Origin of the sequence: Neoroseomonas soli (assembly GCF_018129065.1) — a bacterium.
GTDB classification, from domain to species: domain Bacteria; phylum Pseudomonadota; class Alphaproteobacteria; order Acetobacterales; family Acetobacteraceae; genus Neoroseomonas; species Neoroseomonas soli.
In genome coordinates this window covers 1-88480 of record NZ_JAAEDM010000012.1, presented here as the reverse complement: position 1 = coordinate 88480, position 88480 = coordinate 1, and the positions used below count along the sequence as shown (strand labels likewise).

Genomic DNA, 88480 nt, shown 5'->3' with positions numbered 1-88480 from the left:
CCCGGGGGGCCGGCGCCCCGCTGTGCCCCCCCCCCCCGCGGGGCCTTGGCCGCCTTCAGCCGCGCGCGGCGAGGGGGTTGGCGAGACCGGCCAGTTTCAGGCGGATCGCCGCCGGCCCATCCGCCGGGCCGATGCCGTGGCGCGGCCAGGCGTGGCATTCGGCGGCGTGCCTCCGGCCCAGGGTGCCCGGCACGGTGGTCACCGCACTGCGGAAGCCGAGTTCCGCTGCCAGCGCCGCTTCCCTCGCCCCCGTCGTCCCCGGCGTGCCGTAGGGATAGGCGAGATGGCGCACCGGGCGGCCCGTCTCGCGCTCCAGCCGCGCTCGGCTCTGCGCCATCTCGGCGGCCGCGGCCGCGGGCGGGAGCACCGCGAGCGGCGGATGGGTCAGGGTATGCGCGCCGATCTCGACGAAGGGCGAGGCGGCGAGCGCGCGCACCATGTCCCAGGTCATCATGTGGCGCGCCGCCAGCGCCGCCGGGTCCGCGCCATGGCGCTCGACGAGCGCCGCGTTGAGCCGCGCCGCCTGCTCCGGCGTGGCGCGCAGCATGAAGCCGGCGGCCAGGGCGAAGGCGCGTTCCTTGGCGGCGCGGTCGCCGCAGGGGATCTCGGTTTCCTCCGGCATGGGCAGGCGGAGCCGCGCGGTCCGCGCGATCGCCTGGTCGAGCGCGTACCACCAGAGCGGCGCGGTGCCGTCGATCAGCCCCGGCGCGACATACACCGTGGCCGGCACGCGCCGCGCCGCGAGGATCGGCAGCAGCGTGTCGTGGTTGTCGCGGTAGCCGTCGTCGAAGGTGAGGCAGGCGAAGCGTCCGGCATGCGGCGCCGCGAGACGCGCCAGCGCCTCATCGAGGCCGACGACCTCGATCCGCTCCGCGGCGAGGATGTCGAGCAGGCCGGTCAGTTGTTCGGGCGGGATGCTGTTGCGCTGGTTCACCTCGAACATCAGGTCCGGGTCGGGCGCGCGCACCCGGTGCAGCACCAGGATCGTGCCCCGCCCGCCGAGCAGGGCCCGCAGCAGCGCCGGCGCGCCGAGGCGGACCAGGGCTTCCTTCAGCATGCGCACGCGCGCCGCCGCATGGTGCCGCCCGGCTTCATGGCCCGCAGGCCGCCTCGGCCATGACGATGTCCGAGGCGAGGCCGCTCGTCCGGTTGCCGAAGTACCAGAGGCGGATCCGGCCGCTCTCCACCACCGCGGTCGGGCCGCCGAGGGTCCAGGCGTCCACCTGGTTCGCACGCGGCGCGAGGATCGGGTTGGCCGGGTTGCGCTCCCAGGTGATGCCGTCGGCGCTGTAGGCGTGGCCGATGGAGCCGCGCTGCATCTCGATGCCGTCGCGATAATCCCCCGGCGCGCTGCCGAAATAGAACATGTGGTAGCCGCCGCCAGGGTCGGCGACGACGTTGACGTGGCTCGTCCACATCTCGTCCCAGCTGCCGCGCGGCCCGAGCGCCAGGACGGGCGAGGCCCGCCGCGTCCAGGTGACGCCGTCCGGGGAGGTGGCGTGGCCGATGCGGAAGCTGCGGAAACTGTCCGACGGCTCGCCGAGGCCGACATACCACATCCGGTAGAGCCCGGCCGCCGCGTCGTGGAGCACGCTCGGCTCCAGCACGCCGCCCATGCGGCAGGAGGATGGGTCGCCCGGCTGCGCGCAGATCGGGCGCTCCCAGTCGTTCGCCGCCTCGAGCACCGGGGCGTTCCGCCGCGCCCAGCGGATGCCGTCGGGCGAGGTGGCGAGGCCGATCGCGAAGGTCACGCTGCCCTGCGGCGCCCGGTTTCCCGTGTAGTACATGCGGTAGAGCCCATCCGGTCCGACCAGCACGTTCGCCGTCTCCAGCCCCGGCGCGTCCCAGCCACCAGCCGGCGCGGCGAGCACCAAGTCCATCACCGGGTCGGGGTTGGTGGGGCTGCGCCAGACCGTCCAGATGCGCCCGTCGGTGCTCTCGGCGCGGGCGATGCCGGTGCGCTGGCGGCTATCGGCATTGGTGAACCACATCTCGTAGCGGGCGCCCCGGCGCAGGACCGAAGGATCCGCGGCGATGCGCAAGGGGCTGAGCGGCGTGCCGGCGGCGGTGCGCGCCGGCGGCTCGATCCGCGTCCAGGGGGCGGGGAAGCGGCATTGCGGCGCCGCCTCCGCGCCCGGCGGCAGGGTCAGGAGGGCCGCGGCAAAGGCGGGGAACAGGCGGAGCGGGCGGGTCATTGGGGGGTCTCCCTTCCGTGCCGCGGCCATCCTGCCACGGCGCCGGCCCCGCGGGCACGCCCGGCCTGCGGGAAAGCCCCCCTGCCCCGTCGCTCACGCCTCCGGGTCCGGCCGCCGCCCGGCCGTCCGCGCGAAATAGCGCAGCGCACCCGCGACGTGCCAGCGCCAGGCGCGGCTGAAGGGCCGCTTCGCGCTGGCGCGCTGGTGCGCGTGCAGGAAGCGCAGCCCCGGATGGACCCAGGTCGCGAGCCCCAGCCGCCGCAGCCGCCAGGCCAGGTCGATGTCCTCGTAGTAGAGGCGGTAGCCCTCATCCATGCCGCCGACGCGCTCGAAGTCGGCGCGCCGCATCAACAGGAATGCCCCGAAGATCCAGTCGACAGGAAAGGGCTCCTCCCCGGCCTGCCCGACCATCATGGCGCGCCGGTACCAGGCGGGGCGCCACGGCCAGCGATCGGCGCCGAGGCCGCGCGCGATCGGCACCGCCGGCGACGGGAAGCGGCGGAAGCTCTGCTGCGGCGAGCCGTCCTCCTCCAGCAGGGTGCAGCCGAGCAGGCCGATCCGGGGCCGCGCCGCCAGGAAGTCGAGCGCCTCCGCGATGCGACCCGCCCGGTGCTCCGTATCGGGGTTGAGGAAGAGCAGGTGGCGCCCGGTCGTCGCCGCCGCGCCCCGGTTGACGTTGGCTGCGAAGCCGAGGGGGACGGCGTTGCCAACGACCCGCGCAGGCAGGCCCGCGAGCGCCGCCGCAGCGCCACCCGAGGGCAGGTTGTCGATGACCAGCATCTCGGCGCTGAGCCCGTCCAGCGCCGGGGCCAGCGAGCCGAGGCAGCGCGGCAGCATCGCCTCGTGCCCGTGGCTGACGACGACGACGGAGAGGTCGGGCGCGGCGCCGCTCATGCGAATGGTCCGGCCGAGGCGTCGTCGAAGAGGGCGCGCGCCTCGCGCGCATGGGCGTCGCGGCGGTCCGGACCTCGCGCCCCAATCGGACGCACAAGCGTGATGGCTGAGACGTCGGTCCTGCCATTCGGAGGCAGGCAGACGACAGGGTTCCGCTCACCGGCCACGCCGCGCCTCCTCCTCGGCCAGCATGGCGCAGAAGCCCTCGAGCTGGCGCAACATCGCGGCGGGGGAGAAGCGCTCGGCCAGCGTCCGGTGGCCGGCCGCGCCCAGCGCCGCGCGGAGTTCGGGCGCGCGCGCCAGTCGCTCCACCGCGGCGCCGAGCGAGGCGGTGGAGCCGACATCGACGAGCAGCCCGTCGCGCCCGTCCTCGATCGCGAGCGCGAGGTCGCCGGCGATGTTCGCGATCATGACGGTGAGCAGCGCGAGCTGGATGTAGCGGAACAGGCCCTCACGCGATTCCGCCGGGTCCGGCGAGACGAAGCCGCTGGCCCAGACCGCGAGGAGGAAGCCGGCCAGGGCGATCACCTGCGGCGACCAGGTGGCCGGGATACGCCGGACGACGCTGCGGAGAAGCCAGATCGAGACCGTCGCCCCGCCGGCAATCTTGCCGAGGCTGAGCGGCAGGCCGGTGATGTGCTCGCTGCCGAGAATCTGCAGCGCCGTGCCCGAGAGCACCATGAGGCAGAGCCCGACGACCGGCCAGCCGTAGATCGCCGCGGCCAGGGCGACGGCCAGCACGCCGCCCGCCGCGATCGCCGGCCCGGCCACCGCCGCGGCCGAGAACAGGCCGAAGCCGACGCCGAACGGGATCACCGCCCCGTGCTTGCCCATGGCCCCTCCCCCGTCGGCAGCGGAACCGCCCGCGGCGGGCGGGCCATCCGATGCGCCATGACGAGCAGCGCGAGGGCGACGCCGACGCGCATGGCGCAGACGGCCTGCGCCATGCCGACCGGCCCGAACGGCGGCAGGAGCGCGACCGCGCCGGTGACGATGATCGCCGTCTGCCCGATCGTGACCAGCGCGATGCGCGCGGGGGCATGGACGGCGACGAGCGACATCGGCAGCGGCGTCACGGCCAGCCAGAACAGCGTGCCCGCCAGCAGCCAGAGGAAGGCCGGCACGCCGGGCGCATAGCCCGCGCCGAGCACGAGGGGGATGACGGTCGGCCCGGCCAGCAGCGCGACGAGGAAGCAGAGCACGGCCCCGGGCAGCGCGACGGTCAGGAAGCGCCTGAGGGTCTCGCCGTAGCTGCCCTCGGCGAGCATGCGCGCGATGCGCGGCTGCACGATCGCGGCGAGGCAGCCCGCCACCAGGTCCGGCACCACGGCGAGCGTCAGCATCGCGCCGTAGCGGCCGGCCGCGTCGGCGCCCTTGAACGCATAGACCAGCAGGATGTCGAGCCGCTCGTTGAAGGCGGCGAGCACCATCGCCGGCACCATCCACTTGAGAAAGCCGACGAGGTCGCGCACATCCGCCCGGTCGATCCCGGCGGAGGCGAAGAGCGCGCGCGGCAACAGCAGCGCCGCGCCGGCCAGGCCGGCGAGGAAGCCGGCGCCGGCATAGGCGACGAGCACGCGCTCGACCGTCATCGCCCCCGCCGCCAGGAGCAGCAGGATCGCGAGCAGGCGCGAGACCTGCAGCGCACCTTCAAGCAGGACCAGCGCGGGGAAGCGCTCCGCCGCCTGCAGCACCACCAGCACCGAGCGGAACAGCATGTCGGCGAGGATCGCCGCGACGATCAGGCCCATCAGCGGCGCGACCGCCCCGCCGCCACCGACGAGGCGCCGGCCGAACCCCGCCGCGAAGGCAAGCAGCGCCGCGGCCACCACGAGCGTGGCCACGAGCCGGAGGAGGAAGGCCGCGCGCAGGAGCCGGTGGGCCGCCTCGGCGTCGCTCCTCAGGAGGGTGGGCGCGCGGCGCATCAGCGCGACATCGCCCGGATCGACGATGCACCCCGAGGCGATCTTCACGCAGGCGATGGCGACCGCGAAGCGGCCGGCCTCGGCGAGCCCCGCCTCGTCGGCGCCGAGGCCGCGATAGACCAGCAGCACCGCGACGAACCAGAGGCCAACGAACCCGATCCGGCCGCCGATCACGAGCAGAGCGTCGCGGGCCACGCGCCGAGGCATCAGGCGTCCTGCCGCGCGACCGCCCGGCGCGCGCGCAGCCGCGCCAGCGCCTCGATCGCCGGACGCGGCAGCAGCCCGAAGCCGATGCGCGCCCAGGTCGCCGGCCGCAGCAGCACCGCGGGCACTTCGCGCAGGATCTCGGCCATGCTCGCGAAGTAGCGGCCGTAGCCTTCGCCCCGGCTCGTGTGCAGCACCTCGAAGGCGGTGCGCGCGCACTGGAGTTCCGCCTCGCGCAGATGGTGCGCGGCCCCGATCGCCGCCGTCCCGGGCCAGGCGAAGCACTCCCGCGCCGCCGCCAGCTGGCGGCGGAACATCAGGTTGCTCCGGCCCATCACCTGGGACATCGCCTGCGGGTGGATGCGGTACTCGACCAGGATGCGGTCGAGATGCCCGATGTCGCCGGCGAGGCACATCCGGCAGAACAGCCAGAGGTCGATGACCTCGCGCCAGCGCTCGTCGAAGGGGCCGGTGGCGCGGATCGCCGCCGTGCGCATCACCATGGTGGTGAAGCAGAAGCCGTCGCGGAAGGCGCCAAGCATCGCCTCCGCCCCCGGGGTGATGCGGGCCCAGCCCGGGTCGGAGCGGCCGAAGCGCCGGCCCTCGGCGTCGATCCAGGCCGCGGCGCCGTGCACCATGGAACATCCCGGCTCGGCGTCGAGGAAGGCAACCATCTCGTCGAGGAAGTCGGGCAGCAGGATGTCGTCGGTGCCGAGGAAGATGACGTAGTCGCCCCGCGCGCGCTCGCAGCCGACGCGGATATTGCCGGCGAAGCCGAGGTTGCGCTCGTTGACGTGGCAGACGATGCGCGGGTCGTCGTAGCGCGCGACGACGGCGAGGCTGTCATCGGTCGAGGCATTGTCGAGCACCAGCAACTCGAAATCCGCGAAACGCTGCGCCAGCACGCTGTCGATGGCGCCCGGCAGCCAATGCGCCGTGTTGTAGTTCGGGACGGCGACCGTGATGCGCGGCCGCGTGGTCATGGCCGGACGCACCGCGAGGCCGGGGCGGCGCCGCGCCTCATGCCGCCTCCCCCCGCACCGTCTGCGCCCCGCCGCCATCCGGCGGGCCCATGGCCGCACGGTATTCGCGGAACAGGATGAGGCCGAGCGCCATCATCAGCCCGGCGGCGAAGCCGAGCATCCCGATCTTCCTGATCGAGGGCGAGGAGGGGATGATCTCGGCCGTCGGCGGCATCACGACGCGCAGGCCGGAAAGCCGCACCGCGGACATCGTCTCGGCGATGCGGGCGTTCTCGTAGCCGTTCTGGTAGAGCTCGATTGCGCGGGTGAGCCGCGCGACGGTCTGCTCCAGCACGGCGATCTCGACCGCGGCGGCCTCCATCTCCCCCATCTGGCCGCGCAGCCGGGCGATCTCCGCCTCGAGCTGCCGGGCGCGGCCGCGCTGGCCTTCGAGCAGGATGCGCTTCCCGACCAGGTCGCGGTCCAGCGACTGATGGAGCTGGTTGATGCCCGTCGTGATCTGGTCGATGCGGTAGGGCTCCTCGGACCCGAGCAGCGCCACCAACGCCTCGGTCTGGCGGCGGATGTCGTTGATCTCGGGGCTGTTCTCCCCGTAGCGCGCCTCCTGCGCGACGCGGTCGAGGCGAAGCTGCACGAGACGGCCGCGCAGCGCATCGGTCTCCGCATTGCGGGAGCGGACGCGGCCGAGCTCGATCTCGTCCGGCAGGCCCGCGAGGGCGGCCTCGGCCCTGCCGATCTCGGCCTCGGTCGCCGCGATCGCCGTGTGCTCCTGGCGCAATTGCTGCTGCAACTCGGCCTCGGAGCGGATCAGCACCGGGCGCTGCTCGGCTGCCGACCAGACGGGATTTTCTCGCCTCGTGCGCAGCGCGAGCAGGCGGTCCTCGGCGGCGCGCAGCTCGGCGCGGCGTTCGGCGAGCGCATCGCGCAGGAACTCGGTGACGCCGGGCAGGCGGTAGGCCCGGACATGCCCCGCCAGGGCGAGGTCGATGAAGCGGCCGAGGATCAGCTCCCCCGCCCGCGGATCGGGAAAGGCGAGCGTGACATCGATGATGTCGGTCCGCCGCACCGGCTCGACGCGCAGCGCCGCGCCGATCGCGAGCGTCATGCGCTCGGTCTCGGTGATGCGCGGGCGCAGGCCGAGTGCGATCGTGGCTTCCCTCAGCGCACCCTGGACCGCGCGGATCGCCTGCCTCCCGGCGTGCTTGACGCGCTGCAGCAGGGTCCCGGGTGGCTCATCGGCGAAGAAGTCGGGGCCCAGGCTCTCGACGGTTTCCCGGATCAGGCGGGGGTTGTTGAAGATCTCGACCCCGGTGGTGGAATCCTCCGGCCGCAGCATGGCGGGAGCCGCGGGCGTGCCCTGCAGGGTCGCGAGCAGGGGCGAGCCCACCATCTCGGGCCCCAGGTTCACCATGATCTTGGCGCTGACGACATAGCTCGGCCCGCCGATCAGCACGGCGGCGGCCAGAAGTGCAACCGCGCCGGCGAAGCCGCAGCCGAGCGCGAGCACCCAGTATCGCCGCGCCAGCGCGAGGATGCCGAGCAGGTCGGAGGGAAGCCACGTCGTCTTGGGGGGCCTTCCGATAACGGTGGTTCCGCCGCCTTCCATATGTACGCCTCGCCGGGTCGCAGACGTCGCACTAGGGGCCCCGGGCACGCCGGCCGTCATACGACCAGGATCACCGCCCGCGCCGGGCCCCGCGAGCGATCGTGCCGGCCCCGTTGCATTCTTGGAGGATGACGACGCGGCGCACAACAGAACTTCGCAGGTGCGGAGGGCGGGCATCGGCGGGATGCGCCTTCGAGTTGCCCGATCGTTGCGGTCCGCGCACCATCCGCCCATCGCGACCTGTGGCGGTCCCGCGGGCGGCCACGGCGGAAGCGGGAAAGGCGGCGCGCAAGCGATGCAGACCGACGGGCAGGGCCTGGCGCTCGAGGGCGCCGACATCGTCATCCTCGGCCCCGCCGAATGGGGCGTGATCCAGAGCGTGACCGCCTATACGGCGCGCGGCTTCGCCCGGGCGAACCGGGTGCTCTACGTCGAGCCCTTCGGGTCCTGGATCACGCTGCGGCGCACCGCGCGCTGGCAGGAGCGCCGCCTCGAGGCGCGGCCGAGCATCGAGGAAGTGGCGGACAACCTCTGGACCTACCGCCCCCCGGCGGTCGGGGTGCCGGGCCTCACGCGCTGGCGCCTCGCCTCGGAGGCGAACGGCGTCATCCTCGCGTGGCTGCTGCGCGGCGCCGCGCGGCGGCTCGGCTTCCGCGACCCGATCCTGTGGTCGCCGCTCTACAATTCGGCGGCGCTGTTCCGGCACTTCCCGGCGCGCCTTCGCATCTTCGAATCGGTCGACTTCGATGCCGCGATGGCGCGCGATGCGGCGCACCGCGCGCTCGTCCTGGCGCTCGAGGAGGAAAGCTGCCGCGCCGCCGACATCGTACTGGCCGTGACCGAGGAACTCGCCGCGCCGCTGCGGGCCTTCAACCCGGCGACGCATGTGGTCCCCTGCGCCGCGGCGCCCGAGATCTTCGGCCGTGCCCTGCTGGCCGAGACCGCGGTGCCCGAGGCGATCGCCCGGCTGCCTGGCCCGGTGATCGGCTATCTCGGCGGCATCGATCCCTGGAAGATCGACATCGGCCTGCTGCGCCAGGTGGCGCAAAGCCGCCCGGACTGGAGCATCGCCCTCGTCGGCTATGTCTGGTTCGGCTTCGACCGGTCGGTCTTCGCCGACTGCCCCAACATCCACCTCCTCGGGCCGCAGCGCTACGAGGACTTCCCCGGCTTCCTCAAGGGCATGGACGCCTGCGTCATGCCCTTCCCGCTGAACGAGGTCACGCTCAGGGGCGATGCGCTGAAATGCTACGAGTACCTGGCCGGCGGGCGCCCGGTGGTGAGCACCCCGGTGCCGGCCGCGCGCCGCCTCGCGGAGGTGGTCCGCATCGCCGAGACGCCGGCCGCCTTCATCGCCGCGATCGAGGCGGCGCTCGCCGATCCGCCGGAAGCGCTCATCCGGCGCCTCGCCGCCGTGGCGCCGCATTCCTGGGACGCGCGCATCCGGCAGAAGGCCGAGATCATCCGAGCCGCGCTCGACGCCCGCGTGCCGGCGCGCCAGGGCCGCGCCCGATCGGATGCGATCGCCTGACCGCGCGCGACGGCGCGTGCCCGCGGGGATCCCGGAGCGTGGATCAGCCGCCGCGGCGCAGGGAGACGACCCCGAAATAGCTGGCCCGCCCCATCCCCGGCACCATGCCGAGGCCGCGATCCGCCGCGCGCAGCACGCCGGAGGCGAAGCGCCCGCGCAGGAAGGGCAGGTAGCAGAGCATCCGGGCGCAGACGACGGCGGGCCATTCCACGGCGATGCTGCCCTGGAAGACCTCCCCGAAGCGTCGCATCGCGGCGGGTGAGAGCGGCGCCTCGTCGTCGGTCGACGCCTTCTCGATCCCGAAGCGCCCGGGCAGCAGCCTGCGCGCGGCCGAGAGCACCGGGTTGTAGGCCATGGTCTCGACGAAGGCGGCGGGCGCGCCGGGCCGGAGCACGCGCGAGAGTTCCGCCGCCGCGGCATCGAGCCGCGTGTGGTGCAGGACGAAGAGGCCGCAGGCCGCATCGCAGGAGACGTCGGGCAGCCCCGTCTCCTCCGCGCTGGCCTGCCGGAAGGTGACGCGGTCGCCGACGCCGCTGCGTTCCGCCCGCTGGCGCGCGAAGTCCAGCGCGGCGCCGGACACATCGACGCCGACGACTTCCGCCCCGCGCAGCGCGAGCGCCGTGGCGAGGAAGCCGTTCCCCGTGCCGAGATCGAGGATGCGGCGGCCGCGCATGTCGCCCAGCCGGTCGAAAACCCGGGTGGTCAGCGCGGGCAGGTCGAGGAAGGGCAGCCAGGGCTTGGCGCGGTCGTGGAGGTCCTCGGGCCGGACCGGGAGCGCCTCGCCGTGTTCGGCGAGTTCGGCGGCCGCGATCGCGTCCCAGTGGGCGCTCTCACGGTCGATGCGGTCGGCGGCGGTGGGGATCCTGTCGGCCTGCGTCACCTGGTGCTCCGGGCCCGGGGCGGAGGGTGGCGCGCCCGTACCGGTATGGTAACGGAATTGGGCCTGGTCGGGGAAGCGCCGCGTCTTCCAGCGTGCGCGGGTGTGGCGCGCGGCCCTGGCGGGCGCAGGGCCGCGCGGACCGCTCTCCATCGCGACGTGACGCGCAGGGGCTGGGGCTTCGTCGCCGCTGCCGTCGTGGGCGACACCTGGCGTCACCGATGGCCAAGGCAGCCCCGGGACAGACCTCCACCGCCGCGCCAGCGCATCCGGGCGCAACCGTCATTTCTCCAAGGCGCCGTCCAGCGCCGCATCCTTGGAACCAGCGGTTTGATTCCCCTCTGCGGCGATCCTCGCCCTGCCGCCATCCGGCCACTTCCGTCGCAGCCCAGGCGCTGCCGGAGGTCCTGCTGCGAGTGAGCGCAGCAATAGGCTGCACGCTGTCTTCGGCATGACCGCCAGGCCCCGAGGCCGCGCTCAGCCCCCCGAGGCGTCGCCGCCGATCATCTCCGCAACGAGCGCCGCGAATGTCCGGTTCGCATCGCGGCACTCCTCGAGCGCGTCGGGATATGTTGCCGCGAGCGGCAGCAGGTCGTTCCAGTCCTCAGGACTGCACAGGGGTACCTTGTGCCGCAGGCCGTAGAACTTGGACGAGGACGGGAACGCGATCACCTTCCGCCCCAGCAGGGTCGCCCAGTAGGCACCATGGAAACTGTCAGTCAGCACGATCTCGGAACCGCCGAGGAAGGCGATTGCCTCCTCGAACCCGGCCTCGTTGCTAAGCGTCTCGATATCGTGGGGCAGCCGCTGGCGAAAGGCCTCGTTCTTGAGTGTGCCGGCATGGACATAGAGGCCGACGCCACGGGCTGCGGCGTATTGCCTGTCGAAGGCACCACTCATGCAGGAAACGCAGGGAACCCAGCGCAGGGAATAACCTTGGTCGCGCACACCGACGAGGTCGAAAAGGTCCGGCGAGAAGGTGAAAGCCTGCTTCAGCTTGCGCCAATCCCCGATGGTCCAGGCATTGTGCCCAGCGCCCCAGGCAATGAGCTTCTGACCTGGGCGGCGATGCTCGGCGATGAATGCGAAGGCGGGAGCGAAGAAGTCGATCTCGAACAGCCCGCCGCCGCCGACAATGATGGCGCCAGCAGCCGCGAAGGCCTCCTTGAAGGCGCGGCGGCGCGCCGGATCGGGCTCGTCGGCGGAACGGAAGCCCAGGATGTCGAGCGCATCGGTGCCGAGGAGCTGCGGAAAGTAGAGGTATGGCGCACAGCGTAGGTCGCCGACGTTGGACGTGCTGCGACGATGGAGGTTCAGGACGGCGCCCATCTTCAGCTCGCCTGCGACAGATCGGGCATGCGGATGCAGACATCGAAATGCCCTGTGCCCGACAACGCGATCCCCTCCATGGCGATACCGTTCTCGACGAGGAACTCATTGACTGCCGTCACGACGCCGTAGGAGACGACCTCCGTGATCGACCAGCGCGTGTAGTCGTTGAACATCACCCAGCCGCCCGGCTTCACGACCCGCCTGAGCACGGCGATCTCCCGCCGGACGGAGCCATAGGCATGATCCGCGTCGACATAGGCAAAGTCGACGGATCGGCTGGGCATTGCATCCAACAATTTTGCCGAATCGCCCTTGAGACAACGCACGCGCTCGTTCCCGGCGATGTCGGGTTCGAGGCGCGAGAAATCGATATCGATGAGGTGCAACTCGGAAGGATCGAGCGCTTCAAGAATGCAGCGCGCGAAGGCGCCGGTGGAGGTGCCGATTTCGACGCAGGTGGCGCCCCTGGGGAAGGGCATGGCGCGCAGCATGCTCTCGCGACTGGCGAAAACGCGGGTGCCAGTCAGCAGCCCATCCTGGAGGTGAACGACGGGATGGTCGACGAAGAAAGCGGGAAATTCCTGCGACTTGTTGCCATGGAATGCCCTGATGTTCCGCACGGCTCGACGCAGCGACTTAAGTGCATGATCGAGTTGCAGATGTAGATCTTGAGCCGTCAGCATTTCTCGGTCAGTCCTTGTTCGTGGCTCGCCCAAATGCATTGGCCAGGGCTTCATCGGACAGGCGGCGCTGGCCGGGCGAGCCGATGAGGCCGTGGTCAGTGAGGCCTGAACCTCTCCATCGCGGCGAGGCGCGCTTCCAGCGCGACGGCGGGCGCGACGTCCATCACGCACTCTCCGACGCAATACGCAGATGAAGATCGAATCCCGCGACGGGCCGTTCCGCGGCGTGCGCGCCTAGCGCGGCCGTCGCCGCATCGGCGGCCGCGCGCGCCGCGGCCTCGGCCTGCATCAGGGCAGCCATGGCGGCATCGAGCGCCGCATCCGTCTCGCGCAGCCGCCGCGCATCGGGACCGCGCGGCCGGGGAGATGCGGCGCCGCCGCGCGTGCCGGCGGCCGCGCGGATCGCCGCCGCGATGTCGGGCGGCAGGCTCGAACGCCGCAGCAGCAGATGCGCGAGCAGTTCCGTCCAGGATCCGGTCAGCGCCGCAACACGCTCAGCTTCCCGGGCCGTCGGCGTCGCTTCGAAAAGCGCGAGGGCCGCGCGCGCGGAAGCAGGCTCCAGCGCCAGGGTCATGCCGCCAACCGCGCGGCGCGCTGCGACACGGCGCGCCGGTAGGCGGCCTCCACGGCATCCAGCATGTGGTCCATCCTGTATTTCGTCACGAAGCTGAGGCGGGCGCCGGCGGCGAGGCGCTCGCAGGCGTCGCGATCGCGGCCGAGTTCCCTCAGCACGACGGCGATCTCGGCGGCCGCTTCCGGGCCGTCACCGATCAGGCGGCCGTCGATCCCGTCCGTGACGACCTCACCGAGGCCACCGGCGGCAAGTGCCACCACGGGCCGGCCGGCGGCCATCGCCTCGATCGCGACCAGGCCGAAGGATTCGTAGCGGCTCGGCACCAGCACCACATCCGCTTCGCGATACGCCTGCTCGAGTTCGGCGCGTGGCAGCAGGCCGAGGAAGCGCACGCGTGGATCGTGTTCCAGCGCATCGGTGCCAGTGGCGTCCATGACCATGCGCGCCGCCTCGTCCAACTCACCGCCGGCGAAGTGGATCTCGGCCTCGGGCAGTGCGCGCAGCACCTCGGCACTGGCGGAAAGGGCAAGGTCGAAGCCCTTGCGCGGCTCGAAGCGGCCCACGAACAGGATACGGAAGCCTTCGCGGCGCGGGGCGGGGGCCGCATCCTGCAACAGGTCCGCCGTGCCGTGCGGGGCCAGCGCCACGCGATCCGGCGCGATGCGGATCCCGTAGGCCTGCTCGACATCCGACAGGATCGCCTGCGAATTGGCCAGCAGCAGCGGCACCGAGAGCAGCGCGCGGCGCTCGGCCGCGATCATGCGCTGGACCATGAAGTGGTCGTAGAGCGGGCGCGCCAGCCATTCCGGCTTGTGCGGGCGGGCGAGCGCATAGGTCGTGTGCAGCGACATGACCAGCGCGATCTCCCGATCGTCGAGGCAGGCCAGCGCCTCGAGGTCCCAGACCGGGAAGGAGACGACGTCGAGGCCGAAGCCCTTGATCGCCTGCACTTCCCGCCAGACGCGGCGGTTCCAGGCGGCGATATTGGGCGGCAGGTCATGGGCGAGCATGGGCGCCGCCGCGCCGTCGGCCTCCGGCAGCAGCGCGTGGATCCAGATCCCACCGGCGAAGCGAAGCGATTCGCGATCCTCCGCGCGGGTGATGACGTGCACGGCGTGACCGCGCGCGGCGAGGCCGGTCGCGACGGCCTCCGTCCAGCGGGCGATGCCGGCTTCTGCGGCGGGCGGCCAGCCCTGGCTGACCATGCAGATGCCGAGACCTCCCTCGACGCGGGGCAGCGGACAGAAGGGTTCCGGTGCGGCTTCGGGCTCCAGGTGGCCGCCCGGAGCGGCGCCGCGGCTGCGGGCCAGGGTCTCCCCGTCCGCGATGCCGGCCTCGAGATCCTGGTCGAGCGAGGCGCGATGCGCGGGACGGATCAGCCCTTCCTTTTCGTGCCAATGGTTCGAATCCAGCAGTTCGCGACGGTATTCGGCGAGCGCTTCCGCCGCCCCGTCGATGCTGTTCGGCGCGCCGTGGCGCATCACGAAATAGGCCTTGCTGACCGCGGAGGGATAAAGGGTGCGCGCGATGCGCCGCGTGTCGCGGATATGGCTCGGCGCGAACTGGTGGAAGACCAGCGCCGTGGGTTCATAGACCACGCGGTGCCCCGCATCGACGAGGCGCAGGCACACATCCGTCTCGTCCAGCAGGTAGGCGAAGGCGTGGTCGAAGCCGCCGATGGCCGCCAGCGCATCGCGCCGAAAGGTGGAGTTGGTGCCGAGCAGGCTCGGGTAGAGCGGTGTGCCAGGGCGGTTCAGCGGGCGCTCGTCGAAGAAGTCCGAGACGTGATGCGCGCGCCCATACCTGTCGCAGACCGTCTTGCGCGCCTGGTAGCGCAAGCCGGTGTTGTCGACCGTGAAGCCGCCGACGGCAGCGACGGCGGGGTCGCGGTAATGGGGCAGGATGCGCGCGAGCCAGTTGGGATGCGGCACGGCGTCGTCATCGAGGAAGGCGACGATATCCCCCGAGGCGGCGGCGATCCCGATATTGCGCGAGACGGAGAGGTTCCGCTCGGCGCAGTCGCGCCGCTTGATCCGGCCGCGCCAGCGATCGAGCACGGCTTCCGTACTGTCGGTGGACGGGCCGTTGACGACCACGACCTCGAGCGGTGCGTGCCGCAGGCCGCTGATGCCGAGCAGCGCATCCTGCAGCAGGTTGCCGCGGTCGCAGGTGTTGACGATGACGGAGACCGAGGGGACAGCCATGGCGGTTCACCGCGCCTCGGCAAGAAGGACCATGAGGTCCGTGTTGGCCCGGGCGAACTCCTCTCGCCCGATCAGGACGAGGGCGACGTCCCGCCGCCGCGGGCAGGCGCGCAGGAGTTCGAGGGTTTCCTCATTCGAGGCAGGGCCGCGATGCAGCAGCAGGGCAAGGAGAAGGATCACATCCTCGCGCGTCGGTGGCAGGTCGAGGGGGTCGGCAACCGGAGCGTCCGTTGCGAGCAGGGCCGGTGCGGCACCGCGGGCGCCGGCTACGGCCACGATGTGCTGGTGCAGATCCTCGGCCGCGCCGCCGAGGGCGAGGGCGGAACGGTAGATCGCCTCCGCTTGCGCGGTCTTGCCCTGTTCCTTCAGGCAGTGCCCGTATTGGGTGACGTAGCCGTAATGCAGCGGGTAGAGTTGGAGGCAGCGCCAGTAGAGCAATTCCCCGCGCGCGAAGTCCCGCGCGTCGCGGGCCGCGTCGGCGTCGGCGACAAGGGCGCGGAACTCCGGGTCCCGCCCGGCCGCGGCAAGAGTGGCGGCGACGGCGGCGGGACGGGAGCCGAGATTGCGCGGCAGGTCGCGCAGCGCGGCCATCGCGGCCTCGGCCTGGCCGGCGCCGAACAATGCGTCGGCGTGGGCGAGGTCGTCAGTCCAGGCCGGCTGGTCCGCAGCCGGGGAACCCGCGCTCGTCGCACCGGAAGGAGGAAAGGGGACGATGGTCATATTCACGGAAGACCCTCCCTGCCCTGCATGACGGCGCAAGCTTTTACATGCAAAAGCATGTATTTCCTCGTCGATGGTGAATGCCGCATAACCCAGCCATCATGACTTTTGGTTTAGATAGCATTCTGCTGATACAACGTTGGGTGTCAATCTGCCCAATGAACTCGCGTGGATGGAAAATTCCGCCCGACGCCAGGATGAAGGTGGGATTAAATATTTCGCGTTCGCGCGGATCGAACCGCATGAAATTCGCGACAGATTAACGATAATTGGACGAACGGCTCGGGGCGGTTTCCACATGGGTGCAAGCCGCCCCGGCCATGGTTGTCGCGCGCATCTTCACGCATACGGCTGATGCCCGCCGGATGCGATCGGCTCGAGGCGCCGAGTGGCAACGGCCTCGCGACACCGGCAGCGCTTTCCGGCGCTGCCAGCACCCACATACTCGCCGCCCCCGCGAGGCGGCTGGCGCTTCCACAACAGCGCATCACCATTCTCGCAGAGAGGCCGATGCCGGTGGAAAAGGGTTGGATTAAGTCGCGAGGGTCGCTTCTGCGGGCCGACGGGAAGGCACTGACTGTCGGCCGTGCCGCCGTCCGACTTCTATCCAATCCCGCGGCCCTCGAGGCGCTCGCCGGCGATGGCTTGGCCGTCTGGCTGGCAGGAACTCGAATGGAGACCACCACGGTGGCGTGCCGCCGCTGCGGCGCATCCGGCTAGCCATGGACGGCGAAGGCGACTGGACCCAGGCGGTCAATGTGTTCAAGCGCGGACGGCGGACGAGCCGCCGACAGGGCGGCCCCATTCGCCCTGACCCAGTGAGCCGCGATCGTCCCCGACCCGAGCAACAGCCTCAGCGAACTCCTGAGGCCACGAAGAAACCCGATCTCGGTGCCCCGCACGTCCCACACAATCCCGGGATGGCCGTTGGGGAAATATTAGGGAAGCCGGCCGAGCCGTGGAGCCAACCCATTGAAAAGGTTGGCGTCCCCTAGGGGATTCGAACCCCTGTTACCGCCGTGAGAGGGCGGTGTCCTAGGCCTCTAGACGAAGGGGACCCGGGCCGGAGGCGCGCTTCTACCCGCGTCCCCGCCGGTGATCAAGCACCCTTCTCGCAGAAATCTTCACGCGCCTTCGCCGCGGGGCACCAGCGTCGGCGGCGCGCTTCCGCGCAACGCGCCTTTCCCCCGGAACCGGCACACAATATCCACGTCAAGCGAAGCCCCCGCCGCCGCCAGCGCGGCCTTTACCTCGACAGACAGGACCCCGCCCGGCGGCCACCCACGCGCCTCAGTCGCGCAGGCGGATCTCGCCGGTGCGACGGCCGCTCGCCGGATCCACCAGGATCACCCTCTCGCCTTCCGGCCGCGCGACCCATATGGCCAATGCGCGGTCCGTCGCGGCGATGCCGGCGATTCGCGCCCCCTCCGCCTCGCCGAGCGAGACCGACATGACAGCCCCCCCCGCCGGCGGCCCGCCAAGCCGCTGGACGAGCAGCACCGCCAACGCCACGGTGCCGCCCACGATCAGCACCCCCATCCCGATCACCAGAGCCTTGAGCCCAGCCACCCCATCCCCCTCATCCGCCGCCGGCGAACGTATCGAAGCCATCGTGCCGCCCGAGGCCGCCGGCGCCCGCGCCGACCGCTTCCTGGCCGACGCCATAGGTTCGCTCTCGCGCTCCCGGGTCAAGGCGCTGATCGAAGCCGGCCACGCCACCCGCGACGGCGCGCCCATGACCGATCCGTCCGAATCGGTCCGCGCCGGCGCGCGCTACGTCGTCACCATCCCGCCCGCGGTGCCGGCGACGCCGCAGGCGCAGGACATCCCGCTGACCATCCTCTTCGAGGACGCCGACCTGATCGTGCTGGACAAGCCCGCGGGGCTCGTCGTCCACCCCGCCCCCGGCAACCCCGACGGCACGCTTGTGAACGCGCTGCTCGCCCATGCGGGGGACGACCTGCCGGGCATCGGCGGGGAGAAGCGGCCCGGCATCGTCCACCGGCTGGACAAGGACACCTCCGGCGTCATGGTGGCGGCCAAGACCGAACGCGCACACCGCGCCCTGTCGGAGGCCTTCGCCGCCCGCGACCTGGACCGCGCATACCTGGCCCTGGTCTGGGGCCTGCCGAAGGAAGCGCAGGGCGAGGTCTCGGCCCCCATCGGCCGCCACCCTGGCGATCGCAAGCGCATGGCGGTGGCCGAACGCGGCAAGCCCGCCACCACCCGCTATGCCCTGCAGCGCGCCTGGGGCGCGGCCGTGGCGCTCGTGGAATGCCGGCTGCTGACCGGCCGGACCCACCAGATCCGCGTCCACATGGCCCATATCGGCCATCCCTTGGTGGGGGACCCGGTCTATCTCCGCCGCACCCCCGCCGCCGCCCGGCTGCTGCCCGGCGCGACGCGGGATGCGCTGCTCGCCTTCCCCCGCCAGGCCCTGCATGCCGCGACGCTGGGCTTCCGCCACCCGGTGACCGGCCAGGCGCTCTCCTTCTCGAGCCCCCTGCCCGCGGACCTGGCCGAATTGATTGCGTTACTGGATGGTAACGGCCAGTAACCCGACTATTGCAGTCGGTTTTTCTTGCGCCTCGGCGAGGCCCGGGCTACAAACCGACGTCGGATTCCGAAGGGCGCCAATAAGTGCCCCGTCCGGCCAGCCTCGACGTGACCGGGGCAGGCGGCCCTGGTTCGGGCCCTTAGGAAGGCGACGCAACGAGACTTAGGACCGCTTGCGGGCACCGCCGTCACGGGGTGGCCCGCCTGGTCAAGGAGGCAGATGACCCATGGCTTCCAGCATGGCCATCCCGATGGCGACCGAAGGAAACCTCTCCCGCTACCTGCAGGAGATCCGCAAATTCCCGATGCTGTCGCCCGAGGAGGAACTTTCCCTCGCGCGGCGTTGGAAGGATGAGGGCGACGAACGCGCCGCCCACAAGCTTGTCACCTCGCACCTGCGCCTCGTGGCGAAGATCGCCATGGGCTATCGCGGCTATGGCCTGCCGGTCGGCGAACTGATCTCCGAAGGCAATGTCGGCATGATGCAGGCGGTGAAGCGCTTCGACCCGGAGCGTGGCTTCCGCCTAGCCACCTACGCCATGTGGTGGATCCGCGCGGCCATTCAAGAATACATCCTGCACTCCTGGTCGCTCGTGAAGATGGGCACCACCGCGGCGCAGAAGAAGCTGTTCTTCAACCTGCGCCGGCTCAAGGCGCAGATGTCCGCGCTCGAGGAAGGCGACCTCAAGGACGAGCAGGTGGCGAGGATCGCCCATGTCCTCCAGGTGCCCGAGCAGGACGTGATCAACATGAACCGGCGCCTCGCGAGCGCGGACCACAGCCTGAACGCCCCCGTCCGCGCCGACAGCGAGGGCGAGTGGCAGGACTGGCTGGTCGATGACAGCGAGAGCCAGGAGGACGAGCTCGCCGAGCGGCAGGACATGACCAACCGCCGCGACCTGCTCAACGGCGCACTCAAGACGCTGAACGATCGCGAGCGCCACATCCTGGTCGAGCGCCGCCTCAAGGAGGATCCGACGACGCTGGAGGAACTCTCCCAGCAATACGGCATCTCCCGCGAGCGCGTCCGCCAGATCGAGGTGCGTGCCTTCGAGAAGCTGCAGAAGTCCATGAAGCAGCAGGTCGTGGAGCGGCGCCTGTCGATCGGCTGACCGGCCGCGCAAGTGCGAAGCATTTCAGGCGGCGGGGCGACCCGCCGCCTTTTCGTTGCAGTTTCCGCTCGCGGGCGGCGGCGCGGTGCCTAGACTGCGCGCGGGCCGCCTCGATCCGGGGCGTGGCGGCCTGCCCTCGCACCAAGGATGACCGCGATGCCGCACCTGTCCCGCCGCCTGATGCTGGCGGCGCCCCTGTTCGCCGCCGTGGCGCGCCCCGCCGCGGCCCAGTCGCCTTCCGTCATGCTCTTCCGCGTCGTGTCGCCGCGGGATGAGATCTTCATCGGCCTCACCCCTGCCGAACTCGACGCGATGGGCACCGGGCCGGAGGTCGAGCGCATCGCCCGCAAGCTCGTCGCCGACGGCCAGGTCGGTGCCTGGCGCTACGCCGTCGGCCGCGCGCCGGACGGCTCCACGCGCTTCGCTGCCATCGGCCGCATCGCGATCCTGCGGCAGGAGACCTACCGCATCGAGCCCTACATGCCTGCCCTACCGGTCGCGCCACCGCCCGCGTCCTGACGTTCCGCTTGCGTCACGCGGGGACTGCACCAAGATCCTGGTTGGCCATGCCACCGGGAGGATCGCCATGTTCCGTCGTGACGTCTTCGCCCTCGCCGCCGCCGCGGCGGCGACACCGCTGCTGGGCCGGGAGGCCCGCGCCAGCACCCCGCCCGGCTACCGCGTCACCTGGTACAACGCGCGCACCGAGGGCTCCGGCCGCGTCGGCTCGCGCGACGTCACCGCCGCCGGCGACGGCACGTTCTGGTTCTGCGGCCAGCGCAACGGCACGCTGAACCGCCTGGACCCGCGCAGCGGTGCGATCCGCGTCGTCAACCTCGGCCAGGGGGCGGCGCCGCACGGCGTCATCCGCGGGCCGGACCGCGCCGCCTGGGTGACGGAAGGCGGGCAGAATGCCATCGCCCGCGTCGATCCCTCCGACCACCGCGTCAAGCTCTGGCGCCTGCCGGAACGCTTCGCCAACGCCAACCTTAACACCGGCGTCTTCGATGACCGCGGGACCTACTGGTTCACCGGCCAGAACGGCGTCGTCGGGCGCCTCGTCCCCGCGACCGAGCGGATGGACGTGTGGGAGGCACCGCGCGGCCGCGGCCCCTATGGCATCACGAAGACGCCGCAGGGGACGGTCTGGTACGTCTCCCTCGCCGGCAATCACCTGGCGCAGATCGACACCGAGGCCACGACGGCCGAGGCGCTGCGCGTGCGTATCGTCGATCCGCCCACGCCGAACCAGGGCGCCCGCCGCGTCTGGACCGACAGCCGGGGCCGGCTCTGGATCAGCGAGTGGAACAGCGGGAACGTCTCGGTCCACGACCCGATGTCGGGGCGCTGGGGCGTGTGGAAACTGCCGGGCGACCGGCCGCGCTGCTACTCCGTCTGGGTCGATCCCTCGGACAAGGTGTGGCTCACCGACTTCACGGCCAATGCGATCGTGCGCTTCGACCCGATGACGGAAAACTTCCTGTCCTTCCCGTCGGACCGGGCGGGGGCGAATGTGCGCCAGATGGACGGCGTCGCGGGCGAGGCATGGGGCGGGGAAAGCGGGACCGACCGGATCGTCAGGATCGAGTACGGGCTGTGACGGAGAACAAGGCCGGGGGAGGAGAACCTCCCCCGAACCCCCTCCCTTCTTTGTCCGTCGGCAAGGCGTGCCCGGCGCGCCGGGTGCGCCCATCCAGGTGAAGAAAGAAGGAGGGGGGATTCGGGGGGAGTTCACTCCCCCCGACCTCCTGGCGGCAGCCCTCGCGATCGCATGGCTCGCAAGCCCGGCGCTCGCCCAGGACGGCCGCGCCGCCTTCGAGACCCGCTGCGCGTCCTGCCATGCCGCCGAGACCTCCGCCCCGCCCGGCCCCGGCCCGAATCTCGCGGGCCTCTCCGGCCGCCGCATCGCCGGCGATGCGCGCTTCGACTACTCGCCCACCCTGCGAGGCGCGAGCGGCACCTGGACCGCGGAACGGCTCTCGGAATTCCTGGACGATCCGGAGGAAATGTTCCCCGGCCTCTGGATGGGCGGGAACGGCGTGCACGATGCGGCCACGCGCCGCGCGATCGTCGATTACCTGATGCGGTAGGGCAGATCCCGATCAGGTGGAATCACCTGATCGGGTGAAGATGCTCGCGAAGACAAAGGCCTGGAGCGGCTGCCGTGAGCCTCCGCGCCCGGAAGCCGATCCAGGGGCGCGTTGCCGCGCCCCCGCCCGTCACCTCAGCGAATGGGCGGCGCGTAGTGCAGGCCGCCATTGTTCCAAAGGTTGTTCACCCCGCGCGGGATGCCGATCGGCGTGATGTTGCGCTCGTACATCTCGCCGTAGTTGCCGACCTGGCGGATGATCCGCACCGCCCAGTCGTTCTCCAGGCCCATGGACCGGCCGAGGTCGCCGGTGCGGCCCACGAAACGCTGGATGTCCGGGTTGGTCGTGGTGCGGGCGACCTCCTCGATGTTGCCGCTGTTCAGGCCCAGTTCCTCGGCGGCGATCTGCGCGAAGAGCGTCCAGCGCACGATGTCGAAGAAGCGCCAGTCGCCCTTGCGCACCGCCGGGCCAAGCGGCTCCTTGGAGATGATCTCGGGCAGCAGCACGAACTCGTTCGCGTCCGTCGTGCGCGTCGCGCGGAAGGAGGCGAGCGAGGAGGCGTCATTGGTGTAGGCGTCGCAGCGGCCCGCGACGAAGGCAGCGCGGATTTCCTCCGCCTGCTCGATCACCACCGGGGTGAAGCGCATGCGGTTGGTGCGGAAGTAGTCGGTCAGGTTCAGCTCGGTCGTGGTGCCGGGCTGCACGCAGACCGTCGCGCCGTCGAGCTGCCGGGCCGAGGTGATGTTGGAGGACCGGCGCACCATGAAGCCCTGGCCGTCGTAGAAGTTGATGCCGGCGAAGACGAGGCCGAGCTGTGTCTCGCGCGCCATCGACCAGGTGGTGTTGCGCACCAGGATGTCGATCTCGCCCGATTGCAGCATCGGGAAGCGCTGCACCGTGGTGTTCGGCACGAAGCGGACCTTGGTCCCGTCGCCGAGGATGGCGGCGGCGACGGCGCGGCAGGTGTCGACGTCCAGGCCGCGGAATTCGCCGCGGCTGTCCGGCACGGCGAAGCCCGGCGCATTCACCGAGACGCCGCAGATCAATTGCCCGCGGGCGCGGATGGCGGCGACGGTGTCGGCCGGCGCGGTCTGCGCCTGCGCGTGCCCGGCCCAGGCGATCACCGCCGCGGCCGCAACACCCGCGATCCGGGTGCCGAGTTTCATCATGCTTGGGTCTCCCATGGTCGTTCCCGGCCGCCCCTGTCGCGGCCGGTCCGAGAGGCAGCATGCCCGTGCCCGCGGCACCCCGCCAAGTGTCTGTCTGCGCGGCGTGTCAGGCCGGCTCCGAAAGGATGGCGTCGGCCATCTTCTCGGCCGTCATCAGCGTCGGGAAGTTGGTGTTGGCCGAAGGCACCACGGGGAAGACCGAGGCATCCACCACGCGCAGCCCCGCCACGCCGCGCACCCGGCCGGCGGTGTCCACCACCGCCATCGGGTCGGTGTCCGCCCCCATGCGGCAGGAACAGGAGGCGTGCCAGACGCCGATCGTCGCCTTGCGGATGAAGGCTTCCAGCGCTTCCTCGTCCTCCATCACCTCCCGGAAGCGGAAGCCCTCGATGACGAAGCGGTCGATGAAGGCGCTGCGCAGCGCCGCCGGCCCGTCGAGGAACTTCGCGATGATCGAGGTGAGGATGCGGTTCTTCGTGTTCACCACGCCGATCCGCCGCACCCGGTCGGAATAGGCCGCGGGGAATGGATCAGCGGTCACGGCCGCGAGCGGCGGGCTGAGGTTCAGCGCCGCGGCGAGCCGGAAGCCGATCATCAGCCGCTCGAGGTCGCGCCGGTCCGAGAGCAGGTTGAACTCGACATCCGGATGCGCCCGCCAGTCGGTCGAGACCAGCCGCACCTGGCCGCGCTGGGAATAGGTCTTGTTCACCCAGGTCAGCATGGAGCCGACCTGTTCGCCCACCGCATGCCATGCCGACTTGGAAGCCACGGACATGAACATGTCGCCGGCGGGAGCACCCTCGATGCCCGAGGAGAAGCGCAGCCCCACCAGCATGTGGCGCCGGAGCTGCGTCTGGTTCAGCCGCGCCTCGGGGCGGATGAAGCAGGAGAGCGAGATGGCCGGATGGTCCATCAGCCCCTGCCCCACGCCGGGCAGGTCGGCGCGCACCTCGATGCCGTGCTCCTTCAGGTGCGCCGCCGGCCCGATGCCCGCGCGCATGAGGTGCGCCGGCGAATGGATGGCGCCGGTGCAGAGGATGACCTCGCGGCCGCGGAATTCCTGTTCCTGCCCCTTCACCAGGGCGCGGATGCCGGCGCAGCGCGTGCCTTCGAAGATCAGGCCCATCACCTGGGTCTCGGTGGACAGCGTCAGGTTCGGGCGCTTGCGCGTCTCGGCATCGAGGTAGCCGATCGCGGCCGAGACGCGCGTCTCCGTCACGTTCACGGTCAGCGGGAAATAGCCGTCCTCGAAGGCGCCGTTCTGGTCGGGCAGGGGCTTGAAGCCGGCCTGGCGGAAGGCTTCGGCCGCCGCCTTCGAGTGCGCCGGCCATTGGGCTTCCGGCACGCGGCGGACCGGGATGCGGCCTTCGCGGCCGTGCCATTCATTGTCGAAGTCGAGGTCGCGCTCGACCTTGCGGAAGTAGGGCAGCACGGCATCCCAGTTCCACCCGGCGGCGCCGCGCGCCTCCCATTCGTCGTAGTCGTGCGGCGCGCCGCGGTTGGCCATCTGCCCGTTGATCGAAGACCCGCCGCCGAGCACGCGCGCCTGTTCGTACTTGCGCAGCGGCGGCCGGTCGGCGTTCGGGTTGTTGTGGGAGACGACCTGCGTGCGGACCTTCAGTTCGGTCCAGTGGAAGCGCGGGTCGAAATAGGCCTGGCCCGGATAGGTATCGAGGATCGTCGCCGGTTCCTGGCCCGGCGGCGTGTCGGGGCCGGCTTCGCAGAGCAGCACCTTGTTGGCGCCGGGCGTGGAGAGCCGATGCGCCAGCACCGAGCCGGCGGAGCCGCCGCCGACGATGATGTAGTCGTACAATGTCGTCTTCCCCGAGTGGTCCCGCGGCAGGAGACCATCGACCGGGGCGGGGAGAAAGCCCCCCAGGGGCGCTACGAGAGGGGCGCCGCCCCTCTCGGGCTCTCCCCGCCAAAGGCCGAAAGGCCTTTGGAAACCATTTTCCGCGGGTCCAGGGGACCGTCGTCCCCTGGTGGGGGAGCTTGAGGGGGCAAAGCCCCCTCAACACGCCCGCCGCGCAAGGACGGGAGCCGCGAACGGCGAGCGCGCGCCTTGGTCAGCTCACCGGGCGCAGCCCGCACCAATCGGCGATGAAGGTCGCGATCGTCCGGGTGCAGGTGCGGAGATCCTCGATCGACGTACGTTCGTCGAAACCGTGCGCCACTTCGCCCTTCGGGCCGTAGCAGAGGCCCGGGATATCGAAATAGAGCCCGTAATACCGCGCGTCGTTCACCGCCGTGGTGCGGCGTTCCGGCATCTCCCCGCCATGCACGGAGGCATGCGCGGCGGCGAGCACCGCTTCCGCCTCGCTGCCCGGCTCGAGCACGTAGGGATCGGTCTGGAAGCCGGTCCAGACGATCTCGGGCGGGTTGTTGGCCATGAAGCCGTCGCCCTTGGCGGCCTGCTTCACGCAGGCCTCGATGCCGGCCATCGCCTGCTCCGGCGTGGTGCCGGGCACCAGGCCGATGCGGCAATCCACCTCGCACCAGGCGGGCGTGGAGGACGCCCAGTCGCCGCCGCGGATGATGCCGGGGTTGAACTTGATCGGGTCCTTGATGTCCGCATACCAGGGGTTGGACTTCGCGGCCTCGTTCAGCGTCCTGGTATGCGCATAGAGCGCGTTGATCAGCGCATAGGCCGACATGATGGCGTTGGTGCCGTCCTGCGCCACCGCGACATGCACCGGCACGCCGCGCACGCGCAGGCGGAACCAGATGGTGCCGGTCTGGGTGCGGGTGATGGTGTGGCCGGTGGGCTCGGGCACCAGCGCGGCCTCGGCGCGGTAGCCGCGCAGCAGCGCCGCGAGCGCGCCGTTGCCGGTGCTCTCCTCCTCCGTCACCGTCTGGACGTAGACGTCGGCGGCCGGCTCGAAGCCCGCGGCGCGGATGGCATCCATGGCGAAGACCATGCAGGCGACGCCGGCCTTCATGTCATGCGCGCCGCGGCCGTACATCCAGCCGTCGCGGATCACGGCGGCATAGGGCGGATGCGTCCACATCTCGTGCGGGCCTTCGGGCACCACGTCGATGTGGCCCTGGAGGATCAGGCTGCGGCCGGTCGGGTTCCTCGGCCGGTGCGCGGCGACGACCTGCACGCTGCCGGCGGGATCGACGCCGACCATCGGCGCCATCTTCGGATGGTCCGGCACATCGGCGAGGGTGAAGCGGTCCACCGCATAGCCCCGCTGCGCCATCTGCCGCGCGAACCAGTCCTGCAGCGGCGCCTCCCGCCCGCGCAGGGAAGGGAAACGGACCAGTTCCTGGAGGAACTCCACCTGCCGGTCGAATGCGGCATCGATGGCGGCGGAGATGCGGGAACCGGCTTCAGTATCAGGCATGTCGGCGGGGCTTCCTCGTGGATCGGCGTCGGTGACGAAACCCCCATGCTAGACCGCGCGCCGAACCGCGCCAGCCCTGCGCCGCCGCCTCGTCACGCGGAGGTGACCCCGGCATGCTTGCACAACACTAAACTGTTCGGTTAATCTTTCCGTGTCCCGGAAGGAAATGCCATGACGACCGACACCGTGATGCCATGTCTCTGGTTCAACGACGCCGCCGAGCAGGCGGTACGGCACTACTGCGCCGTGGTCCCCGGCTCCGCGATCCGCAACGTGGTGCGCCACGCGGACGGCTCCGCCTTCATCGTGGAATTCGACCTCGGCGGCCGACCCTGCATGGCGTTCAACGCGGCGCGGGACGCAGCCTTTACGCAAGCGATTTCCCTGGTCGTCACCTGCGCCGACCAGGCGGAACTCGACCGAGTGTGGGATGGGCTGCTCGAAGGCGGCGCGCCGCAGCGCTGCGGCTGGCTGACCGACCGCCACGGCGTCTCCTGGCAGGTGGTGCCCGCCAGCCTCGGGGAGATGATGCGCCAGGGCGACGCGGCGCAGCGCGGGCGCCTGATGGCCGCGCTGATGCCCATGGTGAAGCTCGACATCGCAACACTGAAGGCCGCCTGGGCGGCCGAGGAAGGAGCAATCGCATGACCTATGTGGACGGCTTCGTTCTGGCCGTGCCGAACGCGAAGCGCGAGGCCTATCTCCGCCACGCTGAGCAGGTCGCCCCGCGCCTCCGCGAGCACGGCGCGCTCGCCTTCGTCGAGTGCTGGGGCGACGACGTGCCGGAAGGCAAGCTCACCTCCTTCCCCATGGCGGTGAAATGCGAGCCGGAGGAGACGGTCGTCTTCTCCTGGGTCACCTGGCCGTCGAAGGAGGTGCGCGACAAGGCCTGGGCCGCGATCATGGCCGACCCCTCGATGCGGATGGATCCCGCGAACATGCCCTTCGACGGCAAGCGCATGATCTATGGCGGCTTCCGCGCCATCCTGGAGCACTGAGCACGATGCACGACCCGAACCTCGACCTGGTGCTGGAGCGCGAGATCGCCCTCCCCGTCGCCCCGCTCTGGGCCTGCTGGACGCGGCCGGACTTGCTGAAGCAGTGGTTCTGCCCCCTGCCCTGGCGCGTCACGGAAGCGGAGATGGAACTCCGCCCCGGCGGCATCTTCTCCACCGTGATGCGCGGACCGAACGGCGAGGAGCACCCGAATATCGGCTGCTTCCTCGAAGTGGTGCCGGAACGCCGCCTGGTCTTCACCGACGCGATGCTGCCGGGCTTCCGCCCCGCGGCCGAATCCTTCATGACCGGCGTCGTCGTCTTCGAGCCGAACGGCAAGGGCACGCGCTACCGCGCCTCCGCCCTGCACGCGACGGCCGAGGCGCGCGAGAAGCACGAGGCGATGGGCTTCCACGAGGGCTGGGGCAAGGCGACGGACCAGCTCGTGGCGCTGGCGCGCAGCCTCTGATGCGCGGCGCGTGCGCCGGGTCACGCGCCGCGCGCCGATCGCGATGGACAGGGCGGGGATGGCGGGACTTCACTCGGCCCCGGGACCGGAAGGGCCACCGCCATGCGCCTGCTCCACTTCGCGACCAACCGCCTCTGGGACCGCATGGACGGCACCTTCGGCTTCGTGCCCGAGGATCCGCCGGACCGGCTCTGGCTCGGTACGGTGAAGGTCGGCGTCTCCGCGGATCCGCTGATCGACGGCAAGTGCAGCCCACCGGATGTCTCGGGCTTCGACGATTTCGCGGGGCCGGCGGGGCGCGACGGCGCGGCGATGGATGTGCTGGCGGGCTGGTTCGCGGTGGCGCGCGCGCGGGATGCGTTGCCACTGCTCTACGTGCACGGCTTCGACTACGATTTCGGCGAGGCCTGCGCGCGTGCCGGCAACCTCTGCGACTGGCTCGAGGCGAGCGGCGAGTTGCGGCTCGAACCGCTGGCCTTCACCTGGCCGAGCAACGGCATCACCGGCAGTTCCGCCTACAAGGACGACCAGAAGGACTGCGCGGCGTCGGGCCCCGCGCTGGCACGGCTGATCCATGCGATCGGCAAGGCCGCGGCGGGTCATGCCGGACGCAAGCCGGCCTACCTCGCGCATTCGATGGGCGCGCGTGCGACCCGCTTCGCGATGGAGGCGCTGGCGATCGGCGCGGAGGCGCTGCCCGAGCGCCTGTTCGGCCAGGCCATCGTCATCGCGGGGGACGACGACACGGATGTGCTGACGCCGCCGCGCGCGCCGCTGCGGCCGATCGCGGAGATCGCCGACTGGGTGACGCTCGGCGTCTATCCGGGCGATGCGACGCTCGCCGTCATCAGCGAGAAGGTGGAGAACAGGAAGCCGCGCCTCGGCGCCGACGGGCCCGGCACGGTGCCGCATCCGGACGACCGCATCTACGTGGTGGACTACGCCTATGCGGTCTCGGCCAAGCCGGAGGCGATCGGCACGACGGAATGGAACTACGTCGCGCACCAGTACTATCGGAACGATCCGCGCGTGCGGAAGGACCTGGTGCAGGCGCTGTCCGGCGTGGCACCCGAACTGGTGGCGGGCCGCCACTGGGGCAAGCCCGACCCCGCCGTCGGCCTCAGCGAGAAGGCGGGGCGGCTTTACGTCGTCTGATCCCGGCGGCCCATATCATCGACCACCGGGATCGATCGACCTGCCCTCGGGCGCCGGGCGCCGGGCGACGCGCATCCGCGCGGCCTGGCTGCGCCGACCGCAGGTCAGGACATGGGGTGGCCGGCATGAGCCCCGAGCGCCTGCGCGTAGCGCGCGGGGTCGAAGCCGACCAGGATCTCCTTGCCGATCACCAGCACCGGCCGCTTGATCATGCCCGGCTGGGCGAGCATCAGCGCGATCGCCTTCGCCTCCGTGAGATCCTGCTTCCCGGCCTCGGGCAGCTTGCGGAAGGTGGTGCCGGCGCGGTTGAGCAGCTTCTCCCACCCGGCCTTCCTCGCCCAGGCTTCCAGCGTGGCGCGGTCGATGCCGGCCACCTTGTAGTCATGGAAGGCGTGCGCGACGCCGTGGCCCTCGAGCCAGGCGCGCGCCTTCTTCATCGTGTCGCAGTTCCTGATGCCGTGGATGGTGACGGGCTCGGTCAAGGTCGGGCTCCTGGCAGTCCGGTGGGTCGCGCGATCCTACGCCGATACTCGCCGCCTCGGCACTTGGGGCCGGCGCCGCCGGCCCGGCGCTGACACTTCGGGAGGAGACGCCGCTATGGCCCTGCTGGTCCTGTCCAGTTTCACAAGCCTCGACGGCTACATCGAGAAGCCGGGCGGGCAGTTCGCGCCCCCGCCCTGGTCGGACGAGGTCGAGCGCGAATGGTCGCTGCGGGCGATGGCGCGCGCGGGACACCTGCTCTACGGGCGGGTGAACTTCCTGTTCAACAAGGGATTCTGGAGCGTGGCCGAAACCGATCCGGCCAGCGTCGCCGCCGGCATCTCCTATGCCGGCACGATGAACCGGCTGCCGAAGACCGTGGTCTCGCGCACGCTCACCGGCGATCCGGGCTGGAACGGGCGCGTCGCCGGGCCGGATCTTGCCGCCGAGGTCGCGCGGCTGAAGCGGGAAGCGCCAGGCGACGTCTTCGCCTTCGGCGGCGCTGGGCTCGCGAACAGCCTGCTCGCGCATGACGTGGTGGACGAGTTGTGGCTGATGATCACGCCGCTCCTGTTCGGCAGCGGCAAGCGCCTGTTTGCCGACGGGCGGCCGGAGGCGGCCTTCACGCTGACCGAGACGAAGGCGTTGGGCACGGGTTCCGTCATTCTCCGCTACCGCCGCGCGCGGGAGGGCTGAACCCATGGCACTGACACTCTTCGCGCATCCCTTCTCGGCCTACTGCCAGAAGGCGCTCGTCGCGCTCTACGAGAACGCGACGCCCTTCGAGTTCCGCTTCGTGAACCTCGGGGAGGAGGCCGATGCGGCCGCGCTCGCCGCGCTGTGGCCGTTCCGCAAGTTCCCCGTGCTGGTGGACGGCGCGGCCATGGTGCCGGAGGCGTCGATCATCATCGAGCACCTCGACCGCCACCACCCCGGCCCCGTGCGTTTCCTGCCGGAGGACTCCGATGCGGCGATCGAGGCGCGGCTGATCGACCGCGTGGTGGACAACTACCTGATGACGCCGATGCAGAAGGTGGTGCTGGACGCCATCCGCCCGCCCGAGGCGCGCGACGGCTTCGGCGTGGACCAGGCGCGGGCGGTGATCGGGACGGCCTATGCCTGGCTCGATGCGCGGCTGGCCGGGCGCAGCTGGGCTGCGGGCGAAGCCTTCAGCCTGGCCGATTGCGGCGCCGCGCCCGGGCTTCTCTACGCCGATTGGGTGGCGCCCATCCCCGAACGCTTCGCGGCGCTCCGCGCCTACCGCGCACGGCTGCTCGCGCGCCCATCCTACGCGCGCGCATTGGATGAGGCGCGGCCATACCGGCACCTGTTCCCGCTGGGGGATCCGGGGCGGGATTGAGGCGCCGCGGGGCTGTCACGCCCCTCGGTTCATTCCCACTCGATCGTCCCGGGTGGCTTCGAGGTGACGTCGTAGGTCACCCGGTTGATCCCCCGCACCTCGTTGACGATGCGGTTCGACACCCGCGACAGGAACGCCATGTCGAAGGGATAGACATCCGCCGTCATGCCGTCGGTGCTCGTCACCGCGCGCAGCGCGCAGGCCTGGTCGTAGGTGCGGCCATCGCCCATCACGCCCACGGTGCGCACCGGCAGCAGCACCGCGAAGGCCTGCCAGATCGCGTCGTAGAGGCCGGCGTTGCGGATCTCCTCGAGGAAGACGGTGTCCACCTTGCGCAGCAGGTCGGCCTTGTCGCGCGTGACCTCGCCGGGGATGCGGATGGCGAGGCCAGGCCCCGGGAAGGGATGGCGCCCGACGATCTCCTCCGGGATGTCCAGTTCGCGGCCGAGCGCGCGCACCTCGTCCTTGAACAGTTCGCGCAGCGGCTCGACCAGCTTCATGCGCATGGTCTCGGGCAGGCCGCCGACATTGTGGTGCGACTTGATCGTCACGCTCGGCCCGCCGGTGGCGGAAACGCTCTCGATCACGTCCGGATAGAGCGTGCCCTGCGCGAGGAAATCCGCGCCGCCGAGCTTGTTCTGCTCCTCCTCGAACACCTCGATGAACAGGCGCCCGATGGTCTTGCGCTTCACCTCCGGGTCGGTGACGCCGGAAAGCTGGCCGAGGAACAGGTCGCTCGCGTCCCGGTGCACCAGGTGGATGTTGAAGCGGTCGCGGAAGGTGGCGACGACCTGCGCGCTCTCGTTCGCCCGCATCAGCCCGTGGTCCACGTAGATGCAGGTGAGCTGGTCGCCGATCGCCTCATGGATCAGCACCGCGGCGACGGAGGAATCGACGCCCCCCGACAGCCCGCAGACCACCCTGCCCTTGCCGACCTGCGCGCGGATCTTCGCGACCATCTCGGCGCGGAAGGCCCCCATGGTCCAGTCGCCGGTGCAGCCGCAGATGCCGTGGGTGAAGTTCCGCAGCAGCGCCGCGCCGTGCGGGGTGTGCACCACCTCCGGGTGGAACTGCACGCCGTAGAAGTGGCGCGCATCGTCGGCGATGACGGCGAAGGGCGCGCCGTCGCTGACCGCCACGGGGCGGAAGCCCTCGGGCAGGCGCGTCACGCGGTCGCCGTGGGACATCCACACCTGTTCGCGCGCGCCGGGCGCCCAGACGCCCTTGGTCAGCGCGCTCTCGTCCATCACCTCGACGAAGGCGCGGCCGAATTCGCGGTGGTCATGCGGTTCGACAGTGCCGCCGAGCTGCGCTGCCATCGCCTGCTGCCCGTAGCAGATGCCGAGGACCGGCACGCCGAGCCGGAAGACGGCATCCGGCACGCGGGGGCTTTCGCCCTCCGTCACGCTGGCCGGCCCGCCGGACAGGATGATGCCCCGCGGCGCGAAGGCGCGGATGCGGTCCTCGGGGGCGTGGCTGTAGGGCCAGATCTCGCAATAGACCCCGGATTCCCGCAGGCGGCGCGCGATGAGCTGCGTCACCTGGCTACCGAAGTCGAGGATCAGCACATGTTCGTGCCGGGGGACGGAATCAGGAATCGGGTCGGCCATGGCGGCTTCCAGCACAATGCCGGGCCGTCGGCAAGGACCCTCGCGCTACCTCTCGCCCGCCGGGGCGGTCGCCGCGAGCAGCGACTCGATCGGATCCCAGACGAAGGCCGCCTGCTCGACCGGCTGGCCGGCGACGCGGATCACCTCCCGCGCCGCCTCCTTGCCGCCGAGGCGGCGGTAGAACCAGCGCGTCGGATTCTCCGCCAGCACCCAGAGCATGGCGGAATGGCACCCGACGGCCCGCAGATGCGCCCCCATGGCGCGCATGAGGCGGCGCCCCGCCCCCCTCTCCCGCCAATCCTCGAGGAGGTAGAGCGTCTCCACCTCCCCCTCCGCCAGCCCGGCACGGCGCGCCCGCCCGCCGGAGGCGAAGCCCACCACCGTGGTGCCCATGCCCTGCGCATCCGCCCCGCCGGCCACGGCGACGAAGACCGCATGGCCCTCGCGCCGGTCCAAAATGGCCCGCTGGTAGAAGCCCGCCAGCCGGAGCGCCGACAGGCCGGCCAGATATTCCGCAGGCAGGATGCCCGCATAGGTCGAGCGCCAGACCGCCGCGTGGATCTCCCCGATCGCCTGCGCATCGGCAGGGCGGGCGCGGCGGATGCTGATCACGTGGGGCGTTCCAGCACGGCGCAGAAGAAGCCGTCCGTGCCCTGGGCGCCGGGCGAGAGGGTCAGCCACGGCCCGGCGCAGGGCGGCGCCATGCCCGGCACCAGCGCGGTCCACAGCCTCTCCAGGGGCACCGGCGCGAAACCGGTGCTGCGCGCCAGGAAGCGCTCCATCTGCTCCTCGTTCTCCTGCGGCAGCAGGGAACAGGTAGCGTAGATCAACCTGCCGCCCGGACGCACCAGTTCTGCGGCTTTCCCCAGAATCTCATGCTGCAACGCGACAAGTTCCGCGAGGTCCTCCGGCCGCGTGCGCAGCCGCGCATCGGGGTTGCGCCGCCAGGTGCCGGTGCCGGTGCAGGGCGCGTCCACCAGCACGCGGTCGAAGCTGCCGGCGCGGCGCTTGGCCCAGCGGTCGCCGGAGGCGAGCAGGTGCCGCTCGGCATTGTCCACCCCGGCGCGGCGCAGGCGCCGGGCGGCGCCCTCGAGCCGCGGGGCGGAGGTGTCGCATGCGGTGATGCGGCCGCGATTGCCCATGGTCGCCGCCATGGCGAGCGTCTTGCCCGCCGCCCCCGCGCAGTAGTCGGCAACCCGCATCCCCGGCCGCGCATCCGCCAGCAGGGCGATGAGCTGGCTGCCCTCGTCCTGCACCTCGATGAGCCCGCCCTTGTAGGCGGCGCTGCCCGTCACCGGGCGCCGCGCGGGCAGGCGCAGCCCCCATGGGGAGAACGGCGTGGGCGTGGAGGCGATGCCTTCCGCCGCCAGCGCGGCGGCGGCGGCGGCCCGGTCGGTGCGCAGCAGGTTGGCGCGCAGGTCGAGCGGCGCCTCCGATTCCAGGGCCGCGGCCTCCCGCGCCAGGGTCTTCCCGAAGCGGGCGGCGAGCGCCGGCAGGACCCAGTCCGGCAGGTTCAGCCGCGCGGAGTCCGACATGGCAGGATCGACCAGCGCGCGCCCGGCCAGCGCGGCCGCGGCGCGGCGCTCGGCCGCATCCAGCGCCGGCGGGCCGTAGTGGGACCCGTCGAACACCGCCTCCGCGGCCTGCCTCGCGACGCCGTCCACCAGCAGCATCTGCGCCAGCAGCAGCAGGCGCGGCGTCGGCGCCATGCCGATCCGCGCGAGATGCCAGTCGAGCCGCAGCCGCTGCCGCACCACGCCCCAGGCGAATTCGGACACGGCGCGGCGGTCCCCGCCGCCGATGAAGCGGCGGGCGCGGAAGAAATCGCTCGCGACGGCATCGGCCGGGCGGCGCCTCGCCTCGGGCGCGAAGCATTGTTCCTCGAGCACCGCGAGCAGAGCGATCGCGGCGGCAGCACGGGCAGAAGGGGTCACGCCAGCAGGTCGGGCAGGCCGGAGAGGTCGGGCAGCACCGCCACCTCGGCGGCGGCCAGGCCGTACTCGTCGGGCGAGCCGGTCCGGTCCACGCGCACCACATCCATGTTGCAGGCATGCGCCGCCTGGGCGTCCCAGGCATTGGCGGACACGAAGACCAGCCGGTCCGGCGGGCAGCCGAACTGCCGTGTCGCCAGCCGATAGACGCGCGGGTCGGGCTTGAAGACGCCGACCTCCTCCACGCTCAGCACCTCGTCGATCAAGGGCGCGAGGCCGGAGGCCCTCAGCGCGGCCTCGAGCATCCCCGGCGTGCCGTTGGACAGGATCGCGGTGGCGATCCCTTGCTCCCGCACGGCTTCGAGCATGGCGGGCACTTCAGGATAGGCGGGCAAGGTGCGGTAAGCCTCCATCAGATCCTTCGCCAGGCCGCGATCGTCGATGCGGTTCCGGGCGAGGACGAAATCCAGTGCGTCACGGGTGCAGAGCCAGAAATCCTCGTGGTGCGCCGCGCCGGTCAGGCTGCGCACCCAGGTGTATTCGAGCTGCTTCGACCGCCATTCGGCCGAAAGTGATTCCCACCGCGCGCCGAGCCGCTCCGCGTGCCCGGCCATCGCGGCATTGACGTCGAGCAGCGTTCCGTAGGCATCGAAGACGACCGCTTCCGGCGCAGGCATGTCGGCCTTCCCTGACTGGGCCGCCAAGGATGGCCGAGAAAAGGGCGCCTCGCCAACCATTCCGCTGCCGTCCGCGCCGCTCGCGCCGCCGTCCGGACGCTCACGAATTCGCGAGCGTCCCGGCGGCCGGGGGTCAGCCCTCCACGCGGTAGTTCGGCGCCTCCCGTGTCACCGCCACGTCGTGGACGTGGCTTTCCCGCAGCCCCGCGCCGGTGATGCGGCGGAAGCGGGCATTGCTCTGCAGGTCGGGAATGGTGGCGCAGCCGGTGTAGCCCATGGCCGCGCGCAGGCCGCCCACCATCTGGTGCAGCACCGCGCCGACCGGGCCCTTGTAGCCGACGCGGCCTTCCACGCCTTCGGGCACCAGCTTCAGCGCGTCCTGCACCTCGGCCTGGAAGTAGCGGTCGGCGCTGCCGCGCGCCATGGCGCCGAGCGAGCCCATGCCGCGATACGACTTGTAGGAGCGGCCCTGGTAGAGGAAGACCTCGCCCGGCGCCTCGTCGGTGCCGGCGAAGACGCTGCCCATCATGGCGCAGTCCGCCCCGGCGGCGATCGCCTTCGCGAGGTCGCCGCTGCTGCGGATGCCGCCATCGGCGATCGAGGGCACGCCCTTCTCCCGCGCCGCCGCAGCACTTTCCATCACCGCGGTGAGCTGCGGCACGCCGACGCCGGCGACGATTCGCGTGGTGCAGATGGAACCGGGGCCGATCCCGATCTTCACCGCATCCGCGCCGGCCTCGATCAGCGCCAGCGCGCCTTCCGGCGTGGCGACATTGCCCGCCACCACCTGCACGGAGTTGGACAGGCGCTTGACGCGCTCGATCGCCGCCAGGACGCCGGCGGAATGGCCATGGGCGGTGTCCACCACCACCACGTCCACATCGGCGGCGACCAGCAGCTCGGCGCGGCGGAACCCGTCCTCGCCCACGCCGGTTGCGGCGGCGACGCGCAGGCGGCCCATCGCGTCCTTCACCGCGTTCGGGTTGGCCTGGGCCTTGTCCATGTCCTTGACGGTGATCAGCCCGACGCAGCGATAGGCGTCGTCCACCACCAGCAGCTTCTCGATGCGGTGCTTGTGCAGCAGCGCCCGCGCCTGGTCCGGCGTCACCTCCGGCGAGGTGGTGATCAGGTTCTCCCGCGTCATCAGCTCATAGACCCGGAGGTTCGGGTCGGTGGCGAAGCGGACGTCGCGGTTGGTGACGATGCCGACCAGGCGGCCCGTGCCGCGCTCGGTCACCGGGATGCCGCTGATGTGGTACCGGTCCTGCAGGGCGCGGACCTCGGCCAGCGTCTGGTCCGGGTGGACCGTCACCGGGTTCACCACCATGCCGGATTCGAACTTCTTCACCTGGCGGACCTGCGCGGCCTGCTCCTCGGGCGAGAGGTTCTTGTGGATCACGCCGATGCCGCCGGACTGCGCCATGGCGATGGCCATGTTCGCTTCCGTCACCGTGTCCATGGCGGCGGAAATCAGCGGGATGTTGAGCGTGATCTCCCGCGTCATGCGCGTGCGCGTGTCGGTCTGCGCCGGCAGGACGGTGGAAAAGGAGGGCACCAGCAGAACGTCGTCGAAGGCGTAGGCCTCCTCGATCATGCGGAGGCCAGGACGGGGGGATTCAGGGGTGCTGTCGGGAGCCATGGGGGACCTTTCGCGATCCGTACCTTGGCGGCCCTCCTTAGTCGGCCGGGGCGCGGCAGGCAAGCGCGCGACGCGGGAAGGAGTGCGGCAAGGGCCACGGGGCAGGCCCGCGGGTGCCGAGGATCTCCTTCGGAACGCAGGCGGATCGTGACATCATGCCCTTGCAAGCAAATTCACCGAAGGCCAGGCCATGACCGAGACGGTATCGCGCCACTACGCCGGGAACCTCGACCTGGCGGGCGTCATCGCCGAAAGCCTGCGCAAGGCCGGCAAGGACACCGACAGGCTCGGCACGACGGATCTCGCGACGGTGGACGAGTTCCACATCCGCGGCCGCAAGGCGACGCTGGAACTGGCGGGATCCCTGGGGCTGACGGCTTCCTCCCACCTGCTCGACATCGGCAGCGGCCTGGGCGGGCCGGCCAGGACGGTCGCGGAGGCGCTCGGCTGCCGCGTCACCGGCATCGACCTGACACCGGCCTTCTGTGACGCCGCGACGGCGTTGAGCGGATGGGTCGGGCTGGGGGACCGCGTCGACTTCCGGCAGGGCGACGCCACGAGCCTGCCCTTCGCCGACGGATCCTTCGACGCCGCGATGACGATCCACGTGGCCATGAACATCGCCGCAAAGGACAGGATGTATGCGGAGGCCAGGCGCGTCCTGAAGCCCGGCTCTCTTTTCGGCATCTACGACGTGCTGCAGGGCGAGGGCGGGGAGGTCCTTTTCCCCGTTCCCTGGGCCCGGGAGCCTTCGATCAGCCACCTCGCCACGCCGGAGGAGATGGTCGCACTGCTGCAAGGCGCCGGCTTCGAAATCCTGTCCTCCAGGGATTCCACCGAGGAAAGCCAAGCCTGGTTCGAGGGCGTCGCGCGGCACATGACGCGGGAAACGCCGGCGGTGACGTTCCAGCTCTTTCTCGGGAACGACTTTCCGGCGATGGCGCGCAACCAGGTGGCGAACCTCGAGAAACGCCGCATCCGGACAGTGAGCTATGTCTGCCGCGCCTGATGCCGCCTGGGCACGACCATGAATTCATCGGCAGGGCCGGGCGGCCTGGCGCGTGGGGGCTGGTGGGGCGGCCGCGCGCGAGACCACGGCCCCGATGTCGGCCGGCTGCAAGGCTGGGCGGCGCCGGGTGGCGCCGGGGACCGCAGCGGAAAGGCCGGATCGCGCAGGTCGGGGCGAGGCGGGTGGCCGAAGGACGGGGGGGGAAGGATGGGCTGGATTTTTCGCGATGGCCGTTCTAGGAATATAGTCTCCTGCCATCATCCCCGATGGCATCGCTCCTTGAACCTTCCTATCCGACTCGCGACATTGGCCGGTGATCCTGGCGTCGTCCTGCCAGATTCGGCATCCGAGCCGGGACGTTTAAAGGCCTAAAATCACTAAAGCGGCAAAAATTCCTTTATCCCAGCCCACGGAACCCCGTCGCCACGACGTAGAGTTCCGCACTGTCCTTCCGGCTGGCCGGCGGCTTCATGTGGCGCACCACGGCAAAGTCGCGCTTCAGCGTCGCCAGCATCTCCTTCTCGGTCCCGCCCTGGAGCACCTTGGCGACGAAGGCCCCGCCCGGCGCCAGCACCTTCCGCGCGAATTCGAGCGCGATCTCGGCCATGCCCATGATCCGCAGGTGGTCCGTCGCCTGGTGGCCGGTGGTGTTCGGCGCCATGTCGGACAGCACGACATCCGCCTTGCCGCCCATCGCGTCGATGGTGCGGTCCTCGGCTTCCTGCTCGGTGAAGTCGCCCTGCAGCACGGTCGCGCCCGGCACCGGGTCCATGGGCAGGATGTCGATTCCCACCACCTGCCCGCGCGGCCCGACCGCCTGCACCGACACCTGCGTCCAGCCCCCCGGCGCGGCGCCGAGGTCCACCACCCGCATCCCCGGCTTCAGCAGGTGCAGCTTCTCGTCCATCTCCAGCAGCTTGAAGGCGGCGCGGGAACGCAGGCCGCGTTCCTTGGCCGCCTTCACATAGGGGTCGTTCAACTGGCGGGTCAGCCAGCGCTGGCTCGCGGTGCTGCGGCCGGTCGCCGTGCGCAGGCGCGTCGCCATGCCGCGGCCGGAGCCGGGCGGTTGCTTCGCCATCGATGTCTCCTTCAGCGCGCGGGGCCGGAACGGCGGCGCGCGGGCGCGCGATCGGCGCGCATCATGCGGGTGAGCATGCCTTCCCTCAGCCCGCGATCGGCCACCGTCAAGCGCGGCGTCGGCCAGACGCGACGGATGGCGGCATAGACCGCGCAGCCGGGCAGCACGAACTCCACCCTTTCCGGTCCGACGCAGGGATGCTGCGCCAGGCCTTCGCGCCCGAGGGCGAAGAGATCCCCCAGCGCCAGGTCCGCCGCGGTGCAGTCGAGCGTCGTCCCATCCACCAGCGGTCGCCGGTAGCGCGGCAGGGCCATCGCCACGCCGGCGAGCGTCGTGACCGTGCCCGAGGTACCCATCAGCCGCACCCCGCCGGCCCGGATTTCCTGCGCGATGCAGTGGACCCGGTCGAATTCCGCGAGGTGGGTGGCGACCTCGTCCACCACCTCGAAGAAGCCGTGTTCGGTGAAGCAGGACTGGCCGGCGCGCTCGGCCAGGGTGACGACGCCGAGCGGCAGCGAGAGGTAGCCGATGAGTTCAGGCGGCGTTCCGGGGCAGGCGCCGGGCGGGACGCGGATCCAGGCGATCTCGGTGCTGCCGCCGCCGATGTCGAAGAGCAGCGCGCGCCGGTCACCGGGTTCGAGGAGCGGGGCGCAGGATTCCATCGCCAGTTCCGCTTCCTCCCGCGCCGAGATGATGCGCAAGCGCAAGCCGCTCTCCGCCGTGATGCGGGCGAGGAAGGCGGAACCGTTGGCCGCGCGCCGGCAGGCCTCGGTGGCCACGGCCTCAAGCCGCCTGATGGGGCGGCGGCCGAGCTTGTCGGCGCAGGCCGAGAGCGCGGCGGCGGCGCGATCCATGGCGCTGTCGGCCAGGCGGCCGGTATGTGCCAGCCCTTCCCCGAGCCGGACGATGCGGCTGAAGGAATCGACCACGCGGAAGCCCGTGGTGGTGGGGGCGGCGACCAGCAGCCGGCAGTTGTTGGTGCCGAGGTCCAGGGCGGCAAAGGCCGCCGGGCCGTGGTCCGGACGCACGAAGACAGTCGCCGCCGGTTCCGGCGGGGCTTCGGGTGAGTAACGGGTGGCGGCGTCGGTCATCCTGGGGTCCGGACCGGCGGCACGAGCCGACGGTCGCAAATCAATGATCCCGGAGATGTGGGGCGGGGAGCAAGCGGTTTCCACGGCATGCGAGGCGATCGGCGGGTCGGCCAGGACGCCCTGCTGCGATGCCTGCCCTGTCCGCCATCCCGCAGCTGGGGTGTTGCCCGATCCGGACGACGGCGCTATATGCGCGGCCCGGCCGATGCCGGACCCGCTTGGGGGATAGTTTAGCGGTAGAACTCCCGGCTCTGACCCGGGCAGCCTTGGTTCGAATCCAGGTCCCCCAGCCATTTCGCGCCGAACTCATTGAGAATATTGACGTCCGGCGCCCCGGTACCGCGGCCACGGATGTTTCATCGCGCATCCCCCGCACAGTCTCCCGCCTGCCGTCGTCGTCGCGCATGGCGGCTCAAGCCGCCGCCGCCGTCGGCACGCGCTTGCTTGTGGCCGCAGCCGCGGCTCATCGCCGGCGCTGTGTGGGGGGCTCCTTCGTGCCGGAGGCAAGCCCCCGGTCGCCACGGCCCTGCCGTTGGGTCGATGGTATGCGGCGGTTCATGACGCGCCCTCGCGCGGGGGCTGGTTACACTCGCAGCGACTGAGGGCTCCCGCCCATGACCGATGGCCTCGCGCCAAACGGCGGCCGCGCCCTCAGGACGTCCGGGAAGGCGCCGTTCTCGGCCTCGCGCACCGCCGCGGGGGCACGGCCGCTAACGCCCGCCGTGGCGAAGGCCCCTCCCCCATCCGGATCAGCAAGATCGGCATCGCCGCCGACCGGCTGCGGCCAAGCCCAGGACCGCCGGATCGGCCCGTCTCCGCCGGCGCGACGTGGCGAGGCGTCAGCCCGCGCTCAGGCCGAGGCGCTGGATCAGGCTGGTTTCCTGCTGCACCATCTCCCGCAGCAGGGCGGCGTAGTCGGCGCTGTTGCGGTATTCGGGCAGCATCTCGTAGCGGTCGCGCACCTCGATGAAGCCCGGATCGTCCATGCCGGCCTTGAAGGCGTCGTGCAGGGTCCGCGTGACCTCCGGCGGCAGGCCGGCGGGCGCCATGATGCCGAAGGGCGTCGTCACCGTCATGTCGTAGCCGAGGTCCTTCAGCGTCGGCGCGTCCGGGAAGCGACGCAGGCGCTGCGGCGTCCAGACGCAGAGAAAGACCGCCTGGCCGCCCTCGACCAGCCCCGCCATGCTGGTCGAGCCTGCCATCAGGTCGATGTGCCCGCCGATCATCGCCTGCGAGCCGTCGGAATCGCCGCGGAACGGCACATGCGTCAGGTCGAGGCCTTCCCGGCGCAGCAGTTCGGCCAGGTAGACGTGCGGCGTGCCGTTGGCGCCGGTGCTGCCATAGGTCAGCTTGCCGGGATTGGCGCGGGCCTCCTCGACGAAGCCGCGCCAGCCGTTGGGGAAGCGCCCGGCCTTCGCGGCCACGATGAAGGGGTAGCCGACGACGCAGATGACCGGCGTGAAGTCGCGCAGCGTGTCGTATTGCAGACGTTGCAGCAGCTGCACGCGAATGGCCGAGGCCGGGAACTGGGTCAGCGTGTAGCCGTCCGGCCGGGCCCGGGCGACCTGCGCCGCGCCGAGGGTGTTCGCCGCGCCGGGCTTGTTCTCGACGATGATGGGCTGCCGCAGGATCTTCGCGGTCGCCTCGGCCAGGGCGCGCATGGAGATGTCGGTGGTGCCGCCTGGCGGGAAGGGCACGATCAGGCTGATCGGGCGGGTCGGGAAGGCCGGGGCCTGGGCCCGCGCAATGCCGGGCGCAGCCAGCGTGCCGAGCACCAGTGCGCGGCGACCCACAGGATGCGTGATGGACATGGGTATGTTTCCTTCCGGCGATGCGGCCGGAAGCTAGTCATGCCCTGGTGGTGCAACAAGCCTCACCGGCGCGGTACGGCCACGCGCCGGCGGCATCGGTGGGATCGGATCGCCATGGATCGGGACGTGACGGCAGGCGTAGGTCCAGTGCATGCCCCGGCCGCGGATTTCGCGGACGCGCGTGAGATCGAAGGTGTTGAAGCCTCGCCGCAGGCACTCGTCGCGGGCAGGGCGATGGAGTTGGTCGGTCGTCGTGTCGTTCGGGTCGAACTCCACGGCAAACTCACTGCCCGCCCCGGTGGCGACCGGGCCGTCCCCGGCCGGTTGGACACATGCTGCGCAGAGGAGCAGAGCAACGGCGGCCAGGCGCTGCCCTGCGCGTGTCACGCCGGCCGGAAGGTGATCGGCTTCGCTCCGTCCCACAGCACGGAGCGGCCGACGACGGCCAAGCGATCCAGCCCTTCCCGGATGGTCAGGACGTGATTGCCGGCGAGCTGGCCCGCCTTGCTGGCGAAGCAGGTCGGCCCGTAGGCGATCAGGATCTCGGTCTCGCTGACGCCGCCAGGGAAGACGATGACCTGGCCCGGAGCGGGGTAGGACGTGGCGTTCTCGAAGCCGATGCCGAGGTCGAAGTCACCCATCGGGATCCAGCAGGCCTCGCCCGACCAGCGGACGTGGATGATGCGGTTGCCGTAGGGGACGAAGTCGCGGAAGCGGGCGACGGTCTTCGGCGCGTCGCGGTCCTCGTAGAACGCTTCGAAGATCTCACCGCCGATGTCGATGATCACGTCCGCCACTTGTGGTGCTCCCTGTTACTTTCGTGGTTCGGATGTAGCGGCTGGGTGGCGTTCGGCAAGATGGTTTCCGGCGGCATTGCCGCCGATGCGAACCCCATGCGCTTGGCATCGGCGATCGACATCCTCGCGGGGTGGGCGGAGGGGCGGCGCCCCTCCGCCAGATGCCCTACGAGTTCGGCCCGCGCTCCAAGGCGTAGGGCTGCCAGCGGCGCAGGCTGCTGGTGGCGAGCACCGTCGGATTGACGCAGGAGAGCGGCCACTTGCCGGACAGCGTCAGCGCCAGTTCCTGCCCCACGCGCCGCTTGCGCGCCGGATCGAAACGCGCGGAAGCCGACGCGTTGTGCGGCGAGAGGATGACATTGTTCATCCTGTGCAGCGGATTGTCCGGCTTCGTGGGCTCGGTTTCGAAAACGTCCAGGCCGGCGCCCGCGATCCAGCCTTCCTGCAATGCCTTGATGAGTGCGGCCTCGTTCACCGTCGGCCCGCGGCCGGTGTTGATGAAGAGCGCGTTCTTCTTCATCTGCCGGAAGTGGTGCTCCTTCATGAAGCCGCGCGATTCCGGCGTGTCCGGCAGGTGCATCGAGACGAAGTCGGAGGTCGAGAGCACCTCCTCGAGGCTCGCCGGTTCGACACCAAGGGCCGACATGCCCAGTTCCTCGATGAAGGGGTCGAAGGCCTTCATGTGCAGGCCGAAGGCCTTCGCACGGCGGGCGGTGGCGCGCGCGACGCGACCGAAGGCGATGAAGCCGAGCGTCTGGCCCATCAGGCGCGGGATCTGCAGCAGCTGCGGGCGGCCTTCGGACCAGCGGCCTTCGCGCACCATGCGGTCCTGCTCGATGCAGCGGCGGTGCGTCGCCAGCAGCAGCATCATCGCGTGGTCGGCGACTTCCTCGATGAAAGTGTCCGGGCAGTTGGTGACGGGGATGCCCTTCGCCGTCGCCGCCGCGACATCGACATAGTCCACGCCGACCGTGCCAAGCGCGATGTGCCGGCACTTCGTCAGCGCGTCGATCATCTTCGCGCTGAACTTCATGCCCTTCGCATAGACCGCATCCGCGTTGGGAGCGGCGGCGATGAAGCCTTCCTCGGTGGCGGGACATTCGACGATCTCGGCGCCCATGCCCTGGAGCGCCTCCATCTCGTAGTCGTAGCCGCCGCCGGATGTGGTGAAGGATGCGCCGGCCGGCGTCAGGATAGTGAACTTCGCCAAGGTTGGTTCTCCTGTGCGTTGCGCAGCCTCACTCCTTCACCGCGCCGGTGAGGGAGGAGACGTAGTAGTCCACGAAGAAGGAATAGAAGATCGCGACCGGCAGCGAGCCGAGCAGCGCGCCGGCCATCAGCGCGCCCCATTGATAGACGTCGCCGGTGATGAGCTCGGTCAGGATGGCGACCGAGACCGTCTTGTTCTCGCTGCTCTGGATGAAGGCGAGCGCGTAGATGAACTCGTTCCAGGACAGCGTGAAGGAGAAGATGCCCGCGCTGATCAGGCCGGGCACCGCCAGCGGCAAGGTGATCTGGCGCAGGATCTGCAGCCGCGTCGCGCCGTCGATCAGCGCGCATTCCTCGAGCTCATAGGGGATCGACTTGAAGTAGCCGATCAGCAGCCAGGTGCAGAACGGCACAAGGAAGGTCGGATAGACGAGGATCAGCGCGAGCGGGCTGTCGAACAGGCCCAGTTGCACGATGATCGTCGCGAGCGGGATGAACAGGATCGACGGCGGCACCAGGTAGGCGAGGTAGATCGCCAGCCCCACATATTGGCTGCCGGTGAAGCGCAACCGCTGGATCGCATAGGCGGCGAGCGTGCTCGCGAGCAGCGAGAGGAAGGTGGACCCGACCGCGACGCCCATCGTCGTGAGCAGCCATGACGGATAGGACGTCTCGAACAGCAGCTTGTAGATGTGCGCGAGCGTGGGCGAGGTGATCCAGAACGGGTTGTGCGTGCTGAAGTCGTAGAGCTCGGCATCCGGTTTGAAGGCCGTGATCGTCATCCAGTAGAACGGAAAGAGCAGGATGATGACGAAGCAGAACAGCGGCAGCCACAGCACGACGAACCGCCGCATCCCGCTGTCCCAGGACAGCCGCTCCGGCGGCGCGGTGCGGGAGGTCGGGACCTGTTCCTCCGCGATGGCGTCAGTCATTGGACTCTCCCTGCTGCCACTTCCGGCGCGCGAGCGCGAAGTAGGAGAACAGCGTCGCGAAGACGAGGAAGGGGATCATCGCGACGGCGATTGCCGCGCCCTCCCCCAGCTGCCCGCCCGGGATGCCGCGCTGGAAGGCGAGCGTGGCGAGAAGATGGGTCGAATTCACCGGACCGCCGCGCGTGATCGCATAGACCAGCTGGAAATCGGTGAAGGTGAAGATGATGCTGAAGGTCATCACGATCGCGAGGATCGGCAGCAGCATCGGGAAGGTGACGAAGCGGAAGCGCTGCCACGCGGTCGCGCCGTCCAGCATCGCCGCCTCGTAAAGCGAGGGCGAGATGGTCTGCAGCCCCGCGAGCAATGAGATCGCCACGAACGGAATGCCGCGCCAGATATTCGCCGCGATCAGCGACCAGCGCGCTGGCCAGGCGGTGTTGATGAAGTCGATGTTCGTCTCGCGCAGGCCGAGCTCGATGAACACCCAGGAGATGATCGAGAATTGCGGGTCGTAGATCCACCAGAAGGCGATGGCCGAGAGCACCGTCGGCACGATCCAGGGCAGCAGGATGATCGCGCGCAGGAAGGACTTGAACGGCAGGTGGTTGTTCAGCAGCAGCGCCAGCCACAACCCCAGGCCGAACTTCCCGACCGTCGCGACGCCCGTGTAGAACACGCTGAAGAAGATCGCGTTCCAGAAGATCGGGTCACCGAACAGGAACTCGAAATTCTCCAGGCCGACATAGATGCCGCGCTGGCCGATGGTGGTGTCGGTGAAGGCGAGCCAGACGCCCAGGCCGAGCGGATAGGTGAGGAAGACCATCAGCAGCCCGATCGCCGGCGCCAGGCACATGACGATCAGGAAGGCCTTGTTGTCGAAAAGACGCGAGAGCCAGCCCTGCTGGGTCGCTCGCGGTCTCCAGGTCTCGGCGGCGGTGACGGACATCGTGGTTCCTTCGCGCACTGCCGGCGGCCCCGGGAAGGGCCGCCGGCGGGCCTGGCGTGTCAGCGGCGGCGGAAGAAGCGCGCGGCGCGGCGTTCGGCCTCGCGCGCCGCGGCTTCGGGCGTCGCTTGCCCGGATGCGACCTGGGCACACATCTGGACCATGATGTAGTCGGCATTCGCCGCGGCGGACGCCTGGCTGATCGGTCCCTTGTACCCGATGTAGAAATTGGTCCGCATCACATCCTTGAAGATGCGCACCTTCGGGTCGCTGTCCCACACGGCACTGGTGGAATAGGCATCCAACGGCTGCGACCAGTAGCCGAGGTTCGCCTGCAGCCACGGATCGTACTGCTCCTTCTCGAGCAGGAAGGCGAGCAGCGCCTTCGACGCATTCGGGAAGCGGCTGTGCTTGAACACCATGGCATTGAGCGTGAGCCCCGCCATCGGCGAGGCGTCGAGCCGCCCCTTCGGCAGCAGCGTGTGCTCGGTGTCCTCCGCGATCGGCCTCGTCGCGGGATCGTTCTTCAGCGCGAAGTAGAGCGAGACGCCGTTCGCCGTCAGCCACACCTCGTTGGCCGCATAGGCGCGGTTGTTGCTGATGTCGCCCCAGGCGATCGTGCCCGGCACGAAGGTCGGGTACAGGTCCTTGAGGTAGTTCAGCGCCGCGATCGTGTTGGGGCTGTTGATGGCGACGTTGTTGTCCTCGTCCACCAGGTAGCCGCCATGCGACCAGATCAGCCAGTTGGCGAAGCCGTTGCCGTCGCCCACCGCGTTGCCGAGCGCAAAGCCCGCCGGCTTGTTGGCTGCCTTGAGCTTCCGGCACAGGTCGAGGAAGCCGGCATGGTCGTCCGGCGGCGCCTGGAAGCCGGCCGCGTTCAGCGCGGACTTGCGCCACACCAACGGTCCGCCCGACGCGCCGAAGGGCAGGCCGATCCAGTTGTTGGTGCCGTGCCGCTTGCCGTAGCGCTGCGCGAGGTTGAGCCAGCCGCCATACTTCTTGCCGATGTATTCCGCCACATCCGACAGCTCGACGAGCTTGTCGGCATAGATGTGCGGCGCCTCGTTGAAGCCGATGATGAGGTCGGGGCCCGCGCCGGTGTTCGCGGTGACGGCGGTCTGCTGGGTGATGTCCTCCCAGCCCACGAAGTCGACGCGCACCTGCACGCCGGTCTGCTGCGTGAAGCGGGCGCAGTTGGCGCGGAACACCTCCTCGTCCGGCTGGACGAACCGGACCGGGCGCAGCATCCGCAGTGTCGCGCCACTCTCGATCGGCAGGTTCGGCGGGGCGGCCGCGGCGGTCTGGATGTTGGACTGCGCGAAGGCGCCTCCGCCGGCGGCGAGGGCCGTGGCCCCTACCCCGGCGCCGAGAATGCTCCGGCGCGTGATGATGTTCGACATGTTCCTCTCCCTCCTGGCTTTTCGTTGCGGTTACGGAATTCGCTGGCCTGTCTTCTTGTCGAACAGGTGGACCAGCGAAATGTCGGGACTGACGGGCAGCGCCGAACCGGGGGCGCCGGATATGCGCTCGCGGAAGGCGCCAAGCAGCGAGGCATCGCCGATCCGCAGCAGGACCTGGGTTTCCGACCCCGTAGGCTCGATCACCTGGATCGAGGCCGGGAGTCCACCGGGATCAAGGTGCAGGTGCTCAGGCCTGATGCCGTAGATCACCTCGCCGCTGGTGGGTGCGCCCGGCGGCAGGGGCCAGCGCACCCCGCCCGCGGCGTGGAACGCGCCGTCCGCGATGTGCCCTTCCAGCATGTTCATCGCGGGCGAGCCGATGAAGCCCGCGACAAAGAGGTTCGCCGGTCGGTCGTAGAGTTCGAGCGGCGCGCCCGCCTGCTCGATGCGGCCGTGGTTCATCACCACGATCAGGTCGGCCATGGTCATGGCCTCGATCTGGTCGTGGGTGACGTAGACGGTGGTGACTTTCAGCCGCTGGTGCAGCTCCTTGATCTCGGATCGCATCTGCACGCGCAGCTTGGCGTCGAGGTTCGACAGCGGCTCGTCGAAGAGGAAGACCTGCGGATTGCGCACGATGGCACGCCCCATCGCCACGCGCTGCCGCTGTCCGCCCGAAAGCTGCCGGGGAAAGCGATGCAGCAACTGCTCGAGGCCGAGGATCCTCGCGGCCTTCTGCACCTCCCGCTCCATCACATCCTTCGGGGCGCCGGCCAGCTTCATGGAGAAGGCCATGTTCTGGAACACGGTCATGTGCGGGTAGAGCGCGTAGTTCTGGAACACCATGGCGATGTCGCGGTCCTTGGGCGGGACGTTGTTCACCACCCGCTCGCCGATCGCGATCTCTCCGCCCGTGATGTTCTCGAGCCCCGCCAGCATGCGGAGCAACGTGGACTTGCCGCAGCCCGACGGCCCGACGAGGACGACGAACTGACCGTCCTCTATCGCCACGCTGACCCCGTGCAGGATCTGCGTGCTGCCGAACGCCTTCCGCACCTCGCGGATATCGACCGTCGCCATTCAACCTCCCTGGATGCCCGGGCGGGTTGCCCCCGCTTCTTGGCCGTGACCCCGCGCTACAGGCGGGATACGGCTGTCTCCTTCGATGTGATGAACTCCAGCAGCGCCGGGGTTCCGTTCTTCGTCTGCTCGATGCCGCGCCGGATGGCGGGCACGATGTCCGCGATCCTGGTCACGCGCTCCCCATAGCCGCCGAAGGCGCGCGCCATGGCGGCATAGTCGCCCGAGATGTCGGTGGAGCGATATTTCTCCGTGCTGACCGGCATCACCTTCAGCTCGATCGCCATGGAGAAGTTGTTGAGCAGGATGGACAGGATGGGGATGCGCTCGCGCACCGCCGTCTCGAAATCCATGCCGGTGAAGCCGATCGCCGCATCGCCCCAGACATTGATGCAGAGCTTGTCCGGCGCCGCGAGCTTCGCGCCCATGGCGAGGCCCAGCCCGTAGCCCAACTGCGTCGTCTTGCCCCAGCCGAGGTAGGACAGCGGCGTGCGGCTCACCCAGAACGGCGAGAGCTGGTCGCGCGGCGAACCTGCATCATGCGTGATGATGGTGTTGTCCACATCCACCGTGCGCCACAGGTCGCGCAGCACGCGGTAGGGGTTCAGCGGCTCCGCATCGCTGTCGGTCTTGGCCGCCCAGGCGGCGAGCCATTCGGCCCGGTGCTGCTGGATCTCCCGCGCCACCGGCCCGTGGTCGCGCCTTTCCTTCACCCGCCCGGCAAGTTCCGCGATCAGCGCGTCGAGCGTCAGCGCCGCATCGCCCACCAGGCCGATGTCGCAGGCGATGTCCTTGTTCAGGTGGTCAGGGTCGAGCGTGGCGTGGATGATCTTCTTCCCCGCCGGCATCTTCACGCCGAAATTCGTCTCGGTGAAGGAACACCCGATGCCGAGGATGAGATCGGCATTGTCCAGGAAGTGCCGCACCGGCTTCGGGATCGCCAACCCGCCCGAACCGAGCGCCAACGGATGATCCTCGGGGAAGGAGGACTTGCCGCCGAGGCTCGTCGTCACCGGCGCCGCCAGCAGTTCCGCCAGCGCCTTGAGTTGCGGCCAGGCGCGCGCCCAGTGCACGCCGGTGCCGGCGTAGATCACCGGCCGCTTCGCCGCCGCCAGCGCATCCGCCGCCCGCGCCACATCCGCCGGGTCCGGCCCGTAGCGCGTCGCGATGACCGGCGTGTAGTTCAGCGGCTCCGGCACCTCCTCGTTCCACATGTCGGTCGGGATCTCGACCAGCACGGGGCCGCCGCGGCCGTTCCTTAGCCGGGTGAAGGCGCGCCGCAGGATGTTCGGCACCTCGGCCGCCGACATGATCGGCTCGGCGGACTTGGTGATGCCGCGCATCTGCACGGAGGAATTGAAGTTCGGATCGATATGCGCGAGGCGGCGCGGATAGCCCATCGGCAGCACCAGCACCGGGATGCTCTCGCCATAGCACTGCGCCACGCCGCCATAGGCGTTCTCGGACCCCGGCCCGTGCTGCATGCAGAAGGCGCCCAGCGTGCGGCCCGAGGTCACGCGGCTGATGGCATCGGCCATGTGCAGCCCGATGCGCTCCTGGCGCACCATGACGGGACGGATATCGATCGCCGCCGCGTGCTCGATCAGGTGGTTCACCGGATAGCCCGTGAGGATCTGGATCCCCTCACGCTTCATGATCTCGGCGATTGCTGCGCCAAGTTTCATCGTGCCGTTTCCCCTTTGCCGGCACTCTTGTGGCCCGGCCTGCTATTGCAGCCTAGACACCGCATTGCGTTGCCCGCAACCCCCCCGCTTGTGCCATGCCTTACGTGCAGGCAGGCTGCTTAACATGGCAGCGCGCGATCTTGACCTGATGTCCCTCGAACGCCGGGTGGAGGCGCTGCTCGCGCCCTTCGCCGCGAAGGGCTCGCCGGGATGCACCATCGGCATCGTCCGCGACGGCGCGCTCGTGCTGCATCGCAGCGCGGGACTCGCGAGCATCGAGCACGAGGTGCCCGTCGGCCCTTCCACCACCTTCCGCATCGCCTCGGTGACCAAGCAGTTCACCTGCGCGGCCGCCCTGCTGCTGGCCGAGGATGGGGTGCTCTCCCCCGAGGACGACCTCGCCGCCTTCATCCCCGAACTGCCGGACCTCGGCGCACGCGTCACCGTCGACCACGTGATGCGCAACACCTCCGGCATCCGCGACATGCTGGAACTGATGCGGCTCGGCGGTCTCGACCTCTCCGATGCCTGCACGGGCGCGGACCTGCTCGCCGCCATCTGCCGCCAGCGCGGGCTGAACTTCGCGCCCGGGAGCCGCTTCCTCTACAGCAATTCGGGCTTCTTCCTGCTCGGCCTGGCGGTGGAGCGCGCCGCCGGAATGCCGCTCGGCGCCTTCCTCGAGCAGCGCATCTTCACCCCGCTCGGCATGACGCGCACGCGGCTGACGCCGACGACGAGCGAACTCGTCCCCGGCCTCGCCACCGGCTACCTGCCGGCGACCGGCAATTTCACCCGTGCCGCGCACGGCTTCGCGCTCGGCGGCGAGGGCGGGCTTGTCTCCTGCGTCGAGGACCTCGCGCTCTGGGCGCGCAACTACGAAACCGGCCGCGTCGGCGGCCCGGCATTGGTGGAGGCGCTGCAGCAGCGCGCGCGCTTCACCAACGGAGCGCTGAACCTCTACGCCCGCGGCCTGGAGGCCGGGGAGCACCGCGGCGTGCCGACCATCGGCCATGGCGGCCTCTGGCCCGGCTACAAGACTGCCTTCCTGCGCGCGCCGGCCGAGCGCCTCGCCGTCATCGTCATCACCAACCATGGCGGCGCCGACCCGGGTGCGATCGCGGCGCAGGTGCTGGAGGCGGCGCTGGCCGGCACGGCGGGGCTCACGCCTGTCCCGCCCTTGCCGGCGCACGCGGCGCTGGAGGCGATGACCGGCCGCTGGGTCAATGCCGGGGAAGGCGCTTCCTTCGATGTCTTCCTCGACCCGGCGGGGCAGCCCATGGCGCGCAGCCATGGCGTGCCCTTTGCCCTGGCGCCCCTTCCGGACGGTGCGCTGACGGCCCGCCGCGGCGTCTTCTGCTTCACGCTCCGCCCCGCCGGCGCCGCCCTGGAAGTGGAAGCGGATGCCGGCCAGCGATCCGTCTTCCAGCGCGCGCCTGCCGAGGCGGCGATGCCGGAGAACCTGCCCGGCCGCTACGCCTGCGCCGAACTCGGCACCGAATGGACCATCGGCGACGACCGTCGCGTCAGCGCCCGCGGCCCACATGCCGTGGGCGGGCCCTGGCGGCTGGAACCCGTCGCGCCGGGCCTCCTGCGGATGCATGTGCCGGGCTCGCTCTTCGACACCTGGTACGACATCCGCCTTCTGCCCGGCGGCGCGCTGGAGGCGAACGGCGCCCGCGCCCGCCGCCTGGTCTTCGAACGCATCTCCTGAGGAACCGAGTCCATGCCCATTCCCGCAGCCCTCAAGGGCCGGCTTGCCCTGCCCGCCATTGCGGCGCCGATGTTCCTCGTCTCGGGGACCGACCTGGTGGTGGAGACCTGCCGCGCCGGCGTGCTCGGGACCTTTCCGGCGCTCAACCAGCGCAGCACCGAAGGCTACGGCGAATGGCTCGCCGAGATCCGCGAGCGCTGCGGCGACCACGCCGCGCCCTTCGGCGTGAACCTCATCGTCCACCGGTCCAATGCGCGCCTGCAGCAGGACCTCGCGGAGACGGTGAAGCAGCGCGTGCCGGTCATCATCACCTCCCTCGGCGCGGTGCAGGAGGTGGTGGACGCCATCCATTCCTACGGCGGGCTGGTGTTCCACGACGTCATCAACATGCGCCACGCGCGCAAGGCCGCGGAAGCCGGGGTGGACGGGCTGATCGCGGTGACCGCCGGCGCGGGCGGGCATGCCGGCACCTACAATCCCTTCGCCTTCCTGCACGAGATCCGGCAGTTCTTCTCCGGCACGCTGATCCTGTCGGGTGGCATGTCCACCGGCGCGCATATCGCAGGTGCACGGGCGGCGGGGGCGGACCTCGCCTATCTCGGCACGCGCTTCATCGCCACCACGGAAAGCCGCGCGCCCGAGACCTACAAGCAGATGGTCATTGCCGCGGAGGCAAAGGACATCGTCTACACGCCCGCGATCAGCGGCGTCAGCGCGAATTTCCTGCGCGCCTCGCTCGAGAATGCCGGGCTCGACCCCGACAACCTGCCCGACTACGGGAAGGACGTCGCCCCCGGCAACCACGACCGCCGCGCCTGGAAGGACATCTGGTCCGCCGGCCACGGCGTCGGCGCCATCCGGGACGTGCCCAGCACCGCGGAACTCTGCGCGCGGCTGAAGCAGGAATACCGCGAGGCGATCCAGGCGCTCGCCGCCGATCTCGCGGCCTAGCCACCGCGCCGCGGCATCGTCTAGCCTTTCCCCCGCGGCAACGACCGCATGGGGGAACGACAAGGGATGCATCTCTCGGACCGGGTGACGGGCGGCTTCCTGGTGCTGCTCGGCGTCCTCGCCTTCTGGGGCGGCTCGCGCCTGCCCGCCGTGCCGGGGCAGGATGTGGGGCCGGCCGTCTTCCCGATGGTGGTGGGCGCCGGGCTGGCGCTCTGCGGCGCGCTGATCGCCTTCGGCGTCGGCCACAGCTTCGAGGACGAAGAAGTCGAGCCGATCGAGGCACATGCGGGCCTCGCGCGCTGGCTCGGGGACCGGCGCATCCTCGCCGCCTTCGTGCCCCCGGCGCTGCTGCTGTTCTACATGCTGGTGTCGGAGACGCTCGGCTTCCTGCCGACCGCCTTCGTGCTGGTGCTGGTGGCGGCACTGGCGCTCGGCGCCTCGTTGCGGCTCTCTGTGGGAATGGCGGTCTGCGCGCCGCCTTTCGTGCATCTCGTCTTCTACAAGCTGCTCCGCGTGCCGCTGCCCGCGGGCATCCTGCCGGCGCCGTGGTGATGCCATGACCGAGATGCTGGAAGCCTTCCGCCTCGTCGCAGCGCCTGACGTGCTGATCGCGATCATGGCCTCGGCCGTCTATGGCCTGGTGGTGGGCTCGCTGCCGGGCCTGTCGGCCACCATGGCGACGGCGCTGCTGGTGCCGGTGACCTTCTACCTCTCGCCCATCGCGGCGGTGGCGACGATCATCACCGCCTCGGCCATGGCGATTTTCTCGGGGGACATCCCCGGGGCGCTGATGCGCATTCCCGGCACGCCGGCCTCCGCCGCCTATACCGACGAGTCCTATGCCATGACGCGCAAGGGCCAGGCGGAACTGGCGCTGGGTGCCGGCCTCTGGTTCAGCGCCATCGGCGGGATCGTCGGCACGCTCTCCCTCGTGCTGATGGCGCCCCTGCTCGCGGAGATGGCGCTGTCCTTCTCCACCTTCGAATATTTCTGGCTCGCCTTCCTCGGGCTGATGTGCGCGACGCTGGTCGCGCGATCCTCGCCCATCAAGGCGATCGCCTCGATGCTGCTCGGCCTGCTGTTCGCCTGCGTCGGCATGGAGAACCCGGGCGGCGTGCCGCGCTTCACCTTCGGCATCGCTGACCTGCTCGGCGGCATCGAGGTGATCCCCGCCCTGGTCGGCGTCTTCGCCGTATCGGAGGTGATGCGCGCCATGACGACGCCCGAGCCTCCGCCCCTGCCGCGGCGGCGCTTCGGGTCGATCCTGGCGGGCCAGTGGGGCCTGACGAAGAAGTACCAGTGGCCGATGTGGCGCGGGAACATCATCGGCATCATCATCGGCGTGCTGCCGGGCGCGGGCGCCGACATGGCGGCCTGGGTGTCCTATGCCATGTCCAAGCGCTTCTCCAAGGAACCGGAGAAGTTCGGCACCGGCCATCCCGAAGGGCTGGTGGAGGCCGGCGCGTCGAACAACGCCTCGCTCGCCTCGGGCTGGGTGCCGGCGTTGCTCTTCGGCATTCCGGGCGACACCATCACGGCGATCGCCATCGGCGTTCTCTACATGAAGGGGCTGAATCCCGGGCCGACGCTGTTCACCGAGCGCGCATCGTCGATGTACGCGCTCTACATCATCTTCGTGCTGGCCAACATCATCATGATCCCGCTCGGCATCATCATGATCCGGGTGGCGAGCCTGGTGCTGCGCGCGCCGCGCGCGGCGGTGATGCCGGTGATCGTGCTGCTCTGCGCGGTCGGCGCCTTCGCCACGGGCAACAACCTGTTCTCCGTGCTGCTGGTCGGGATGTTCGGCATCGTCGGCTTCGTCATGGAGCGCAACGGCTACCCGGTGGCGGCGATGGTCCTCGGCATCGTCATGGGGACGATGGTGGAGCAGAGCTTCGTCACCTCGCTCATCAAGTCGGACGGCGACGTGCTGCCCTTCTTCGAGCGGCCGGTCTCCTCGGTCCTGGCAGCCATGGCCATCGCGGCGCTGCTCTGGCCGGCAGGGGTCTGGGTCGCTCGCCGCTTGCGGCCCGCCGAAGCCGCGCGATAGCGTCATTCCGCTGCCAGGAGGAAACCAAGAAATGAACCAGTTCACCCGCCGCGGCGCGCTCGCCGCCGGCGCCCTTGCCGGGATCGCACCCCTTGCCCGCCCTGCCCTCGGCCAGGGCCGCTACCCCGCACGCCCTGTCCAGGTCATCGTGCCCTGGGGCGCGGGCGGCGGCACCGACGCCACGGCGCGCATCGTCGCCGCCCTGCTCGAGAAGGAGATGGGCCAGCCCTTCAACGTCGTGAACCGCACCGGCGGTTCCGGCGTGGTGGGCCATGCCGCCATCGCCCAGGCTGCGCCCGACGGCTACACGATCGGCATGCTCACGGTCGAGATCTGCATGATGCACTGGCAGGGTCTCACCGAACTCAAGCGCACCGCCTACACGCCGCTCGCGCTGATGAACGAGGACCCGCCGGGCGTGCAGGTGAATGCGAGCTCGCCGCACCGCGACATCAAGTCGCTCGCGGATGCGATCAAGGCCAGCCGGCCAGGCCAGTTCAAGGCCTCCGGCACCGGCCAGGGCGGCATCTGGCATCTGGCGCTCGCCGGCTGGCTGGGTGCGATGGGGCTGCGGGCCGACCATGTGCGCTGGGTTCCGTCGAACGGCGCGGCGCCGGCGATGCAGGACCTCGCCGCTGGCGGGCTCGACATCGTGACCTGCTCGGTGCCCGAGGCGCGCGCCATCATCGAGGCCGGGCGCGCGCGCTCGCTCGCGATCATGGCGCCGCAGCGCAACCCGCAATTCGCCAGCGTGCCGACGCTGAACGAGACGCTCGGCATCAGCTACAGCACCGGCGCCTGGCGCGGCATGGCGGGCCCGCTGAACATGCCGCGCGAGATCGCGCAGGCGCTGACCGCCGCGATGCAGAAGGTCTGGAACAGCCAGGAGTTCAAGGACTTCATGAACGCCCGCGGCTTCGGCATGGTCTGGGGCGACGCGGCGGGCCTGTCGGCGCACATGGAACGCACCGACGCGACGCTCGGCGCGGCGATGCGCGAGGCAGGTCTCGCACGCGGATGACGCGTGGGGCGGCGCCGGGGCGACCGGCGCCGCACCGTGTCAGCGACCGCGGAAGACCGGCTTGCGCTTCTGCGCGAAGGCGGCGAGCCCTTCCTTGGTGTCCTCGGTCTTCGCCAGCGCCGCGGTCTGCGTCTGCTCGAAGCGGTAGCCCTCGTGCAGCGGCATGTACTCGCACATGGTGAAGGCACGCTTCATCGCCGCCACCGCGAGCGGCGCCTTGCCGGCGATTTCCCGCGCCATGGCCTGCGCCGCCGGCAGCAGTTCCGCCTGCGCGAAGCATCCGGACGCGACGCGCATCCGGTGCAGTTCCGGCCCGTGCAGGCGCCGCGCCGTGTAGAGGAACATGCGCGCATCCGACTGCCCGAAGTGCCGCAACACGTGCTGCACGCCGCCGGCAAGGCCGACATCCACCTCCGTCATGGACATGAAGGCGTCCTCGGCGACGAGGACGATGTCGCAGACCAGCGCCAGCACGCAGCCTGCCCCGATCGCCGGCCCGTTCACCGCCGCGATGACCGGCTTGCCGCATTCCATCACGCAGTCGAAGCCGGCGCGGACATTGCGGCTGTGACGCGGGAAGGCCCCGCGCATTGCCGCATCCGGCCGGTCACGCAGGTCCGCGCCGGCGGAGAAGGTCTTGCCGGCCCCGGTCAGGACGATCGCGCGCACTTCGTCGGATTCGTGGAGCGCGTCGAAGATGCGCGTGATCTCGTCGCGGAAGACGCCGTTCTGCGCGTTGACCGGCGGGCGGTCGATGGTGACCGTCGCCACGCCCTCGGCGACCTCCACGCGGAAGACGGTCAGGTCTTCAAGGCCAGGCAGGGCGCTCACGGGGTGAAGGCCTTGCCCTTCTCGGGCACCACCACCTTCGCCTTGGCGCCTTCCATCTCCTTCACGAAGCCGGAGGCATCCGGCAGCAGCAGGCCGAAGGTCGCATAGTGGCAGGGGATGGCGGTCTTCACGCTCGGCAGGAACCGCTTCACCGCCATCGCCGCACTGCGCGGACCCATGGTGAAGCGGTCGCCGCAGGGCACCATGGCGACGGTGGGGCGATACAGCTCGTCGATCAGCGCCATGTCGGAGAACAGGTCGGTGTCGCCCATGTGGTAGACGACCGGCTCCGCCTTGTCCTTCGGCGTCACGACGATGCCGTTCGGCAGGCCGAGGCTCTGCGACACGCCGTTGGCATCGAGTTCCGACGACGAATGGAAGGCGATGGTCAGCGAGACGCTGAACTCGCCCTGGTCCGTGGTGCCGCCCGTGTTCATCGGGTCGAGCTTCTCGACGCCCTGCCGTGCCAGGTACATCGCCAGGTCGTAGTTGGTGACGAGCTTCGCGCCGGTGCGCTTGCAGATCGAGACCGTGTCGCCGATGTGGTCGCCATGGCCGTGCGTCAGCAGCACATGCGTGGCGCCGGCGCCGGCCTTCTCGGGATCTCCCACGAAGGCCGGGTTGCCGGTGAAGAACGGGTCGATCAGCACGACCGAGGAGCCGAATTCCAGCCGGAAGGCGGAATGGCCGAACCAGGTGATCTTCATCGCGTGCTCTCCTTCGCTCAGGGGAAGGTCATGCGGATGGTGTCGGCGATCAGGGCAGGCTTGTCCTTGCCCTCGATCTCCACGGTCTGGCGCACGGTGATGCGATGCGCGCCGTTCGCGCCATCCTCCACCGCCGCCAGTGCCTGACGCAGCCGGATCCGGTCGCCGGCCTGCACCGGGTTGACGATGCGCACCTTGTCGGAGCCGTAGTTCAGCGTGCGCGACGGCCAGGACACCTTGTAGACCCCGGCGCCGAGCTTCGGCAGCAGCGAGAGCAGAAGGTAGCCGTGCGCGATGGTCTTGCCGCCCGGCATCTCCTTCTTCGCGCGCTCCACGTCCACGTGGATCCACTGGTGGTCGCCGGTGACCTCGGCGAAGCGGTCGATCATCTCCTGCGTCACCTCGAGCCAGTCGCCGACGCCGAGTTCCTGGCCGATCAGCGCCTTCAGGGCTTCCGGCGTTTCCACCACGCGCATGCGTTCCTCCGGGAATCAAATGGGGGCGCATCCTCGTGCGGGGCGCCACCGGGATCAACCCCGACGGCTTCCGGACCGGGCGCGGCCAGAATAGCCTGCGGCCATGGCCCTCATCCCCGGCACGCCACGATTCACCGCCGCCATGGTGGCCGCCCAGGTGCTGACGCAGATCGGCGCCTTCACCCTCCCTGCCCTGCTGCCAGGCTACATGGAGCGCTGGTCGCTCTCGGGCATCGAGGCAGGCTGGCTGATCGGCATCTTCTTCGCCGCCTACGTCCCCGCCGTGCCGGTGCTGCTCGCGCTGACCGACCGCGTGCCGGCGCGGCGCATCTACCTGGTGGGGACGGGAGCGACGGCGCTCGCGCATCTCGGCTTCGCTCTGCTGGCGGAGGGGTTCTGGTCGGGCCTCGCCTGCCGGGCGCTGGTGGGCATCGGCTGGGCGGGGGCCTACATGCCGGGGCTGAAGGCGATCGCGGACCCGCTGACGGGCAGCGCGCAGTCGCGCGCCGTCTCCTGGCATGCGGCGGGCGTCGGGATCGCGGGGGCGATGTCCTTCGCGCTCGCCGGCGCCTGCGCGGCGCTGGCGGGGCCGGAGGCAGCCTTCCTCGTCGGCGGCATCCTCGCGGCGGGCGCCTTCGCCATCGCACTGACCATCCTCCCGGACACGCCGCCGCCACCGCGGGCCAACGGCGGAAAGTTGCTCGACTTCCGGCCCGTCCTGCGCAACCGCCGGGCCATGGCCTGGATCGCCGGCTACTGCGTGCACACACTGGAAATGGCGGTATTGCGGGCCTGGGCGGTGGCGTTCCTCGCCGCGTCCTTCGCGGTGAACGCCCCGCCGGCATGGCTGCCCGGGCCGACGGTGCTGTTCACGATCGCCGGGCTGGTCGGCATCGCCGTATCACTGACGGGCAATGAAGTCTCGGAACGCTTCGGCCGGGCCCGCGTCGTCACGCTCGCGATGCTAGGGGGTGCTGCAATGTCGGTGGTGACAGGCTTCGCCGCCGGGGCGGCGCCGCTGCTCGCGGTGGCCTTCGTGCTCGCCTGGAACGCGGCGATCTACCTCGACAGTTCCGCGCTGACCGCGGGAACGGTGCAGGCGGCTGAGCCCGCATTGCGCGGCGCCACCATGGGGCTGCATTCCATGGCGGGCTATGCGGGCGGCTTCGTCGGGCCGCTGCTCTGCGGCGCGGTGCTGGACATGGCCGGCGGGGACGGGCCCCTCGCCTGGGGCCTCGCCTTCGGCCATGTCGCGCTGATCACGCTGGCGGGCTTCGCCGTGCTGCGGTGGCTCGGCCGCGCGGCCTGACGGGTCAGCCCGCCAGCGACACGCCGAGGAACAGCACGCCCAGGGCCACGCCCGCGAAGCCCGCGACGCGGCGCATCGCCACGCCGTGGCCGGCTGCCGCGATCCGCCCGGCCGCCCACATCGCGGCAATGCCGATCGCGCCCTGCATCACCGCCAGCGCCGCCAGATAGGCGACCAGCGGCCCCTGTTCGGCGCCGATGATCGCCTCGGCGAAGGCGTGGCCGTGCACCAGGCCCGCCAGCGCGAAGCCCGCCGGCAGCAGCGCCCCCGGCGTGCCGCGCAGCAGCGCCGCCCCCGCCACCAGCACCGAGAGCGCCACCAGCGCCTCCACCGGCCCGAAGCCGATCCCGGCCACATGCGCGAGGCTCCCCAGGAAGCCGCCGGCGACGAAGGCGAGGATCGCCAGCACCCCGCGCGCTCCCGGCAGCGCCGAGGCCAGCACCCCCGCGGCCAGCAGGAAGGCCAGGTGGTCCACCCCGATCACCGGGTGGCCGATGCCGGAGGCGAAGCCTTCCCACAGCGTGGACGGCACCGCGCCGCCCATCGGGTGATGCGCCAGCGCGGGCAGCGGCGCGAGAGCAAGCAGGGCAGCGAGGCGCTTCATGGTCATCTCCTTGTTGCCGGCATGGTCGCAACCACGCGCCATCCCTGCAAGAGTGCGCGCCGCACGCTACATCTCGGGACAATGCTGGCCCAGGAACCCGTCATCCGCCTTTCCGTCTTCGCCGCCGTGCTGGTGGCAATGGCGCTGCTGGAGCACGCCTTCCCGCGGCGGCCGCAGCGGCTGTCCTGGCGGCGGTGGCCGTCGAACTTCGGGCTGGTGGCGATCTCCTCGGTGCTGCTTCGGCTGGTCGCGCCGGCGGGCGCGGTAGGCGTGGCGGCCTGGGCGGAGGCCCGCGGGCTCGGTCTGTTCCCTGCGCTCGGCGTACCCGCCTGGGTGGCGGCGCCGGTCGCGGTCGTGCTGCTCGACATGCTGATCTACTTCCAGCACCGCGTCTTCCACGCCGTGCCGCTGTTGTGGCGGCTGCACCGCGTGCACCACGCGGACCCGGAACTCGATGCCTCCTCCGGCCTGCGCTTCCACCCGGTCGAGATCCTTCTCTCGTTCGCGATCAAGGCCGCGGCGGTGGTGGCGCTCGGCGCGCCGGCGGAAGGGGTGCTGGTCTTCGAGGTGCTGCTGAACGCGACCTCACTGTTCAACCACGCCAACCTCGCCCTGCCTGCCTGGCTGGACCGCCCGCTGCGGCTGCTTCTGGTGACGCCGGACATGCATCGCGTCCACCATTCGGAAATCCGCGTGGAAACGGACAGCGACTTCGGCTTCTGCCTGCCATGGTGGGACCGGATCTTCGGCACCTACCGCGCGGAACCGGCGAAGGGGCAGCTCGGCATGGTGATCGGGGTGGAGTGCTTCCGTGCGGATGACGAACAGCGCATTGACCGGCTGCTGCTGCAGCCACTGACGCCCGAGCCCTAATTCGCACGGAAAGGCTGGCGAAGCAGGATTTCACCGACGCGCCGGAATGCAATGCAACACTGATCCCCGGGGACAGAGATCGGCGTTGATCCGCCGACTGCTCACCGACGCGGCGCGGGCGTCCTTCGGGGCTTTCGCCGAGCCTGCGAGGCCAGTCGGCGGTACGCGAGAGCACGACCGGCCCCGGATGCGTTCCTTGGGTTCGCGGTATCGCACGCAAGGCGCGCGCATCATGTCGAATTCAATCGATGCGCCTACCGAGACTACGGGCCCTTAACGGGTGCGGCCCATACTCCGCCTGGCCTTTGTGACGTGTCACAACGGATTTCGATCTCCATCGACACAGGACATCCTGATGATCAAGAAGTACGCTCTCGCTTCGGCCGTCGTGGCTTCGGCTTTTTCCTTCGTGCCGAGCGCGCAGGCCCAGCGTGAAGCCATGGGCATGTTCTACCAGATGCAGATGGCGCCCAGGGTTTGCGGCTGGCAGAACGCGCCGAGCACGGCGAAGCTGGACGCGGCCATCACCGCCCAGGAGCAGGGCCTGCGCGTCACCGCAGCCGATCGGGAGGCGATGCGCCGGGCTGCCGAGGTCGCGCTCCGTGCCGACCCCACCAACTGCGCCGCGGACGGCATGCTGCGCATGATGTTCGATGAGGCCGTGAAGTAGCCACTTCCGCGCTCGCCGTCTTCAGACAGCGAGCCGCCGATGGGATTTGATCCGTCAGGACGCGACTTGAGGGCGGGTGGGCAAGCCGACAGAGAGAGGATTCCCTGACGCTGGGGGGGGGCGCAATTCCACGCTCCTCCCTGGTGCGGCGAGCAGCGTCCGAACCCTCCTGAATTCCGCCATCCGCCAGCTTGCCCACGTGACCGAGGTCGCGTGGGCAAGCTGGCGGAGAGGGCTTGTCCCTAGATCGGGCAGACCCCCGCCTCGCATTGCAGCCGCGCGAGGTCCACGGCCTCGGCCACGCCGGGATCGCGGATCCTGCCGACGATGGCGCGGAAACGGTCCTCCGGCACTTCCTCCTCCGGCAGGTATTCGTAGCCGAGGTCGCGGTCCGACCGGCTCGGCAGCACGGCGCAGCAGCGCAGATGCGGCTGGTGGGCGCGCAGCAAGGCGCGGAATTCGTCGAGCCCCACGCGATCGGTCGCGATCTTCAGCGTGTAGGATACTTGGTTGCCGCGCTCGGCACCGATCCAGTGGCGTTCGAGCAGGCCGAGCCAGCGGTATTGCTCCTCCGGCGTCGCCTCCGGCGCCGTCACTAGGCGGTCCCCGATGCCCAGGCGCTGGATCAGCGGCAGGGTCGGGAAGCCGACGACCGTGACGCCGGGGAAGGTCTCGAGCGCCCGCACCGGGTAGCCGCGCGCGGCATAATCCGCGATCAGCGGATCGCCACCCGGCAGCCAGCCGCCCTTGCCGTCCGGCCCGCCGCGGAACTGCACCCAGCGCAGGTATTGCCGGCGCGCGGGTAGATGCGCGCCCTCGGTCAGTCCGAACAATTTGCTGGTGGTGCCCGCGGGCTTGATGGTCGTCACCGTCGCGGGCGACGCCATGCCGAGGATGGCGGCATAGGACGTCGCCTCCTGCTTCGCCGCCGCGGAGAGTTGCGCGAGCATGTCCCAGAAGGGCTTCGCGCGTGCCTCGTCCAGCAGGTCGCGGAAGGCCAGGCCGAAGCGCGCCCAGGCCCATTCGTGCAGCCCTGTCGGCCCGATGCCGATGCGGTTGGTGCGCGCCACCTCCGCCGCATAGAGCGCATCCATCCGGTTCACCCGGACCAGGAAGCGCACGCCGAGGCGCACCGCATCCTCGACCCGCGCATCCCAGGCGCGCGCGACATCCTCCGGCACCGCGCCGGGGACCAGCGCCTCCAGCGGCACCGGACAGGCGAGCAGCGGCGCGAAATCCGAGATCACGCAATAGCCGCCGGTCACGTGCAGCACGACCTCCCCGCAGGGATTGGTCGTGACAGGGAAATGCGCGGTCGCGGCGCGACGCGCGACCTCCCCCAGCAGCGCCGCGCCCTCATCGACGCGGTAGCGGGAGGATCCGGCCTCGGCGGTGGCGGGCTTCTGCCGCGCGAAGCCGGTGCGCGCGTCCTCCAGCCGGTCGCCGTTGATGAAGCCGGGCTCCCCGTTGAGGTAGGCGCAGGCCGTCGCCGCGGCGAAGAGCGCGCGCGCATGCTTCGTCAGCAGATCATCCGGGTCCGCACCCGGCTCGAGCCGCGCCCAGAATTCCGCGTCCACCATCAGCGAGTGGTTGGCGGTCCAGAGGCCGCCCTCCGCCTTCAGCCGTACGAAGCGCAGCGCGCCGGGGTCGCGCCAGGATTTCGTCGCCATGCGGGCGGCGCGGCGGGCGCCGCCGACCTGCACTTCGGTCGAGAGGATATGGTCCGCGCGCAGCGCCTGTTCCCAGGGGCGCATCGCCTCGCCGTCCGGGTCGCGGTCGCGCGCGGTCTCGATCACCTCCCGCCGCAGGTTGATGAAGGCGCGCAGCAGCGAGAGCGGCCCCGAGGCGGGCCGCCCCTGCATGCCATGGATCGGCGCTCCGAGCGGCCGGATCTCCGACAGGTCCAGCAGCAGCACGCGGCCGCGCTCGCGCCGGAAGGCCATGCCTTCCAGGATCTCGACCGCCTTGGCCCAGCCTTCGCGGCTGTCGGCGAGGCGGTGGTGGATGGCGCCCTCCGGCACGCGCGCGAGGTCGTGGACCAGTTCGCGTGCGAGGAAGCCGCGGACATCGGCTTCCTCCGCCTCGCCGAAGGATGCGGGGCCCATGCCCCAGCGCAGCAGGCCGAACTCGACGCCGAAGCGGTGCAACCCGGCGCGGTCCTTGGGCCAGTCGGGATGCGAGGGGGCGAGGTAGAGCAGCAACTCCGGCGCCTCCGCCCAATCGACCGGGCAGAGCGCGTCGTCATAGGCACGCCCGACCCCGGCGCCGTTCAGCAGCAGGTAGAACTTGGTGAAGGAGGCGCCGGCGGTGGCGCAATTGGTGAAGACCTCCATGTTCCGCCGCGGCTGGTTGGCATCGCCGTGCTGGAGGTGCCGGCCGGAGGTGATCAGCGCGCCGGTGGCGATGGCGTTGCGCAACCGTGCCTGCTCCAGCCGGTCGGATGCGGCCGGCGGGCGCCCGAGCAGGCCCAGGCTGCCCACGGCGACGCGGTCGGCGACGCGGCCAAAATCCTCCCCGTCCTCGGCGCGCAGCACGGTGCGGCGGGCGACGGCCAAGCCCATGCCGGGGTCGAAGGGGCGCGCGGGCAGCGGCGCTTCTCCGAAGGCGGCGCCAGGCGGGGACGCATCGGTCGGCGGGGCCGGCGCGGGTGCCGGGGCGGTGGCGTGAAGGTCCATCCTTTCCTCGGCCGCCGCGGGCGGATCCGCAGGCGACACCCTGCATATAGCGTCGTTGGGTGGGGATTCACACCACATCTCGCCACTCCGATCCCATGGACAGGCCGCGCCCGGCCGCGCAGGCTAGTGGCCACACCCGCACGGAGGCCGCCATGGACAGCATCCCGCCGACCAATTCCCCCATCGTCGCCGCCTTCATCGCCCATACGCCGGGCAGCGCGGCCGCCTATGCCGAGGCATGCGAGCACTTCCCCGGCGGCGTCACCCACGACACGCGCTACGTCCGCCCGCATCCGCTCGCCATCGCGCGCGCCGCGGGGCCGCGGAAGTGGGACGTGGACGGCAACGAGTACGTGGACTACGCGGGCGGCCACGGGGCGTTGATCCTCGGCCACGCCCATCCGGCGGTGACGGCGGCGGTGGCGGAGCAGCTCGCCAAGGGCACGCATTACGGCGCCAACCACGCGCTGGAGAACCGCTGGGCCGCGCTCATCAAGTCCATGGTGCCGAGCGCGGAGATGATCCGCTTCACCAATTCCGGCACCGAGGCGACGCTGATGGCGCTGCGCGTGGCGCGCGCCGCGACGGGGCGGAAGAAGCTGCTGCGCCTGCGCGGCCACTTCCACGGCTGGCACGACCATGTGGCCTTCGGCGTGACCAACCACTTCGACGGCACGCCGACGCCGGGCATCCTCGAAGGTCTTTCGGACAACGTGCTGCTGGCGGACCCGAACGACGAGGCCGGCCTCTCCGCGCTGATGGCCGCGCATGGCAGCGAAATCGCCGCCGCGATCCTTGAGCCCACCGGCTCCACCTACGGCCAAGTGCCGCTGCGGGAATCCTTCGTCCACCTCCTGCGGGCCGAGACGGCGAAGCACGGCGCCGTGCTGGTGTTCGACGAGGTCGTGACGGGCTTCCGCGTCTCGAAGGGCGGCGCGCAGGAAGTGCTCGGCATCAGGCCGGACCTGACGACGCTCGCGAAGATCCTCGCTGGCGGCCTGCCGGGCGGCGCGGTGGTCGGGCGGCGGGACCTGCTGGAATTGCTGGACCTGGAACGCGCCGCGGCGCGCGGCGTGGAGAAGATCCCGCACCAGGGCACCTACAACGCCAATCCGCTGTCGGCCGCGGCCGGCATCGCGACGCTCGAGATCCTGCGCGACACCGACGCCATCGCCCGCGCCCACGCGACCGCCGCCACGCTGCGCGGCGCGATGAACGCGGTGCTGGACGAGATGTCGGTGCCCTGGGCCGTCTATGGCAGCCACACCGGCGTGCACATCTTCACCAACTGGAAGCGTCTGCCGATCACGCCGGCCAGCTTCGACCCCCTGGCGATGGGCTATGCCGACCTCAAGGTGCCGCGCGGGCTGCAGACGGTGACGCGCCTGCTGCTGGCCATGCGAACCCATGGCGTCGATTTCTCGCCCTGGCCGGGCGGGCCGGTTTCCGCCGTGCACGGGCCGGCCGAGGTGGATGCGACCATCACCGCCTTCCGTGCGGCCTTGCGCGACCTGCGCGCGGAAGGGGAGATCGCCTGACCATGCCGAATGCGCCGCGCCTTTCCGCGCGCGCGGTGCTGCTGGGCGAGCGCCTGGAGCATCGCGGCCTGGCGCGCGAAGGCGTGCCGGCGGCGGACCCCGTGCCGCTCGCCACGCCGGACGACTTCGCGGCCTTCGCCTTCCGCTGGGGCGCGGTGGTCTTCATCGGCGCCAGCACGGAGCAGGAGGCGGCGATCCTCGCCATGCTGAAGCCGCGGGTGACCAACCCGCTGCCGGTACCGGTGGAGGAGGTCGCCCAGATCGAGACCGGCGCCGAGCAGGACGGCATCGACGCGCAATCCGTCATCCGACTGCGCGACATGGACCCTTCGCGGCTCGCCGTGGTGGCCGACGCATTGGCCAAGAGCGCGGCGCTGGCGCAGCAGGAGGCGACGCTGACCCAGGCGATGGACCGCATGGAGCCTTCCGTCGCCGCGCTGCGCCATGAAGGCCGGCTGGTCTTCGGCGCGCGCGCGCTGCACCGGCAGATCGGCGCCGCGCTGCACGCCCGCAGCCGCACCGCGGCGCGCGTCGAGGCCGAGGACAAGCCCGAGGTGCTGTGGGACAACCCGCAGCTCGAACGGCTCTATGCGCGCCTCGCCGACGAGTACGAGTTGAAGGAGCGCAGCGCCGCGCTCGACCGCAAGCTGTCGCTGATCGGCGACATGACGGAGACGCTGCTCTCCCTGATCCAGTCGCGCCGCTCGATGGGGCTGGAGATCGCGATCGTCGCCCTGGTCGGCATCGAGGTGGTCTTCACCTTCTGGGACTACCTAGTGAAGCCGATGCTGATGCGCTGACCGTCAGGGCACCAGCACCAGCGCGCCCTCCACCCTGCCCGCCCGCAGCCGCGCGAGCGCGGCCGGCGCTTCCTCCAGCGGCAATGCCTCCGCCGCCGTGCGCACCGGGATGCGCGGAGCGAGCGCGAGGAATTCCTCGCCGTCCCGTCGCGTCAGGTTGGCGACGGAGCGCAGCACCCGCTCCTCCCACAGGATCGCGTAGGGGAAGGAGGGGATGTCGCTCATGTGGATGCCGGCGCAGACCACGGTGCCGCCCTTGTCCACCGCGCGCAGCGCGGCCGGCACCAGCGCCCCCACCGGGGCGAAGATGATCGCGGCATCCAACGGTTCCGGCGCGGGCGCATCCGACGGCCCGGCCCAGGCGCAGCCGAGCGAGCGCGCGAAGTGCTGCGCGGCCGCATCGTCGCGCCGGGTGAAGGCGAAGACCTCCCGCCCCTCCCAGGCCGCGACCTGCGCGACGATGTGCGCGGCCGCACCGAAGCCGTAGAGCCCGAGCCGCTTCGCATCCCCCGCCATGCGCAGGGCACGGTGGCCGATCAGGCCGGCGCAGAGCAGCGGCGCGGCCTCGACGTCCGGATAGGCGTCGGGGATGGCGAAGCAGAAGCGTTCGTCCGCGACGGTGAACTCGGCGTAGCCGCCGTCGATCTGGTAGCCGGTGTAGCGCGCGGCGTCGCAAAGGTTCTCCTGCCCCCGCACGCAGTAGCGGCACTGCCCGCAGGCGAAGCCGAGCCACGGCACGCCGACCCGCGCGCCGATGGCGAAGCGCCCCGCGCCGGCGCCGCGCGCCGCGACGCGGCCGATGATCTCGTGCCCTGGGATGACGCCCGGCTTGGGCGATGGCAAGTCGCCGTCCACCACATGCAGGTCCGTGCGGCAGACGGCGCAGGCGGCGACGCGGATCAGCACCTGGCCCGGGCCCGGCAGCGGTTCCGCGCGGCATTCCAGCCGCACGGAGCGCGATGCCGCGTCCAGGACCATGGCGCGCATCGCGCCGCGCCCTACGCCGCCATGGCGGGCCGGCGCGTCCGCCAGGTGGTCGCCTTCTCATAGGCATGGCCGGCGCGGAGCACGGTGGCGTCCTCGAAGGGCCGGCCGATCAGTTGCGCGCCGACCGGCAGGCTGTTCGCCCCGAAGCCGGCGCAGACGGTCAGCGCCGGCTGGCCGGTCAGGTTGAAGGGGATGGTGAAGTTGGGCACCTCGAAGGAGGACCACTTGCCCATCTCCTCGATGCGCCGCGCCTCGCCGGGCTGCGCCGCCGTCAGCAGCAGGTCGCAATCCTGCATGGCCTTCGCCACGGCGTCGCAGAGTTCCCGCCGCCGCCGCTGCGCCTGCAGGTAGTCGGCGGCGGAGATGATGCCGGCCAGCGCCAGGCGCTCGCGCAGGATCTCGCCATAGGCGCGGTACTTCGTGCGCAGCCAGGGCTCGTGCACCGCGAAGGCATCGGCGGCGAGGATGAGCCAGCCCGCCGCGTTGAAATCCGCCAGCGGCGGCAGCGTCACCTCCGCCACCGTGGCGCCCAGGCCTTCCAGCGTCTCCGCCACATGCGTGATGCCGGCCGTCATGCCGGGACTGACCGGGCAGTCCTTCTCGTGGAAGTGGCGGACCACGCCGATGCGCAGCCCCCGCACGCCGCCGTTCAGCCCCGAGAGCAGGTCCGGCTTCGGCCGGTTCGCGGAAGACGGGTCTGCCGGGTCATGCCCCGTCAGCGCATCGAGCAGCAGCGCGCAGTCCTCGACCGTCCAGGCGAGCGGCCCGACCGTGTCCAGGCTGTGCGAGAGCGGCAGCACGCCGACGCGCGAGCACAGCCCATAGGTCGGCTTGATCCCAGCCGTGCCGCAGAGCGAGGCCGGCCCGCGGATCGACCCCCCGGTGTCCGAGCCTGTCCCGCCCAGGATCACGCCCGCCGCCACGGCAGCGCCCGTGCCGGAGGACGACCCGCCGGTGAAATGCGCCGTGTTCCAGGGGTTGCGGGCCGGCGGCCAGGGCAGGTCGAAGGACGGCCCGCCCCAGGCGAATTCGTGCGTGGCGAGCTTGCCGAGCATCACCGCGCCGGCCTCGGCCCAGGCGCCCACCGCGGCGGAATCCGCCTTCGGCACATGGTTCTCCAGCACGCGGGAATGGCCGGTCGTCGTCACGCCGGCGGTCTCGTAGATGTCCTTGTGCGCGATCGGGATGCCGTCGAGCGGCCCCTTCAGCGTGCCGGCCATCTGGCGCGCCTCGGCCGCCTGCGCCTGCTTCAGCGCGATCTCCGGGGTGAAGCGGATGAAGGCGTGGATCTCGGGGTTCAGCGCCTCGGCCCTGGCGAGGCGGTCCTTCGTGAGTTCGACCGGAGAGAGCTTCTTGTCCGCGATCAGCTTCGCGGCCTCGGCGATGGTCGGGATCATCGGGCCACCCCCTTCGGCGCGAAGGTCACGGCCATCTCGGCGCCGACCTCGCGCGGGGTGCGGACGCGCTCGGCGAAGCCGAGGATGTGGCCGGAGACGGCGCGGATGCCTTCCTTCTCGGCTTCGGTCAGCGGCAGGCCGTGGCGCGCCATCAGTGCGTCGAACTGGGGCTTGTCCATCGGGTCGGGCATGGCGTGATCTCCTCGCGGCAGGCGGCCAGTATGGACGCCCGTGCGCTTTGGGGAAGCCCGTGCCCGCTCCGCTCAGGTGCCGAAGGCGTAATCCGCGAGCGCCGTCGCCGCCGTGCCCTGCATCGTCAGCAGCATCGTCAGCTCGGCGGCCGACACGGTCGCGTTCGCATCCGCCGCCGTGAACAGGTAGAGCGCGCTCGAGACGCCATTGTCGATGGCGAAGAGCCGCGTCGCCCCGACCGCATAGGCTGCGCTCGCCGCGCCGATCTGCGCCGCTGCCGATGCCGCGTCCAGCCCGGCCGCATCGGCGGTGAACACCACGAGCTCGGCGCCCGTGCCGAAGCCGCCCGGCGCGGCGCGCACCACCGCGCCCTCGATCAGCAGGTCGCCATCGCCGATGGGAAGCGCGGCCTTGCTGACCAGGACCTTGTCGGTGCCCGAGACGAAATCGGTGACGATGTCGCTGCCGATCTTGCTGTTGAGCAGGATGGTGTCGGGGCCGAGGCCGCCGACCAGCCGGTCATTGCCGGCGCCGCCATTCAGCGTGTCGGCGCCGGCGCCACCGTTCAGCGTGTCATTGCCGCCCCCGCCGATGAGCAGGTTGGCCCCGGCATTGCCCGTGATCAGGTTGGCCTGGGTATTGCCCGTGCCGTTCACGTTCGCCGTGCCGGTCAGAACCAGGTTCTCCACGCTGGCCGCCAGGGCGTGTGTGACCGAGCTGCGGACGACATCGATGCCGTTGGTGACGAGGCCCGTCTCGAAGATCTCGACCGCATAGCCGGTGCCGATGATGTAGGTGTCATTGCCCGCCCCGCCGGCCGCCATGTCGAGGAAGCCGCCATTCGCGCCGGCATCGATCGTGTCGTTGCCGAGACCGCCGTTCAGCACATCGTCCCCCGCGCCACCCAGCAGCGAATCGTTGCCGTCTCCGCCGTTCAGGCTGTCCACGCCGTCGCCGCCCTTCAGCGTGTCGTTGCCCGCACCGCCGTCGAGCGTGTCATTGCCGAGCCCGCCATCGAGCACGTCGTTGCCGAGGAGCCCATACAGCCTATTGGCGCCGGCATTGCCGGTGATGGCGTTGTTCAGCACATTGCCCCAGCCGTTGAGGTTCGCCGCGCCGGTCAGCTGCAGGTTCTCGAGGTTGGCGCCGAGCGCATAGGCGATCGAGCTCTGCACCAGGTCGATGCCGGCGCCCGGCTGTTCGATGATGACATCGTTGCGCGCGACGACGTAGGTGTCGTTGCCGGTGCCGCCCTGCAGCGTGTCGAGCAGCAGCGGGTTGGAGACCCGGAACACGTCCGGCAGCCCGCCATTGCCGTCGGTGGTGGCGAGGTTGCTCGCGCTGGACGAGAAGACGATCCAGTCGCCGCCGAGCGAGATCTGCGGTGCCGCATCGGCCTGCTGGTTGCCCTCCGCGCCCGGCAGGCGGGAGACGAGGGCGATTGCGCCCGTGAAGAGGTCCTTCACGAAGATGTCGGCGTAGCCATTGGTGTCGCCGGTCACGAGGTTGGGCGAGAAGGAGCGGAACGCGACGAAGCGCCCGTCGCCGGAAACCGAGCCTTCCTGCGCCCCGATCGCCGAAACCGTGCCGTTCGCGGTGGCGGAGACGAGGCTGAAGGTGCCGGCGGCGATGTCGTAGGCATAGACGTCGATGGCGTTGTTCGTGTCGGCGGCCACCAGCGCCTTGTTGGTGTCGAACACCACCACGCCGCCATAGCCGTTGTCGAAGGCGACGTCGGGCCGAAGGCTGTCGAAGTCGCCGGGCGTGCCGAGGGTGATGTTGGCCAGCCCGCCGGTCGTGCGGTCCCAGACGAAGATGTCGATCCGGCCGTTGCCGTCCCCACTCGTCAGGTTGCTCGCCGCGCTCTGGAAGACGACGTAGCGGCCATCGGCGGAGATCTTCGCGTAGCGGCTCTCTCCATCGCCGTCGCCGCCGGTCAGGCTGGTGGAGATGCGCGCCAGCGCGCCGGTGATGCGGTCCTTGAGGTAGATGTCCTCGAAGGTCACGTTGCCGCCGGAGGCGAGGTTGCTCGACCGGCTCTCGAAGACGACGTAGCGGCCATCGGCCGAGAGGTCGGGATTGGCGCCACCCTCATTCCCGAACACCCCGCCCGCGGTGCGCGAGACCGCCTCGATCGCCGCGGAATTCGTGCTGGCGACAAAGACGGTGTTGCTCGGCGTGGTGGTGGGCGAGAGCAGCTGCGAGGAGCTGACGAAGGCGAGCGAGCGCCCGTCCGCCGAAATCACCGCGTCGCCGGAGCCCGAAAGGCCCAGCGCGCCGGTCGTGGAGCGATGCTCGTCGGAGACCGCGCCCGTCACCATGTCCTTCACCAGCACGTCGGTCGCGCTGTTGCTCGAACTGCCGAAGCCGGTCCAACCGCCCTCGAAGGCGACGTAGCGACCATCGGCGGACACGGTCGCGCCGCTGCTGCCGGTGGGCGAGCCGGTCGGGCCGACACGCGAAACATGGGTCAGCACCGTCAGCGCCTCATTGCCGACGAGCACATCGTTCCCGGCGCCGGTGGCAATCAGATCCGCGCCCCCAAGCCCCCAGACCTGGAGGTCCCCGCTCACCGCGCCCGCCAGCCCGCTGTAGTCGGCGCCGTAGTAATCGGCGAAGGGGTCGCTGCTGCCGTCCCCCACCAGCAGCGCGCCGCCGCCGGCGAAGGCGAGATTGTCGGCATCGAGCTGGTTCAGCGCCACGCCGTCGAGGAAGACCGTCTTGCCCCCGAAGGTGAAGGCCAGGTTGGCCCCGGAACGCAGGAGGCGCACCGTCCCCGCCGTCGCGGTTGGAAGGTCGACATTCAGTACGTCGCTGCCCAGGCTGAAGGCCAAGTGCTGGTTGTTGGCGAGCGTGCTGAAGGTGAAGACCGTCATGGGCGCCGTCCCTCCTGACTCGGAGCCGCCCGGTTCCTGGGCGGTGCGTCCAAGGATTCACGCCGTGGATCCCAGTGTCACGAAAAAGTTACGATCGGGGATTGTCCGGCAGCGCCGCGCGGACGTCTCAGCGCGCCGACAGCACCTCCGCCAGGCGGGTGCAGGCGATGCGCAGCCGGTCCTCGCTCTGCGCGAAGCAGAGGCGCAGATGCCCTTCCCCGCCCGCGCCGAAGGCCGCGCCCGGCGCCAGGCCGACACCGGCCGAGGCGAGCAGCGACTTCGCCAGGGCCAGGCTGTCGTCGCAACCCTCGACGCGCAGGAAGAGGTACATCGCCCCCTCCGGCCGCGGCGCCGTCACGCCCGGCACCGCGCCCAGGATGTCCAATGCGAGGTCCCTGCAAGCCCGGTAGCGCGCCTGGGTCTCGGCGATGAAGGCATCGCCCTGGTCCAGCGCCACCACCCCCGCATGCTGCACGAAGGTGGGTGCGGAGGACATGTTGAACTCGTTGAGCTTGGCGATGCTGTCCATCAGCGCCGGTGGTGCTGCGATCCAGCCGAGCCGCCAGCCCGTCATCGACCACGATTTGCTGAAGGAGTTCACCGAGACGACGCGGTCCTCCGCCGTCGCGATCGAGAGGAAGGACGGCGCCGCGTTCCCGGCGAAATAGAGCCGTTCATAGACGTCGTCGGCCAGGATCCAGGTGCCCGTCTTCCGGCAGTGGTCGAGGATGATCCGCTGCTCCTCCGCCGTCAGCGTCCAGCCGGTCGGATTGCCGGGGCTGTTGAGGAACAGCAGCCGCGTCCGCGGCGTCACCACCGCGAGCAACTCGTCCATGTCCACCCGCCAGACGCCATTGGCGATGCGGATCGGCAGCGGCGTCACCTCGGCGCCCATCACGCGCGCGATGCCGTCCATGTTCGGCCAGGCCGGCATCGGGATGACCACCTGGTCGCCCGGATCGAGCAGCGCCTGGGCCACCAGCATCAGCGCGTTGACGCCCGAGGCCGTGACCGAGACCCGCTCCGGCCCGACCGGCCGGCCGTTGCGGCCGAGGTAGCGCGCGATCGCCTCCCGCAGCGGGGCGATGCCCGGGTTGGGGGCGTAGAAGGTCTCGCCGGCATCGAGCGCGGCCTTCGCCGCGTCCCGGATGAAGCCGGGCGTCACCGTGTCGGGCTCGCCGAAGAACAGGCGGATCAGGCCGGGAATGCCGCGCCCGGCCTCTGCGACCTCCCGGATCAGGGAGCCGGGGATGTCGTCGAGGGCGGCGCGCGGGCCGGGCGGGAAGGTCGTCATGGGGCGCGTCCTAGCGAAGCGCGGCACGCCTGGACAGGGCCGCGTGGGGCGGGCTTAACCTGCCGCCATGGCCACGCCCGTCACCTTCGCCGCCCCGAATGCCTTCCTCGGCGCCCGCCCGGACGACCGCTCCGCGGCCTTCTGCGTCGCCGGCCTGCCGCTCGACATCGGCACGACGAACCGCGCCGGCGCGCGGGACGGGCCGCGCGCCATCCGCGCCGCCGCCCGCATGCTCACCGACGGCCGCCACCCCGTGACGGGCGCCGACCCGACGGCGCTCGACCTCTCCGACCTCGGGGAGTTCGAGATCGCCCTCGGCGACATCCCGGGGAGCCTGGCGCGGATCGAGGAGCAGGCGGCCGGGCTGAACCACCTCCTCGCCTTCGGCGGCGAGCATGGGGTGACATTGCCGCTGCTGCGCGCGCTGACCAAGCGGATCGGCGGCCCGGTCGGACTGGTGCATTTCGACGCGCATCTCGATACGTCCGAGGATAATTTCGGCCAGCGCTTCGCCCATGGATCGGTGTTCTGGCACGCCATCACGGAAGGGCTGGTCGAGCCGCGCCGGATGATCCAGGTCGGCATCCGTGCCCCCGCCTGGCCCGAGATGTTCGAATGGACGCGCGGCCAGGGCGTGACGATCCTCCCGGCCCAGGACGTGCACGAGAGCACCCCCGCCGCCATCGCCGCGCGCGTGCGGGAAGCGGTGGGCAGCGGGCCGGCCTACTTCTCCTTCGACATCGACTGCCTCGACCCGGCCTTCGCACCGGGCACCGGGACACCGGAGATCGGCGGCCTCGCCTCCTGGCAGGCACAGGGGATCATCCGGCGGCTGGGCGGGATCGATTTCCGCGGGGCGGACGTGGTGGAGGTGGCGCCGGCCTACGACGTGGCCGAGGTCACGGCACTCGCGGCGGCGACGCTCGCCTGGGAGTATCTCTGCCTGCACGCCGGAAGCCGCTGACCGAGCGGGCTTTGCCCCCTCGCCCCCCCCACCAGGGGACGACGGTCCCCTGGACCCGCGGATCCTTTCGCCGGGGGTGGCGCCGCCTTCGCGCCGGAGACTTTCCGGCAGCCCCCGGCGGCCTTCCGACTGATATGCGCGCGCATCATGGCGCCCCCGCGCGATTCCCCTTGAACTCGGGGAATGGACTGCATATTTTCCGGCCTGCGCCCAACACGGGGCGCTGACGCCATCGCACGTGCCGCGAGGCCCGCCTTACCGGGCCACAAGCAACGACGGGACGCGTCCTTTGTTCGATCCGGCCATGAGCGTGGGCCGGAAGGTTCGAGGGAGCCGCCTGTGTCGCCTGTCCGCCGCCTTGCGATGGAACCTCATCGCATCAGACGCCGCGCCTGATCCGCAGCGCCGCGCCGCCGTCCCGTCCCTAAGCGCCTCGTGCGCCCCGGGGGTTGCGGGCCGTCGTCCGTGGCGGACCGCCGGCAGGCTCCCTCATTCCCCGCCGCCGCGCCGGGCCAGTCTGGCCCGAGGCGCGGCGGCGGGCGTCCGTCCTTGCCCCGAAAGCCCGATGCGATGAACCAGATCCGTCCCCGCGGCGCCGTCGCGCCGCTTCGCCGCCCCGCTGCTTCCTTCCGCCGCCCCAACGTGGATGCGGTGGTCGCCGCGCTGCGCCCGGAGGAGCCGGTGCACTGCCTGCGCCCGGCCGCCGTCACCGCCGCCGCGCGCGCCTTCGTGGCCGCCTTCCCGGGTGATGTCCTCTACGCGGTGAAGTGCAACGCCGAGCCGACCATGCTGCGCGCGATCGCCGCCGGCGGCGTGACGCATTTCGACTGCGCCTCGGAGGCCGAGGTGCGGCTGGCGCGCAGCCTTTTCCCCGATGCGGCGATCCATTTCATGCATCCGGTGAAGTCCCGCGGCGCCATCCGTGCCGCCTGGACGCAGCACGGGGTGCGCGACTTCGTGCTCGATACGGATGGGGAACTCACCAAGATCCTCGAGGAGACGGGCGGCGGCGCGGGCGATCTCGGCCTGGTGGTGCGGCTGGCGCTGCCGAAGGGTTCGGCGGCCTACGACCTGTCCGGCAAGTTCGGCGCCGCGCCCGCGGAAGCCGCCGCGCTGCTGTGCGCCGCGCGGCCGCACGCGGCGCGGCTCGGCCTGTCCTTCCATGTCGGCTCGCAGTGCCTCGATCCCGCGGCCTGGACGCGCGCGCTCGCGCTGGCGGCGGAGGTGATCGCCGCAGCAGGCGTGGCGATCGAGGTCGTCGATGTCGGCGGCGGCTTCCCGGTCGCCTATCCGGGCAGCGAGCCGCCGGCGCTGGCCGCCTTCATGGAGGCGATCCGCGAGGGCGCCGCGCTGCTGCCGCCAGGCGTGCGCCTCTGGGCGGAGCCCGGCCGCGCGCTGGTGGCGGGCGGTGCTTCCGTGGTGGTGCAGGTGCAGCAGCGGCGGGGCGATGCGCTCTACGTGAATGACGGCGTCTATGGCGCGCTGTCGGACGCCGGGGCGCCGGGCTTCCGCTTCCCGCACCGCCTGATCCGCGAAGGCGGCGAAGCCGCGGCGACGGTGACGCGGGACTTCGTCCTGTTCGGCCCGACCTGCGATTCCGCCGACGTGATGCGCGGCCCCTGGACCCTGCCCGCCGATGTGCGGGAAGGCGACTGGATCGAGATCGGCCAGCTCGGCGCCTACGGCACGGCGTTGCGTACCGCCTTCAACGGCTTCGACCGGGCGCATGTCACGGAAGTTTCCGATGCGCCCATGATGACCACTTCGGGATATGGCGCGGGCGCTGCCGCCCGCGCCGCCTGACCTGCAAGGACACGACCACGATGAAGCACGCCGCCTTCGACGGCCGCTTGGTGATGCTCGGCTTCGGCTCGATCGGCCAGGGCGTCCTGCCCCTGGTCCTGCGCCACATCGACATGCCGAAGGACCGGATCGAGATCGTCACCGCCGATGACCGCGGCGTGGCGATCGCGGCCGAGTACGGCATCCCGCACACCATCCTGCCGCTGACGCGGGAGAACTACGAGACCGTCCTGCGCGGCCGGCTGTCGAAGGGCGACTTCCTGCTGAACCTGTCGGTGGACGTGTCTTCCGTCGCGCTCATCAACCTGTGCCGCGAGATCGGGGCGCTCTACCTCGACACCTGCGTCGAGCCCTGGGCAGGCGGCTACACCGACCCGTCGCTGACGCCCTCCCAGCGGACCAACTACGCGCTGCGCGAGAGCATGGTCGCGCTCAAGAACCGGCCTGGCCCGACCGCGGTGACGACGCATGGCGCGAATCCGGGCCTGGTCTCCCATTTCGTGAAGCAGGCGATGCTCGATGTCGCGCGCGACACCGGCCATGCCGTCGCCGTACCCACGACGCGGGAAGGCTGGGCTGCGCTCGCGCACGACCTCGGCGTGAAGGTCATCCACATCGCCGAGCGCGACACGCAGGTCGCCACCGGCCGTCCCAAGAAGCGTGGTGAGTTCGTCAACACCTGGTCGATCGACGGCTTCACCGGGGAAGGCTGCCAGCCCGCCGAACTCGGCTGGGGCACGCATGAGAAGACGATGCCGGCCGACGGCAAGCGCCACGATTTCGGCTGCGACGCCGGGATCTACCTGATGCGGCCGGGCGCCTCGACGCTCGTGCGGTCCTGGACGCCGCTGGAAGGGCCGATGCATTCCTTCCTGATCACGCACAACGAGAGCATCTCGCTCGCCGACTACTTCACGCTGCGCGACGCGAAGGGCCACGTGGTCTATCGCCCGACCGCGCACTACGCCTACCACCCCTGCGACGACGCCGTGCTGTCGATGCACGAGTTCGCCGGGAAGAACTGGGAACTGCAGTCCGAGAAGCGCCTGATGATGGAGGAGATCACCTCCGGCACGGACGAACTCGGCGTGCTGCTGATGGGGCATGCGAAGGGCGCCTACTGGTACGGCTCCCGCTTGACGATCGAGCAGGCGCGCGCGCTGGCGCCGCACAACAATGCGACCTCGCTGCAGGTCTGCGTCGCCGTGCTCGCCGGCATGGTCCATGCCATCGAGAACCCGGATGCCGGCGTGACGGAATCCGACGAACTCGACCACGCGCGGGCGCTCGAGATCTGCTTCCCCTACCTGGGCGAGATGGCGGGGGTCTATTCCGACTGGACCCCGTTGCAGGACCGCGGGGCGCTGTTCCCGGAGGAGATCGATACCTCCTGCCCGTGGCAGTTCGCGAACTTCCGCGTCGTGTGACGTGCCGCGGAGAGGGGCGCCGCCCCTCTCCGCACCTCACCCCGCAAAGGACCGAAAGGCCCTTTGAACCCGTGGTTTCCAAAGGCCTTTCGGCCTTTGGCGGGTGGGGTGTAGGGAGGGCAGAGCCCTCCCCAAGACCGTGGCGCCGGGCGTATCCTGCCCCAAACAGGAGACGCCGATGACCATCATCCGCCCCAACCGCCCCGCCCCCGTGGGTGCCGAGGCCGTCCCCGACAGCCACGGGCTGAACCTGTACCGCGCGGACCCGGCGCTCGCGGCGCTGCTGCCGCTCTACCTGCCACGCGACCTGCTGGATCACCTGGCGCCGCATCTCGACCGGCTGGGGGGCCTCGCGGGCGGCCGGCTGGCGGACCTCGCCACGACCGCGGACGTGAACCCGCCCGTGTTGCAGATGCGCACGCGACGCGGGGAGGACAGCCAGTCCATCGACTACCACCCCGCCTACCGGGAGATGGAGCGCGTCGCCTTCGGCGAGTACGGCCTTGCGGCCCTGTCGCACCGCGGCGGCGTGCTGGACTGGCCGAAGCCCATGCCGGCGGCGGCGAAATACGCCATCACCTATCTTTTCGTGCAGGCGGAATTCGGCCTGTGCTGCCCGGTCTCGATGACCGACAGCCTGACGCGCACGCTGCGCAAGTTCGGCGCGCCGGACCTCATCGACCGCTATCTTCCCGCGCTGACTTCGCAGGACCTCGACGACCTGTACCAGGGCGCGATGTTCATGACCGAACAGGGCGCGGGCTCGGACATCTCCAACACCGCCGTCACGGCCGCGCCGAACGCGGACGGCTCCTGGGCGCTGACCGGCGACAAGTGGTTCTGCTCCAACGCCGATGCCGAACTCGCGATGGTGCTGGCGCGGCCGGAAGGAGCGCCGGCGGGGATCAAGGGCGTCTCGCTCTTCCTGCTGCCGCGCACGCTGCCGGACGGCACGGCCAACCGCTACCGCATCGTGCGGCTGAAGGAAAAGCTCGGCACGCGGTCGATGGCCTCGGGCGAAATCAGGCTGGAAGGCGCCACCGCCTGGATGATCGGCGAGCCCGGCGCGGGCATGCGGCAGATGGCCGACATGGTGAACAATTCCCGCCTGTCGAACGGCGTGCGCGCGGCCGGGATGATGCGGAAGGCGGTGACCGAGGCGCTCTACATCGCCCATCGCCGCATCGCCTTCGGCACGCCGATCGTGGCCCTGCCGCTGATGCGGCGGCAACTCGCGAAGATGCTGGTGCGAGCCGAGCAGGCGCGCAGCATGGTGTTCCAGACCGCCGAGGCGCTGCGCCGTTCCGATGCCGGCGAGCCCGGCGCCTATGCCCTGCTGCGCATCCTGACGCCGCTGCTGAAGTTCCGCGCCTGCCGCGATGCGCGCGTCGTAACCGGCGATGCAATGGAAGTGCGCGGCGGCTGCGGCTACATCGAGGACTTCCCGGATGCCCGGCTGGTGCGGGACGCGCATCTCGGCTCGATCTGGGAAGGCACGAGCAACATCGTCGCGCTCGACGTGCTGCGCGCCGCCCAGCGCGAGGGCTCGCTCGAGGCGCTGGAAGCGCATCTCGCCGAGTTGCGCGCCGCGACGCCGGATCCGCTGCCGCATCTCGAAGACGCCAGCGCGCGCGCCTTCGCCCTCGCGCGCCATGCGGGCGGCGAAGGCGGGCCGGTTCTCGCGCGGCAGGCGGGGACGGCGCTCTACAACGTCGCGTCCGCGACCGCGATGGCGTGGGAAGCGGCGATCGCGGGGCAGCCGGAGCGGCGCCACCTCGCCGCGATGGTGCTGGCGCACCGCGTGCTGCCGCGCGATCCGCTCGCCGCCTCGGAGCAGGACATCCCGGATGCGCTGCTGCCGGACCCCGGCCCCGCCTGAGCAGCGGTTCCCAAAGGCCCTTTGGCGGGCGCGGTCCGGGGAGGGCGGCGCCCTTCCCGGACCGTGCCGTCACCTGCAGACCACCCGCACCTGTTCCGGGCCGCTGACGAAGCGCCCGTGCCGCATGCCGCGGCTGTTCTCGCGGAAGGACGTCACCTCGCATTGCTTCGCGGCCGGCGGCACCGCAGCCATGATTCCGGATTCCAGCCCTTCATATCGGCAGACCAGGCGATACGGCTGCTGGTTGCCGCCGAGGTCCCACCATTCCCGCCTGGTGCGCGGGTCTGCGTCGGGCCGGAGTTGCACGCGGTCGGCGGGGTCGCCCTCGAAGAGGTCCGCGCCCCGCAGCCAGTGGCGCTGGCGTTCCGGGCGCACTTCCCAGCCCATGGGGACGCGGATGCGGTCGCCGGATTCCACCTCGATGGAGGGCGGGCAGGCGATGAGCGGGACGGCGGCTGGCGGGGCGGGACGTGCAGGGCGGCGCTGCGGCTCCTGGGCGGCAGCGCCGGCAGCGGACACGCCGAGCAGGGCGATAGCGAGGGCAAGGCGCATGGCGTCGGATCCTCCGGTGCCCGCCCCGTGCGGTTGGCGTCCCGCCACGGCCGGGCCTGCAGCATCTTCGGCCGAGGGGCGCCGCCGTGCCAGCCCGGTACTTCGTCCTCAGCCCGCGAGCATCCGTTCGGCCACCTCGAAGGCGACGCGGCCGGTCTCGTCGAGCGGTTCGCGGGCGAAGGGCGTCGGCGCGTCGTCGAGCGGGCGGGCCTGGCGGGCGGCGTAGATGCTCTCGTGCAGGCGGTGGTGGCGTTCGCCGAGGCCGCCGGGGTCGGCGATGAAGACCGGCGCGCGGGTCGCCAGCGCCTCGGAGATCATGGAGACGGAATCGCCCGTGACCACCACCGCATCCGCCCAGGCGAGCATGCCGGCGTAGGGATTGCGGCCGCCCTCGACCCATCGGTGCAGGTGATGCGGCAGTGGGGCGAGCGCCTCGGCCACCGCCGATTCCGCCGGCCGGCCCGTGCGGCGGGAGCCGGTGGCGAGCACGCTGCCGGCAAAGCCCGCCACATGGCGGGCGATGGAGGCGGCGGTCTCGGGGGCCATACCCTGCGCACGGGGCGGGCCGCCGAGGAGCAGCGCGACCCGCGGGCCGGGGAATGCGCCGAACATGCCCCATTCCTCCCGCGCCGCGGCGAGCCGCGCGGGCGACATGCGATGGGCGGCGCCCAGAATGGGCAGGATGTTGGGGGCCTCGGGCGGCGAATCGTGGCGCCCCACGACCAGCAGGCCGAAGCGGTCCTGCCCGAAGCGCGGGCGCATGCAATGGACGGTGCGGACCCCGCGCCGCGCCAGCCAGAGGGCCACCGAAGCGCTGCGGCGCCCGGCGGAGATGGCGATGTCGGGCCAGGGTTCGGCGAATTCCCGCCTGGCGGACTGGGTCAGCCCGGCCAGGGTGGCCCAGCGCAGGGGCAGCCTGGCCATCGGCCCCCATTCCAGGGGAACGATCCGGAAGGGCCGGCCCAGACGCTCGGCGATGCCCAGCGCCTGCGCGGCGGTCCCCGCCCGGGGGTCGGCCAGCACCCAGATGCGGCCGGCGGCCGCCTCCGTCATGGACGCCGCCCCTTCCGCCGACTACCAGAGGGGGGAACGGGACCACCACCAGGACGAACCGACATGACCGCGCTGCACGCCTCCGACTGGGACCGCGACGCCGCCCTGACCACCGCGCGCATCCTGCTCGAGATCAAGGCCGTCAACTTCCGCCCCGAGGAGCCCTACACCTTCACGAGCGGCTGGAAGAGCCCCGTCTACATCGATTGCCGCAAGATCATCTCCTTCCCCCGCGCGCGCAACCGCATCATGGAACTGGGGGTCGAGAAGATCGGCCGGCACGTCGGCTACGAATCGATCGACATCGTGGTGGGCGGCGAGACCGCCGGCATCCCCTTCGGCGCCTGGATCGCCGACCGGATGATGGCGCCCATGGCGTACGTCCGGAAGAAGCCGAAGGGATTCGGCCGCAATGCCCTGATCGAGGGCGAGGTCCCGATCGGCCAGCGCACCCTGCTGGTCGAGGACCTGACGACCGATGGCGGGTCCAAGATCCGCTTCGCCAATGCGCTGCGCGAGGCAGGGGCGATCTGCGACCACACCTTCGTGGTGTTCTACTACGGCGTCTTCCCGGGCTCCTTCGAGAAACTGAAGGACATGGGGCTGAACCTGCACCACCTCTGCACCTGGTGGGACGTGCTCGAGGTCTGCCGCGAGCGGCCGTATTTCAGCGAGGCGGCGCTCAAGGAAGTGCGGAAGTTCCTGGAGGATCCGGTGAGCTGGTCCAAGGCGCATGGCGGCATCGGCAGCGCGGAGGAGGCGAAGCCGAAGGACGCCGTCGAATGATGCTGCGCGCCGCCGCGCTGTTCCTGGCGCTGGCGGCGCCCGCCGCCGCGCAGCCGCGCGACACGCTCACCATCGGCATCACGCAGTATCCTTCGACCTTCCACCCCAATATCGAGAACATGGCCGCGAAGTCCTACGTGCTGGGCTTCGCGCGCCGTCCGCTCACCGCCTATGGCGCCGACTGGCGCCTTGCCTGCCTGTCCTGCGAAACCCTGCCGAGCCTCGAGAACGGCGGCGCGGTGCGGGAGACGACGCCCGAGGGCAAGCCCGGCATCCGCGTCACCTACCGTCTGCGCGAAGGGCTGCGCTGGGGCGACGGCACGCCCGTTTCCGCGGAGGACCTGCGCTTCGCCTGGGAAGCGGGGCGCGAGGCGGCGACCGGCTTCGGCCCCGCCGAATACTACCGCAGCGCCTATGAACTGATCGTCGAGGACCCGCGCACGGTCACCATCCGCTTCGATCGCGTGACCTTCGAATACGCCTCGGCCGGCGATTTCCAGCCCCTGCCCGCGCATGTCGAGCGCGCCCGCTGGCGGGCCGACCCACGCGCCTACCGCACCCGCACCGCCTACGACACCGAGACGACGAATCCGGCACTGTGGAACGGGCCGTATCGCATTGCCGCGGTGCAGCCGGGCGCCTCGGTGACGCTGGAGCGCAACGCGTCGTGGTCGGGCGCTGCCCCGCAATTCCGCCGCATCACCATCCGCACGGTCGAGAACACGCCGGCGCTGGAAGCACAGCTGCTCGCGGGCCAGGTGGACATGATCGCGGGGGAACTCGGCCTGCCGCTGGAACAGGCCATCGCGCTGGAACGCCGCACCGGCACGCGCTTCCGTATCACCTACCGGCCGGGGCTGATCTACGAGCACCTCGACGTCCGCCACGACCATCCGGCGCTGTCGGATCGACGCGTGCGGCAGGCGCTGCTGCTCGCGACCGACCGCGCGCAGATCACCGAACGCCTTTTCGCCGGCCGGCAGCCGATCGCGGATACCAGCGTCAATCCGCTCGACCCGATGCATGATGCGGATGTGCGGCGCTGGCCCTTCGACCTCGTGCGCGCCCGCGCGCTGCTGGACGAGGCCGGCTGGACGCCGGGCCCCGACGGCGTCCGCCGCAACGCTGCGGGCGAACGCCTGTCGCTGGAATTCATGACCACCGCCGGCAACCGTGGTCGCGAAGCCGTGCAGCAGGTGCTGCAAGGCATGTGGCGGCAGGCGGGGATCGAGGCGCGCATCAGGAACGAGCCGCCGCGCGTGCTCTTCGCCGAGACACTGTCGCGCCGCCGCTTCCAGGGCCTCGCGCTGTTCGCCTGGATCAGCGCGCCGGAGAGCGTGCCGCGGTCGGCGCTGCATTCGGACGAGATCCCGCGCGAGGACCGCAACTGGTCCGGCCAGAATTACGGCGGCTACCGCAACCCTGAGATGGACGTGCTGACCCACGCCATCCCCGAGGAACTCGACCCCGCGAGGCGCCGCGAGATGTGGCGCCGCCTGCAGGCGATCTATGCCGAGGATCTTCCGGCCATCCCGCTGTGGTTCCGCGCCGACGCGCATGTCTGGCCGCAATGGCTGGAGGGCGTGCGGCCGACGGGGCATCTCAACGCATCGACCCTCTGGGCGGAGGAATGGCGGGCGCGCTGATGCTGGACCATGTTTCCATCACCGTGAGCGACCTGCCGCGCGCGGCACGCTTCTACGACGCGGTGATGGCGGCGCTGCGCGTGCCTTGCGTGAACCGGTCGGCGGAAGCGATCGGCTACGGCATCCGCAACCGCGCCGATGACGACGGCCACACCTACATCAGCATCCGTGCGGCGGATGGGCCCGTCCACGCGGATCGCCGCCACTGGTGTTTCCGCGCGCCGAATCGTGCGGCGGTGGATGCGTTCCATGCGGCCGGGTTGGCGCATGGCGGCGCGGATGACGGTGCGCCCGGCCTCCGCCCTCACTACCACGCGCATTACTACGCTGCCTTCCTGTTGGACCCGGATGGCAATCGCGTGGAAGCGGTCTGCCACCGCGCTGTCGCCAATGTTGCGCGATGACGTCCTTCGTCGCATTCGCGGTCGCGAACCTTACTTTGCAGGTCGCCGGAAATTTCGTCATCGCGCATCGCTCCTGGCGGCGCACCGACAGAACAGTCCCATTTCTCTCCTTCTGGGAGGTCGCGAACCGACCGCTCTCACACCTTTGGGGCGACGATGCCTTCATGTGGCCCGGCACGCTTGACCCGCAGATCGCTCGATACTGGCGGGCGAAAGCGGCTCACGCCTTTCGCCACCTGACGGCGTTCTTTGCGCTACACCTCAGCTTGGCCACGGCCATCGTCGTGTCGGGCCTGCTCGGTTCATGAAACCTCGAGACGATGTCCCCGAGTTCTGGTTCCCAAAGGCCTTTTGGCTTTTGATGGGGAGGATCCGGGAGGGGCAAGGCCACTCCCGTGATCGCGCTTCATGAGGCGGATGCTGCTCACCCGCGTGCTGCAGATCGCGCTGACGCTCGCGATCCTCTCCTTCTGCGCCTTCGCCCTGATCGCGCTCATGCCCGGCGACCCGATCGAGGTCGCCATCGCCGGCGACCCACGTCTAACCGCCGAGGACGCCGCGCGCCTACGCGCCCTGCACGGCCTCGATCGTCCCTTCCCCGAACGCTACCTCGCCTGGGCCACGGGCCTGCTGCAGGGCGAGTTCGGCTATTCGCGGCTCTTCGCCCAGCCTGTCGCGGCATTGCTCGGTCCGGCGCTGCTCTCCACCGTCGCACTTGCCGGCAGCGCACTGACGATCGCGCTGGCCCTCGGCATCGCACTCGGCGCGCTCTCCGCGTCGCGGCCGCGCACGGCGCCGGCAGTGGATGCGATCGCCGTCATGGGCCAGGCCATGCCGACCTTCTGGCTCGGCATTCTTCTCATCATCGCCTTCGCCGTGACGCTCGGTTGGCTGCCGGCGGGCGGCGTCGCAGAAGCAGGCGCGGGCCTACACTACCTCGTGCTGCCCGTGGCGACGCTCGCGATCGCCCATCTCGCCGCCTACGCGCGCCATTCCGCCGCGAGCCTCGAAGCCACGCTGACCGAACCCTGGATACGCACCGCCCGCGCGCGCGGCGCGCCGGAGCGCATCGTGCTGTGGCGCCACGCCTTCCCGAACGCGGCCCTGCCGGTGCTGCAGATCGCGGCGCTGGATGCCGGCGCGCTCGCCGGTGGCGCGCTCGTGACGGAAACCGTCTTCGCGCGGCCGGGCATGGGCAAGCTGCTCTACGACGCGGTGATGGGCAACGACACCAACCTCGCGCTGGTCGCGCTGCTGCTGGTCGCGCTGGTGACGATGCTCGCGACGCTCGCCGCCGACCTGGCGCAGCGCGCCCTCGACCCCAGGCTGCGCGAGCGATGACGCGGCTTCGCCTCGGCCTCGCGATCCTGCTGCTGCTCGCGCTTGCCGCGGCGGCGGCGCCCTTCGTCGCCGGCGCGCTGGGGCACGACCCCTTCGCGCCCGACCTGCTGGTACGCTTCGAGCCGCCTTCCGCCGCGCATCCGCTCGGCACGGACGATCTCGGGCGGGACATCCTGACGCGGTTGCTCTACGGCGCGCGGGTCTCGCTCGCGGTCGGGCTGGCCGCCGCACTGGCGGCGACGGTGATCGGCACCGCTGCCGGGGTCTTCGCCGCCTGGCGCGGCGGCGCGGCGGATGCGCTGGTGATGCGGCTCGCCGACTTCATGCTCGCGCTGCCGGCGCTGCCGCTGCTGGTGCTGCTCGCCGCCGCCGACCCTTCCCGCATCGGCCTGCCGGCGCGCGGGGAAGCCACGGGCGACGTGCTGCGCATCGTCGTCATCCTCGCGCTCTTCGGCTGGATTGGGGTGGCGCGGCTGGCGCGGGCGGCGGCGCTCACCACCCTGTCGCGCGACCATGTCCGCGCCGCACGGGCGCTGGGCGCGACCGAGGCGCGCGTCCTCTGCCGCCACGTGCTGCCGGCGCTGCTGCCGCCCGTTGCGGTGGCCACAGCGCTCGCGGTGGCGGGGGCGATCCTCGCCGAATCGACGCTGTCCTTCCTCGGCCTGGGCATCAGCCCGCCGGCGCCCTCCTGGGGGAACATGCTCGCCAACGCGCAGGAACTGGTGTTCAGCGCGCCCTGGGCGGCGGTCTGGCCGGGACTCGCCATCATGGTGACGGTCGCCGGCTGCACCCTGGTGGCCGACGGCCTCCGCGGTCGGCGCCGCGGAGGTTGACCGCGAAGCGCCGCGTGGCTTTGCCGCGGGCGGCTTGTTCCGGATCAAGGCAGGCGCTAACGGGCAAGTCGATGCTAAAAAGATGAGCCGGAACGCCCGGCCCAACACCGCCAGCCACGGAAAGCGGGACAGACCATGCCGTATACGCCCCTCTCGAAATCCATGATGGACCTGCTCTCGCACATCAGCCTGCCGGCGGCGGGGAATGCGGTGCCGGGCGCCGATGCACCGCTCACCGACCCGGCCACGCCGCTGACCAAGCCGGTCGATGGGGCCCACGGCCTGCTCGACACCCTGCTGGCCGAGGTCGAGGCAGACCTGCGCGAGGGCCGCAACCCGGCCGCCGGCACCGCGCTCGGCCTGGTCGGGACGCGGGTGAGCCTTGATGCGGTGCGCGGCGTGGCCCCGCCCCGCCATGTCGAATGGCTCGCCGCCCATCTGCGCACCGCGGCCCGCGAGATGGCCGAGGGGCATCCGGGCAAGGCGCTCAAGGCAGTACGGCTGGCCCGCCTTGCGCTCCGTACGTGATCGAACATGACATATCAGTCATTTATCGGATAATCCTCCGATAGCACTGGAGGCGTAGGAATACGCTCAAGGTAGCGGGTCCCCCCGACCGTGCCGACCGAAGCTTCCTGGTCCTATCGGGCGAAAGGGTATCCGCAGCCATGTTCCGAGCCTTCCTCCTCGCCGCCGGCCTTGTCCTGGCCATCGGCACGCTCAGCCCCGCCGACGCGGCGCGCAGCCGTTCGCGCGCGGCCGGCACCGAAGCGACCGCTGCCTCGACCGAGGCGCCGGCCGCCAGTTCTTCCCGCCGTACCCGGCGCGCCGAGGCGAACCGCCAGCGCCGCAGCCGCGGCGAGGCCTCCTCCACCCGCCGTTCGCGCGGCGAGGCTTCGGCTTCCCGCCAGCGTCGCGGCACGCAGCACGCCTCGGCTTCGGGCCGCCGCGGCTCTCGCTCGGCCGCTGCGCCGGCGACCGAAACGCAGTGATGTTCGGCTGAAGCGCCGAACGACGAAGGGGGGCCTCACGGCCCCCCTTTTTCTGTGCGGCGATGGTGACGGGGATCAGTCCCCGATCACGCCGCCATCCTTCTTCACGATGGCGATGACCGAAGGCCGCGGCGGCACGCCGTCCTGGAAGTCCGGCCAGCGCGTGGAGGGCCGCTCGAATGTCGATCCGGGATCCTCGCCGGGGTGCTGGATCGCAAGGAAGATCGTGCGGTTGTCCGGCGTGAAGCACGGGCCGCACACCTCCGCCCCCGTCGGCGCCTGGTAGAAGAGGCGCGTCAGCGCACGGCCATAGCCCGTCGTATCCGCCGCATAGAGCCCATCCGCCACGCCGGCGTTCTCGGGCGAGCCATCGGTCGCGATCCAGATTCGCCCCCTGCTGTCGAAGGCACAGTTGTCGGGGCAGGAAAGCCAGCCCTCGTTCGAGGTCGCACGGTGGTACTGCGCGCCGGGATCCACGCCGGGCTTGCCGGCGGCGATGAAGATGCCCCAGCGCGCCTCGGTCGCGGCGTGGTCCACGCGCCCGGTGCCGGCACCCGGGGGGATGATCTCCAGGATGTGGCCATGCACGTTGCGCGCGCGCGGATTGGCGCCGCCCGCCTGCTGGGCGGTGCGGCGGGTGTTGTTGGTCAGCATGACGTAGACGCGGCCGTTGACCGGATTGGTCTCCACGTCTTCGGGCCGGTCCATCGGCGTGGCGCCGAGCAGGTCGGCCGCGCGACGCGTCTCGATCAGCACGTCGGCCTGGCTGCGGAAGCCGTTCTGTTCCGTCAGCGGCCCCTGGCCGAAGACGAGCGGCAGCCATTCCACCTTGCCGTCCTCGTGGAACTTGCCGACGAAGAGCGTGCCCTCGTCCAGCAGGTCCCGGTTGGCGGCGCGATCGTTCGGGTTCCACGGGCGCGCGGTGACGAACTTGTAGACGTATTCGAACCGCTCATCGTCGCCCGAGTAGAAGGCGACGCGCCCATCGGCGCTGACCGCATGCGTCGCGCCCTCGTGCTTGAAGCGCCCGAGGGCTGTGCGCTTCACCGGCACGCTCTCCGGATCGTAGGGATCGAATTCGACGACCCAGCCGAAGCGGAAGGATTCGTTCGGTTCCTTCTCGACGTTGAAGCGGTCCTGATGGCGCCACCAGTTGTACCAACTGTCGGCGGAGATGCCGTAGCGGCGCATGATCGCGGCATGCGGCGTCTTCGCGGGATCGCCGCCGAAATAGCCGTTGGTGTTCTCCTCGCCCGTCAGCACCGTGCCCCAGGGCGTATTGCCGCCGGCGCAGTTGTTGAGCGTACCGAGCACGCGCATGCCGGTCGGGTCGGCGTTGGTCTTCATCCGCTCCGCGCCGGCGGCCGGGCCGGCGATGCGCATCGGGGTATCGCCGGTGATCCGGCGGTTATGGCGGCCCCCCTTCACATAGGACCAGGTGCTGCCCTCGCGCTTCACCTCCACGACCGAGAGGCCGTGCGCCATCGTCTCCGCCCGCGTCTGCGGGCCGCTCGAGCGCGTGCGCGCCTCGCGGCCCGATCCCATGCCGGGGAACATCAGGTTGGTGTTGGTGTACTCGTGGTTGACCACGAGCAGCCCGTGGTCCGCGGTGCGGCTGCCCTGGGGCAGCGGGAAGAAGTCGAGGTAGTCGCAATTGTAGCCGAACTGCTTCGCCTGCGCGGCCTCGGTCACGTTGCGGGGGTCGAAGGCCGGCGCGTCGGGCAGGACGGCGTCGCCCCACCGGATCACCAGTTGGCGCTCGTAGCCTTCGGCCACCGCGTCGGTCTGTGCCATCTGGTGGCGCAGCTCGGGGAAGGTGAGCGTGGAGGGCCCGCCTTCCTGCGGCACCGCCATCTGGGCCGAGGCATCCTCCGGCAGGGCTGCGAGCGTCGCGGCGGCGGCGGCCGCGCCCATCAGTGCGCGACGGCCGTAGCGGGCGGCAATGATCTCACCGATCGGGCGGCGCGGGTCGGGATTGGATCCGACATCCTCGGACCCGTCGATCTTCGCGTCCTGCGTCTGGTGTGTGTCCGGCATTCTTCTCTCCCGCCTCAGGTCATCGTCGCCCGCGCAGTCTGACCATGCGCGGGCGTGCCGAGGAACGGGGAAATGAATGACGTTCCCGCATCAGCGCGTGAGCGTCACCACCGTGCTCCGCGGGGGCTCCTCGGGCCGCATGTTCGGCCAGCGCGTGGCGGGCGCGTCCCAGCGCGCACCCGGCGTCGCGCCGGGATGGGCGACGGCCGCGAGCACCGTGCCATCCGGCGCCACTCCCGCGCCACCCAGCGCCGCGCCCACCGGGGCGCCGAGCACGAACTCGGGCTGTCCGCGGCCCGCGCCTTCCACCGGCACGCGGTAGAGCGCCTCCGGCAGCGCACCCGGCCGGGCGCCGCGATCCGTCCCGACCAGCAGCGCGCCATCCGTGTCGAAGCCGAGCGCGGCCGGCGCCCATGGCCAGGCGGGCGCTGCGCTTGCCTGCCC

General features: G+C 70.8%; 80 protein-coding genes, 2 tRNA genes and 2 pseudogenes. 36 read left to right on the top strand and 48 right to left on the bottom strand.

The features are described from left to right. Positions 1-55: 55 nt before the first annotated feature. The 7 genes from GXW76_RS07170 to GXW76_RS07140 form a co-directional block, all read right to left on the bottom strand. Positions 56-1057, bottom strand: a complete 1002-nt coding sequence (locus GXW76_RS07170; RefSeq protein WP_211861316.1) for a polysaccharide deacetylase family protein — start codon at positions 1055-1057, stop codon at positions 56-58. Between the two features lie 34 nt (positions 1058-1091). Continuing rightward, entirely contained in the window at positions 1092-2195 is a 1104-nt protein-coding gene (locus GXW76_RS07165) for a glycoside hydrolase family protein (protein WP_211861315.1), read from the bottom strand. A gap of 93 nt (positions 2196-2288) precedes the next feature. Next, positions 2289-3089, bottom strand: coding sequence for a glycosyltransferase (locus GXW76_RS07160; RefSeq protein ID WP_211861314.1), 801 nt, complete (start codon positions 3087-3089; stop codon positions 2289-2291). A gap of 156 nt (positions 3090-3245) precedes the next feature. After that, the gene (locus GXW76_RS07155; RefSeq protein ID WP_211861313.1) at positions 3246-3923 is read right to left on the bottom strand and encodes a glycosyltransferase; all 678 of its coding nucleotides are present in this window, start codon (positions 3921-3923) and stop codon (positions 3246-3248) included. Then, positions 3902-5221 carry a lipopolysaccharide biosynthesis protein gene (locus GXW76_RS07150; RefSeq protein WP_211861312.1) on the bottom strand — a complete coding sequence of 440 codons (1320 nt, stop codon included), beginning with the start codon at positions 5219-5221 and terminating at the stop codon, positions 3902-3904. Before GXW76_RS07150 ends, GXW76_RS07155 begins: the two co-directional genes overlap by 22 nt. Further along, positions 5221-6201: a glycosyltransferase family 2 protein gene (locus GXW76_RS07145; RefSeq protein WP_211861311.1), complete on the bottom strand. Its 981-nt coding sequence runs from the start codon at positions 6199-6201 to the stop codon at positions 5221-5223. Before GXW76_RS07145 ends, GXW76_RS07150 begins: the two co-directional genes overlap by 1 nt. Positions 6202-6238: 37 nt before the next feature. Then, positions 6239-7807: a GumC family protein gene (locus tag GXW76_RS07140; protein WP_211861310.1), complete on the bottom strand. Its 1569-nt coding sequence runs from the start codon at positions 7805-7807 to the stop codon at positions 6239-6241. A 295-nt stretch (positions 7808-8102) separates the two neighbouring features. On the opposite strand from GXW76_RS07140, the gene GXW76_RS07135 reads away from it, so the two are divergent. Further along, complete coding sequence (locus GXW76_RS07135) at positions 8103-9338, top strand: glycosyltransferase (protein WP_211861309.1); 1236 nt, start codon at positions 8103-8105, stop codon at positions 9336-9338. A gap of 43 nt (positions 9339-9381) precedes the next feature. On the opposite strand, the gene GXW76_RS25970 is transcribed toward GXW76_RS07135, so the two are convergent. From GXW76_RS25970 to GXW76_RS07095, 8 genes are all read right to left on the bottom strand, one after another. Next, the gene (locus GXW76_RS25970) at positions 9382-10218 is read right to left on the bottom strand and encodes a class I SAM-dependent methyltransferase (RefSeq protein WP_211861308.1); all 837 of its coding nucleotides are present in this window, start codon (positions 10216-10218) and stop codon (positions 9382-9384) included. Between the two features lie 474 nt (positions 10219-10692). Continuing rightward, positions 10693-11544 (bottom strand): polysaccharide pyruvyl transferase family protein, encoded by an 852-nt coding sequence (locus GXW76_RS07125; protein WP_211861307.1) that lies wholly within the window; start codon positions 11542-11544, stop codon positions 10693-10695. A gap of 2 nt (positions 11545-11546) precedes the next feature. Further along, complete coding sequence (locus GXW76_RS07120) at positions 11547-12230, bottom strand: class I SAM-dependent methyltransferase (RefSeq protein ID WP_211861306.1); 684 nt, start codon at positions 12228-12230, stop codon at positions 11547-11549. Positions 12231-12393: 163 nt separating this feature from the next. Further along, a complete protein-coding gene (locus GXW76_RS07115) occupies positions 12394-12804 on the bottom strand; it encodes a hypothetical protein (RefSeq protein WP_211861305.1) in 411 nt (136 codons plus the stop codon). Next, complete coding sequence (locus tag GXW76_RS07110) at positions 12801-15008, bottom strand: glycosyltransferase (protein WP_211861304.1); 2208 nt, start codon at positions 15006-15008, stop codon at positions 12801-12803. The genes GXW76_RS07115 and GXW76_RS07110 overlap by 4 nt, the downstream gene beginning before the upstream one ends. A gap of 6 nt (positions 15009-15014) precedes the next feature. After that, entirely contained in the window at positions 15015-15734 is a 720-nt protein-coding gene (locus GXW76_RS07105) for a hypothetical protein (RefSeq protein WP_211861303.1), read from the bottom strand. Between the two features lie 976 nt (positions 15735-16710). Next, positions 16711-16786, bottom strand: a tRNA-Glu gene (locus GXW76_RS07100). 232 nt (positions 16787-17018) lie between these two features. Next, a complete protein-coding gene (locus GXW76_RS07095) occupies positions 17019-17297 on the bottom strand; it encodes a hypothetical protein (protein WP_338150905.1) in 279 nt (92 codons plus the stop codon). Between the two features lie 40 nt (positions 17298-17337). On the opposite strand from GXW76_RS07095, the gene GXW76_RS07090 reads away from it, so the two are divergent. The 5 genes from GXW76_RS07090 (at position 17338) to GXW76_RS07070 (ending at position 21486) form a co-directional block, all read left to right on the top strand. Then, entirely contained in the window at positions 17338-18285 is a 948-nt protein-coding gene (locus GXW76_RS07090) for an RluA family pseudouridine synthase (RefSeq protein ID WP_408904312.1), read from the top strand. A 226-nt stretch (positions 18286-18511) separates the two neighbouring features. Next, positions 18512-19396: an RNA polymerase sigma factor RpoH gene (gene rpoH / locus GXW76_RS07085; RefSeq protein WP_246513990.1), complete on the top strand. Its 885-nt coding sequence runs from the start codon at positions 18512-18514 to the stop codon at positions 19394-19396. A gap of 156 nt (positions 19397-19552) precedes the next feature. Further along, a complete protein-coding gene (locus tag GXW76_RS07080; RefSeq protein ID WP_211861300.1) occupies positions 19553-19915 on the top strand; it encodes a hypothetical protein in 363 nt (120 codons plus the stop codon). A gap of 67 nt (positions 19916-19982) precedes the next feature. Continuing rightward, the gene (locus GXW76_RS07075) at positions 19983-20996 is read left to right on the top strand and encodes a Vgb family protein (RefSeq protein WP_211861299.1); all 1014 of its coding nucleotides are present in this window, start codon (positions 19983-19985) and stop codon (positions 20994-20996) included. Between the two features lie 97 nt (positions 20997-21093). Then, positions 21094-21486, top strand: coding sequence for a c-type cytochrome (locus GXW76_RS07070; RefSeq protein WP_211861298.1), 393 nt, complete (start codon positions 21094-21096; stop codon positions 21484-21486). Positions 21487-21620: 134 nt separating this feature from the next. Here GXW76_RS07070 and GXW76_RS07065 read toward each other — a convergent pair whose 3' ends face one another. The 3 genes from GXW76_RS07065 to GXW76_RS07055 all read right to left on the bottom strand — a co-directional run bounded on the left by GXW76_RS07065 (position 21621) and on the right by GXW76_RS07055 (position 26002). Further along, entirely contained in the window at positions 21621-22655 is a 1035-nt protein-coding gene (locus GXW76_RS07065) for an amino acid ABC transporter substrate-binding protein (RefSeq protein WP_408904311.1), read from the bottom strand. 106 nt (positions 22656-22761) lie between these two features. Continuing rightward, positions 22762-24468 carry a GMC family oxidoreductase gene (locus GXW76_RS07060; RefSeq protein WP_211861297.1) on the bottom strand — a complete coding sequence of 569 codons (1707 nt, stop codon included), beginning with the start codon at positions 24466-24468 and terminating at the stop codon, positions 22762-22764. A gap of 253 nt (positions 24469-24721) precedes the next feature. Then, complete coding sequence (locus tag GXW76_RS07055) at positions 24722-26002, bottom strand: ArgE/DapE family deacylase (protein WP_211861296.1); 1281 nt, start codon at positions 26000-26002, stop codon at positions 24722-24724. 171 nt (positions 26003-26173) lie between these two features. On the opposite strand from GXW76_RS07055, the gene GXW76_RS07050 reads away from it, so the two are divergent. The 4 genes from GXW76_RS07050 to GXW76_RS07035 all read left to right on the top strand — a co-directional run bounded on the left by GXW76_RS07050 (position 26174) and on the right by GXW76_RS07035 (position 28622). Further along, the gene (locus tag GXW76_RS07050; protein WP_211861295.1) at positions 26174-26650 is read left to right on the top strand and encodes a VOC family protein; all 477 of its coding nucleotides are present in this window, start codon (positions 26174-26176) and stop codon (positions 26648-26650) included. After that, positions 26647-27000, top strand: a complete 354-nt coding sequence (locus GXW76_RS07045; RefSeq protein ID WP_211861294.1) for a DUF1428 domain-containing protein — start codon at positions 26647-26649, stop codon at positions 26998-27000. The genes GXW76_RS07050 and GXW76_RS07045 overlap by 4 nt, the downstream gene beginning before the upstream one ends. Positions 27001-27005: 5 nt before the next feature. Beyond that, on the top strand, positions 27006-27467 hold the full coding sequence (locus tag GXW76_RS07040) for an SRPBCC family protein (protein WP_211861293.1): 462 nt from the start codon (positions 27006-27008) through the stop codon (positions 27465-27467). Positions 27468-27569: 102 nt separating this feature from the next. Continuing rightward, on the top strand, positions 27570-28622 hold the full coding sequence (locus GXW76_RS07035) for an alpha/beta hydrolase (protein ID WP_211861292.1): 1053 nt from the start codon (positions 27570-27572) through the stop codon (positions 28620-28622). Positions 28623-28726: 104 nt separating this feature from the next. On the opposite strand, the gene GXW76_RS07030 is transcribed toward GXW76_RS07035, so the two are convergent. Beyond that, positions 28727-29104 (bottom strand): ArsC family reductase, encoded by a 378-nt coding sequence (locus GXW76_RS07030; RefSeq protein ID WP_211861291.1) that lies wholly within the window; start codon positions 29102-29104, stop codon positions 28727-28729. Between the two features lie 115 nt (positions 29105-29219). Between GXW76_RS07030 and GXW76_RS07025 the strand changes: the two genes are divergently transcribed. Together GXW76_RS07025 and GXW76_RS07020 are read left to right on the top strand one after the other, a co-directional pair. Next, positions 29220-29798, top strand: a complete 579-nt coding sequence (locus GXW76_RS07025; RefSeq protein ID WP_211861290.1) for a dihydrofolate reductase family protein — start codon at positions 29220-29222, stop codon at positions 29796-29798. A 4-nt stretch (positions 29799-29802) separates the two neighbouring features. Continuing rightward, the gene (locus GXW76_RS07020) at positions 29803-30462 is read left to right on the top strand and encodes a glutathione S-transferase family protein (RefSeq protein ID WP_211861289.1); all 660 of its coding nucleotides are present in this window, start codon (positions 29803-29805) and stop codon (positions 30460-30462) included. A 29-nt stretch (positions 30463-30491) separates the two neighbouring features. Here the strand turns inward: GXW76_RS07020 and guaA are convergent, their stop codons facing one another. From guaA to guaB, 5 genes are all read right to left on the bottom strand, one after another. Then, complete coding sequence (gene guaA, locus GXW76_RS07015) at positions 30492-32072, bottom strand: glutamine-hydrolyzing GMP synthase (RefSeq protein WP_211861288.1); 1581 nt, start codon at positions 32070-32072, stop codon at positions 30492-30494. A 45-nt stretch (positions 32073-32117) separates the two neighbouring features. Continuing rightward, entirely contained in the window at positions 32118-32684 is a 567-nt protein-coding gene (locus GXW76_RS07010) for a GNAT family N-acetyltransferase (RefSeq protein ID WP_211861287.1), read from the bottom strand. Beyond that, positions 32681-34006, bottom strand: a complete 1326-nt coding sequence (locus GXW76_RS07005) for an RsmB/NOP family class I SAM-dependent RNA methyltransferase (RefSeq protein WP_211861286.1) — start codon at positions 34004-34006, stop codon at positions 32681-32683. The genes GXW76_RS07010 and GXW76_RS07005 overlap by 4 nt, the downstream gene beginning before the upstream one ends. Continuing rightward, positions 34003-34680: a haloacid dehalogenase type II gene (locus GXW76_RS07000; protein WP_211861285.1), complete on the bottom strand. Its 678-nt coding sequence runs from the start codon at positions 34678-34680 to the stop codon at positions 34003-34005. Before GXW76_RS07000 ends, GXW76_RS07005 begins: the two co-directional genes overlap by 4 nt. Before the next feature lie 133 nt (positions 34681-34813). Next, on the bottom strand, positions 34814-36319 hold the full coding sequence (gene guaB / locus GXW76_RS06995; protein WP_211861284.1) for an IMP dehydrogenase: 1506 nt from the start codon (positions 36317-36319) through the stop codon (positions 34814-34816). Positions 36320-36509: 190 nt separating this feature from the next. Between guaB and GXW76_RS06990 the strand changes: the two genes are divergently transcribed. Beyond that, on the top strand, positions 36510-37328 hold the full coding sequence (locus GXW76_RS06990) for a class I SAM-dependent methyltransferase (protein ID WP_211861283.1): 819 nt from the start codon (positions 36510-36512) through the stop codon (positions 37326-37328). Positions 37329-37725: 397 nt separating this feature from the next. On the opposite strand, the gene GXW76_RS06985 is transcribed toward GXW76_RS06990, so the two are convergent. Together GXW76_RS06985 and GXW76_RS06980 are read right to left on the bottom strand one after the other, a co-directional pair. Then, the gene (locus GXW76_RS06985; protein ID WP_211861282.1) at positions 37726-38406 is read right to left on the bottom strand and encodes an RlmE family RNA methyltransferase; all 681 of its coding nucleotides are present in this window, start codon (positions 38404-38406) and stop codon (positions 37726-37728) included. 11 nt (positions 38407-38417) lie between these two features. Then, a complete protein-coding gene (locus GXW76_RS06980) occupies positions 38418-39497 on the bottom strand; it encodes a Ppx/GppA phosphatase family protein (protein WP_211861281.1) in 1080 nt (359 codons plus the stop codon). A 219-nt stretch (positions 39498-39716) separates the two neighbouring features. Between GXW76_RS06980 and GXW76_RS06975 the strand changes: the two genes are divergently transcribed. Continuing rightward, a tRNA-Gln gene (locus GXW76_RS06975) sits at positions 39717-39790 on the top strand. 546 nt (positions 39791-40336) lie between these two features. Here the strand turns inward: GXW76_RS06975 and GXW76_RS06970 are convergent. The 8 genes and pseudogenes from GXW76_RS06970 to GXW76_RS06935 form a co-directional block, all read right to left on the bottom strand. Then, positions 40337-41308, bottom strand: a complete 972-nt coding sequence (locus GXW76_RS06970; RefSeq protein WP_211861280.1) for a Bug family tripartite tricarboxylate transporter substrate binding protein — start codon at positions 41306-41308, stop codon at positions 40337-40339. 383 nt (positions 41309-41691) lie between these two features. After that, the gene (locus GXW76_RS06965; protein ID WP_211861279.1) at positions 41692-42105 is read right to left on the bottom strand and encodes a DUF3830 family protein; all 414 of its coding nucleotides are present in this window, start codon (positions 42103-42105) and stop codon (positions 41692-41694) included. Between the two features lie 166 nt (positions 42106-42271). Continuing rightward, positions 42272-43315 (bottom strand): C-terminal binding protein, encoded by a 1044-nt coding sequence (locus GXW76_RS06960; protein WP_211861278.1) that lies wholly within the window; start codon positions 43313-43315, stop codon positions 42272-42274. Between the two features lie 28 nt (positions 43316-43343). Further along, on the bottom strand, positions 43344-44246 hold the full coding sequence (locus tag GXW76_RS06955) for a carbohydrate ABC transporter permease (RefSeq protein WP_211861277.1): 903 nt from the start codon (positions 44244-44246) through the stop codon (positions 43344-43346). Continuing rightward, positions 44239-45192 carry a carbohydrate ABC transporter permease gene (locus GXW76_RS06950; RefSeq protein ID WP_211861276.1) on the bottom strand — a complete coding sequence of 318 codons (954 nt, stop codon included), beginning with the start codon at positions 45190-45192 and terminating at the stop codon, positions 44239-44241. Before GXW76_RS06950 ends, GXW76_RS06955 begins: the two co-directional genes overlap by 8 nt. A gap of 59 nt (positions 45193-45251) precedes the next feature. After that, a complete protein-coding gene (locus tag GXW76_RS06945) occupies positions 45252-46589 on the bottom strand; it encodes an ABC transporter substrate-binding protein (RefSeq protein WP_211861275.1) in 1338 nt (445 codons plus the stop codon). Positions 46590-46619: 30 nt separating this feature from the next. Further along, entirely contained in the window at positions 46620-47669 is a 1050-nt protein-coding gene (locus GXW76_RS06940; protein ID WP_211861274.1) for an ABC transporter ATP-binding protein, read from the bottom strand. A 56-nt stretch (positions 47670-47725) separates the two neighbouring features. Next, positions 47726-49363 (bottom strand): annotated as a pseudogene (locus GXW76_RS06935) (thiamine pyrophosphate-requiring protein); the annotation flags it as partial. 115 nt (positions 49364-49478) lie between these two features. On the opposite strand from GXW76_RS06935, the gene GXW76_RS06930 reads away from it, so the two are divergent. From GXW76_RS06930 to GXW76_RS06910, 5 genes are all read left to right on the top strand, one after another. Further along, positions 49479-51065: a serine hydrolase domain-containing protein gene (locus GXW76_RS06930; RefSeq protein WP_211861272.1), complete on the top strand. Its 1587-nt coding sequence runs from the start codon at positions 49479-49481 to the stop codon at positions 51063-51065. Positions 51066-51077: 12 nt separating this feature from the next. Beyond that, positions 51078-52016: an NAD(P)H-dependent flavin oxidoreductase gene (locus GXW76_RS06925; RefSeq protein WP_211861271.1), complete on the top strand. Its 939-nt coding sequence runs from the start codon at positions 51078-51080 to the stop codon at positions 52014-52016. Between the two features lie 66 nt (positions 52017-52082). Next, positions 52083-52568 carry a tripartite tricarboxylate transporter TctB family protein gene (locus GXW76_RS06920; RefSeq protein ID WP_211861270.1) on the top strand — a complete coding sequence of 162 codons (486 nt, stop codon included), beginning with the start codon at positions 52083-52085 and terminating at the stop codon, positions 52566-52568. A gap of 4 nt (positions 52569-52572) precedes the next feature. Continuing rightward, on the top strand, positions 52573-54069 hold the full coding sequence (locus tag GXW76_RS06915; RefSeq protein ID WP_211861269.1) for a tripartite tricarboxylate transporter permease: 1497 nt from the start codon (positions 52573-52575) through the stop codon (positions 54067-54069). A 31-nt stretch (positions 54070-54100) separates the two neighbouring features. Further along, positions 54101-55090, top strand: a complete 990-nt coding sequence (locus GXW76_RS06910; RefSeq protein WP_211861268.1) for a tripartite tricarboxylate transporter substrate binding protein — start codon at positions 54101-54103, stop codon at positions 55088-55090. 39 nt (positions 55091-55129) lie between these two features. Here GXW76_RS06910 and GXW76_RS06905 read toward each other — a convergent pair whose 3' ends face one another. The 3 genes from GXW76_RS06905 to GXW76_RS06895 are packed head-to-tail and all read right to left on the bottom strand — an operon-like array spanning position 55130 to position 57104. Next, positions 55130-55921: an enoyl-CoA hydratase/isomerase family protein gene (locus GXW76_RS06905; protein ID WP_211861267.1), complete on the bottom strand. Its 792-nt coding sequence runs from the start codon at positions 55919-55921 to the stop codon at positions 55130-55132. After that, positions 55918-56628: a metal-dependent hydrolase gene (locus GXW76_RS06900; protein WP_211861266.1), complete on the bottom strand. Its 711-nt coding sequence runs from the start codon at positions 56626-56628 to the stop codon at positions 55918-55920. Before GXW76_RS06900 ends, GXW76_RS06905 begins: the two co-directional genes overlap by 4 nt. Before the next feature lie 17 nt (positions 56629-56645). Beyond that, complete coding sequence (locus GXW76_RS06895; protein ID WP_211861265.1) at positions 56646-57104, bottom strand: MaoC family dehydratase; 459 nt, start codon at positions 57102-57104, stop codon at positions 56646-56648. A gap of 103 nt (positions 57105-57207) precedes the next feature. Between GXW76_RS06895 and GXW76_RS06890 the strand changes: the two genes are divergently transcribed. Continuing rightward, positions 57208-58413 carry an MFS transporter gene (locus tag GXW76_RS06890; protein WP_211861264.1) on the top strand — a complete coding sequence of 402 codons (1206 nt, stop codon included), beginning with the start codon at positions 57208-57210 and terminating at the stop codon, positions 58411-58413. Between the two features lie 4 nt (positions 58414-58417). Here the strand turns inward: GXW76_RS06890 and GXW76_RS06885 are convergent, their stop codons facing one another. Further along, positions 58418-59017, bottom strand: coding sequence for a HupE/UreJ family protein (locus GXW76_RS06885; RefSeq protein ID WP_211861263.1), 600 nt, complete (start codon positions 59015-59017; stop codon positions 58418-58420). 21 nt (positions 59018-59038) lie between these two features. On the opposite strand from GXW76_RS06885, the gene GXW76_RS06880 reads away from it, so the two are divergent. After that, positions 59039-59890 (top strand): sterol desaturase family protein, encoded by an 852-nt coding sequence (locus GXW76_RS06880; RefSeq protein WP_211861262.1) that lies wholly within the window; start codon positions 59039-59041, stop codon positions 59888-59890. 355 nt (positions 59891-60245) lie between these two features. Further along, positions 60246-60560, top strand: a complete 315-nt coding sequence (locus GXW76_RS06875) for a hypothetical protein (RefSeq protein ID WP_211861261.1) — start codon at positions 60246-60248, stop codon at positions 60558-60560. Between the two features lie 242 nt (positions 60561-60802). Here the strand turns inward: GXW76_RS06875 and GXW76_RS06870 are convergent, their stop codons facing one another. Next, complete coding sequence (locus GXW76_RS06870; protein WP_211861260.1) at positions 60803-63235, bottom strand: recombinase; 2433 nt, start codon at positions 63233-63235, stop codon at positions 60803-60805. A gap of 152 nt (positions 63236-63387) precedes the next feature. On the opposite strand from GXW76_RS06870, the gene GXW76_RS06865 reads away from it, so the two are divergent. Both GXW76_RS06865 and GXW76_RS06860 read left to right on the top strand, forming a co-directional pair. Next, the gene (locus tag GXW76_RS06865; protein ID WP_211861259.1) at positions 63388-64773 is read left to right on the top strand and encodes an aspartate aminotransferase family protein; all 1386 of its coding nucleotides are present in this window, start codon (positions 63388-63390) and stop codon (positions 64771-64773) included. Positions 64774-64775: 2 nt separating this feature from the next. Further along, entirely contained in the window at positions 64776-65573 is a 798-nt protein-coding gene (locus GXW76_RS06860) for an RMD1 family protein (protein ID WP_211861258.1), read from the top strand. Between the two features lie 3 nt (positions 65574-65576). On the opposite strand, the gene GXW76_RS06855 is transcribed toward GXW76_RS06860, so the two are convergent. The 5 genes from GXW76_RS06855 to GXW76_RS06835 form a co-directional block, all read right to left on the bottom strand. Continuing rightward, positions 65577-66560, bottom strand: a complete 984-nt coding sequence (locus GXW76_RS06855) for a zinc-dependent alcohol dehydrogenase family protein (RefSeq protein ID WP_211861257.1) — start codon at positions 66558-66560, stop codon at positions 65577-65579. An 11-nt stretch (positions 66561-66571) separates the two neighbouring features. Continuing rightward, the gene (locus GXW76_RS06850; protein WP_211861256.1) at positions 66572-67957 is read right to left on the bottom strand and encodes an amidase; all 1386 of its coding nucleotides are present in this window, start codon (positions 67955-67957) and stop codon (positions 66572-66574) included. Next, on the bottom strand, positions 67954-68148 hold the full coding sequence (locus tag GXW76_RS06845; RefSeq protein WP_211861255.1) for a hypothetical protein: 195 nt from the start codon (positions 68146-68148) through the stop codon (positions 67954-67956). The genes GXW76_RS06850 and GXW76_RS06845 overlap by 4 nt, the downstream gene beginning before the upstream one ends. Positions 68149-68220: 72 nt before the next feature. Further along, positions 68221-71025 carry a hypothetical protein gene (locus tag GXW76_RS25965; RefSeq protein ID WP_211861254.1) on the bottom strand — a complete coding sequence of 935 codons (2805 nt, stop codon included), beginning with the start codon at positions 71023-71025 and terminating at the stop codon, positions 68221-68223. 127 nt (positions 71026-71152) lie between these two features. Next, the gene (locus GXW76_RS06835) at positions 71153-72319 is read right to left on the bottom strand and encodes a pyridoxal phosphate-dependent aminotransferase (protein ID WP_211861253.1); all 1167 of its coding nucleotides are present in this window, start codon (positions 72317-72319) and stop codon (positions 71153-71155) included. Between the two features lie 67 nt (positions 72320-72386). On the opposite strand from GXW76_RS06835, the gene speB reads away from it, so the two are divergent. From speB to GXW76_RS06815, 4 genes are all read left to right on the top strand, one after another. Beyond that, positions 72387-73283, top strand: a complete 897-nt coding sequence (gene speB, locus GXW76_RS06830; RefSeq protein ID WP_211861252.1) for an agmatinase — start codon at positions 72387-72389, stop codon at positions 73281-73283. A 570-nt stretch (positions 73284-73853) separates the two neighbouring features. Continuing rightward, positions 73854-75086, top strand: a complete 1233-nt coding sequence (locus GXW76_RS06825) for a type III PLP-dependent enzyme domain-containing protein (RefSeq protein WP_211861251.1) — start codon at positions 73854-73856, stop codon at positions 75084-75086. A 20-nt stretch (positions 75087-75106) separates the two neighbouring features. Then, positions 75107-76513: a homospermidine synthase gene (locus tag GXW76_RS06820; RefSeq protein ID WP_211861250.1), complete on the top strand. Its 1407-nt coding sequence runs from the start codon at positions 75107-75109 to the stop codon at positions 76511-76513. A gap of 178 nt (positions 76514-76691) precedes the next feature. Next, complete coding sequence (locus tag GXW76_RS06815) at positions 76692-78392, top strand: acyl-CoA dehydrogenase family protein (protein ID WP_211861249.1); 1701 nt, start codon at positions 76692-76694, stop codon at positions 78390-78392. Positions 78393-78461: 69 nt separating this feature from the next. Here the strand turns inward: GXW76_RS06815 and GXW76_RS06810 are convergent, their stop codons facing one another. Beyond that, on the bottom strand, positions 78462-78944 hold the full coding sequence (locus tag GXW76_RS06810; protein ID WP_211861248.1) for an STY0301 family protein: 483 nt from the start codon (positions 78942-78944) through the stop codon (positions 78462-78464). Positions 78945-79052: 108 nt separating this feature from the next. Continuing rightward, positions 79053-79997, bottom strand: a complete 945-nt coding sequence (locus GXW76_RS06805) for a mitochondrial fission ELM1 family protein (protein ID WP_211861247.1) — start codon at positions 79995-79997, stop codon at positions 79053-79055. A gap of 63 nt (positions 79998-80060) precedes the next feature. Between GXW76_RS06805 and GXW76_RS06800 the strand changes: the two genes are divergently transcribed. The 8 genes from GXW76_RS06800 to GXW76_RS06765 all read left to right on the top strand — a co-directional run bounded on the left by GXW76_RS06800 (position 80061) and on the right by GXW76_RS06765 (position 85999). Continuing rightward, positions 80061-80783, top strand: a complete 723-nt coding sequence (locus GXW76_RS06800; protein WP_211861246.1) for an orotate phosphoribosyltransferase — start codon at positions 80061-80063, stop codon at positions 80781-80783. Then, complete coding sequence (locus GXW76_RS06795) at positions 80780-82429, top strand: peptide ABC transporter substrate-binding protein (RefSeq protein ID WP_211861245.1); 1650 nt, start codon at positions 80780-80782, stop codon at positions 82427-82429. The genes GXW76_RS06800 and GXW76_RS06795 overlap by 4 nt, the downstream gene beginning before the upstream one ends. Beyond that, a complete protein-coding gene (locus GXW76_RS06790; protein ID WP_211861244.1) occupies positions 82429-82833 on the top strand; it encodes a VOC family protein in 405 nt (134 codons plus the stop codon). The genes GXW76_RS06795 and GXW76_RS06790 overlap by 1 nt, the downstream gene beginning before the upstream one ends. Continuing rightward, on the top strand, positions 82830-83141 hold the full coding sequence (locus GXW76_RS06785; protein ID WP_211861243.1) for a hypothetical protein: 312 nt from the start codon (positions 82830-82832) through the stop codon (positions 83139-83141). Before GXW76_RS06790 ends, GXW76_RS06785 begins: the two co-directional genes overlap by 4 nt. Positions 83142-83250: 109 nt before the next feature. Further along, positions 83251-84174, top strand: coding sequence for an ABC transporter permease (locus tag GXW76_RS06780; protein WP_338150903.1), 924 nt, complete (start codon positions 83251-83253; stop codon positions 84172-84174). Beyond that, positions 84171-85007 (top strand): ABC transporter permease, encoded by an 837-nt coding sequence (locus GXW76_RS06775; RefSeq protein ID WP_211861241.1) that lies wholly within the window; start codon positions 84171-84173, stop codon positions 85005-85007. The genes GXW76_RS06780 and GXW76_RS06775 overlap by 4 nt, the downstream gene beginning before the upstream one ends. Positions 85008-85142: 135 nt before the next feature. Beyond that, on the top strand, positions 85143-85535 hold the full coding sequence (locus GXW76_RS06770) for a hypothetical protein (RefSeq protein WP_211861240.1): 393 nt from the start codon (positions 85143-85145) through the stop codon (positions 85533-85535). 140 nt (positions 85536-85675) lie between these two features. Next, entirely contained in the window at positions 85676-85999 is a 324-nt protein-coding gene (locus GXW76_RS06765) for a hypothetical protein (protein WP_211861239.1), read from the top strand. Between the two features lie 75 nt (positions 86000-86074). Here GXW76_RS06765 and GXW76_RS06760 read toward each other — a convergent pair whose 3' ends face one another. Together GXW76_RS06760 and GXW76_RS06755 are read right to left on the bottom strand one after the other, a co-directional pair. Continuing rightward, positions 86075-88036 carry a PhoX family protein gene (locus GXW76_RS06760; protein WP_211861238.1) on the bottom strand — a complete coding sequence of 654 codons (1962 nt, stop codon included), beginning with the start codon at positions 88034-88036 and terminating at the stop codon, positions 86075-86077. Between the two features lie 90 nt (positions 88037-88126). Beyond that, a pseudogene (locus GXW76_RS06755) lies at positions 88127-88480 on the bottom strand (PhoX family protein); the annotation flags it as partial.

Bases quoted from the DNA above. Each gene is read 5' to 3' on its own strand.
- GXW76_RS07000 (WP_211861285.1), bottom strand. From the start codon at position 34,680: ATGCCTGCGCCGGAAGCGGTCGTCTTCGATGCCTACGGAACGCTGCTC.
- GXW76_RS06805 (WP_211861247.1), bottom strand. From the start codon at position 79,997: ATGACGGAGGCGGCCGCCGGCCGCATCTGGGTGCTGGCCGACCCCCGG.
- GXW76_RS06870 (WP_211861260.1), bottom strand. From the start codon at position 63,235: ATGGACCTTCACGCCACCGCCCCGGCACCCGCGCCGGCCCCGCCGACC.
- GXW76_RS06835 (WP_211861253.1), bottom strand. From the start codon at position 72,319: ATGACGACCTTCCCGCCCGGCCCGCGCGCCGCCCTCGACGACATCCCC.
- GXW76_RS07115 (WP_211861305.1), bottom strand. From the start codon at position 12,804: ATGACCCTGGCGCTGGAGCCTGCTTCCGCGCGCGCGGCCCTCGCGCTT.
- GXW76_RS06795 (WP_211861245.1), top strand. From the start codon at position 80,780: ATGATGCTGCGCGCCGCCGCGCTGTTCCTGGCGCTGGCGGCGCCCGCC.
- GXW76_RS06895 (WP_211861265.1), bottom strand. From the start codon at position 57,104: ATGCGCGTGGTGGAAACGCCGGAAGCCCTGAAGGCGCTGATCGGCCAG.
- GXW76_RS06765 (WP_211861239.1), top strand. From the start codon at position 85,676: ATGTTCCGAGCCTTCCTCCTCGCCGCCGGCCTTGTCCTGGCCATCGGC.
- GXW76_RS06890 (WP_211861264.1), top strand. From the start codon at position 57,208: ATGGCCCTCATCCCCGGCACGCCACGATTCACCGCCGCCATGGTGGCC.
- GXW76_RS07170 (WP_211861316.1), bottom strand. From the start codon at position 1,057: ATGCTGAAGGAAGCCCTGGTCCGCCTCGGCGCGCCGGCGCTGCTGCGG.
- GXW76_RS07150 (WP_211861312.1), bottom strand. From the start codon at position 5,221: ATGCCTCGGCGCGTGGCCCGCGACGCTCTGCTCGTGATCGGCGGCCGG.
- GXW76_RS07110 (WP_211861304.1), bottom strand. From the start codon at position 15,008: ATGGCTGTCCCCTCGGTCTCCGTCATCGTCAACACCTGCGACCGCGGC.
- GXW76_RS06855 (WP_211861257.1), bottom strand. From the start codon at position 66,560: ATGCGCGCCATGGTCCTGGACGCGGCATCGCGCTCCGTGCGGCTGGAA.
- GXW76_RS06825 (WP_211861251.1), top strand. From the start codon at position 73,854: ATGAACCAGATCCGTCCCCGCGGCGCCGTCGCGCCGCTTCGCCGCCCC.
- guaB (WP_211861284.1), bottom strand. From the start codon at position 36,319: ATGGCTCCCGACAGCACCCCTGAATCCCCCCGTCCTGGCCTCCGCATG.
- GXW76_RS07140 (WP_211861310.1), bottom strand. From the start codon at position 7,807: ATGGAAGGCGGCGGAACCACCGTTATCGGAAGGCCCCCCAAGACGACG.
- GXW76_RS06850 (WP_211861256.1), bottom strand. From the start codon at position 67,957: ATGATCCCGACCATCGCCGAGGCCGCGAAGCTGATCGCGGACAAGAAG.
- GXW76_RS07040 (WP_211861293.1), top strand. From the start codon at position 27,006: ATGCACGACCCGAACCTCGACCTGGTGCTGGAGCGCGAGATCGCCCTC.
- GXW76_RS06865 (WP_211861259.1), top strand. From the start codon at position 63,388: ATGGACAGCATCCCGCCGACCAATTCCCCCATCGTCGCCGCCTTCATC.
- GXW76_RS07045 (WP_211861294.1), top strand. From the start codon at position 26,647: ATGACCTATGTGGACGGCTTCGTTCTGGCCGTGCCGAACGCGAAGCGC.
- GXW76_RS06970 (WP_211861280.1), bottom strand. From the start codon at position 41,308: ATGTCCATCACGCATCCTGTGGGTCGCCGCGCACTGGTGCTCGGCACG.
- GXW76_RS07055 (WP_211861296.1), bottom strand. From the start codon at position 26,002: ATGCCTGATACTGAAGCCGGTTCCCGCATCTCCGCCGCCATCGATGCC.
- GXW76_RS06955 (WP_211861277.1), bottom strand. From the start codon at position 44,246: ATGACTGACGCCATCGCGGAGGAACAGGTCCCGACCTCCCGCACCGCG.
- GXW76_RS06900 (WP_211861266.1), bottom strand. From the start codon at position 56,628: ATGAAGATCACCTGGTTCGGCCATTCCGCCTTCCGGCTGGAATTCGGC.
- GXW76_RS07125 (WP_211861307.1), bottom strand. From the start codon at position 11,544: ATGGGCGCCGTCCTGAACCTCCATCGTCGCAGCACGTCCAACGTCGGC.
- GXW76_RS07075 (WP_211861299.1), top strand. From the start codon at position 19,983: ATGTTCCGTCGTGACGTCTTCGCCCTCGCCGCCGCCGCGGCGGCGACA.
- GXW76_RS07065 (WP_408904311.1), bottom strand. From the start codon at position 22,655: ATGATGAAACTCGGCACCCGGATCGCGGGTGTTGCGGCCGCGGCGGTG.
- GXW76_RS07080 (WP_211861300.1), top strand. From the start codon at position 19,553: ATGCCGCACCTGTCCCGCCGCCTGATGCTGGCGGCGCCCCTGTTCGCC.
- GXW76_RS25965 (WP_211861254.1), bottom strand. From the start codon at position 71,025: ATGACGGTCTTCACCTTCAGCACGCTCGCCAACAACCAGCACTTGGCC.
- GXW76_RS07165 (WP_211861315.1), bottom strand. From the start codon at position 2,195: ATGACCCGCCCGCTCCGCCTGTTCCCCGCCTTTGCCGCGGCCCTCCTG.
- GXW76_RS07120 (WP_211861306.1), bottom strand. From the start codon at position 12,230: ATGCTGACGGCTCAAGATCTACATCTGCAACTCGATCATGCACTTAAG.
- GXW76_RS06775 (WP_211861241.1), top strand. From the start codon at position 84,171: ATGACGCGGCTTCGCCTCGGCCTCGCGATCCTGCTGCTGCTCGCGCTT.
- GXW76_RS06800 (WP_211861246.1), top strand. From the start codon at position 80,061: ATGACCGCGCTGCACGCCTCCGACTGGGACCGCGACGCCGCCCTGACC.
- GXW76_RS07135 (WP_211861309.1), top strand. From the start codon at position 8,103: ATGCAGACCGACGGGCAGGGCCTGGCGCTCGAGGGCGCCGACATCGTC.
- GXW76_RS06950 (WP_211861276.1), bottom strand. From the start codon at position 45,192: ATGTCCGTCACCGCCGCCGAGACCTGGAGACCGCGAGCGACCCAGCAG.
- GXW76_RS06915 (WP_211861269.1), top strand. From the start codon at position 52,573: ATGACCGAGATGCTGGAAGCCTTCCGCCTCGTCGCAGCGCCTGACGTG.
- GXW76_RS06875 (WP_211861261.1), top strand. From the start codon at position 60,246: ATGATCAAGAAGTACGCTCTCGCTTCGGCCGTCGTGGCTTCGGCTTTT.
- GXW76_RS06985 (WP_211861282.1), bottom strand. From the start codon at position 38,406: ATGGCGAAGCAACCGCCCGGCTCCGGCCGCGGCATGGCGACGCGCCTG.
- GXW76_RS06790 (WP_211861244.1), top strand. From the start codon at position 82,429: ATGCTGGACCATGTTTCCATCACCGTGAGCGACCTGCCGCGCGCGGCA.
- rpoH (WP_246513990.1), top strand. From the start codon at position 18,512: ATGGCTTCCAGCATGGCCATCCCGATGGCGACCGAAGGAAACCTCTCC.
- GXW76_RS07050 (WP_211861295.1), top strand. From the start codon at position 26,174: ATGACGACCGACACCGTGATGCCATGTCTCTGGTTCAACGACGCCGCC.
- GXW76_RS06920 (WP_211861270.1), top strand. From the start codon at position 52,083: ATGCATCTCTCGGACCGGGTGACGGGCGGCTTCCTGGTGCTGCTCGGC.
- GXW76_RS07020 (WP_211861289.1), top strand. From the start codon at position 29,803: ATGGCACTGACACTCTTCGCGCATCCCTTCTCGGCCTACTGCCAGAAG.
- speB (WP_211861252.1), top strand. From the start codon at position 72,387: ATGGCCACGCCCGTCACCTTCGCCGCCCCGAATGCCTTCCTCGGCGCC.
- guaA (WP_211861288.1), bottom strand. From the start codon at position 32,072: ATGGCCGACCCGATTCCTGATTCCGTCCCCCGGCACGAACATGTGCTG.
- GXW76_RS06925 (WP_211861271.1), top strand. From the start codon at position 51,078: ATGCCCATTCCCGCAGCCCTCAAGGGCCGGCTTGCCCTGCCCGCCATT.
- GXW76_RS07145 (WP_211861311.1), bottom strand. From the start codon at position 6,201: ATGACCACGCGGCCGCGCATCACGGTCGCCGTCCCGAACTACAACACG.
- GXW76_RS06815 (WP_211861249.1), top strand. From the start codon at position 76,692: ATGACCATCATCCGCCCCAACCGCCCCGCCCCCGTGGGTGCCGAGGCC.
- GXW76_RS06810 (WP_211861248.1), bottom strand. From the start codon at position 78,944: ATGCGCCTTGCCCTCGCTATCGCCCTGCTCGGCGTGTCCGCTGCCGGC.
- GXW76_RS06945 (WP_211861275.1), bottom strand. From the start codon at position 46,589: ATGTCGAACATCATCACGCGCCGGAGCATTCTCGGCGCCGGGGTAGGG.
- GXW76_RS06880 (WP_211861262.1), top strand. From the start codon at position 59,039: ATGGTCGCAACCACGCGCCATCCCTGCAAGAGTGCGCGCCGCACGCTA.
- GXW76_RS06780 (WP_338150903.1), top strand. From the start codon at position 83,251: ATGCTGCTCACCCGCGTGCTGCAGATCGCGCTGACGCTCGCGATCCTC.
- GXW76_RS06860 (WP_211861258.1), top strand. From the start codon at position 64,776: ATGCCGAATGCGCCGCGCCTTTCCGCGCGCGCGGTGCTGCTGGGCGAG.
- GXW76_RS06885 (WP_211861263.1), bottom strand. From the start codon at position 59,017: ATGAAGCGCCTCGCTGCCCTGCTTGCTCTCGCGCCGCTGCCCGCGCTG.
- GXW76_RS07160 (WP_211861314.1), bottom strand. From the start codon at position 3,089: ATGAGCGGCGCCGCGCCCGACCTCTCCGTCGTCGTCGTCAGCCACGGG.
- GXW76_RS06910 (WP_211861268.1), top strand. From the start codon at position 54,101: ATGAACCAGTTCACCCGCCGCGGCGCGCTCGCCGCCGGCGCCCTTGCC.
- GXW76_RS06990 (WP_211861283.1), top strand. From the start codon at position 36,510: ATGACCGAGACGGTATCGCGCCACTACGCCGGGAACCTCGACCTGGCG.
- GXW76_RS06785 (WP_211861243.1), top strand. From the start codon at position 82,830: ATGACGTCCTTCGTCGCATTCGCGGTCGCGAACCTTACTTTGCAGGTC.
- GXW76_RS06845 (WP_211861255.1), bottom strand. From the start codon at position 68,148: ATGCCCGACCCGATGGACAAGCCCCAGTTCGACGCACTGATGGCGCGC.
- GXW76_RS07025 (WP_211861290.1), top strand. From the start codon at position 29,220: ATGGCCCTGCTGGTCCTGTCCAGTTTCACAAGCCTCGACGGCTACATC.
- GXW76_RS07035 (WP_211861292.1), top strand. From the start codon at position 27,570: ATGCGCCTGCTCCACTTCGCGACCAACCGCCTCTGGGACCGCATGGAC.
- GXW76_RS06820 (WP_211861250.1), top strand. From the start codon at position 75,107: ATGAAGCACGCCGCCTTCGACGGCCGCTTGGTGATGCTCGGCTTCGGC.
- GXW76_RS06980 (WP_211861281.1), bottom strand. From the start codon at position 39,497: ATGACCGACGCCGCCACCCGTTACTCACCCGAAGCCCCGCCGGAACCG.
- GXW76_RS06930 (WP_211861272.1), top strand. From the start codon at position 49,479: ATGGCAGCGCGCGATCTTGACCTGATGTCCCTCGAACGCCGGGTGGAG.
- GXW76_RS06760 (WP_211861238.1), bottom strand. From the start codon at position 88,036: ATGCCGGACACACACCAGACGCAGGACGCGAAGATCGACGGGTCCGAG.
- GXW76_RS06940 (WP_211861274.1), bottom strand. From the start codon at position 47,669: ATGGCGACGGTCGATATCCGCGAGGTGCGGAAGGCGTTCGGCAGCACG.
- GXW76_RS06770 (WP_211861240.1), top strand. From the start codon at position 85,143: ATGCCGTATACGCCCCTCTCGAAATCCATGATGGACCTGCTCTCGCAC.
- GXW76_RS07155 (WP_211861313.1), bottom strand. From the start codon at position 3,923: ATGGGCAAGCACGGGGCGGTGATCCCGTTCGGCGTCGGCTTCGGCCTG.